This is a genomic window from Salegentibacter haimaensis (assembly GCF_054121495.1).
This window is the reverse complement of the sequence record NZ_JBSYGH010000006.1, coordinates 48941-164283: the sequence shown is the minus strand read 5'-3', so window position 1 is coordinate 164283 and position 115343 is coordinate 48941. Positions and strand designations below refer to the sequence as shown.

Sequence of the window (115343 nt, the reverse complement as noted above, 5' to 3'; positions counted from 1 at the left end):
CAATTCGATCGTGATAGAGGATAGATCTTTTTTTACAGAAACTCTTAATTCACTTCTGAAGCAATCTTCTACTAAATCGGTAAGGGAATCGGACACCAGGATATTGCTTTCCTGAAAATTGCTGGAATAATTTAGATAAACCCCGGTTTGTCCTTTAACCGCTTCGAGCAGGCGGGCTTTATTAGAAATAATCGTATTCGAATTCAAATACGTATATTCTGTAATTCCCGAGCGCACAATAATATCCCCTAATTGGCGCAAATTTTTCATATTTATTTTAGTGCGCCGGGGAGCATAGCGCCTTAATGCCATAATAATCGATCCTGTTTTTACAGGTTTTCGCATCTCTTCTTCTACCTGAGGTCGAATATCTTCTGCAAGTCCACTAAAATTTATGATGTCTCTAGCAATGGCGTCATCCAGGAAAGGCTGATGCCGTATGATATCGTGTACACAGGTAGTTATGGTCTTCATTGTTAATTATTATACATTTTGTGCAAATGTATATAAAAACAAATATTTTTTTTGAAGCGCGGGAGTATAAAACTAATTATGCATCATTAAAAGTAAGCAGATGAAAGTTTTAAAGTTTGGAGGTACTTCGGTAGGTTCGGTAGAGAGTATTCGCAATGTGGCCCGAATTATCGATGCTATTGGAGGTAGAAAGATCGTGGTGGTTTCGGCCATGTCGGGTGTTACCAACAGCCTGGTTGAGATTACCGAAGATCTAAAACAGGCGAAAATAACTTCAATTTCCTCCAAAATTGAAAATTTGCGAATTAACCATATCGCTACCCTGGAAGAATTGCTGGGCCAGGGTGAATTTTTTGAGGCTGCAAGGCAGGAATTGCTGGGTATTTTTGAAAAGCTTGAAAACAGCTGCGCGCAACAGTATTCCGAAGTTCTGGAGGCCGAAATTGTGACTTATGGAGAAAGCCTATTGAGCTTTATCTTTTCTAAATATCTGGAAAGTAAATCTATAGAGAACAAACTGCTCAATTCGAAAGAATTTATGCAGGTTTATAATCTGGAAAATCCCGATGTAGAGCTTGTAGGTTCTTTGCTGGAAAAGGAATTGGAAAATTCTGCCGCCGGGATTTTTATCGCACAGGGCTTTGTTCGAATAGACCAACACCAAAATATTAGCACCTTAAAGCGTGGCGGCAGCGATTATACCGCCACAATTATCGGGGCTGCAATCAGAGCTGAGGAAGTACAAATATGGACCGATATTGACGGTTTCCACAACAACGACCCGCGAATTGTTGAACATACAAAACCCATTGCAAGATTGAGTTTTGAAGAAGCCGCCGAGCTGGCTTACTTCGGAGCCAAAATTCTTCATCCTCAAACCATCTCGCCGGTGATTAACCTGGATATTCCTGTAATTCTTAAAAATACATTTACACCACATTTGCCCGGTACGATCATCGCGGCTAAAGCACAGGATACCGGATTAAAGGCTATTTCCGCTAAAGATGGAATTACCGCTATTAAGATCAAATCTAACCGTATGCTTATGGCGCACGGGTTTTTGAGAAAGGTCTTCGAAGTATTTGATCGTTACGAGACTTCGATCGATATGATCACCACTTCAGAAATTGCAGTTTCGCTTACTATTGATGATGACCGAAACCTGCCGACGATTCTTCAGGAGATTGAGAAATATGGAGAAATCACTGTAGAAAAAGAACATAGTATAATTTGTATAGTAGGGGAGCAGGTGATTGAAGACCGCGAAACCTACAGGCTTTTTGAACTCTTACAAAATATCCCCGTTCGTATGATCTCGTATGGAGGAAGCAAAAACAATATCTCACTGTTGGTGCATACCGCCAATAAAGCACAAAGTTTGAGACAGCTGCATCAAAAATTATTTCAATCTACCAGAGAGGCAGCGCTGGTTTGAGTTTTTAAATTTTCTGTTAGTGAACATTTTTGTTCCTTTTGTGTAGTGAAAACCGTCGGGCAGGCTAACACCACCGGCGGTTTTTTAATTTATCCGATTATCGGGATCTAAATATTTCCACGAACTATTTTTTAAGCCCTGGAGGGCTTGCCTCATATTAATTTACTTCCGGCTGCTTTTTATTTTTTTCTTCTATAAACCTGGCCATAAAATAAGTGCTTCGGTGAAGATGATATCTTAGCATTGATCCAATAAAATTCCCACTTCTCCAGGTTTCAGGATCTTCTGCGATATTCTCTATTCTTCTTAGAAAATCGGTTTTAAAATTTTCAGAATTAAAGCGTTTCTCTAAAATTTTATAGCCCTGAAGTCTGGACTTCTGCCACAAATCCTCATCGCTGTACAATTGAACCGCGGCATCAATAATTTCTGAAGTTGAACTGGCAATTAGGCCATTCCAGGCTAGATCTCCGTGCATAGCTTCGGCGCCGATGGGAGTAGTGACACTGGGAGTACCAAATTGCATAGCATCCAGCAGTTTTCCTTTAAGTCCTGCACCAAACCTTAACGGGGCCAGGCAAACCCGGGTTTCCTCCATTACATCTTTTACATTCGCAGCACGCCCCATCACCAAAAAGCCTTCTTTTTTGTTATTCAAAGCCATTGCTTTTTTAGGGGTATAGGAACCATACACCTTTAATTCGGCCAGGGGAAGTTGCTTTCTGATTTCAGGCCAAATCTCCTCTTTAAGATATAGTACCGAATTCCAGTTAGGTTCGTGCCTAAAATTTCCAATACAAATAAAGCCCTGTCGCTGTTCAAATTTTGGCTGATTTTGCACTTCATCTGCAGAAGGTATTTCAGCTAAAAACGGCAGGTAAAAAAGCAATTTCTCATCTATGCTGAAATCTTCTCTCAGTATTTGCATTTCTACTTCAGAAATAATCAAACTAAGATCTGAGCGTAAAATAGAAGCAATTTCGCGCTTTGCTGTTTCGGAAGTGAGATAGATATTCTTTGCCGTTTCCCCCGTTTTAAAAGCTTTATGACGCGCTTTTCGAATGCAGTGTAAATCTTCGGTATCCAGGATTCTCAATGCCTGCGGACAAAACTTTTCCACCCGCCAGCCAAATTGTTCTTCTACCATAAACCTGTCGAAAAGCACAATATGGGGTTGTAGTTTTTTGATATATTCATCAAATTCGGGGGAGTTCACCTCAATATTTTGAGTAATAAGCCCCATTTTCTCCAAATCGGGAACAAAGGGTGTACGCAGAGCCGTACTTACAAAATGTATCTCATATTTTTCCTCCCTGAATATTTTGATAAGCTGCATCATTCTTGAGCCTGCCGCCGAAGAACTCGGTTCTGGCCAAACGAAGCCAATAATCAATAATTTTTTCATTTCCATTTTTTAAAAGCTTCCGGAGAGTAAAAGTGAGCCAACAATCCAGAGAAGTAAAGATAAAATTCCGCCAATAATGAAAAAATGCCTGAAGCGGTAAATTCCCATTCCGTAGATAATGGTATTGGTTTGATAACCTACGGGGGTAAAAAAGCTAAAGTTTGCGGCAAACAGCACCGCCAGGATAAAAGGTTTTGGATCCATTTTTAAAGATAAAGCAATGGTTATAGCCACAGGAGTAATTATAATCGCGGTGGCGTTATTGGAAACAAAGCCGCTCATTAACATAGTAACCAGGAATAAAATCCCGATTACCACTATATTGGTTTGTTCGGTAAACAGGGCCAGCAGTTGCTCGCTTATCCATTGATCGGCCCCCGTATTACTCATCGCCACCCCCAGTGGAATCATTCCTGCCAGCAGAAATATGATTTGCCAATTCACCCGGGTATAGATTTTTCCCAGGTCTATGCATTTAAAGAAAATCATTAAAAAGCAACCAAAAAGTGCAGCTTTTAGAATAGGAAATACACCTGAAGCTGCCAGCCCAATTACCAGAAGTAAAATGCCCAGACTTATATAGCGCTTACGCCGGGTGCTCACTTCAATATCGTTATGCTCCTGTAAAATGGTTACGTTTTCAATTTGCTGAAGCTCTTCCATTACACTTTCAGTCGCTTCTACCAGCAACCTGTCGCCCACCCGAAGTTCAATCTGGTCTTTGCTTTTATCGTAAATACGTCTTTTGGGATTAATGAAATTACGTCGCTTTCTTATCGCAAGGGGAATGGCACCCCTTAGTTCAAAACTTCCCACACTCTTCAATTGTTTACCCACCAGCGGGGAATTGGGCAAAATTAATAACTCCAAAATTTCGACATTCTCATCTAATTCTTCATCTTTCTCGGCTCTGAATTGGGTGATTTTGCGGTCTTTAAGCACCGAAATTCCTTCAGATTCCTTGAGTTTTAAAAGGTTTTCCAGGTTGCAGCGCAAAAGAAATTCATCTCCGGGGCGAATACTGGTATATTTCCCCGGTTTATCATTTATAATTCCCTCTCTTTTTAAGCGCAAGACTTCAATATTTGGATTTCTATAAAAGAAAGTATCCATTATATTTTTCCCTACAAGTTCAGAATCCTGCTGAATGATAATTTTGGTAATAAATTCATCAAGATCATAGACATCGGTATAATGGGAGGGTTTTTTGCTGGGAAGAAAGCGAATCAATAAACTCACAGTTACAATAGTGATCGCCATAAAGATCAATCCGTACCAGCTGAATTCAAAAAAGGAAAAGCGTTCAACCCCACGATTCACGGCAACCGCGTTTACGATCAGGTTAGTCGATGTACCCATTAAAGTACAGCTTCCGCCAATAATACCGGCAAAAGAGATGGGCAATAATAATTTTGAGGCGGGAATTTCATAGCGACTCGATAATTCGTTGATTACCTTGATGAAAACGATCACCACGGCCGTGGTATTGATAAAAGCCGAGATGCTTCCGGCAATAAACATAAATACCGGAACCATAAGATAGATAGGTAAACCCCGAAGGTTTTTTAATCCGTTGGCCAGCCAGTCTATCACCCCGTTAGTCTCCAGGCCTATGGCCATAATCATAAGTGCAAGTACCGTAATTGTCGCAGGGCTTGAAAAGCCCGAAATAGCCTCTTCAGGAGAAATAAGATTGGTAACCAGTAAACTCACCATTATAAAAAACGCAATCTTGTCTACCGGAAAAACCTCCAGTGCAAAAAAGATAATTACCGTTATTAAGATAACGAAGAGGATTATTATATCGAGGCTCATACTTAAATATAAAATTAAATGTAGAGTCTTTAAGGGGTCCCGATAAAATTCTTGTGAAATTTTTATGATTTCGGAAATCTCTGCGGCGCGTGAGCTTTCGCTGTTTACTTTATTTATACTAACTTGAAGAAAATTATTTCGAAGATGAGCAGAGGATTTGTAAAGGAAGACGACCAGGAAGAAGCACCAATGATTCCGCCCCGGGCTGCACTCCCTGCAGGAGTAACAAATTATGTGACACCTGGTGGTTTGAAATTACTTCAACAGGAAGAAGAAAACTTAATTAAACAGAGGGCCGAAGCCAAAGGTATTAATGACACCGAAACCAGAAGGGCCAAGGCGGTGATAGATGGAAAACTGAAATTGCTCAGGGAGCGTATTCAAACAGCCAGAGTTTTGGATCCAGCCTCGCAGGATGCCGGGGAAATTCGTTTTGGCGCAAAGGTTAGCCTGAAACAGGCCGGTAAGACTCAGGAATTCCAAATTGTAGGGGTTGATGAAGCCGATATAAAAAAACAAAAAATCGCTTTTGTGGCACCCATTGCTAAAGCTATTACCGGCGCTAAAGTAGGAGATAAAATTGATTTTAAGCTCGGGAATGAAACCCGAAAACTCGAAATCCTCAAAATCACTTATTAATGCCGGTTTATATCATAATGGGGGTCTCGGGAGTTGGTAAAACCACCATAGGGAAATTACTAGCTCGCAAACTCAATTTAGCCTTTTTTGATGCCGATGATTTTCATCCCCAGGAAAATGTCGAAAAGATGAAAAACGGCATCCCGCTACAGGATTCAGATCGCGAGTCCTGGTTACAGGATTTGGCCAATCATATCAAAAAATGGAATAGGGAAGGGGGCGCTGTTTTGGCTTGCTCTGCCTTAAAAGAAAAATACCGCCAACTTCTAATGGGGTCTCCAAAAGAATTGGTGCAATGGATCTTTCTCCGGGCCGATTTTGATATAATTTACGACCGGCTGCAATCCCGAAAATCACACTTTTTTAAACCCGAATTGCTTCAATCTCAATTCGACACCCTGGAACCTCCTAATTATGGAATTCACATCGAGGTCAATAATTCAGAAGAAAAAATCATTGCAGAAATTATGACAAAATTAAATGCTGAAAAAGCCGAATTAGGGCTGATTGGCCTGGGAGTAATGGGCAAAAGTTTGGCTTTGAACTTATTGTCTCACGGAATTAAAATATCGGTCTATAACCGGGAAGTTCCAGGTAGAGAAGTAGCGATAGCTGAAAATTTTAGCCGGGAAAATGCCGGGAAATATTCATTTCCGGGTTTTAATGATCTAAAAAAATTTATCGATTCCCTGCAAAGCCCTCGTAAAATTCTCCTGATGGTCAATGCCGGGCCTGCGGTAGATGCTGTGATTAAGGAACTATTGCCACTTCTCGAAGAAGGCGATCTAATAGCCGATGGAGGAAATTCCCATTATAAGGATACTCAAAGGCGCGAGAACGACCTGGCTATCCGCGGCATTCAATTTATGGGTTGTGGAATTTCGGGAGGAGAAGAAGGTGCTCTAAAAGGCCCATCAATTATGCCAGGAGGTTCTTCTGAAGCCTATGAAAAACTGGGGCCGATATTGCAGAAAATCGCAGCCAAAGACAAGTCGGGAAGGCCTTGTTGCTCCCATTTAGGGCCCGATGGTGCCGGCCATTTCGTGAAAATGTTGCATAATGGAATCGAATATGCCGAAATGCAGCTCATTTCCGAAGTTTATCATTTTCTTCGTTTTTACATACAGAAAAGTCTGGAGGAAATCGCTCATATTTTTGAAGCCTGGAATGAGGAACTAAAAAGTTACTTGCTGGGGATTTCAGTCGATATTCTTCGGAAAAAGGAAAATAACGAGTTCCTTATCGATAAGGTGCTGGATGCCGCCAAACAAAAAGGAACCGGGGGCTGGTCTACCAATGCAGCCCTGGAGCTTGGTGTACCTCTGGATACCATCACCGCTGCAGTGATGGCCAGGAATATTTCAGGCATAAAAGAGGTGCGGGTAAAAGCTTCGGAATTATATAATACTGGCAAAAATGACAAAATCAATTTTGCCGAATTTGAAACCTCACTTTTTCAGGCCTTTCAAGCCGCCGGAGTTATTAATCACGCAATCGGATTTGAGTTGCTTAGAGCTGCATCTACCGAATATAACTGGGATTTAAACCTATCTGAAATTTCCCGGGTATGGACTAACGGCTGCATTATTCGCTCGGGATTGATGGAAAATTTGGTAGATATTTGGAAGAAAAACGAAGATCAACATTTGATGCTTCACCAAAAAATAGTCTCAGAATTAAAGGATTTGGAAGCTTCAATGCTGCAGGTGACATCGATGGCCTTGCAGGCTGGTTGTGCGATGCCGGTGCTTTCGGCCGCGGTGAATTATTATCTCAATTTTATTTCAGCACAAAATGCAGCTAATATGATACAGGCACAAAGAGATTATTTTGGAGCTCATACCTACGAGCGCACCGATGCTCCCAGGGGCGAATTTTTTCATACTAACTGGCAAAGCGAGAATTAATGGATTTTCAATTACTCCTGGCGGTTTTTCTTGGAATCGCCCTTTTATTATTCCTTATTTTAAAACTTAAAATCCAGGCCTTTTTATCGCTGCTTATTGTTTGTATTGCAGTAGGTGTAATGGCGGGAATGCCGGCCACCGAAATCCTCGATACGATGCGGGAGGGGATGGGGAGCACCCTTGGATTTGTAGCCACTGTGGTGGGTCTTGGAGCTTTATTCGGAGGGGTTTTGGAACAATCGGGTGGGGCGCAGCGGCTGGCTTCGTTTATGCTGAAGAAAACCGGCGACAAAAAAGCTCCCTGGGCGATGATGATCACAGGTTTTGCCGTGGCAATTCCGGTGTTTTTTGATGTGGCATTTATCATCCTGGTACCTATCACCTATGCCTTGAGCAAGCGAACCGGAAAATCCCTTTTGCTCTATGCACTTCCTTTGCTGGCAGGTCTGGCCATTACCCATGCATTTATTCCTCCAACGCCGGGCCCCATCGCTGTAGCCGATATTTTGGGAGCCGAGCTGGGCTGGGTAATCGTCTTCGGATTTTTAACCGGAATTCCAGCAGCCATTGTAAGCGGGCCGGTTTTCGCCAGGTTTATAGCAAAAAGAATTAAGGTAGCGCCCAAAAGTTTTACAGAGGAGGCCGATTTTGATGAAAAACAGGTCCCTTCGCCCGGGCTAATAATTTCGATAATTCTTATCCCGATTCTGCTGATTGTTGTAAATACGCTGGTACAAAGCCCCTTGTTTAGCAGGGTCTATATCCCGCCTGTTATTTTATATATTATCGAATTAGTGGGTCATCCCTTTTCAGCCCTGATTATCGCCAATCTTATTGCCTGGTATTTTCTTGGCATAAAACGCGGGCTGCAAAAAGAATTTTTGCTTAAAGTAGCCGGGAAATCCTTTCAGGCGGCCGGGATTATTATTTTACTCACCGGCGCCGGAGGGGCATTTAAACAAATTTTGATCAATACCGGTGCCGGCGAGATGATCGCCGACGTGCTAAGTACTTCTTGGTTTAATCCTCTGGTATTTGGGTTTATCGTAGCTGCCCTGATCCGCATTTTACAGGGATCTTCTACTGTGGCGATGATTACGGCCTCGGGAATTACGGCTCCCGTGCTTACCGGAAGTTTTTATTCTCCCGCCCAAACAGCCCTTATTGTTATTGCCATCGCTTCAGGTGCAAGTATTATGTCTCACGTTAATGACAGCGGATTTTGGCTGGTAGGTCAATATCTGGGTTTAACCGAAAAAGAGACCTTTAAATCCTGGACGGTAATGACCACGCTTATCGCTATTATGGGCTTGCTGGTAAGTTCGCTATTTTGGATCTTTATCTAATTAATTAGCTTCGATCGTAAATTCAAGCGTATTTACAATATCTCCATATTCGTCTACCTCGATCTCAAATTCTATAGCTTCAGAAGCAGTATAGCCTAAATTCTGCATTTGCTCAGGGTCGATTTCCGCGGAATATTTTCCTGGTTTCAATCCCAGATAGGTAAAGTAACCATCACCTTCTGTAAGTATACTTGCGGCAAGTTCTCCGTTTTCATCCAGAATATTCACCCTGATGCGCCCCTGGCCACGTGGTCCCTGGCCCTGGTCTAAATATACCATTCCGCCAACTTCACCCATAACCACTACGGGTACGTGAATTTCCTGAAAATGATTAGGCAGCGTATGTACCCTGATTCGGGAATCGGGGATTTTCCAGGCGATATTATCGAGACTTATAGGGTCTATTTCCAGCATCAGGTCTATATAGGGCTGGAGTTCGGTAATTCTAATGATGGTTTGATCTTCATTATATTCTACACGGCCGCTGCGGTTTTTAAGTTTCATTCCTGGCACCCCGGGTTCCATAGGGTCTTTAATTCCATTTTGATTTAGATCCAAAAACGGGATTAAAGTAAGTGCAGCGCGAGACATAGCCGAACGGTTGCTCGTGCGCACATAACCTGTGTTATCATCTAACATTAAGCTACCTCTTGCCGATTGGACAAAGGAGGAATTTCGGTTTCCAATTCGGGAAGTAAGCCCCGTTTGTGCAAAATTGAAAGCATATCTTAATCCAACTTCGAATACGTGAGCATTCCGTAGAAAATTGTTTTCATAAGCCACATTCAAAAAGCCCTGTTTAAAGATAGGACGTTCGATTTCCAGAATTAGGTTATTAAAACGGTTTCGGCTAAAATCATACTGAATTTGGGGGGAAAACAGGAATTTATTCGGAAGGCGATAGGTTTGTGATAAAGCCGAGTAGATCGTTGGTCGCCTAACCCTATCGTTATAAATTCCGTAAGTGGTTAAATTCGTACTTACCCCCATAACCGCACCAGATAGCAACAGCTGGGCGGTGGTAAATTCGGTAGTGGGCATTATGATTTGATTGATGCTGAATCTTCCAAACATTGAAAAATTCTGGGTGCGAATAGGTGCCGATAAACTTAATTTTCGTTCTTCCAGATAGTTGAAGTTGATCGCAGTTTGATTCTCATCATAATTGATATAGTTCAAATCCACCTGGATATTCCGGGGGGAACGATAACTAAGCAAAGCCTCTCCCCGAACGCCGTACATATATTCTCCTGTAAATAAAAGTCCCTGCGCAATACGCAGCGAAGAGTTTACAAAAGGCATCACCTCGTCGCTGCTCACTCCTGAGAGATATTCAACCCCACCACCAATAGTAAGCGCATTGCTAAGCCCGTAATTTAGATTGAACCGGCTAAAGCGATTCATGTCTTCATTTTCAACAATTCCGGCACTTAGGGTATATTCTACCTCATTTTTCGGCACGAAATTATATGGGATATTGATCACCCGATCCTGCACGATTTCTTCACCCCAGGGGCCGTAGAATCTTAAACTCACCGCGGTATTTCCGTACATTAAGGGTACCTCAAAACTATAAAAGCCCGAGGCATCGGCCTGGGTGAAATCTACCAGTACGTTATTTACATACAATTCTACCGTCCAGTTAGGTTCTGTAAAATCGTTGAGCTGGTAGGTTCCAAAAGACCTGCGGTTTTGCATTGGGCTATTGCTGAATTGCACCCCGCTCACCGGCGCAAACAGGGAAGAGGTGGCATTGGTGAAAATTCGCCCTGCGGTTACCTGTTTGAATAATTTGCTGTCGTTATTGATTAGCCTCCACTGGTAAAACTGATTCCGGGAATTAAATGGCACCCGGCTGGAGTAATTCATCATTAGATTGGTTTCTCCACCAAGAAACATAGTTCCCAGGCCAAGCATAAACCTATTATCATTCTCAATCTCGGTTTGTTGCGTGGTCACCACACCCCAGTCCAGGCTTCCGGGTTTAAAGAAGGGGTATCGGCGGGGCATAGTAGTATCTGGGTTGATAACTCCCTGTACCCGGTCCAGGTTTTCCCGCATCTTTTGCCGCCGCATCTGTTTGAGTATAGGCAGGTTCTCATCGGTTTCCATAGCTACAGAAAGACTTCTGAAGGAAAAGTTTGCCGGCAAGCCAAAAATACTTCCGAAGTAATCTGTCTTTAGATAATTCCCGGTGGGAGTTTTGATAAAATCTGATTCAGATAACTGAAAACTTTCATTTTTGAAGCTAATTCGATTTGCATTCCAATCGATTTGGTAAGTAGAGTCTGGGTGAATGATAAATCCTTCAAGAATGCCATTTTGGTTTTCAGCCTTAATCTGAAGAATTTCAAAGATCTCATCCACCGGCAGAAATGCGTTTTGGCCTTTAATGGCGATTGGGATTTCATAAGTTCCCAGTCGCGGAATATTAACCTCTACCGAAAGCTCATCATATTCAGGAATTTCCTGGGCCGCGAGAACCTGGCCTAATAAGCCAAAAATTATGAACAGGCATAATGTCTTGCCGATTGATAATTTCAGTAAAAAAAACCGGGGGAATCTAAGTTGCATTTACTGCCTGCTTGCTATTGGTGAATAAAATTTAGTATCAAATTACCATTGTAATGTCCCGGAGGGCCGGCCGAGTCGCTATCTATATATAAGGTACCGCCTACCAGGACCTCCTGGGGTGATTGTGTAAGAATAAAAGTGGGCCCGGTACTTATATCCTGATGCATATTTACGCGAAGCCTCACATCGCTGTTTGCAGGTCCCACAAGCTGGGTTTCTATATGCGGTTGTATTTGAATGATGGTACCGGGGTTGGCATACACATCAAAAATCGCATAAGAATGGCTGGAACCCATATTCATAAGATAAATATCGTTATTGGCAGTGCGTTCTCCGTTATAACCTACTCTAACGGTGCCACCGGTTGGGCCTACGATAAATGTCCCGAAATTGAGAAACTGTGCCGTTCTAACTTCTACTTCAATAGGAATTGGCGGATTTTCCTGGGCTTTAGCCTGAAAAACCGAAAAAACCAATACTAAAATGAGATAGAAATTGTCTTTCATAGCTTATTTTTTAATGAGTACTTTTTTAGAATGGTTTTCTTTTCCTAAACGCAGGTTGATGATATAAACCCCATCGCTGTTAATGCCATCGAAAATAACCTGCTCCTGTCCTTTCCCGGGTTTCTGCTGCAGCAACTGCCCAGAGATCGTGCTGGCTCTTAAAATGCCTTCCTGGTGCATTTCCAGGTTTAAATTCACAATCACTTCTCCATTTCTAACTTCCACATCAAAAAGCTCGTTGAATGCAATAGCAGGGCTGTTGATCTCTTCTTCAGAAAACATAAGTTCAAACCGGGAATTGTGAGTACCCTCTTTAACCGAAAACTTATATTGAGATTTTTTTCTCAGGTTTTGAACTTTATTACTGAGATGATCGATCAAATAAATATTAAAGTTGCGATCCAGATTTTCAACCCTGCTTAGGTCTATTATCATTTCACCAGCTTTCCCTGCTTTAATTCCCAGCGGAATTTTGTTATAACTTCTTGCCTCCGGATATGGGATTGCATTTATCGCCAACTCTTTTTTAGTGTTGGTTAAATTATAAAAATTCGGAACCGCGGGATCGGTGTTCATCAACTTATGCGCATCCAGATCTTTTTCGAAACCGGCGCTGGCATAATTTGAAAAATAGATCACCATTTGGTCATTTTTTGACTCTGAAGCGAATCGGGCGTTTAGGCGAATAAGAGATTTGGCTTCAGCGATTCTGGACCTGAGAAAAGGCTGATCGAAATCGGCAACTCTTACGCGGTTATCCATTCCGAAACTTCCACTAATCACGCCACCGCTTTCCGAATCGCTTACCTTTATGAAAAAGCCCTGCATAGAAGGAATAATATTAGAAGAGCGGCCATCTGCCAGGCTGTCTTCCGTAGAAATATCATTGATAAAAGCTGTATAGGTGCCGGTATATTGATTCTCGCTTCCTGCAGTGAAAAAATAGATCGCATCATCTATATTGATTTTTGTCCATCCCTGGGCGGCATTCCAGTCGATAGGAGAAGGGTAGGGGTTCCCCACCAGGTGAAAACCTTTGGTGTATTCGCGGTGATGGTTTAAAAGCTCACGCGGCGCAATTGGGCCATTAGTAACATCTCCGTTTAATTCTATAGTTAGAGCATCGGTAGAAGCACCGAAATTTACGGCATAGCCTTCAGAGGTATTTAAAGCGTTTTCGGCATTGATATATTTTTCCCAACCCGAGGCATCCTGGTCCAGGCTATCTACCCGGCGGTTTTCGTCATATCGATAAAAATGCGGAAAATTGGTTACAGGATTGCTTAGGTCCATAAAAGCTTCAAAATCGCCAACTTTTGAATTTTGAAACGGACTGCTGAAAAATTTATAGCCAAAGCGATTATCGAGATAGCGTTGCATTTTTACCTGGCCGATTACCTGGCCAGATCCGCTACCATCGATAAGTGCAGTTTGAGTTTCGTCGGAAATTAAAGTAAAATCATCATTGGTGTAAAAATTACCATTTTGCAGCAATAATTTTCCGGTGAGTTCCAAAGTTCCTTCGGAAGAAAGTCCCGCAGGATTATTAAGGATAAGATCTTTAATTCGATTATTTACAAGGGCTCCCGCAGGAAGATTTTGAGCTGAAGTACCCTGGAAGGAAATAGCACCATTTATAGTATTTACTATACCTTCAGAAGCAAACGAGCCGGCAATCCTGAGTAAATTATCATTAATTTCAACTGTAGCATTATTTTCAATGGTTAGGTTTTTCACTAATCCATTGTTACCTAGATTGATAACTGGATAATTATTAGAAGCTAAATTTGTCGGAATTTTTACATCGGTTTGCAGGGTAGGCAGAATGCGGCAACTCCAATTAGCAGGATTATTCCAATTTGCATTTTCAGATCCGGTCCAGATATTTTCATCGGCTATTGGAATATATAAAATGGGGGATTCATTACGGCAGCTCCCTGAATTTACAATTCGCCTCACCCATATCTCCTGATTTAAAACTCCAGGATTGTAATCCCGTTGAGTATTGTTTCCAGGAGCAGGCGAAAATCCAGATTCAGGACCTTCTGTACTTAATTCCCATCGATAAGTAATATTATTTCCCTCAATTGATGTACCGGTTATGCTGCCTGGATCACTACCTTTACAAAATGCTTCAGCATAGGACGCCTTAACATATAAACGTTTAAAAGTTCCTACGCAAGGATCGGTAAAAATGCCATTGGTCGCAGGAATTATGGCAGAATTCTCTCCTAATATATAGGCTTCAGTAACAGATTGGCTTGTAGTAGCATGACAATTTTCATCAATGCTAAAACCATCATTATTAGTTGGGGTACCATAACTCGCAAACTCAACATAGGTAAATACTGTACCATTAGGAGCTGTAATACTCAGGTCCTGATTTTCTTCCACCATTTCCTGAATGCTTCCTGAATTTCCGTGGAATAAAGAGATATGATTATTTATTAATTCAGAATTGATGGTGATTTCCAACACATTAGAAATATTTTCCGAACAATTTTGAACTGAAACTTTACGTCGAAACCAACTGGTTTCTGAAATAGTTCCGGGATCATAGTTTACTTCATTATTACTGCCGGGAGCTTCGGTAAATCCGGTTGTAGCATTTGTTGTACTCTTCTCCCAGGTATAAGTATAGGCCTCTCCTAAATTTTCGCCTGTTAGCAGGCTTGCCTCGAGTTCCCCACAAAATTCCTGATTTCCGGTTATTATATTATTTTCTATATCATTAATAACCTCAATGAATACCGATTCATTTGGCGAATCATTTTGGCAACCATTTGCATCGGTTATACTTATAATCTCAATATTTGTATTTTGTTGTATCCATATAGGATAATTGAATTCCCTTTCATCAATAGTTAAATTGAAAGCACGACCATTAATACTCGCAAAAATTTCCCAGGGGGCAACACCCGTAAATGAACCAATTACATTTATCTGTCCTTCGCAAACTGTGGAAGGAGCCGACAAACTAAGTGTTGGTTCTTCAGTACAAAATTCATCAATAATTATAGTTGCAGGATTAGATTTTATAGAGGTGGTAAAATTTTGACCTGTATTTGTTCCTCGTAAAGTAGCAATTCTATATATATAATATGTACCGGGAGAATCGAACGGAGCTACATTTGAATTAGGAGTGAATGTGGAAGCTGTAGCACCACTAATAATAGTGGTAGGCCCTCCTTCTACCATACTATAAACCCATTGGTAACCCGTATTAATTCTATTTATACCGGTGGGAAGACTGCTAAATTCATCTCCCGAAATTTCTAAAGGAGTATCATTTGGTGCAGAAAGAGTTTGATTTATATTATTGGAAAGAACATTTTCGATTAAGAGAACGGGACTTCCCACATTAATACGATTCTGACCGCTATTTTCATAATAATCCATAACCAAACTGCTGGAACCAGTTAGGTTTACGAGAATATTTTGATTTCTATATGCGTGGTCGTTCCAGTCATCATAAATTAAACTTCCATCAACACTAAGGCGTGAACCATCATCAGATCCTATATTTAGGGCATACAATCCTACGAGGGAGCTGGTCATTCTATAGCGGACTGCGAAAGTCTCGGTAAATACTGAAGGAGTACAATTCCCTGGTCCAATTCGAAAATTAGTAGCATCTCCTCCGAAATTTTGATCAAAACTTAATGCTTCAGTATAAGCTCCTAAATAATTGGTGAAATTTTGATTAAATGATCGATTTCGATTTGTGCCATCATAAATGTGACCTATCCAGGAGTTATTACCAAATTCTGTTTCTGAATAATTAGTAGTTGGGTTATTGATCACCACAGTTGTACTGGCAGGATTGCTGGAACATCCATTAACTGTAGCTGTCACCGTATATGTTCCTGCCATTACAGCAGTAGCATTGGGTCGCATAGGATTTTGAGCTGTGGAGGTAAAACCATTGGGCCCGGTCCAGGAATAGGATGCTCCGGGTATATTAGAAGCATTGAGTTGAAGAGTTTGTCCTGTGCAAATAGGACTTATGGCATTTATAGTAGGGCTTTGTGGAGCAGAACTGATTGAAATAATTTCTGATAGACCACCCGTAGTTCTAACGTCAGGATTTATTGAAGAAACTAGAATCTGGTAGTCATTTCTTGGGGGTAACGTACTTGGTATATTAAAAGGTCTTGAGAATTCTCTAAATTCCAACCATCCTCCTGGAAATGGCTGCGTACTTTGAAAAGTTTCCTGGTATATTGGATTAAAACTTTGATTGTTCGCATTGTATAAACCAATTGCAATTATATAAGTACTATTTGAAGTATATCTGGAGAAGAAACCATTCGTTGCTCGAAAACTAACCTGTAAATTGTTACCAGTACAAACATTATTTTCAGAGAGACTAACATTACCAATACTTTGAGCAAACCCATTAAAACTAGAAAACATTAACCCCACCACCAAAAAGGCAATTCTTAGAATTTTATAAAACCGGGGGGAGTTTTGCTTCATAAATGGATTAAAGTTGAATTTCTTCTGTGGCCAGAGTTTTTCCTTTATCTTCTGAATATTCAATTTGTAATTTACCTGAAGTAAGGTCTACCAAATCGGCTTTTCTGAGTTCCAGGGAAAAAGAGCGACTTTCGTTGGGCGTATAAACCGAAATCCCTTTCACCATTCCCACTTCTATAGTTGCACCATTGGGGGAAATATGGGTTACTTTTAAATTTCCGTAAACCGACATGTTTCCTGTGCGGTTAATGGCCAGCGAAAGTTTTGGATTTTCCCCGCTCCTGTCCAGTTCTATATCGCTAAGTGTGATATTAGTCGTTGAAGTACCTTGTTTTATAATTACCGGGATACTTATCCCAAATACGGTTTTAATATTTATGGAAATACCTTCGGTCTCCTCAGCATTTTGTTCTCCTAAGGCGCCTTCATCTTCTACCGCTCTAAAATACATATGCGAGCGATATTCACCCTGCTCAAGATTTCCGGTTCGGGTTACCTGCACTCGAATGGTCTGTGCTTCGTTGGGCGCCAGGCTTACTCTTCTGGGGAAGTAACGCAAAAATCCTTCGGCAAAGCGTTGGCCTTCTTCGGGTTCCTCGATCTGCTCGAAATTTCCGGTTTCGGTCATTTTATAATTGATAAAGGAAATAGCGTAAACCGCAGTATCGTTTCCAGTATTGGCAAGATTTATTTCCTGAGAACGCTGAGATCCGTCAAAGACAATGCGCTTGGGCATAATCATTAAATCCCCCTGAGCCAGTGCAGGCAGGAGGTTTATACAGGAAAAAATAAAAAATAAGGACAGCTTAAGTAGTGGTTTCTTCATATCCGGGGCTGGATTTGGGTTTATTGTACTGGTTCCAAAGGTACTACCTGTTAAGGAAATACTAAAATTAATTGTAGGAAACCGTCACATTAAATCCCGAAGCATTGGTGTAATATCCCGAAAGTTGATTGGCTTCCAGGTTTAAAGTAGCACCTATTTTTATGATATCAATTTCGTCGCCGGGCAAAGGTTCTACCGTAAAACGATCTATGACCAATACCTGGTTAGGATTTTCCTGATGAAAAAGTTCAAAGCTCTCGGGCAGACTAATCGCGTAATTATTATTACCGTGAGTCACGACGGCTTCGGCCGGAGCCACATTCCCGGGAATAGAACTCGAAATCTCCACTCCATATGCTATCCGCGAACCATCGGGTGAAAGAATTACAGAGCCGGGATTATAGGCGGTGATGATATTCCCAAAATCCAGGTCTACGGTCTTTTCAATTTGAATGGGATCTATCACCGTAGCCCTGCTTTCTACTGTAGCCGAAGCTGAAGCCTGGGCAAAAGCCGCAAGCGATGCTGAAAGAAAAATAAAAAAGAAGAGTATCTTTTTCATAAGGTTTGGTGTATATCAAAAAACGCCGCCACAGGGGCGGCGTTTGGTAAATCTATTTTTTAGGAATATTATTCGTAAGATACGGTTACCGTAACTTCACCTGAGTAAGTTCCCTCAGCTTGATTTGCATTTACAGTTAATGCACCTCCTACATTTAAAACTTCAGCAGCACCGGTTCCTGCAACATTTTCAAAACCTAAACTACTTGTGAATGAAATTTGCATATCATCACCAGCTCCTTCCAAGACTATATCATCAATCGTAATACTATAACTATAATCTTCCGCTGCAGTAACATTGAATGAGGCAGCTTGATATGTAGTACTAGGCGCTAACAAATTATCATTAGAAGCGGTTCTATCACCATCGTTATCGATTGTCACAGTTCCACCATCTACTGTACCGATAATTCGGCCAAAATCCATATTAGCAGCATTAGAAATTAAAATAGGACTTACAATTTCTGCATTTACAGTAGCAGTTCCATCAGCTGAACTCTGTGCAAAACTAACTCCGCTAATAAGGGCAAGTAGGATAAAGGTAATTTTTTTCATGGTCGATTATTTTTTATTTGTAATTGGGGTCATTGTTAAATCGCATCAAAAGTATGTGCGATAGACCTTACAAACAAAATCTAATCGTTGAGATCGATTAAATACTCGTTGAAATGCATTTTGCGTAGAAGAAAGGCAAAAACTATAACGATGTAGTAATTTTTTTTAATAATTCTTTAATCTGTTGAGAATAGCTTAATTATAATTCACACTTAACTGAAGGGGAGTGGTAGTATGATAAATACCGGGAATTTGATTGGGCTTTACCTGTAGACTGGCACCAACGCGAATAACACCGGGGCCTTCGCCAAAGAATCCGCCTTCCATGTCGCTGGTAAAATCTTTAATGATCATAGACTCTGCGCCATTGCTTAATTCAAATTCGCCCTGCGGAAGGCTTACCGAATATGAGAATCCCTGTTGACCGGTAATCTCGAAGCTGGCTGCCGTTACATTGCCGTCTTCCAGGATTAGATCTCCGGTGCTGTTTCGCGTATTATCGGGGCGCAAAATTACCTCACCGCCATTACGGGCATCGATATTGGCAAAATTAAGATTAGAGGTAGTGGTTATCCCCACGGGTTCTATAATCGTAGCCGAAGCGGTAAAAGTTGCTGTTGCTGAAGCCTGGCCATAAAGGTCAGCGGTAGCCACAAAGGCCAGTAAAAATAAGGTTAGTAATAGTTTTTTCATTCGAATTTTTCTTTTGCAATTTTTTCATAGTTTAAAATTACAAATCTTATTTACTTTTTCGACGAAAAACATAAATTATTCGATGAAATGCACATTAGTGTTTTAATCGGTTTTTAATAATGTATGTAAATATTTGTTTTTTAAATGTTTAACCAAAGTCTTCCAAAGTTGTTGAAATTCTACAACTTTAAATGTTAACTAAAAATTAAGAATACTTTTAATTTCCCTGGGAGTGCTATGTCCATTGGATTTTAACTAAATTCATTGCTTAAATAATAAATCAAGATGAAACAAAGCTATTCTACCAATCTTAACCTGTTTAGAACCGATATTGGACTGCTGATTTTCCGCGTAGGAATTTCAGGTTTAATGCTTACGCACGGCTATCCCAAACTGCTAAAATTCTTTGGTAGTGAAGAAATTCAATTTGCCGATCCTATTGGTTTGGGGGAGGTAACCACTTTTGGTCTCGCGGTTTTTGCAGAATTCATCTGTGCTGTTCTTGTAATCCTTGGCCTGGGAACACGCCTGGCTGTTTTGCCAATTATCGCCACTATGGCCGTTGCTGGTTTAATCGTGCATATGCCCGATGGTTTCCAACGCCAGGAACTGCCCTTACTGTTTATGCTGGGATATATTCTATTGTTTTTTACAGGAGCCGGGAAATATTCCCTCGATTACTTCTTTATGCTGAAAAACAAGAAATAAAAAAGCCGGTCCCTTAGAGGGCCGGCCTTTTAAATTTAGTGGTGGTTAATATTATCCTTCAGAATCCATCATCGCAAAGAATTTATCCAGGTTTGGAATAATCACGATTCGGGTTCTTCTGTTTTTCGCCATATTTTCTTTGGAAGAGTTATCTACCAGCGGTTGGTAGCTACTTCTACCCGCTGCAATAAGTTTCGCGGGGTCTACATTATATTTGTCCTGAAGCAGTCTCACGATAGAAGTTGCTCTGCGCACACTAAGGTCCCAGTTATCTTGCAGGTAAGAACCTTCAACCATAGTACGGTCGTCGGTATGTCCTTCAACCATCACTTCCATAGCAGGTTCAGAATTGATCACCTCGGCAAGTTTTTTAAGTAGGGGTTGGGCATCTCTACTTACTCTATAACTTCCGGTTCCGAATAAAAGCTTGTCAGATACATTGATCATCACTACGGTTTTATCTACGGTAATATCGATATCTTCAGAATCTGCTCCTTCAGAAATAGAATTTTTCAAATTATAAGAAACAGCAAGGTTAATACTGTCTTCTAATGTCTCTGCCTGGGCTACTTCGTTAGGATCCATTTTGGCAAGGGTTGCTCTCATCTTCGCTTTGGAATTATTAGACATAGCTGTTACATCATTCAATTCCAACTTCTCATCATTCTCTTCTCTAAGAGAATTGATCTTGGCATTGTAATCGGCCACGCGCTCTTCAATTGCAGCATATTTTGCCTCAATTTCCTCTTTTTCTACCTGAGTTTTTTGCAGTGTGCTGCGCGTGTCATTGAGTTCATCCTCCAGGCTTACATACTTCTTTTTAGAAACACAGGAGGTTAACATAGCTGCTGCTAATACTGTTACGGTCAAAGTTCTTTTCATATCTGTAGTTTTTACTTTTATGACTCTGTTTTTAGATTTGGGTGGAGAGTCGCTTTTACTCAAGCCATATTAATGCCATGTGTAGATTAAAACAATCTTAAAAATGTGTCTCCAGACTGTTAAATGCTGAAAGGGCGTGGCTTGATAGAATTTTCATCTATAAATTCCGGAAGCAGTTACAGGTTTTCAAAGCGTGAAACTGTGGAACAGGCCCCCAAAAATGTGCAAATTCACCCCAAATATTTTTAGAAGGTCGTCAATTCTAAAATGGAACCTTGCAAAGAATAGGGGATATCCCAACCCCAAATTCCTGTTCTGTATTATTAACTTGAAAATCAACCTTTTAAAACCGATATTATGAAAAGAAAATGGAGTTTGATTTGGATTTTTGGGCTGTTTTTTGCCCTGGCTTTTGTTATTTCCTGTAACAATGATGATGATGTAAGCGATGATATCGACGATGTTACCGACGATATTAGCGATGATGTAGATGATATTACCGATGATGACAATGGTAACGGTACTGGCAATTCAGCGGTGCTAATTATTATAGATGATGACAGTATTGACAATGGAGATGAGCCTAATGATTTTTCAGAAGAAGACGTAAACGATGATATTTCTGAAATAGGGCAAAGACAAGAATTGCGATATTTTGCTGATAATACCGATGAAGAAATCACCCTTTACACCGGACAGGTAGGCGATGAAGGCTGGTTTGCCTTAACCTCTACTCCCACAGGATGGGATGCTGTAGGGCCATCTGAAAACGGTGCCCGCAATTATCTGGAAGCAGGGCCAGGACTGGGAGGAGATGAAGATGATGACCTGCTTGATGAAATTCCCGATGTTATTCCCTTAAGAGCTACAAGTTTGGCAATGCTTACAGGACAGGTGGTTATAGCCGTGGTTTATGATAGCGATGTAAGTATAAATTATGATCCGATTATCGCAAATTTACAGGGTGAAAATTTAGGGGTTGTTGCCTTTGAAGTTTTAGAAGTTACTGCCCGTACCGATGACTCAGATTCTGATCTCCCGGAGGTTAGGATTAAAATTCTCGACGCAGCCACCGTAATCGAACATACTATTTACCTGTTTTCAAACCCGGAGATTCCCGAGTCGTCTTCAGAACCTGAAGATGTAACTCCCCCGGAAGAAATTCCAGAAATTAGCCTGGAAGCTACTGAATAATGAGCTTTAACAGAATTTTATTGCTTTCTTACTTAGGCTTCAAAGAAGTATATCTTAAATTTGAGGGTAATTCTCCTGAATTTGGAAAAACAGCCTAAAAAAAAGCAAAAATTTATATTCTTAAGAATCCTCGCAAAAATCTTTGCGGGGTTTCTTATTTTTATAATCCTGCTCCTTTTGTTTATTCGAAGTCCCTGGGGGCAGAACCTAATTGTAGATAAATTCACCTCCAATATCTCCAAAAAAACTCAAACCCGGGTAGAGGTAGGGCGGCTATTTATCACTTTTTCCGGAAATATTTCACTTGAAGATGTTTTCCTGGAAGATAAAAAAGGAGATACCCTTTTATACTCCAAATATCTTGAAGTCGATTTACCGCTGTGGCCTATCATAAGAGGAGAACCTATACATTTAAGACAGCTGGAGTGGGAAGATGCCGTTGCAAATATTACTAGAAAAGATAGTATAGAAGGTTTTAATTTTCAATTTCTTCTGGACGCCATAGTTACTCAGGATACTACGCAAACTCAGGCTTCAACCGACACCACCTCGACACAGGATTTTAGATTGGGTAAATTTTCACTTCGAAATATTAAACTTCGCTATAAGGATGGGTTAAGTGGAATAGATGCCGATTTAAATGTTGGAAATATTGAAACCGATATGACTCAAACTGAGTTAGGTGAAATGAAGTTGAGTTTTGACCAAACCATCATTGAAAACAGTATTGTAGTTTTACAACAATTTGAAGCCCCAACTAATGAGGAGAGTGAGAGTCCGCTTCCGGTTTTAAGATCGAACAAACTGGAAATTTCTAATCTCCTATTAGATTATAATTCCCAACCCGATTCGCTTTCCTTTAAAGGCAATTTTCAAAATGCAAACCTGCAGGATCTACTCGTAGATCTTCCTGAGAAATTTTACGAAATTCAGGACCTGGAGATGAGCAATTCAGACCTGGCGGTAAATATGCTGGTGAATAAAGAGCAGGCACCAAAACCTGTTTCAGACAGTATTCCCTGGCCAGATTTAGGACTTAAAATCAACAAAATCAACCTGCAAAATAACAGCTTTCTGCTTACCGAAAATAGCGCGCAGGCCGAAAGCGGGAAATTTAACCCCGCAGCTATTGAATTGAAGAATTTGAATCTTTTAGCTGATAATCTAGAGGTATCCCAATTCTCGGCCCTTGCCAGTATTGATTCTTTAAGTTTCCAGGAAACTTCAGGTTTAAATCTCCAAAATTTAAGTGGGAAGCTATTGCTGAATGACGATAAAACTGAAATTGACAACTTAAATTTAAACTTAAACAATAACAGCTTAAACGGCTATATTTTAGCCGACTACAACACTTTACAGGATTTCATAAATCATAATAAAGCCAGCCTGGAATTAGACCTGTCCCCAATAGTAATAGATATCAGGGATTTGTTTTTCTTTCAGCCAGAGTTAAGGCAGGATCCTTATATGGCAGCTCTTTCAAAAAGTTTGCTGAGGGGAAATTTAAAAGCCAGGGGGAGTATGGAAGAGCTTCAGTTGCATACGGCGAATTTTAGCTGGGCCAATTCCAGGCTAAGTACTTCCGGAAATTTAAGCAATCTATCAGATCTTGAAAATTTAGGCTTTTCTCTTCCGCAAATCAACTTCAGCAGCAGCCGAAATGACCTTTTAAATTTTGTATCGGAAGAAGATTTAGGAATAAAACTTCCGCAAAAAATAGAATTTCAGGGAAATTTATTCGGAAACCTGGACAATCTTCAAAGTAAAGGAGACTTGCAAAGCAGCCTGGGCCAGATCGTCTACGATGGCGAGTTGCAGTCAGCTAAGGGTATAGGCTTTAGCGCCAATATGGAAAGCAAAGACTTCAATCTGGGAGAATTATTACAAAACGAAAGCCTCGGAAGATTAAATCTGGAAATTTCTGCAAGCGGGAATGGTACAGACATTAATTCCCTCGATGCCGAAGTAGAAGCTATGCTTCACAGTTTTACATATAATGATTATGAAATCAAAGACTTGCCTCTAAATTTGGAGATTGAAAATGGAAAAGGCCCGTTTTCAACTTCCTTTAAAGACGAAAACCTGGATTTGGCACTGAATGGTTTAATTACTTTAGATTCGGTAGCGCCGGCGGCTGAAATAAACCTGGATTTAAAAGGAGCCAATCTACAGGCCCTTGGCTTAACCCGAAGAAATATTAGAACCGCTTTTCAACTGAATGGGAAATTTAAAGGAAACGCCAGTTCCTATGATTTGGAGGCTGGTTTCACCGATGTTATCGCGGTTTATGATGAGTCGCCCTATTTCTCAGGCGATATAGATATCATGACCCACGTTACCCCCGATACTACATACCTTGAAATCGAAAACCCCATTCTTAATCTCAAACTGGAGTCGAATGCAGACCCTGTAGGCTTTGCTGATGCTTTGGTAGAACATTACCGCAGCTATTTAACTGAAGTTGAAAGAGACACCACCGTACCCCCGGTGAATATGAAATTAAGGGCTCAAATACGAAATTCGCCATTTATCAATGAAGTTTTCATCACTCAACTGGAAGAGTTAGATACCGTTTCTATCGCTGTAGATTTTAGCCAGGAAAATCGTGAATTGATGGCCGATATAGACCTGCCGCGAATTAAATACGCCAATAATGTGATAGATAGCCTGGTGTTTAACCTGGATTCGAATGCTGAAAAATTTGAATTTGATCTGGGTTTCAACTCGATTGAAGGTGGACCTATAGCTATCCAGAATACCTCTGTTGAGGGTAGAGTAGAGGATGAAAGCCTTTTCCTGGATTTTATCGCGCACCGGCAGGACTCGGTATTAGTGCACGTAATGACTCATACCCGCAGGGAAAATGAGGAAGTAATTATAAGTCTGGATCCTTCTGAATTGATTTTAAATGGTGGCCGCTGGGATGTAGATCCTGAAAACATTATAACTTTTCAGGAAACCAATATCGCATTTGAAGCTTTTAAACTCACCAGAAATCAACAATTGGTAGAACTCGATAATATTTCGGGAGAAACAGAAAAGGAGCATATAGCCTTAAAATTTGAAAATTTCAGGCTGGCAAATATCTTCAGCTATTTTAATCCTGAAGTAGAACTGGCCACCGGTCGAATGAACGGCAAGCTGGTAGTTGAAGAGCCCATTACCAATGCAGCCCTCCTGGCAGCTTTGGAAGTAAGGGATTTTCACGTTTTGGAAGCGCCTCTCGGAGTTTTAAGAATGAATGCCGAAGCCCTGGGCAATGCGAATTACGACTTTGGCCTTAGTTTAAAAGAAGGCGATGCCGACCTGGACTTAACAGGGGTTTACCGGGCCGATGAAGTGGCTAATGAACTGGATTTAGATCTTCAGCTAAATCAGCTTAAATTATCGGTAATAGAGCATTTTTCAATGGGGGAAATCTCCAATGCCTCGGGAAGTCTGAATGGGAATATGAAAATTACCGGGACTACAGCACAACCCGAATATTCAGGAGAATTCAACTTTAATAATGCCGATTTTAAAATTGAACAATTAAATGCCGCATTTAAGCTTAACCAGGAAAGCATTTCACTGGATAATGCCGGTATTTATCTGAAAAATTTTACCATTCGCGATGTAGAGAATAACAGCTTTGTGCTCAACGGTGAAATTTTAACCGAATCTTACCTAAACCCCAAATTTGACTTAAGCCTGGAGGCTAACAATTTCACCGCTCTAGACGCTGAAGAAGGCGATAATGAATTTGTATACGGGAAGGCGAATTTTGATATGAACGCCAAAATTACCGGCGACCTCAATTTACCCAGAATAGACGGCAGGATAAAGGTGAATAAAGGCACCAACCTTACGTATATCATGCCAGGCAGTGAATTGGAAATGATGGAGCGCGATGGAATAGTACGCTTTGTAAACCGCGAAAATCCCGATGATATATTAACCGGGAATACTCAGGAGGAAACCGCTGTGCTAAGAGGAATGATTTTAAACTCCCGCATAGAAATAGAAGAAGGAGCAATTTTCACTCTTTTAATCGATGAGCAAACCGGCGATAATTTTCGGGTAAATGGAAGTGCAGATCTTATTTTCAATATTGCCGCCAATGGGCGAACCAATCTTTCTGGGCGTTATGTTATAAAAGATGGTCATTATGAAATGAATCTTTATGAACTCGTAAACCGTCGCTTCGATCTGGTTGAAGGCAGCAACATTAGCTGGTCTGGAGATCCTATGGATGCCAACCTGGACATCACGGCGGTGTATAGAGTAGAAACTTCGGCAAGTTCTCTCATGGCTTCTCAGCTGGCAGGAAGCAGCCGGGATATGAGCGCCCGTTTTATGCAGGAATTACCGTTTTTAGTATACTTAAATGTTGATGGTGAATTGATGCAACCGGTGCTAAGTTTCGGTTTAGATATGCCTGAAGCTGAACAGGGTGCTATTGGTGGCCAGGTTTACGGCAGAGTGCAGCAACTGAATCAGCAGGAAGAAGAACTCAATAAACAGGTATTTTCACTTTTGGTTTTAAACCGATTCTTTCCTGAAGGAGGTACTGACGGGAGCAGAGGAGGGGCAGCAGCCATTGCCCGGGATAATTTAAACCAGGCCCTTTCAGACCAGTTAAACCGTTTTTCAGACCAGATTATGGGCGACTCGGGTATTGAGTTGAATTTTGGAGTAGACAGCTTTACCGATTACCAGGGAGAAAGCCCACAGGAACGAACCACACTTGATGTTACTGCTCAAAAACGACTTATGGACGATCGTTTAATTGTAAGTGTAGGTAGCGAATTTGATGTTCAGGGATCGAATCCAACAGGAGAAAGACCACCGATGTTCGGCAATGTAAGTTTGGAATACTTGCTAACCGAAAATGGCAGATTCAGGCTTAAAGGTTTCCGAAGAAATCTTTTTGAAAATGTGATCGATGGCCAGATTATCGTAAACGGAATCGCCCTGATCTTTACCCGCGAATTCAATAAATTCAAAGAACTTTTTGAAAAGGCAGTAATTGAGGAAACCGAACAAAACGTAGGAGAAGAAGTAAAAGAAGAAACCGAAGAATGAAAAGAAAATTCACCATAAGCCGATTCCTGTTTTTGTTCATTTTAGGACTTATATTTTATTCCTGTAATGTCAAAAGATATATTCCTGATGACGAGTTGCTCTATACGGGAGCCGATTTAGAATTAAACTCGCCCGATAGCATTCCTGCTCAAAAACGAATTAAGGAAGATGTAGAAGCCGTACTTCGGCCAAAACCCAATTCCAAATTTTTAGGAAGCCGCATTGGGCTTTGGAGTTATTATAAGAATCAGCAGGAAAAACCCGGTTTTATAAACAAATTCATCTATGATAAATTTGGGGAAAAACCGGTGTATGCCTCAGATGTAGATTTACAACAAACCCGGGATCTCATCAATAACAGGTTAGAGAACCGGGGTTATTTTTATAGCCAGATTCAGGCTGAGATTCAGGAAGACTCTGCAGCAAAAACCGCCAGGTCAAGGTATGAAGTATACCTAAGCCCGCCTTATCGCCTAGAAAATTTTCAGGTAGATGGAGACTCCTTAAAAATTCAGGACCTGATAAGAACAAGTTTTGATGAAAGCTATATTGAGAAAGATATGCGTTTCGATCTGGTAGTTTTAAAAGCTGAAAGGGAGCGCATTGACAGATATTTAAAGAAAAGGGGATATTATAATTTCAATCATTCGTTTTTAATTTTTGAAACAGATACCAATCAATACAACAATAAAAAATTTGACCTTTTTCTTCAGCTAAAAGATGAAGTGCCCGAAGAAGCTTTAATTCCCTATGAGATTGAGGAAGTAAATATTTATGCCAATTATGGTCTCGAGGATGAAGATACTCCTAAAGATAGCATTCGCTATGAAAACAAAAATTTCATCCAAAATCCTGAGTATTTCAAACCTAAATACCTGGAACCTTATGTATTGATCGATGAAGGAGATCATTATAATCCTGAAGTTTCCAGAAATACCAGCCGTAGGTTGGGAACTATAGGGGCCTACAGATTTGTAAATATTAGGTACGATGAGCTGGAAACCAACGACAGCATAGGAAAACTGGCAGCCAACATCTATTTATCACCCTTAAAGAAAAGATCAATTAGAGCAGAATTACAGGGGGTCACAAAATCCAATAATTTTGCAGGGCCGGCTCTGGCACTTACTTTTACCAATCGAAACTTATTTAAAGGGGGAGAAACACTTAATATTTCAGCCAAGCTCGGCTATGAAAGGCAAATTGCAGGCGGGCCACAGAGCGGCTTAAGCAGTACCCAATTAGGTTTTGAATCTGATCTTATCTTTCCCCGAATGCTCTTTCCTGTTTCTATAGATGATGATGTTTGGTTTGAATATGCAATTCCTAAAACAAGAATTGGTCTTGGTGCAGAGTATTTAAACCGCACCCAGCTTTTCAGTTTAATCTCGGCTTCTTCCAGGTTTGGGTATATGTGGGAAGCCAATCGTTACGTCACCCACGAATTAAATCCAATTTCACTAAACTATGTGCGCCTGGCCAATGTCACCCAGGAATTTCAGGATATTCTGGATGTTAATCCATTTCTGGAAAACAGTTTTAACCAAAGGTTTATCTCAGGCCTAACTTATTCATTCACTTATAACGGGCATAGAGATTCCCGCAGAAAACATCAGTTTTTTATACAGTCTACTCTTGATGTCGCAGGTAACAGCCTGGATCTTTTAAGCAATTCGGATGGAGGGAGGCCCAGAACCATTTTTGGCCAGGAGTATGCCCAGTATGCCAAGGCCGATGTAGATTTTAGATACCACCTAAGAATTCAGGGCGAACATAAAATCGCCACAAGATTATTTGGCGGCTACGGGCTGGCTTATGGAAATTCAGAAGTTTTGCCCTTTGTTAAGCAATATTTTAGTGGCGGGCCTTATAGTGTAAGAGCCTTTAGGATAAGATCTCTGGGGCCGGGTACTTATAATCCCAATCCTGAAGATATTGGCTTTTTTGATCAATCGGGAAATATTAGACTGGAAGCCAATGCCGAATATCGCTTCCCAATCTATTCATTTCTGAAAGGAGCGGTATTTGTAGACGCCGGGAATGTGTGGAACAGCAAGCAAATAGATAATTTGCCCGGAGGGAAATTCAGTTCAGATTTTATAAATGAATTTGGAATTGGCGGTGGTGCCGGCCTTCGAATCGACATTCAAAGTTTTGTAATTCGCTTCGACCTGGCGGCTCCCTTTCACGATCCAAGATTACCCAGAGGAGGGCGCTGGACCTTTGATATAGGCAGCCCAATTTTCAACTTTGCTATAGGATACCCGTTTTAATGTTGCATTTTACCTCCAAAACAAAGATCCCCGGCATCTCCCAGGCCGGGTACTATATATCCCTTCTCATCAAGTTTCTCATCTATGGTCGCAATCCATAATTGAGTGTCTTTAGGAAATTCATCGGCAACATGTTCAATACCTTCACGGGCTCCAATTACAGAAACCAGGTGTATTTGTTTTGGTGTTCCCATAGTTTTAAGGGCTCCCATCACATTTACAAAAGACCGGCCGGTGGCCAGCATCGGGTCGGCAAGGATAAAGGTTTTATTCTCCAGAGAAGGTGAAGCCAGGTATTCTACGATAATTTCAAATTCTTCATCATTATTGGGATGATGTCTATAGGCAGAAATAAACGAATTTTCTGCATCATCAAAGTAATTCAATAAGCCATTATGTAATGGCAGTCCAGCCCTTAAAATAGAGCATAATACAATCTCATTCTGGGGAAGCGCGATTTTTGAAGTTCCCAGCGGACTAAGAACTTCTTTTTCAGAAAAATTAAGCTGTTTGCTCAGTTCGTAGCCCAGGATTTCACCCAGTCGCTCAATATTTCTCCGGAAACGCAACCTATCGGTCTGTACCGATTTATCTCTAAGTTGAGCCACGAATTTGTTGGCTATAGAATTTTTCTCCAATAGATGATTTACCTGCATAGCTTTAATTTGAGACAAAGATAATTATTGTTTGCCGATTATAAGCCAGGTACTCATTTTGCTGAAAATTAAGCAAATACAGAATTCATCTCAAATTTGATTTAATTAACTTTACGATTATGGAATCTAAAATTTATCAAATTAGAATAAGGGCCTCCCTGGAGAAAGTCTGGGACTGTCTTTGGAATGATGAAACCTATAGAAAATGGACTGCAGTCTTTAGCCCTGGTTCCAGGGCAGAAACCGATTGGCAGGAGGGAAGCCATATCTATTTTCTGAATGGTGAAAACCAAGGCATGATTTCTAAAATTCAGAAGAAAAAAGCACGCGAACTTATGATCTTTAAGCATTTGGGAATTATAGATAAAAATGGAAAAGAAGAACTGGATTCCAAAAAAGTTGAATAGTGGATGGGTGCTTATGAGACTTACAGACTAAAACCTATTCCAAATGGAACCTTGCTGGAAGTTGAAATGCACCTCGGTGAAGATCATCTGGATTCTTTTGATAAAACCTGGCCAAAGGCCTTGAAAATATTAAAAAAACTGGCTGAACAATAAAAGATAAAAGTGTCGGTGCTGGTTAATGCCCCAGGCGAAAAGCTTTGGAAAAATTATACACCACCCGGGCGCATCACTCAATGGAATCACAAGCTGGAAGATGGGAGGGAAGTAGAAGTTTTTTAGTGAAAACGGGCAGGGGGGTTAATCGAGCAGGAATTTGATCCCGAAACCAGTCATAGTCTTGAAATGCAGAAAAACGGCTGGCTGGCGATTTTACATAGTTTTAAAAAGTATACCGAATCGCATTAATCGATTTTTGGCCAAATTGAAAGACATTTTATTTCCCCGTAAAAACAACATCGGGCAGAGCTTGCAAAAATTTTAATGTTTATGAATTTGGCGGTATTTTTGATGTTTAGTTGCTGAATATTTTAAAGTATGAAAAATCTATTACTTCTTCTCATAATTTCTTTACTGGGTATTTTTACTGCTACAGCACAGATAGAAATTCCGCGTAGCACCAATACAGGCAGCCTTCTCAAGGCTGAACCCGAGAATAATTCTGCATTTCCTTCGCTGAAATTAAAAGAAGAAAAAACCAAAGACAGCAGGTTTTTAAAGGAGAAAGAGAAAACAATAGATTTCCGCGAAACTCCTCACGATATGGAAACTGCCGGAGATGTGGTGGCCAAAAAGTGGAAAAAAGACGCTGAAGCTAAAGCCGAATATAAAAATGACCAGTATCTGGGGGATATTAAAACCGGAGGAAAATTTGTAGAAGTATACTGCCGGGATCACCAAAGTGTAGATGGCGATAAGGTGAGAATCCTGGTAAATGGCAAGGTGGTTGAAAATAGTGTAACCTTAACCGGTGGATATACCCCGATTTTGGTGGTTCTGGAAGAAGGTTTTAATAATATTGAATTTGAAGCATTAAACCAGGGCGCTTCAGGTCCAAATACTGCCGAACTAAAGGTGTTGGATGAAGACGGGAAACTGGTAGTGGCTAAAGAATGGAATTTGCTTACCGGGGCAAAAGCAAGTTTAATCGTGGTAAAACAGTAGCTATAAACTCCAGCTTAAAAGAAATAAAAAAACCCCGCCTTATGGGAAATTAAGGCGGGGTTTTTTTATAGCTAAGCTTTATTAGTCGGCTAAATCTTCCATTCGTTTAATGGTTTGCACGGTATCCCGTATTTTTTCAAGTTGGGCTCTTAGCATATTTTCAGTATCGGGCGAAAATTTAGTGTTCTTCAATTTATTTTCATATTCTTTGATACTGGCTTTTTCTCCACGAATACATTCTTCGAGCATCGACTCATCATCATTTTTGGTGAACATGGCTTTAAAATCCATCCAGGCGCGGTGAAGATCGCCCACTGTACTCCCTGAATCTTTGGGTCGTACATTTATGGCGTGCATTGCCTTATCGATTTCGGTAGCAAAATGATTGCGCATTACTGCCTGTTCCTTAAAAAATCGCTTTAAATTAGGGCTGTCGGCATCTTCAATGGCCTTGCGGTATCCCTTTTCAGCATCATAATTTTTTTCCAATAATTCCTGAAGGCTGTTTGCTCTTTCCTTATGGGTAGCCTCTTTTGCGGCTTCTCTTGTAGTTTTCATAACTTATTGTTTTAGTATTAGTTAAGCTTTATAAAGATAACCAGAATGCCGTGTATTTCGAAATGATTAATATCATTTTTAGATAGTTTAGATTCTCTATAACATTCTCGATAAGCGCAGATTTTTGTACATTTAAGTAAAGGAGGCATATTATGAACAAAATAATTATCGCAATAGATTATCATCCAACTTCAGAACTTGTTGCAAAAGCAGGTTATGAGCTGGCTAATAAATTAGGAGCGCGGGTTGGATTAATCCACGTGCTGGCCGATGTAAGGTACTATGGGCTAAACCATCCCACAATACTGGGGTATGAAGGTTATGACGAAAATATGCTTGATCTTAATATTGAAAGTGAATTACGACAAATGGCAGAGGATTTTCTGGAAACTGCCGCAAAAAATTTACAGGATCCAACTATAAGTACCAGGTTAGCCGAGGGAGATGCCGCCACGGCAATTATGGAATATGCAGATGAATGTGATGCCTCAATGATTATAATGGGAACGCATAGCCACTCATTTTTAGAAAAGCTATTAATGGGTACCACAGCTTCGAGAATTATTGAACGAACTAAAATTCCTGTGTATTTGGTTCCGGTCAAAAAAGACTAATACAAAAACTAAGGGTTTTTCGGGGTTTTATAATAAATCTGTAAGGATTAATTTAGATAGCGAAAGCCCAGGAGAAGAAAATAGTTTTTCATAACACTTTAGCTAAATCATTCCCTAAGTTTTTTTCTTCTGAGTCATCATATAAGCATCGGCGTTTATTCTCCGGTGCTTATTTATTACTATAAACAAATGAACCATAATTTATATTATGTAAAATAGAAATTTACTGAAGCTAGATCCTTTAGTATAAAGAGTTTGTAGATTTTGTCATAAAAATAACCCCCTATCCATCGATTACCCCATATTCCAAATACTCTGCTAAATTTCTCCCAAGATTTGATTAACGAGCTTGACTATATTTGAAAAATTGGGTTAATTCGTTTTCAACAAAAATCTTATTTATGGAAACCAACTTTGAATTTGTACAAATCGATAAAAGTGAAAGTCTACAGGATTTCACACAAAAAAAATTAAACAAATTAGAGCAAAAATATGACTGGATTGTAAGAGCTCAAATTTTCTTCAAACGAGAGGAAAATCAAAATCCTAAGGGTTATATCTGCAATATCAAATTAAGCGCCCCCGGTCCGCAGATTTTTGCAGAATCTAACGAAGAATCTTATGAGGCGGCTACAGCAGAAACAATTAGAGATTTAGACAGGCAACTTCAAAAGCGTAAAGCTAAAATGACTGCCCATTAAAAAATGCTTTTTCTTTAATAGAATAGCCCCGGTCTTTCGGCCGAGGCTATTTTTTTAAAAAGAATTCTGTTTATTAATTCTCCTGGATTGTTTCATCTTCTCCCAATTCATTCTCTTCAATTCGCTCCTTGAATTCGTTTATAATACCTCCCTTCAGCAGAATATTGATTTGACGATCACTCATACTGTGTTTGGTCTCGAAACGAATCTTATCTCCATTGGGTTTTCTTACAATCACCCTGATGTTATTTCTATGCCTTATATCCTCTCTTAAGTTTTTGAAAGTAATTATATCTCCCTGATCGATTTTTTCATAATCGGTGATATCGAGAAATTCAAGTGGCAATATTCCAAAATTCACCAGGTTCTGCCAGGCAATACGGGCATATGAATTAGCGATTACAGCTACCTGACCCAAATATTTGGGAGCGATGGCTGCATGTTCCCTACTACTCCCCTGCGCATAATTATCTTTGGCTACCACGATATGGCCTCCGTGCTCCTGTTTGGATGCCATTGCTCTATCATAGAAGGACTCATCGATAACACTGAATGAAAATTTACTGATTTCAGGTAAATTACTTCTGAAGGGTAAAACTTCAGCCCCGGCTTTCAGGATTTCATCGGTCGAGATATTATCTCCCATTTTTAACAATACCGGTACGCTATAGTGATCCTGCATAGGTTCGATATACGGCAGGGATTTAATATTGGGTCCTTTTTGTAATTCTACCTTTTCGCCATCATCTGGAGGAGCCACCAACATATCGGTATTAATGATTTCGAATTCAGGATACTCAAATTTAGGATATTCCATTCCGTAGATCTTTTCCAGGTCTCTGGGATCGGTGATTTTACCGGTTAACGCACTTGCTGCCGCGGTTTCCGGGCTACAGAGGTGCACCTTATCATCTTTCGTACCTGAACGATCGGGGAAGTTTCTCGGCATCGTTCTTAAGCTGATAGTGCCCGAAGCCGGGGCCTGGCCCATTCCTATACAACCCATACAACCCGATTGGTGAAAACGGGCTCCGGCTTTTATAAGGTTGGCAAAAGCCCTATTATCGATCATATTCTGAATCATCTGCCTGGAAGTTGGATTGATATCAAATGATACATCACTGCTCACCGATTTATCCTGCACGATAGCTCCTGCAATCCAAAAATCTCTTAAGCCGGGATTTGCAGAAGATCCTATCACCACCTGGCTTATCTCTTTGCCTTCCACTTCCCTAACCGGCACCACATTTCCGGGACTTGTGGGTAATGCGATTAAAGGAACCAGTTCATCCAGAACAATTTCTTCGTGTAAATCGTATTCACATCCCTCATCGGCTACTAATTCTGTCCAGTCATCTTCTCTTTGCTGTGATTTTAAAAATCGTCTGGTTTCTTCATCGCTGGGAAATACTGTGGTGGTTGCTCCCAATTCTGCTCCCATATTTGCAATTACATGCCTGTCCATCGCGCTGAGATTTTTCAATCCGTCGCCATAATATTCTATGATTTTGCCAACTCCCCCCTTAACGTCGTGACGGCGAAGCATTTCTAAAATCACATCTTTGGCACTAACCCAGGCCGGAAGTTTACCGGTTAATTTAACTCCCCATACCTGTGGCATTTTCACAAAATAAGGCTGGCCGGCAATGGCGGCTGCAACATCAAGGCCACCGGTTCCAATGGCCAACATTCCCAAAGATCCTGCCGCGGGAGTATGACTATCAGATCCTACCATTGTTTTTCCCGGTTTTCCAAACCTTTCCATATGCACAGGATGACTTACTCCATTCCCTGGCCGGCTATACCAGAGCCCAAATTTTTGTGCAGCAGATAACAGGAATAAGTGGTCATCGGCATTTTTAAAATCGGTTTGTAAGAGATTGTGATCTACATATTGTACTGCAACTTCGGTTTGGGCTTTTTTTAATCCCATAGCCTCCAATTCGAGTTGCACAAGAGTTCCTGTTGCATCCTGTAAAAGAGCCTGGTCTATTTTTATCCCAATTTCAGTTCCTGGGGTCATTTCACCTTTAAGGAGGTGATTCTTAATTAATTTTTGCGTGACGTTTAATTTCGACATAGTTGGTTACTTTTTCTTTTAAAGTAATGAAATTCATAGGTTTTAAAGGCCTGTTTAACATTACCTTAAAAACTTAAATAAAAAAAGCTGCCCGAAAAGCCCTTTAACAATAGGCTAATGTGAGCCTACTATTAAAACCACTTTTGAAGCAGCTGATTTTTAAAAAAATAGTTTAGGAGGAGGTGCTGCGACTTAGAGCTGAAATAATATCGATCTGTGCTCCTTCTTCCAGGTTAAATGCGGGTTTACCCTTCCGCGGAAATAAATAGGCAAATGGCTCTTTAAAAGCACTCCAGCTTTCAGCAAGACCATAATCATCATTTTTATGAGACATCTCCGGTCTTTTGAAAGTGTTCAAATCTGAATCATAAGCCGAGCCCTCTGCATCATCTCCGGGAAACAACATTCCATCATTCCAGTCGCTATGTACAATTACCGATGCTCCCCCATTCCCGGGAAGATCAAAAACCTTTAAGCCAAAATTCTTTAATAGAGTTTCTTTAGCTGTGATATCTTTGGTTTTAAACGGATCTTTGAAATTATTTCTTGGATGGGCAAAAATGGGTGCGCCCCCTGCATCTTCTGAAATTGTTTTTAGATCGGCATAGGCATCTTTTATAATCCCATCGCAGGTCAAAAGAATACCTTTAATTTTATAACCATCATTCAACAGGCGTTTCACAGCGTCTTTAGAAGATTTCTCAACGACATCGATAAGGATAATATCCTGTCTGTTTATATGTCTTAGGGCATATCCCTGGTTGAATTTGCCGTCTTTTTCTTCTCCTTTTATAATAAATGTATCGGGAATTAGTTTTAGGAATTTTCCGGTTTCTCCCTGCTCAATAAATTCAGCACTCTGGCTGTGCAACACCTGCATTTTATCAACGGTCTTCATAAATTATTGGGTTTTAAATTAGTTCCTATGAAGATACCAAAAAGCCAAAGATCACCAAAACCCCAACCTGGGCTTTAACGCGTTTTAGCACTTAATTAACGCAATGGTTTCAGGACTGTATATAAACAAAAAAGTCCCGGATTTTTCCGGGACTTCAATGTTCACAGCTATGCTGTTTATTAATTCTGATTTTCAGCCTGTCTCTGGGCTTCTTCTTTCATTTGTTCGTTAGCCACAATTGCAAGCTCTACACGACGGTTTTTAGACCTGCCTTCGGCAGTGCTGTTATCGTATTTTGGCTGAAGCTCTCCATACCATTTGGTTTCAAATCTTCCGCGTGAAAGACCCTGGTCTAACAAATAATTAGTCACGGCCTGAGCGCGGTTTTTCGAAAGCGTTAGGTTATAGCTTTCACTACCGGTACTATCGGTATGCCCTTCAACAAGAATATTAGAGTTAGGATATTCCTTGAAAATATCGGCCAGTTTATTTAAAGTTTCTCTGGATTTAGCATTGATATTGTACTTATCGGTATCAAAGTAAACGCCACTAGATTCATCAAAGGTTACATTAATTCCTTCACCTACTCTTTCTACTTCGGCTCCTGGAATTTCTTCTTCAATGCGTTGAGCCTGTTTATCCATTCGATCACCTATAATGGCACCTGCTGTACCACCTACTACTCCACCAATTATGGCTCCAAGAGCAGTATTTCCGTCGCCGGTATTGTTGCCAATTACACCGCCAATTACGGCTCCACCAGCCGATCCGATAACGGCTCCTTTTTGTTTATTGTTTGCATTTCTTGTTGCGTCACAACCTACCAATAGGCTTACTGCAAACAGCAGTGCAACAAATTTGTTTATTGAAAATTTCATAGTTTTCTGGGTTTATTAAATTCGGGTAAAATTCATTCGTATCACAAAAGGAGAACCGTCTAGAGTCACGGTTTGCTCCCAGGTCATCTGGTCACCGCTAAGGGATCTAAGATTAAGCCTAAAGCCCTGGTTTCCGGTTGTAGATTTATAATTCTCGTCGGTTGGTTTTAAGAGGAAATCATAAATACCTTCCGGAGTATTTTCTTCATCTATAGACCAGATAAAGTTTCTTGAACTCATATCGCAATTACTGCCACTTAAGGTATACGTACCCCGGTTATTGTTTGAAACAAAATTCCAGGTACTATTTTCGAAGCAATTGGCCTGCGCATCGTTTAACAGGGTTACATTAAATTGACCAGAACTGTTAGGATAGGTAATACTGGTAAGCGTCCAGTTTCCATTAAAGGTAGCTCTGGCTTCCCTGGCCGTTTTACTGGGGCCGCAGGAAAAAACAAGCAGTGCCATTACACTGATAAATAGGATCTTTTTCATACGTTTTGATTAGGGTTAAAAGAAAAACCCAATGTTATATTTGAATAACCAAAACACAACACTGGATTCTTAATTTTTAGTTGGTTTATCTTCTAAACAATCGGCTTATTAAGGAAATTACCAATAGGACGATGAAAATGTAGAAAATGATCTTTGCGATATCGGCAAAGCCTTCAGCAATTCCACCAAATCCGAAGATGGCAGCAACCAGCGCGATGATTAGAAAAATTACAATAAGTCGTACCATAATTTCAAAATTTTAGTTGATTAGTTAGAACTAAATTACAGTAGGAGCCCGCCGCCGGCAAAAGATTATTATTACTTTAACAGTCAATTTGTTAAGTATTCTTAATTTAAAAAGCCTGGTGCTGGTGGATTATTAATATTCTATTAATTCTAATAGCTTGTTTCTAAGTTTTTCCTTCGGAAGATATTGCTTTTCCAGTGCCGCCGCGAAAGGAATCGGGGTTTCCATACTGCCTAAACGGGCGATGGGAGCATCGAGAAATTCAAAACATTCCTCGACAAGCATTGCTGCAATTTCTGATGCGAAACTCCCGCTTAAACTGTCTTCGGTGAGCACCAGTGCTTTCCCGGTTTTCTTAACCGATTTGATTAGGCATTCTTTATCCAAAGGCTGAAGGCTTCTTAAATCTATTAGCTCTACCCCTTCCAGACCTTCTTCCTTTAAAATCTCCAGGGCCCAATGCACGCCGGCTCCATAAGTAATAAGACTCGCTTTACTGCCGGTTTCCAGAACCGCCGCCTTACCCAAAGGGATGGTGTAATAGCCATTGGGCACTTCCTGCCTCACACTGCGATATAAGGCTTTATGTTCAAAATATAATACCGGGTTGGGATCATTAAAAGCGGTACATAATAAACCTTTCGCATCTGCCGGAAAGGCCGGGTAAACTACTTTTAATCCGGGTACCTTAGTGAACCAGGCCTCATTGCTTTGGCTGTGAAAAGGCCCGGCACCTACCCCGGCACCGCAGGGCATTCTTATCACCACATTGGCCGGTTCATTCCAGCGATATTTAGATTTGGCTAAATAATTTACAATTGGATTGAAGCCAGAACTTACAAAGTCGGCAAACTGCATTTCTACCATTGCCTTCATCCCGTTAATCGAAAGACCCATAGCGGCCTCTACAATTCCCGACTCACAAATCGGGGTATTTCTCACTCTTTCTCTACCAAATTCTTCTACAAAAGCATCGGTGATTTTAAATACGCCTCCATACTCTGCTATATCCTGTCCCATTAAAACCAGGTCGGTATGTTTGCGCATAGATTCCCTTAAAGCATCAGAAATAGCGTCTATAAACCTCTTTTCTTCTGAAGTATTTTCTGCATCATAGGCCTGGTATTCATATTGCTCATAAACATCGATTAACTCAGATTCTTCTGATGGAAAGATGGCTTCTTCAGCAAAGGCAAGGCCCAGATTTTCCTCGATTTCTTTTTTGATCTCATCTTCAAATTCCTCCTGCATTTCCCGGGTTAAAATCCCTTCTTCAAAAAGGAAATTTTTAAAGTTCAGAATAGGATCTTTAGCCGCCCAGAAATCCATCAAATCCTGCGGAACGTATTTAGTACCACTCGCCTCTTCGTGCCCCCGCATTCTAAAGGTCTTAAACTCCAGTAGAACCGGCCGCGGATTTTCTCTTAAACTTTGCGCTATCTCTGAAACCCTGTTGAAAACTTCCAGAATATTATTGCCATCAATAATATGAGAATCCATGCCGTAGCCCAGGGCGCGATCGGCCAGATCTTTACAGCGATATTGCTCTTCTGTAGGCGTACTTAATCCATAACCGTTATTTTCGATACAAAACAATACCGGCAGGTCCCAAACCGAAGCTATATTCAGGGCTTCGTGAAAATCTCCCTCGCTGGTACCGCCTTCGCCGGTAAAAACCGCGGTAATCTTTTTCTCATTTCTAAGCCGATGTGCCAGGGCAATTCCATTAGCCACGCCCAACTGTGGGCCCAAATGCGAGATCATTCCCACAATTTTATATTCCTGGGTTCCAAAATGAAAACTGCGATCCCGGCCTTTGGTAAATCCGCTCATTTTTCCCTGCCACTGGCAGAACAAACGCTTCAGCGGGATTTGTCTTTCAGTGAAAACACCCAGGTTTCTGTGCATAGGCAGGATGTATTCATCGGGTTCGAGAGCCCGGGTCACACCAACAGCAATGGCCTCCTGCCCTATTCCGCTAAACCATTTTGAAATCTTTCCCTGCCGCAATAGAATGAGCATTTTTTCTTCGATCATTCTGGGCTTCAACATTCCGAAGTAAAGCTTCAATAAATCATCATTTTGAAGATTACCCAGGTTAAATTTTATAGTGGTGTAGGCGGGGTTCTGAATTTTCATAAGTAAATTTTGTTCAACCAAATGTAATTAATTTCTTATTTGCTAAGAAAACTTAAAAGACTTAAGCAGCACGGGATTTTTATTTAACTTTGCGTGTTCACTTTACTTGAAATGCTGGCACAAGCAAACGCAAAACTGAGTAAAGTATAATTATTTTCTAATTTATACTCTTCAGAATATATCGGGGAGTTGTGACCTTAAAACAGTTTACAGATGAATAATATTCCCAGTGTAGATCTGGCCGATTTCCTGTCAGATGACCCCAAGCGAAAGCAAAAATTTGTTGATGAAATTGGTAAAGCCTATGAAGAAATAGGTTTTGTGGCCCTTAAAAATCATTTTTTAAGCGACCAGTTGGTTGATGAACTTTACAAGGAGGTAAAAAGCTTCTTTGAACTTCCGGTAGAGACCAAGAAAAAATATGAAATTGAAGGCCTGGCCGGGCAACGCGGGTATATTTCTTTCGGAAAGGAACACGCTAAAGGCAAAAAAGAAGGTGATCTTAAAGAATTCTGGCATTTTGGACAGGAGCCTGCCGGGGATGCTAATCTAATTGAGGAGTACCCTGAAAATGTTGAGGTTGAAGAACTTAAAGATTTCAATAAGGTTGGAATGGAAGCCTACCGTATGCTTGAAAAAACCGGAATTTATGTATTGCGCGCTCTGGCACTTTACATAGGCCTTGATGAGCACTATTTTGATCATTGGGCCAGCAACGGCAACAGCATTTTAAGACCTATACACTATCCGCCTATTACCGAAGAACCAAAAGGGGCTGTAAGAGCCGGAGCTCACGGGGATATCAATCTTATCACCCTGCTTATGGGAGCTTCTACCGGAGGTTTACAGGTACTGCGCAAAGATGGGGAATGGATAGATGCTATCCCTCAGGAAGATGAGTTGGTAATTAATGTTGGAGATATGCTTGAGCGGCACACCAATAATAAGTTGCGTTCTACTATTCACCGGGTAATAAACCCTCCCAAAGAAGAATGGGACAAGCCACGGTATTCTATTCCTTTCTTTATGCATCCCCGTAGTGAAATGCCTCTAAATTGTTTGGAAGAATGTATAGATGAACAGCATCCAAAACAATATGAAGATATTACCGCAGGTGAATTTTTGCACCAGCGTTTGGTTGAAATAGGATTGGCTAAAAAATAAGTTATGGCTAAGAAGAAAATGGGCCTCGAGGATCTTGGTGGTTTCGTATTTTCTACCAATAATGATTTTGATGAGAGCGAATTTTTGGAAGAGGAAACAGAGGAAACCCTGGCCCCTTCAGAACAGAAATTAGAAGCACATTTTAGCAATAAGGGTCGCGGTGGCAAAACCGTGACCCTTATTAAAGGTTTCCGGGGAACCGAAGAAGATCTCATTAAACTGGGGAAAAGCCTCAAAAAAAAATGTGGAGTTGGCGGCTCGATTAAAGATGGTGAAATTATCATTCAGGGAGATGACAGGGAGAAGATCATGCAGCTACTAAAGAAGGATGGATACAAGGTAAAAAGGGTTGGAGGCTGAAGCCTTCTAAAAAGTGGACGACCGAATCTTACATATCACCAATGGAGATATACTCACCGAAAAACTGGAAGAACTCCAGATTCCCGGAGAAATCGTCGTTTGGCGTGAAATGTTGTGTGAAGGTCCCACACTAAAAGAATTGAATACAGCAGAAACCATAAAACTTCGCAAATCATTTTTAAAAAAAAACTATAACATCCCGGCTGAAGATTATGACGCCAAATTCGTAAGCGAATTAAAAAAATTAAAACGGGCCCGGGACTTCGAGCAGGTGGTTTTATGGTTTGAGTTTGATCTTTTTTGCCATATCAATATGCTGGCCGCGATTAGTTTTTTTCTGGATCATCATAAGCCCGTACCTATGTATTTGGTATGCAGTAAAAAACTGGAAGGAGAAACCGAACAAAAACCTCTTTCAAGTCTTTCGCTAAAAAATCTTAAAAAACATTACGATCATCGAATTTCTTTAAATTCTGAAGATCTTGAGGTTGCCAGCCTAATGTGGGAATTATATTGCAGCAATAATCCGCTTCAGTTAAAAAAACAAATCAAGAAAACAACTAATTTCGAATATTTATCGAGCTGTATCAGGGCTCATATCGAACGCTTCCCGAGTGCCAAAACCGGCCTTAATTCCCTGGAAAAAAATATACTTAAAATCATAGAAAATCAGAAAATCACCTCTCTGAATCAGCTTTTGGGTTATACCCTGCAATATCAGGGATACTATGGGTATAGTGATATTCAAATACAGCGACTTCTCAAAAAGCTGGAAATGTTCTATGATATTGAACCCAATTCCATAAAATTAAATGAAAAGGGACAGCAGGCTTTAGATGCCGGCAAGAATTTTTATCGGGATTTAAAGAACGAAGACTGGTTTGGTGGAGCTAAGATGTATGATTTCTTATACGATCCCGAATCTCACAGCATTTTAAAATTGTAATATGCCAATAGCAGAATCTGAACTAATCATAAATCCCAACGGGAGTATCTATCATTTAAACCTTCGCCCCGATCAAATAGCCGACACCATAATTACCGTGGGCGATCCTGACAGAGTAGCAAAGGTTTCCAAATATTTCGATAGTATAGAACATAAGGTTGAAAAACGTGAATTTCATACGCATACAGGCTATTTCAACGGAAAGCGTAGGTCGGTAATCTCTACCGGGATTGGCCCCGATAATATCGATATCGTATTAAATGAAATCGATGCCCTGGTAAATATCGATTTTGATACCCGGGAAGTAAAAAAAGAACTTAAAAGCCTCGAAATTCTGCGTATAGGAACCTCGGGCTCTCTGCAAAGTGATATTCCTGTAGATAGTTTTTTAGCTTCTGAAGCAGCTGTAGGATTTGATGGAGTAATTCATTTTTATGAAGCTGAAGAAATTCAGGATTATGAATTTTCCAACGCGCTTAAAAAACATTTGAACTGGTCTTCAAAAAAGGCCGATCCTTACCTGGTGCAGGGAGATTCAGAATTGCTTCAAAAATTAGCAGGTGAAGGTATTCACCGTGGTGTTACCGGAACCAATATAGGTTTTTACGCTCCCCAGGGTCGACGTTTAAGGCTGTCGCTTCAGGACGATACGATTAACGATAAGCTTACTTCCTTTCGACATAAAGAAAAGAAAATTACCAATCTTGAAATGGAAACCTCTGCAATCTACGGGCTTGCAAAATTGCTGGGGCACAAAGCCCTGTCTATGAACCTAATCCTGGCCAATCGGGCTACAGGTGAATTCTCTTCAAATGCAGGTAAACGTATGGATGAGCTTATACTTCACTGCCTGCACCAACTATAAAGATTAACAAAAGATTAAATTTGAGTGCTGCCTTGAGTTTGTAATTTTGGAGGTATGAGTGAACCCATACAAAAACCAATTGAAGAAAACCTAAGGCATCGCGATCTTAACTGGTTAAGCTTCAACGAAAGGGTCTTACAGGAAGCTGAAGACAAAAGAAATCCATTATACGAGCGAATAAAATTTCTGGCGATTTTTTCAGATAATCTCGATGAATATTTTCGGGTTAGAGTTTCCCAACTGCGACAAATAAAGCGGGTTGAGAAAAGCATTCGGAAAAAACTTGCACTAAAACCCAGCAAAACTACCAAGCAGATTATCGAGGAAGTAAAACTCCAGCAGGAGCGTTTTGGGAAGGTGTTTTACGAAGAAATCATCCCTGAACTCGCCCAAAACAATATTTTGCTGTTAGATTCTACCGACTTTAATGAGAGCCAACAGCAGGAAGTCGAAAAGTTTTATTGGGAGAAAGTAAAGCATTTCCTGGAACCACGGGTAATAGAGCCCGAGGCAGAAAATAAACTATTTCTGGAAAATGCGCTTTTATATTTCATAGTTACCTTCGAAAATGAGGAGGAACTAGGACTTATAAATCTTCCGGTAGAAGCCTGCGGAAGATTCTACAGCTTCGATTCAAAAGATAAATTTGCCATTACTTATCTTGATGAGATTATAAGGAGCCAGGTTGATAAGATATTTCCGAAGAAAAAAATCACCGGGCTATACGAGGTAAAACTTTCCCGTGATGCCGAATTATATATCGTAGATAAATATAGTGGGGAACTGGCTGAAAAGATTTACGAATCCCTGGCCCAGCGAACCGATGGCCAGCCTACACGTTTATTGTACGATGCCGCAATGCCCAAAGATGTCCAGAATAAGCTCAGAAAGCTTCTGAATTTAGGCAAAATAGATATGATGCCTGGAGGCAGATATCATAACTTTAATGATTTTTTCTCTTTCCCCGACCCTACCAATAATCCCAAATTGCATTATGAGGAACTTCATCCCATTAAACACAAAGCATTAGAAAACAGCAGCAATTATTTTGAAAATATTCGGGAAAAAGATCAGTCTCTTCACTTTCCATTTATGTCGTTCGATTATGTTGAAAATTTTCTGGAACAGGCCGCAAGCGACGAGAAAGTGAGAGATATTAAAATTTCCCTCTATAGAGTTGCCGATGAGTCGAGACTTACCAGTTCACTCTTAAAAGCTTTGGAAAACGGAAAAAATGTAACTGTTTTTGTGGAAGCCAAGGCGAGATTCGATGAGGAAAACAACATAATTTGGGGTAGAAAGTTCGAGGAAAAGGGAGCTAAGGTTATCTATAGTTTTCCAAAGATTAAGGTGCATTCTAAAATTTTGCTGGTAACCCGGCAGGAAGGCGACGAAGAAATTGCCTATGCCTATATTGGAACCGGGAATTTTAATAGCCAAACCTCGAAGATTTATTGTGATCACGCCATCTTTACCGCCAATAAATATATCGCCAAGGAAATTTATAGACTTTTTAAAGTTCTGGAAGGAGAATTAATCATTCCGCGGCAAAAGAATCTGCTAATTTCTCCCTTCTCTACCCGGCAGGAGTTTTCGAAACTAATTTATAATGAAATAGAAAATGCAAGGGCAGGAAAAAAAGCGAAAATAACGGCAAAGATGAACAGCCTCGAAGATGCCGAAATGATCGATCTTTTATACAAAGCCAGCCAGGCCGGCGTGGAAATTCGACTTTTGGTTAGAGGTTTTACCTGTTTGGTGCCCGGCATTAAAGGATTAAGCGACAATATCTATATGACCAGTATCGTAGATCGTTTTCTGGAACACGGTAGAATTTATCTTTTTGAAAATGGAGGCGATGAAAAGATTTTCTACGGAAGCGCCGATTGGATGAATCGAAACCTGGACAGGCGTATAGAGGTCATCTCCCCTATTTATGATGAAGACATCGCGCAGGAGTTTAAGGATATTCTTAATATTCAGTTGCAGGATAACGTAAAAGCTAGAATTCACGATCCCGAAGAAAGCAATACTTACGTGACTCAAAAAGAGGGTGAGAAATCAGTAAGGTCTCAATATGAGATTTATAATTACCTAAAGCAAAAACATAGTTTATGAAAAGCATTAAAGTAGGCGGCGTTCCTGAACATTTTAATCTTCCCTGGCATTTGTGTATCGAAGAAGGCTTGTTTAGAGATGCAGGCGTTAACGTAATTTGGAAGGACTTTCCCGATGGTACCGGGGCTATGAATAAAGCTTTAAGAAATGGCGAGATAGATGCTGCCGTTATTCTTACTGAAGGAATTATCAAAGATATTTCGGCAGGAAATAGTTCACGCATTATTCAAACTTATGTAGCGTCTCCCCTGGTTTGGGGAATTCACGTGGCAGCCGGATCTAACTATAAAAACCTGGCCGATCTTGAAGGCACCACAGCTGCGATAAGCCGTGAGGGTTCCGGCTCGCATTTAATGGCCTATGTAAATGCCCAAAATAACGATTGGCAAATCGATACTTTAAAATTCAAAATTGTTGGTACTCTAGAAAATGCTGTAGAAAGCCTTAAAAACGATGAAGCCCAGTATTTTATGTGGGAGCATTTTACCACCAAACCCCTGGTCGATGCTCATATTTTTAGACGAATTGCCGACTGCCCCACCCCCTGGCCCTGCTTTGTCATTGCTGCCCGGGATGAGGCTATTAAATACAACAGCCCAAGATTGAAAACTATGCTGGAAGTCTTGAATAAGAAAACCAAAGAATTTAAAGATCTTCCTGAAATAGATAAAAAACTGGCAGATAATTATGCCCAGAATTTAAATGACATCAAAACCTGGCTGGAAATGACTCATTGGAGCCAGCAGCAACTATCCTTAGAAGCTCTTAAAAATGTTCAGGACAAATTGTTGCAACTCAAATTAATTCCGGAAAAATTAAAAACTGAAGATATTATTCATAATTTGTAGGCCAATTACTACTTCAATTATGAAAAAAATCCTTTTATCGCTGGTATTGCTATGCAGTACCACTCTTCTTTTTGCACAGGAAACTTCAGATTTTAATTCTCAAGACACTCTCACAAACCGTAATTCAGGTTTAAATGAATTAAGTGTGGGCGCTCTTAATCTTGTAGCTTTTGGAGCTCTTGATGTGGCTTACGAACGAATTTTAAACGAGTATTCCAGCCTTGGTGCCGAAGTATTCTTTTTAGCCCTGGCTCGGGATAGCGAAGACGTGGCCGAGGCCTATCGCAAAAATTTCTCATTCACGGGAAAATATAAATACTACTTTGGAGATAAGTTCGCGCGCGGATTTTATGTACACGGTTTCGGAATGCTTTCCAGCGGAGATTACCGCGATGAATATTACGAAAATGGGCAATACCGCTCGAGAAATTATGATTATACCGACTTTGCTCTTGGCTTTGGTGTGGGAGGAAAATTTGTGGCCCGTGGAGGCTTTTTCCTCGACTTAAACACCGGCATAGGCCGTAACCTGCTAAGTGAAAATTCACCTACGGTGGTTGGCCAGTTCAATGTAAACCTCGGATTCAGATTTTAATTTTTTTGAGTGGTGGTTTTTAAAAAATCGGTTAACCCCGGTTAAATCTTATTTCACCCACGAGCTGAAAGTATTAATCTGCGAATCTCTGCCCATCTGTGTATCAGCGTTCTATTTCAGCACCTGAAATCTGTGTCATCGACGGTCTATACCTACCAATCTATAGGCTCCTTACCATTTTTTTGTAAAAATTCATTGGTTTGGCTAAAGTGTTTATTTCCAAACCAATAACCCCGGTTCGCACTTAAAGGAGAAGGATGCCCGGTTTTCAATACCAGATGTCGATTTGTGTCAATAAGTTTCTCCTTTTTTTGAGCAAAAGACCCCCAAAGCAAAAACACTAAATTTTCTCTTTTTTCTGAAAGGATTTCGATCACCCTGTCTGTAAATTTTTCCCAACCTTGTTTTTGATGAGACCCCGCCTGGCCCTGCCTAACGCTTAAACTGGCATTGAGCAACAACACACCCTGCCTGGCCCAGCTTTCCAGGTTTCCTGAAAAAGGAATGCTTTTCCCGGTATCCTGCTCCAGTTCTCTAAAAATATTCTTTAAGGAAGGCGGAAAATTCACTCCATCATTAACCGAAAAACTAAGTCCGTGGGCCTGGCCGGGCCCGTGATAAGGATCCTGGCCTAAAATTACCACTTTGGTTTCCTGAAACCTTGAAAAATTGAAGGCCGCAAAAAGACTTTCGGAAGCAGGGTAACATTGGTATTCCTGGTATTCTTCAGCAATAAAATCCCAGAGATTCTTAAAATATTCCTTTTCAAACTCTGGTTGCAGTTCCTTTTTCCAGTCTTGTGTTATTTCTAGCTTCATAGAATTGAGTAAATTTGCAGCACCTCAAAAGTAGGGAATAAATTCTATGATAAAAATCACGCCTAAAAGTCTTCAGGACCTTGAATTTACGGTAGTTTGTACTCAAATCTCAGAACTTTGCATCACAAATCTGGGAAAGGAAAAGGCCCTGAATATTTCTCCATATCCATCGTATAAAGCCACGGTTTTCGGGCTTAACCAAACCAATGAATATCTAAGTTCAAAAACCCGGGAAGCGGCAATTCCCAACCACGGTTTTGACAGTATAGAGCGGGAACTTCGTCTGCTTCAAATAGAAGAAGCGGTACTGGAAACTTCAGGTTTCAGAAAGATTGCCAACCTGGCCGATTCTGCCAATACACACATCAAATTTTTTGAAAAATACAGGGAGTATTACCCCAGTCTTTATGCAACTACTTCCGAAGTAGAATTTACAAGTCTTATCCCCGATAAAGTAAATAACATCATAGACCGGTTTGGTGAAGTAAAAGATGAGGCCTCTCCCCTGCTGCAAAATTTGCGAAGAAGCATAAATTCGGTTAAAGGAAAGATCAATAGCAGTTTTGCCTCGGCTCTTAGTACCTATCATTCTTACGGATATCTGGATGAGATCAGGGAAAGCGTCGTTGAAAATGTGCGGGTTTTGGCGGTAAAAGCGATGCACAGGCGCAAGGTAAAAGGCGGAATTATGGGAAATTCCAAAACCGGAAGCATTGTTTATATTCAACCAGAAGCTACCTTCGAATTTACCCGCGAGCTCAATAACCTTGAATATGAAGAAAAAGAGGAAATCAAACGGCTGCTTAAAGAACTTACCGAACAAATAAGACCATACCGGCAATTATTGCTCGATTATCAGGCGCTTTTAAGCGAGATAGATCTAATTTCGGCTAAAGCAAAATATGCTGAAAAGATTAACGGAATTCTTCCAAAAATAAGCAAAGACCGGGAATTGCAACTGGTAGACGCTTATCATCCCCTGCTTTTTCTGAACAATAAAAAAGAAGGAAAGAAAACCTGGCCTCAAAGTATTTCTCTGAGTCCTGAGAATCGAATAATCGTGATTTCGGGGCCTAATGCCGGCGGTAAGAGTATCACCTTAAAAACCGTGGGCTTATTACAGCTAATGCTTCAAAGCGGAATTCTTATTCCCGTACACGAATACAGCCGGGTTTGTTTATTCAATCGAATCCTGACTGATATTGGCGACAACCAGTCCATCGAGAATCATTTAAGCACTTATTCTTACCGGCTTAAGAATATGAATTATTTCCTCAGAAAATGTAACGCCAAAACCCTGTTTCTTATCGATGAATTCGGGACCGGGAGTGACCCCGAACTGGGTGGTGCCCTGGCTGAAACTTTCCTGGAGGTTTTCTATGAAAAAGAATCATTTGGAATACTCACCACTCACTACGCCAATTTAAAAAAACTGGCTAATGAGTTGCCCAATATGAGCAATGCCAATATGCTTTTTGATTCCAAAACCCTTGAACCTGTTTTCAAGTTGAGAGTTGGAGAAGCCGGGAGTTCATTTACCTTCGAAGTGGCTCAGAAGAATGGCATTCCCTACAGCTTGATTAACCGCTCAAAAAAGAAAGTAGAAAGAGGTAAAATTCGCTTTGACAAAAGTATCGCTAAATTGCAGCAGGAACGCTCTAAACTGCAAAAAACCACCGATTCCCTAAAAGATAAGGAAATCAAGGCCGCAAAGGAAAAGGATAAGCTGGAGGAGACTAATAGCAGAATTCAGCAGAAACTGGAAAGCTACCAGGAATTATATGACAGTAATCAGCGGTTAATTTACCTGGGGTCCAGGATCAATGATTTGGGAGATAAATTTCTTCAGAATAACAATAAAAAAGAGCTTATTGGAGAGTTTCTGAAACTGGTAGCTATCGAGAATTCCAGGAAGAAGAAGGAATCGGCCAAGGCTTTAAAACAGAAGAAAGCCCAGGAAAAGAAACTGGAAAAAGAAGTTCAGAAAAAAGTTGAGGTAATTCGCAAGAAGAAACAGGCCGAAAAAACCAAAGAAAAGCAGGCCGCGGCAAAAGAAGCCGCCAAACCAAAAATAACCCCAAAAATCGGAGACCGGGTAAGATTACAGGATAGTAAATCGGTTGGAACTTTAGACCAGATTGAAAAAGGAAAGGCAATTGTAAACTACGGGATGTTCACCACCTCGGTAGATATTGAAAAACTCGAGCTGGTGCAGGCTATGAAAAAATAATTATGGAATTACCAAAGAACAAAAAAATTATCTTATTCGACGGGGTTTGTAACCTTTGCAATAATTCGGTGAATTTCATCATTAAACACGATAAAAAAGATGTGTTTCGCTTTGCTTCACTTCAAAGTGAAATAGGTCAAAAACTGGTCTCTGAACGCGGTCTTGATCCCGAAGAACTGGATTCTATAGTTTTAATTGAGCCCGGGGTAGCTTATTACCGTAAATCTACGGCTGCACTTGAAATTTCACGGGAACTCTCTGGTGGTTATTCTTTGCTGAAAAACTTCTTATTTCTTCCGGAGAGCTTAAGAGATGTGGTATATGATTTAGTAGCTAATAACCGCTACAAATGGTTCGGGAAGCAGGAAAGCTGTATGATCCCCACTCCCGAACTCAAAGCTAAATTTTTAGACTAGATTAGGAGCTTTGTACCTCAGTTTTAGGTTCAGTTTCAGGATGATAATCATCATCCCAATCTTTCACATTGGGAGGCCCCATTTTATCCACACTTTTGGCAACCATTAGAGATACCGCTGCATCTCCGGTTACATTTACCATAGTTCTACACATATCGAGCGGGCGGTCTACGGCAAAGATCAAAGCCAAACCTGCTTCAGGTATACCTGCCTGGGCCAGAACGATTACCAGCATTACCATCCCCGCGCCGGGTACGGCCGCCGAACCAATTGAAGCCAAAGTGGCCGTGGCAATTATTCCAAGTTGAGCACCTATGCTAAGATCCATCCCAAAAGCCTGGGCGATAAATACAGCTGCTACGGCCTGGTATAAGCTTGTACCATCCATATTTATAGTGGCCCCAATTGGTAACACGAAACTCGTTACCTCTTTATGCACTCCCATATGCTCTTCTACCCTTTCCATAGTAACCGGGAGTGTAGCCGCACTCGAACTGGTAGAAAAAGCCAGAAGTTGGGCGGGAGCTATTCCGTTAACGAAAAAGGAAGGCGTATTTTTGGTAAAAACCCATACCAGTAAAATATAGACTCCAATCATCAAGGCCAGACCAAGTAAGACAGTCACTCCATAAAGTGCAAGGGCGGCAAAAAGATCGGTGCTTGGAGATTCTACTACAAGCGCTGCAAGCAGCGCAAATACACCGTAAGGAGCGGTTAACATAATAAGATCTATCATCTTGAGGATCACCTCATTGAAACCGTCAAAAAAGTCTTTCACGGGTTTGGCGGTTTTCTCCGGAATAAGGATTAAACCTATGCCGAAGAAAATCGCGAAAAATATCACCTGAAGCATATTGCCGTTATCGCTGGCAGCACCAAAAATATTCGAAGGCACGATATCTTCTAAAGCCTGTAAAGGGCCCGCTTCTCTTTGTTTAGCAGCGCTTTCCTTAACACCCAGGGTCTCGCCCTCGTAACTGGCTATAAGGTCCTGTTGGGTTTCGGGGTTTAAAGCATTCCCGGGTTGAATTATATTCACTACTAATAATCCGATGGTCACCGCAATTACAGTGGTAACTACATAAATTCCAATAGTTTTGGAACCCATTTTTGAGAGTTTGGAGATATCTTTAAGGTCTGAAATCCCCTTCACCAGCGAAGCTAAAATAAGCGGAACTGCGATAAGCTTAAGAGCATTGATAAAGATGTTTCCAAAGGGTTTAATCCAATCGCCAACAAATTCGGCTCCCCAGCTAAAATTGGTCATAATTAAAGCAAAAACCACCCCGGCTGCCATCCCGAGTAGTATTTGCCAATGCAGTGCTAATTTCTTCATTGGTTATGTTTAAAGTTTTGAGGTTTTATTTTGAAGCAAAAAATCGGCGATTACCAGGGCTGCCATAGCTTCTACTATGGGTACAGCTCTTGGAACCACACAGGGGTCGTGCCTTCCCTTGCCCTGCATAGTCACCGTTTCACCGGCTTTATTAATAGTTTCCTGGTCTTGCATAATGGTGGCCACCGGTTTGAAAGCCACATTGAAATAGATGTCCATCCCATTAGAGATCCCGCCCTGAATACCGCCGCTTAAATTGGTTTTGGTGCTGCCATCTTCATTGAAAAGATCGTTGTGCTGGCTGCCTTTCATTTTGGTGCCTTCAAAACCACTACCGTATTCAAAGCCTTTAACTGCATTGATGGAGAGCATTGCTTTCCCGAGTTCGGCGTGTAATTTATCAAAAACCGGTTCGCCAAGTCCTTTGGGAACGTTTTTGATCACACATTGCACGGTGCCCCCAACAGTATCTCCTTCTTTTCTGGTTTGTTTGATGTAGGCTTCCATTTTTTCTGCGGAAGCCGTATCGGGACAGCGCACGGGATTGGTTTCGGTTAAACTGAAATCTATTTCCTGAGGTTTTTTGTCCAGAAAAATTTCTCCAACTGAAGCGGTATAGGCATAAATTTCAATATGCTCTAATAATTGCTTTGCCACGGCTCCAGCCACTACTCTACAGGCCGTTTCCCTGGCCGAAGAACGGCCTCCACCGCGATAGTCCCGAACCCCGTATTTTTCAGAATAGGTATAATCGGCGTGGCTGGGGCGAAATGTATCTTTTATGTGAGAATAATCTTTAGATTTCTGATTGGCATTTTTAATCATAAAGCCAATCGAAGTCCCGGTGGTTTTTCCCTCGAAAATTCCGGAAAGAAACTCTACTGTATCAGGCTCTTTTCGCTGGGTCACGATAGCGCTTTGCCCCGGTTTACGCCGGTTGAGTTCCTGCTGAATTTTCTCCAAATCAAGCTGCAGCCCGGCCGGGCAGCCATCTATAATTCCACCAATAGCAGGTCCATGAGATTCTCCAAATGTTGTAAGTCTAAATAATTTTCCGAAGGAATTTCCTGCCATTTTCTTGATTTTGAACAAATGTAATTTTTTAACCCAATATTTAAAAACCACAACCGATTTATAAACCGGTTAAAGCCATTTAAATTAAAGCTTCTCTTAAAATACTCACGGGATGTTTAGCCGTTCGCTGTGTACCATCAAATATCTGATGCCGGCAACTGGTACCATTTGCTGAAATTAAAGTATCGGCTTCAGCTTTTCGCACCGCCGGAAACAGGCTTTGTTCGCCAATATTCATACTTATTTCATAATGCTCTTTCTCGTAACCAAATGACCCGGCCATCCCGCAACAACCCGAAGCGATAATGCTTACCCTGAAATTTTCAGGCAGATTGAGCACGTCAAAACTTACCGCCGTATTCGAAAGTGCCTTTTGATGGCAATGCCCGTGAATTTTAATAGTTTTTGATTCCTTAGTAAATCTATCGGCTGTTATATTTCCAAGGGCGATTTCCTTTTTCAAAAATTCCTCGATAATCATACAATTTTCGGCCAGGGCTTCTGCCGCGGTTTTATCGTCGGCCAGCCTTAAATATTCATCCCGAAAACTCAGAATAGCCGAAGGTTCCAACCCTATTAATGGAGTTTCTGCCGAGATTTTATCTTTAAAAATTGCGATATTTTTATTAGCCAGCACTTTGGCTTCTTCTAAAAATCCTTTGGAAATATGACTTCGCCCGCTTTCTTCGTGTTTGATGATCTCTACCTGGTAGCCCAGTTTTGACAAAAGTTCCAGGGCGTCTATGCCTATTTCGGCGTCCAGGTAATTGGTGAATTCATCATTAAAAAGATAAAGCTTCTTGATAGGATTTTTCACTTCCAGCCGCGACCTGTTCTTGTCGTAAAATTTCTGAAGACTGATTTTTGATAATTTAGGCAGGCTTCTTTTCTCTGCGATTCCCAGGGTTTTCTTAGCCAGGTTCGAACTTATTTTATTGCTGAAAAAAAAGTTAGCCAGCCCCGTGGCATTCGAAGCCAGTTTATTCATCGAGGCGTTATTCACAAAGGCCTTATTTCTTAAACTAAATCCGTTTTCCTTTTGATATTGATATTGGAATTCGGCTTTTAAAGCCGCCACATCAACATTAGAAGGGCACTCGCTTTTGCAGCCTTTGCAGCTTATACATAAATCGAAAGCCTGCTTTAATTCCTGGTGGTTGAATTTATTGACTTCTTCAGAATTTGTCAAAAATTCCCTTAAGGCATTGGCACGGGCACGCGTGGTATCTTTTTCGTTCTTGGTGGCGCGGTAACTGGGGCACATAGTACCGCCGGCTTCGCTGGATTTTCTACAATCTCCGCTTCCGTTACATTTTTCAGCCAGTTTTAAAATTCCTTCAGAATCTGAAAAATCTAAAAGAGTACGAACTTCAGGCTCCTGCCGGTCTGGCACATATCGCAGCGAAGTATCCATAGGCGGGGCATCGGTGATTTTCCCCGGATTAAAAATGTTTTGAGGATCAAACACCTGCTTAACCCGCTTGATGAGTTCGTAGTTTTTAGAACCTATCATCATTTCGATAAATTCGGCTCTAACACGGCCATCACCGTGCTCCCCACTCAGGGATCCATTGTATTTTTTTACCAATTCGGCAACTTCAGAAGTGATTTGCCTAAAGAGTTTCACTTCATTGCTTTTCTTTAAATTGAGAATTGGCCTAAGGTGAATCTCGCCGGCACCGGCGTGGGCGTAGTAAACGGCATCCTGCCCGTATTTTTTCATTATTTGCCCGAATTCTGCGATATAATCGGCTAAAACCGGGAGGGCTACCGCGGTATCCTCAATACAGGCCACGGCTTTTTTGTCGCCCACAATATTTCCTAAAAGGCCCAGACCTGCTTTTCGCAGTTCAAGAGCAAGATCTATTTGATCGTCATAAAGCACGGGTAAGGAATAGGCCAAACCAGATTTTTCAAGGGTTTCCAGAAGTTCTTTAGTTTGCTGCTGCAGTTCTTCGGCAGAGTTGGATCGCAATTCCAGCATTAAAATGGCCTGGGGATCGCCTTCAATAAAGAAGCGATTTTCGCGGTATTTTAAATTTTGTTTGGTGCAATCTAAAATCACCTTATCCATCATCTCGCAGGTGTAGAGCGGATGCTTCATCGCAGGCACCACAGCCTGCATACAACTATCTATGCTTGAAAAGTGAGCCGCGACCATCGAAGTATGTTCGGGTTGAAGCTCATCTAACTGCAATACGATTTCGGTAGTAAAAGCCAGGGTGCCTTCACTTCCAGAAAGCAGCTTACACATATTAAATTGCTGACCGTTTTCTTCATAAATTTCAGAAAACAAAAGCTCGTCTACCGCATAACCGGTATTTCGCCTGTGTAAACTACGGGGAGGATATTTTTCCTGAATTTCTCTCTGATTTTCTTCGGAAGAAAGATCGCTGTGAATTTGCCGGTAAATTTCTCCTTCCAGATTCTGCAGCTTTAATTTTTCCTGAAATTCTTCAGCTGAAATCGCTTTGAAGTCAACTTCAGATGCATCGCTAAGAATTGTTTTCAGGGAAACCAGCTTATCACGGGTGGTACCATAGCGAATAGAGGTGGTCCCGCTGGAATTGTTACCTACCATCCCTCCTATCATACAGCGATTGGAAGTTGATGTGTTGGGACCAAAAAAGAGTTTGTAAGGCGCTAAATGCCGGTTTAGATCATCTCTAATCACCCCGGGTTGAACTCTTACCGTTTTTGCGACCTGATCTACCTCGTATATTTTGGTGAAATATTTGGAAACATCTACCACGATCCCGCTGCCCACGCACTGCCCGGCCAGAGATGTTCCTGCTGTTCGGGGGATGAGCGAGGTCTTGTGGTCTTTAGCAAAACCGATTAAATGCTTGAGATCGCTTTCATTTTTTGGATAGCAGACTGCCAGCGGCAATTCACGGTAAACCGAGGCATCGGTCGCATAAATGGAGCGCCAAAGCTCATCGTAATGCAACTCGCCCTCAAGTTGTTGGGACAGATTTTGGAGAATTTGTGTGTTCATGGGTGGCTAAAAGTACGCAAAAATGCAGAAAATGCTTAACAGATAATTAGACATTATTAACAATAGATTGGCTTGAGCGCGCGTTTGTGAATATTCGTAAAATATAAATTTGCAATAAACCAAAAATTGAAAAAAGATGAAAAAATTATTCTTAGTAGCATTTTTTGCCCTGGCGGCAACATTTTACACCGATGCACAGGCCCAAACAATTTCAGATAATGCCATAGGTCTTCGCCTTGGAGGATCAGACGGGGTTGGAGCTGAAGTTTCCTACCAAAGAGCCCTTGGTGGTAATAACCGTTTAGAGCTCGATTTAGGATGGAGAAGCGACTCCCGTTTCGATGCTTTTAAACTTGCGGCTCTTTACCAATGGGTATGGAATATAGACGGCGGATTTAACTGGTATGTTGGTGCCGGAGGTGGACTTGGAAGTGTAGATTCACACCGCGATCGTTATGATGATGAAACTTTCCTTTTTCTTGCCGGTAATATAGGTATTGAATATAATTTCAATATCCCGTTAATGTTATCGCTGGATGTAAGACCAGAATTCGGATTTTACAAGGATAGATCTGTATTAAACGATTTTTCTCCAGATATCGCCCTTGGTATCAGATACCAATTCTAAAAACAGAATAGCGAAAAACCAAAAAGGCTGTCCTAATCGGGCAGCCTTTTTTAATTCTATATAATTTTTCCTTTTAATTCAAGGCCTTTTTATAAAGTTCCTCATACATAGGCACGATCTTATGAATATCGAATTTTCGCGCTGTTTCAAGGGCCTTATTTTTAAATTTTTGGTGAGTAGTTTTATTTTCCAGGATCTTTATTCCATTCGCGGCCATTTCTTCAACCTGGCCCACATTGCTTAAATAACCCGAAACGCCCTGAATATTCACCTCTGGAAGTCCGCCGGTATTGGTGGAGATCACAGGAACACTATTTACCATAGCTTCCAGGGCCGCCAAACCAAAACTTTCTTTTTCTGAAGGCAGTAAAAACAGGTCTGAAAAACATAAAATTTTATCTATCTCATGGCTTTGTCCCAGGAACATCACCTTGTCGGCAATGCCCAGTTCTTCAACGAGATCCTCGGCCATTTCCTTTTCGGGGCCTTCCCCAACCATCATAAGACGGGATTTTACTTTTTGTTGAATTCCGTAGAAAATTTTAATCACATCGGCTATTCGCTTAACAGGACGTAAATTGCTGATGTGAGTAATAATTTTTTCATCATCGGCGGCCATAAGAGCGCGTTGGCAATCGGTAAAACTGCGGTTTTCGTATTTGCTTACATCTATAAAATTGGGAATCACCTCAATTTTTTTGTGCACATCGAATAACTCCAGCGTGTCATCTTTAAGGCTTTCAGAAACCGAGGTCACCACATCACTTTTATTGATACTAAAAGTAACTGCAGGTTTATAAAAAGGATGATTTCCAACAAGGGTGATATCGGTTCCGTGCAGGGTTGTGAGCATTGGCAATTTAATTCCTTCTTCTTCCAGCATTTTTTTGGCCATATAACCGGCATAAGCGTGTGGAATGGCATAATGCACGTGCAGCACATCGAGTTTATGCATTTTTACCACATTAACCAGTTTACTGCTCAACGCCAATTCGTATGGCTGGTAATGAAATAAGGGATATTCTGGTACGTGCACTTCGTGAAAGCGCACATTTTTTGAAAGTTGGTCAAGTCGTACCGGCTGACTGTAAGTAATAAAATGAATTTCGTGACCTCTTTTTGCAAGAGCCAGTCCAAGCTCGGTAGCAACTACGCCACTTCCCCCAAAAGTGGGATAACATACAATGCCTATTTTCATAGATTTTCTGGTTGGTTTTGGAAGCCTTTAAAAATCTATGGCATCATAGATCACTTCCTGAATTTTGGAACGTATATCGTTAGAGATAAGCTTTCGGTTATTTGAATCGGGATACGTTCTGTTAGACAAAAATACGTATACTATTTCTTCTACCGGGTCTGCCCAGGCGAAAGTTCCGGTAAAGCCGGTATGGCCAAAGCTTTCCAGCGGTACACAGCCACAGGTAGGCCCAGATCGTCCTAATTGAGGTTTATCAAATCCAACCCCGCGGCGCACATTCGCATCGCAGTAATAACAGGTGTTGAATTTATTAACGGTTTCAGAATTAAGAAAAGTATCCCCGCCATACGATCCCAAATTCATATACATAAACATGATTTTAGCCACATCGTTAGCGGTGCTGAACAAACCGGCGTGACCTCCAATTCCTCCCTGCATAGCGGCTCCCTGGTCGTGTACAAAGCCGTGTACCCTTTGCCTGCGCCATAATTTATCTTCTTCGGTAGGCACAATTTGTTCGGGTTTAAATTTGGTAAGCGGAATAAAACCCGTATAATTCGCTCCTAAAGCTTTGTAAAAGCGTTCCTGGGTTAAATTATGCAAACTGGTACCGTAATAGGCTTCGAGATAATATTTTAAAATATAAAACGGGAGATCGCTGTATTTATAGCCTTGTTGCCGCTCCAGGCTGCTATCCCGAATACTTTCGAGAATTAGTTGATCTACATCATTTCTAATAAACATATTTGATGCCACCTGTGAACCGAATTCAGCCGAAGGTACGGTGCGGTAAAATTCTTCTGAAAGCCGGTTGGTACCGGGTTGCAGCGTAGAAACATAAAATGGCAACCAGGCTTTTAACCGGGCATAATGCATCAACATATCCTGCACACTAATATTCGCCTTATTCGAATTGCGGAAAAATGGCATCATCTCTCCCAGTTTGGTATCTAAGCTTATAATGCCTTCCTCTTCCTGTTGCATTACCAGGGGCAGAGTTGCCAGAATTTTGGTAAGTGATGCCAGATCATAAACCGAAGTATCGCTTACCGCAATTTCCTCATCGTAGGTATGATACCCATAATTCTTCTGAAAAACCACCTTCCCTTTTCTCGCGACCAGCACCTGGGCACCGGGAGTCATTTTTTGAGCAATTGCCTGCTCTACTATTTCATCTATTTTTTTTAGTTTATTCCCATTCAGGCCTACATTCCCCGGAAGACCATAAGCCAGACGGTCAATTTTTCTGGTCGTATAACCGGTACCCACAGGAAAATCATCACCGATACTCACCGGTAATTTACCTTTAGCCTCCAATGCGCCAAAAATAACCTGCGCCAGTTTTTCCTGCGCCATCTTATGGTTTTGATAGCCTACCAGGATTCCCTCAAAATGCCTGGCCCCGGCAAGTTCCATCAAGGCATAAGGCCGGGTAAACAGGGCCAGGATAGTATTGTTTTTTCTGCCAATTTCGTGAAGCCATTCTATTTCTCTTTCTGAAAATCTATAGCCCGCCCAGGGATTGATATCGGGTTTATGAAAACCTAAAATCACAAGGTCATAGGCCTCTAGTCTCTGCTGAAGTTCAGCCAAATCTGTAGCACTAACCCAATCGACTTTTGAATATTTTCGAAGCTGGGCCAGAAAAGGGCTGCCATCGGCATCGCCAAAATTAACATAGGCGATTTTCTTTCTATCAAGATTTTTAACGGGGACTACAGCTTTGTTGTTTTTTAAGAGCGTAATTGCGTTTTCAAAAAGATTCTCCAGCAATAAACTATCTCGAACGCTATTAAGTTCTTCATAAATATAGGCAGGTTTCACAGGTTCATAGTTATGAAGTCCTGCTTTATATTTGGCAAATAAAATCTTCTTAACCGATTCTTCCAGTCTCCCGGGAGGAACCTTTCCCGCAAGGTATTCCTGTTCGATTTTCGCGATCGCTTCCGGAATTTCGTGAGACATCAACAGCACATTGTTCCCGGCCAAAAAAGCCCTTAACTCCTTCTCGCCCGGCGGTAAATTCGCAGCGGTGATGCCCTTCATATTCATCGCATCGGTAAAAATAAGCCCCGAAAAACCCAAATCATTTTTTAAAACTCCCGAAACGATATTCCGGGATAAGGTGGAAGGAATATTATTCTGAGGTTCCAGCGAAGGCACATTTAAATGGGCTACCATTACCCCGGGCAGGTCTTCGGCGATTAATTGGGTATAAGGGTATAACTCGGTGGTTCTAATTCTTTCTTCCGAAAAATTTATCGTAGGCAGGGTTTTGTGAGAATCCTGGCTGGTATCGCCATGTCCAGGAAAATGCTTTGCCACAGCCATTACTCCTTCCTTTTGCATTCCGCGTAAAAAGGCTAAAGATTTTTGGGTGACATTCTCCCGGTCTTCCCCGAAGGAGCGATTTCCGATAATTGGGTTTAGAGGGTTGGTATTGATATCTACCACCGGGGCAAAATTTATATGCACTCCCATTCTACGGCTGTGCCTGGAAATCGCAGCACCGGCCTGTTCTATAAGTTTATCATCTTCAATAGCGCCAAGGCTCATATTCCACGGAAGAGCAAAAGTAGAATCCAGTCGCATAGAAAGCCCCCATTCGGCATCCATCGCGACTAATAATGGTAAACGCGAAATTTCCTGGAATTCATTCTGTATTTTGATTTGTCTCCCGGGTCCTCCTTTTGAGAAAATAAGACCTCCTATCTTATGCTCTTTAATTAACTTTCGGGCTTTGTCGAGTTGCGCTTCCGAAGCATTCGAAAACACATCAATCATAAATAACTGCCCAATTTTTTCCTTTAAACTAAGGCTGTTATATACGCTATCTACCCAGTTTTTTTGAGCATAAATATCATCGGCCAAAAGCGGATTGGCCTTTTGCGCAAAACCACCCGGGCAAGCCAGAGTGAGCAGAAAAAAAATAAGAGTAGCCCTGAGTATCATTAGCTCAAAAAGCGGTTGTGCCAGCTTTCAGAGGCAGGAACCTCCCAATCTGAAAGGTATTCGGCTTTATTATTCACCAGATTATTAAAAACAATGGTATTGGGAGAAACCGATTTATTTTTGGCCATTTTTCGAAAATCGGTAAGCGGTTTATAGGCCACAAATTCTCCCTGCTTGAAGGAAACATTCATGCGATCCAAAAGATCAACATTGTACTTTTTTTCCAGTTGCTGAATGAAGTGTACCGAAGCGTCTATTGAACAACCTGAAGCAGCATTCACTTCCTGATCAAGCCCTATAACGATAAAACGCTTATACCTGATTTCAAAGCCGGCTTTTAGGCTGGCGCCGTGAGCAGTCCATTGAGTTAAAAACTCATTGAGGTAAGAATTTATTTCCTGAAGTTCATCTTCGGTAAATGAGCGGTTGCTTTGATAAATCCACACGCGAGATTCTTCCGGAAGCTCCTGAAATGGTACTAACATGAAGTAGGTTTTTTAAGAATTGTACAAATCTAAACGATAATACGACTGCTTCAAAAATAGTACCGTGATTTAACTTTTTTATAAGTCTTGCGCGTTGGCGATAAGCTCGGCAATATCCATCACCGCGATGCTGTCTTCCTTTTCTTTATTCTTAACCCCATCGGTCATCATGGTATTACAAAAAGGACAGCCGGCAGCGATTACTTCGGGTTTCACCTCCATAGCCTGCTCGGTGCGTTCTATGTTAACATCTTTATTACCCGGTTCTGGCTCCTTGAACATCTGCCCTCCCCCGGCTCCGCAACAAAGCCCGTTTTGTTTGCATTTCCGCATCTCTACCAACTCAACTTCAAGTTTTCTAAGCAAGTCGCGCGGAGCTTCATATTCGCCATTTCCACGACCTAAATAGCAAGGATCGTGAAAGGTAATTCGTTTTCCTTTATATTGTCCACCTTCAACCTTTAACCGACCTTCATTTAAAAGTGCCTTTAAAAACTGGGTGTGGTGCATTACTTCGTAATTTCCGCCCAGGGCAGGATATTCATTTTTAATGGTGTTAAAACAATGCGGGCAGGCGGTCACTACCTTTTTGATTTCATAGCCATTTAAAACTTCAATATTGGTAGCAGCCTGCATCTGGAAAAGAAATTCATTTCCGGCGCGTTTTGCAGGATCTCCGGTACAGCCTTCTTCGGTTCCTAAAACCGCGAAATCTACTCCGGCATTATGTAATAATTTTACAAAGGCTTTGGTGATTTTTTTGGCCCTATCATCAAAACTTCCGGCGCAACCCACCCAAAATAAAACTTCGGGTTGTTTGCCTTCGGCCATATATTCGGCCATTGTAGGTACCTTAATTGCTTCAGCCATAATAGTATTTTCTTCTGAAATTCTTAATTATTTTCCTTTGCCCAGTTTAATCGGTCCATTTGGTTATAGGGCCAGGGGGCAGCATTGTTTTCAATATTGCTAAGAGCGATACTCAATTCCTGAGGTACAGCGCTTTGTTCCATTACCAGATATCGGCGCATATCCAAAATTATCGACAGGGGATCAATTCCAATCGGGCAGGCTTCCACACAGGCATTACAGGTGGTACAGGCCCAAAGTTCTTCCTTTAAAATATAGTCATCCAGCAGTTGTTTCCCGTCATCCTCAAACTTTCCTTTTTCATTTATTATAGCGCCAACTTCTTCAACACGGTCGCGGGTATCCATCATAATTTTTCGGGGAGATAGTTTCTTTCCGGTAATATTGGCCGGGCATTCTGCAGTACACCTACCACATTCGGTACAGGTATAGGCGTTGAGCAATTGCACCTGGTTAAGGTCAAAAATATCTGAAGCACCAAATTTTTCTGGTTCAGCTTCGGCTTCATCTTCGGCAGGTGCAGCAAAAGGATCGGCATCGGGATCCATCATAAGCTTAACCTCTTTGGTTACGGCTTCCAGGTTATCCATTTCTCCTTTCGGCTGTAGTTTCGAGAAATATACATTAGGAAATGCCAGCAAGATATGCAGGTGTTTGGAATAGTAAAGATAATTGAGGAAAAATAAAATTCCGAGTATATGCAACCACCAGGCTGTACGTTCAAGAATTACCAGGCCAGAAACACTTAGGCCATCTATAAGCGGGAGCAACATCTGGCTAATGGGAAAAGAACCAACAACCCCTGTTTCGTGATAATAGCCCGGGTGTTGTAATAATTGCAATTGGTAGTCGGCTGCATTCATAAAAAGAAATAACAGCATTAAAACCATTTCGAAATAAAGGATATAATTGGCATCGTTTTTAGGCCATCCTTTTAATTCGCGGCTTAAAAACCTGTAGATATTTGAAATATTACGACGGGTCCAAAAGAGAATAACTCCAACAAGAACCAATAAAGCTAAAACTTCAAAAGTGCCAATTAAAACGTTGTAGGCAGGGCCCATAAAAGAAAGCACTCTATGTGTGCCAAAAAGCCCGTCTATGATAATTTCAAGAACTTCGATATTGATTACAATAAAACCAAGGTATACGATAATATGAAGCAACCCGGCAAAAGGTCTTTTTACCATTTTGCTTTGGCCCAAAGCGATTCTGGCCATTATAGAGAAGCGTTCCTCCGGCCTGTCTGTTCGGTCTATTTTTCTGCCCAGTTTTATGTTACGAATAAGGCGTCTTACATTCCTGGCGAAAAAACCTATCCCGGCTACCAGGGCCAGGAAAAAAAGAATCTGGGTAATGATTTGCATTTTGGCTTATTTTAGAGAATCCTTCGGCTCGACATAAGGTCCCGGACTTTTTCCGAAAACTGAAAAATGCACGTATCGCTTTGGATTCAATTTAATATCCTGAAGTAGTTGTTCCAACTGCCTTGTAGCCCTGTCGAGGTTATCGTAAACCCCATCATCATTCAGCAGTTTTCCTGCTGTACCCTCTCCGCTACTCAATTTATTGGAAACCTGCTCGAAGTCGGCAATCACTTTTTCAATATCGGCAGTGATCCCTGAAATATTCATATTGCTAAGCGTATCTGAAAACCTATTGAAATTGGTAGACATTTCATCAAGATTGGTGAAAGTTCTATCGAGTTTCCCTGAATTTCCTTTTACTATGCCCTCCAGCTCATAAGCGGTACCCTTAAACGATCTCATGGTTTCCCCAAGATCATTAAAGGTGTTTTTTATATTATTTCGGGTGGTATCGTTCATGATATCGTTGAGAGCAGTAAGAAGCGAATCGGCACTTACTATGGTGGCTTCTACCTTAGCCTGCAGTGGGGTAAGCTTATCATTAACCAGTTCCATAATACCTTCTTCGATATCACTGGGCAGGGTATCTCCAGATTTTGCCATTTGAGATTGATCATATTCGGGAATCACAGCCAGGGATTTTCCACCAATTATTCCTCCACCATAAATTTTGGCCAAGCTATTTCGGGAAAACTGGAAATCGTTCTCAACTGTAAAGGTCACCAGGAGAGTACCCTTTTCATCTAAAAAATTGATATCGGTTACCTGGCCAACTTTTAAGCCGTTAATAGTCACCGAAGATGATGGCGACAAACCTTCAACATCATTATAAACTGCGTGAAAACTGCGGCTGGAGTCCAGCAAATTCTTTCCCTTGAGAAAGCTATAACCAAAAATAAGCATTAGGATTGCAACTATGGCAAGGATGGCGGTTTTAACCTCTTTAGTGAATTTCAATACTGGTTGATTTAGTGTACGTACAAATTTAGAAAATAAAAATAGAAAAGTGCCCTTAATTGCTGGCTGAATTTAACGCGTCATTAACGCTGAGCTTGCGCCCGTCCTTAAATGCTACAATAAAACTGGAAGGATACCCCTGTTGCTTCACCTGATTATGCATTTGCTGAATTTCGGTATAATTAGAGGTGGCTCCATAATAGTATTTGAACAAACTTCCTTCCTTTTCCCGAACTACATTCCTGAGCCCCTTGAAATTATAGGGCTGGGTCTCCAGTTTTTTAGCCCCGGCGGCCAGTTGAATTTTAAAAGTAATTCCCGGGTAATTTTTGCCCGGCTTAGAGGTTACGGGACCTGAAACTTCAGGAGTAGTTCCGGCAATACTCTCCAAATTGTTTAAATTAATACTTTCAGCATATTTCTCGATGGCCTGCACTATGGCTGCAGCCATTTTGTTTTGCCCGGTAGCACTATTTAAATAAGCTCCTTCATGCTTATTGGTTAAAAAGCCGGTCTCTATCAAAACGCTCGGCATTACCGCGTTACGAAGTACCAAAAATCCTGCCTGTTTTACGCCCCTGTTTTGGCGATTTAACTGGTTGGTAAAATTCTTCTGAACAAAATCGGCCAGAAGAACGCTTTGATTAAGGTATTCCTCCTGCATTAATGCCATACCTATATAAGATTCAGGAGAATTGGGATCGAAGCCATCATAGGTTACCTCATAATCTTCCTCCATATAGATTACCGAATTTTCTCGTTTGGCCACCTCAAAATTATCCTGTGAGCGGTGAAGCCCCAGCACAAAAGTTTCGGTACCATAGGCCTGTGAGTTATGAGCATTACAATGCACCGAAACAAACAAATCGGCGCGGGCATCGTTCGCAATTCGGGCACGCTGATTTAATTCTACAAAAACATCATTTTTTCTGGTATAGATCACCTCTACATCTCCCCGCCTTTCCAGGGCCTGCCCCACCTTTAAAACGATATTCAGGGCAATATCCTTTTCTTTAAATCCGTTACCCATATTACCCGGGTCTTTCCCTCCATGACCGGCATCAAGCACCACCACAAATCTATCGCGCGGAGGGATCTCGGCAGCTATAGCAGGTTGAAATACAATCAGGGAAATGACAAACAAATAAATTATGCGGAAGTTTTTCTTTCTCATAAATAGCTAACGAAGGCTTTGGGGTGAATATTTTAATTGCGATTTTTCCTTTGAAGGCAAAACATAGCTGAAAAAATATATGTAATTTTGAATTTGCAAAAAGCAAGCCACTCTGTACAAAAATACCACTTAAAGCATTGCAAACAAATATAGCCAAGATACTTTTTTGCAGTATTTTCTTTCTGCTGGCCCCTTTGCTTATAAGGGCTCAGGAACCACAAACAGAAGGAGGTATTAGAATAGACAGAGAACCCGACAGCCTGTTACTTCCGGCGATAGATACAATACCACTCGCACCTACCACGGTTCAGGATACTATAGTGCAGGATACAGTGAGACTTACTCCAAGATATATAACCGGCGAAGTAAAATACAAGGCGAAAGACTATATGCGCCTTAGCCGTAAGGAGAATCGAATGTATCTCTATAATGAAGCCGAAATTGTTTACGAAGATATGATCATTACCGCCGGAATGATCGTTATAGACAACGAGAAAAATGAGGTCTATGCCTTCGGAATTCCCGATTCTACCGGAGCCTACTCCCAGCGCCCGGTTTTCACCCAGGGACAAAAAACCGTAGAGCCAGATTCGCTGCGTTTTAATTTTAAGTCTGAACGTGCACTGATCTATAATTCAAGAACTCAGGAGGCCTCATTTAATGTTAGAGGTGAAGTTGCAAAGCGTGAGAACGACTCGGTCTATTTTATGCAGAATGTTCGCTTTACAACTTCTGAAAATGTTGATGACCCTGAATATTATTTTTATGCCCGCCGCATAAAATTTGTACCCGATAAAAAGATTGTCACTGGCCTTGTTAATATGTATATCGCCGATGTTCCTACGCCCATAGGTTTGCCTTTTGGATATTTCCCAATGACCGAGAAGGAAACTTCAGGGTTTGTACCGCCTAGTTTTGGAGACAGCCAGCGGGGCTATTTCTTACAAAATGGGGGCTATTATTTCGCGATAAGCCAATATGCCGATCTACTGGTTTTGGGCGATTATTATACCAACGGCAGTTATGCGATGCGACTGGAAAGCAATTATGCTAAAAGATACCGCTTCAGGGGAAATTTTAGTTTTAGGTATGAGAATTTATTTGAAAGCGAAAGAGGTTTCCCCGATTTTTCTGAAAGCTCGGTATATAATATTAGGTGGAATCACAACCAGGACGCCAAAGCCAACCCGAATTCAAGATTTTCAGCTTCAGTAAACCTGGGAAGTAGTACTTACTATCAGGAATCGGTGAACCAATCTAATACGGCTAACTTTTTGAATAATACGCTGAGCTCTTCGGTTTCCTATTCAAAAACTTTTCCCGGCGAGCCACAATTTAACCTAAACCTGGTAGCCAGGCATTCCCAAAATACCAGAACTCAGACCATCAATATGAGTTTGCCTACCGTTCAGGCCAGTATGTCGCGAATTTTTCCATTTGCGCCTAAAAGCGGTGCTAAGAAAGGTTTTATTGAAAATATTAACTTCCAGTATAACTTCAGAGCAGAAAATCAAATTCAAACCACCGATTCCCTGTTCTTTAAACCACAAATGTTCGAAGATGCCAATGTAGGCGCACAGCACACTATTCCTATTGCGACCAACTTTAAACTGTTTCAGCATTTAAGTGTTACCACCAGTGCCAATTACAATGAAACCTGGACCTTGCGTACTTTCGAGAGGTCTTTTGATCGCGAACTCAACCGGGAAGTTATAGATACCCTGAACAACTTTGACGCTTACCGAACCTATAATTTCAGCACCAATATCGGGACCACCTTATACGGGACCAAAACATTTGGTAAAGACAAAAAGATCCAGGCGATTAGACACGTGATGCGGCCCAATATTAGTTACAATATCAATCCCGGCTTTGATCAATATTACGATACTTACGAAAGAATTAATCCCGCCAACCCTATGGAAACCAATATGGTTGATTATTCCAGGTTTACGGGAACGCTTTACGGGGCACCGGGAAGAAATTTCTCCAGTTCTATTGGCCTTAGCGTAACAAATCAATTAGAAGCCAAAGTGCGATCTAAAGACAGTACTGCGACCGAGCCCGAGAAGCGAATTTTGCTCAATAACGTGAGTATAAGCACGGCCTACAACCTGGCCGGGGATTCTCTAAGGTTATCTCCTATCGCCTTAAGGGGAACTATACCCGTTATAAAACAAAAGTTAGATCTAAACGTCGCCGCTAACCTGGATCCTTATGCTTTAGATAATAACAATCGGCGAATTGACCGGTTGAATATTGCCAATGGCGGAAGCCTATTCAGGTTTACCAACGCCAATGTTAGTTTCAATTATTCGCTTTCTAGCAAGGATTTTGAAGATGGCGGGCAGGAAGAAGACCCTCTTGATAATGAAAGCTTAAGAAATGGTGGTCGCCCTGATGATCTCTTCGGAAGAAATACAGATTTAGACGGAAGACTTTACGACGAGGAAGAAGATCCTTTTGAGGATGAGACCCGAGACCGCACTCCGTCAGATTGGTTTAATTACAAAATTCCGTGGGATTTGCGCCTTTCGTATACGATGACCTATGCCAACCAACGCCGGCAAAGTGAGATCACCTCACACTCTATAATGTTTTCCGGAGATGTGGAATTATCTCCAAAATGGATGGTAGGTGCCTCTTCGGGATTTGATATGAAAGAATTGGGCTTTACCTTTACACAACTGCGATTTCAGCGGGATCTCGATAGCTGGCGAATGACTTTCTCCTGGGTTCCCTTTAGTGAAAGAGCTTCCTGGAATTTCTTTATCGGAATTAAATCGGCTATCTTAAGCGATATTAAATATGACAAACGCCGCGAACCAGACCGCCGTTTGAGATAAACTATAGAACTATGAAAAAAATAATCAAAACCAGTAATGCGCCGGCGCCTATTGGGCCTTATAACCAGGCTGTTTTCGCCGGAAATATGCTATTCATCTCAGGGCAAATCGCGCTTAATCCACAAACCGGAGACCTGGAAACCGATGACCTTGAAAAAGAGACCAACCGGGTTATGGAGAATTTAAAAGCAATTTTATTCGAAGCCGGATTAAATTTTAATCACGTCATAAAAACCTCCATTTTCATTAGTGACATGAATAACTTCGGAAAAATTAATGAAATCTACGCTCGTTACTTTGAAGCCGAAACGGCTCCCGCCCGCGAAACTGTAGAAGTTGCGAATTTACCCAAGTTCGTAAATGTGGAAATTAGCGCAATTGCACTAAGGGCTTAAATTCCCTGGATCAACAATTTAGCTGAAGCCGGGTTGGTTGCCAGCGGTATATTGTGAACATCACAAATTCGCATCAACATAAAAATATCGGGTTCGTGCGGATGTTTATCCATAGGATCTCTAAAGAATATCACCATTTGCACCTTGCCTTCAGCCACCTTGGCTGCGATTTGTGCATCTCCTCCAACCGGACCCGATAACAGCTTTTTTACCGAAAAGCCGGCCTGTTCGGTTTTGGCGCCGGTGGTACCTGTGGCGATAATATTAATTTCCTTCGATTTTAGTATTTCCCGGTTTTCGTTCAGGAATTGAACCATCTCGGCTTTTTTGCCGTCGTGAGCGATCACAGCTATTGTTTTTTTCATCAGGTAGAAAGTATGTCTGAAATTCTTAATAATTCTTTATTGATCTCGGGTTTGGTTTTTAAGGCTTTTTCGAGATTACAGGCGGTGATTTTGTTCTCGAGCATCCCAACCATTACATTCTCCTGCCCGTCGAGCAACAATTCTACGGCTTTCACGCATAATCTGCTGGCCAGTACTCTATCAAAGCAGGTAGGATTTCCACCTCGTTGTATATGTCCTAACACCGTAACTTTCGCATCATAATAAGGTAAATTCTCCTTCACGTATGCTGCGAGTTCAAATACATTTTTTCCAATTTTATCTCCTTCAGAAACAATAACTATACTGGAGGTTTTACCAGATCTACGGCTTCTTTCCAAAGATTGTAGAAGTCTGTCCAGGCCAAGATCTTCTTCAGGAATTAGAATTTCTTCGGCACCGGCTCCTATCCCACTATTCAAGGCGATAAAACCGGCATCCCTCCCCATAACTTCAACAAAAAACAAGCGGTTATGAGAACTTGCGGTATCCCGTATTTTATCAACAGCTTCGATAACTGTGTTCAAGGCTGTATCGTAGCCGATAGTATAATCGGTTCCAAAAATATCGTTATCTATGGTGCCGGGTACTCCTATAACCGGAATATTATGCTCTACCGAAAATACCTGGCCGCCTCTAAAAGTCCCGTCTCCCCCAATGAGGACCATAGCATCTACCTCATTTCTTTTTAGATTTTCAGCAGCTTTCTTTCTGCCTTCTTCAGATAGAAATTCTTTGGAACGAGCCGATTTTAATATGGTTCCTCCAAGATTGATGATGTTTCTTACACTTCTTGCATTGAGACTCACCGTTTCTCCTTCTATCATCCCCTGATACCCGCGATAAAAACCCACACATTCTACATGATAATAAGCACAGGCTCTAACTACAGCTCGAATAGCAGCGTTCATTCCGGGAGAATCACCACCCGAGGTCATAACGCCAATGCGTTTAATACGTCTTTTCATAGCAATTGGTTGATTGAAGATTCTAATCTAAGAATATATCTTTAAAGAAGGTAGAATTAATTAGAGTTTTCATCGGGAAAGCTAATGTAGCCGGGGGCCAGGGAGCGGGCCGATCTTTCACGTCGCTCCTCCTCTGCTTCTTCATCCCGTTCCTGCTCTTTAGCTACAATTTTCCTGATAAGCTCTTTAAAAGTATCAAAATCAACCGAATAGGATAATCCGATACCCTGGGTAAAACCAATTTCTTCGCCTATAAATTGAAGGTTGTTTTCCCGATTAAATACTTTGGCCCTTAAAGAGCCATCTTCATTGAGAAGAAAATCAATTTCCAGATCACCTACGATCACAGACTCGGTAACTCCGCCTATAGGAACCCCCACGGCTCCATTTATCAACACCCTATCGCTAATTTGTGTAGACAGGGTTACTCCAAATCGGTCTACGGTTTGCTGGTCGGGGGTGCGGTCTCCCTGCACATAATTCACCCCAACCTGGAAGCGGCCGTCTTCATCGGCAAAAATATCATTAACTATACTTGAAGCTCTTTCTGCCAGAGTTCCCGTAATGGCGTTTTGCCTCAATCCAAATTCACTGTAAAATGAGCCCTGGGTCACTAAGAACAGAGCTTGCAGCTCTTTCCCGGCTCTATCATCCATTCTGTATTCCAATTCTGATCGTACTACCGAGCTGGCATTGGGGAATTGAATATCAAAAGTGATATCGGGTTGGGCGATATTTCCCTGAAGGTCAATAATTACTTCAACCGGAATCTTTCTGTTTATTGAAGGGTTTTCCAGAAGTACCGCAGGATTCGCTGCCAGTTCATAAACGGCACTCACATCGAGTTGCGCCTGGGCAGGGTTACCATCCCAATTTATACTTCCTCCCGATTCTACTCTAAACACTTTTTGAACCAGCCCTGCATACTTGAAATTATAAACTCCTTCATAGACCACAAAGTCACCCCACATATTAAATTTCCCGTTGGTATTGATTTCCATAAGCAGGTTTCCGGCACCACGACCTCTTAAGGTGCTTCCGCTGGTTTGGTCTACCACCACTTCCACTTCGGCTTCGTTGGTAACATCAAGGTCAAAAATTAGCTCCAAACCGGTAACCTCTGGCATTTGTACCTCTTCCCCGGCTTTTCTGGCAGCTTTTTCTTCCGGACTTAAAAAATGTATATATGAATTATCTCCAACCGATTCAGTATCATCTAAAGGAATTTTAAAAATAGTACCACGTTCGGTTCGGGCGTTAACATCGATCACCAATTTATCGGTAGGCCCCGTGATATTCGCGTCCCCGCTTATAAAAGCAGTTCCGTAATAAAGAGCGTCTTCTTCGGCGTCGGTATCCAGCACCAGCAACCTGTTGGTACTAATATTTAAATCCAGGAACCACTCGCTGAAATTTCGGTGAGAGATAGTTCCGTTTAATATCCCGTTGGTGTTGTATTTTGTGTCACGTATTCTAACCCGATCGAAATTAAATTCCTGTCGGGTGAGATTAACCACAGCCCTGTCCTGGAAATCGAGATCTACATTCAAATAAGGAATATTCAAACCGGCCTCCTCCAGGAAGATCTGGCCTGAAAAATCGGGATTTCGATAATCCCCGCTAAGCCTGGCATTCCCGGTAGCTTTTCCGCGAATATTGGAGATCACATCTTTACCCAGGGGGCTAAAAGCACCCATATTTAAATCATCTAAATCTACTTCGAGATCTAAAAGAGGTTGCTCGCCCGAAACATTGATACTTCCTATGGCGTTTAGCGACTCAAATCCTTCCTTCCTTAGGTTGGCGTTGATTTGATATAAGCTTAAATCTTCATTACCTTCAACTTCTATCCTAAGATTCCCAAGCTGATTTTCATTGATATCCAAAGAATCGATTCGCAAGTTTGAAATAGGGAAATAAGCCCCGGCTTCCTGCTTTAGATCTAATTTTCCATTTAAGGTTCCGGCAAGCCGTAGGCTATCGATTTCGGGGGTTATCTTGCCAATATCGACCTCGTCGAACTCCATACTAAAGTTTTTATAAGTGGAATCCCGCATTTCACCACTTAAGCGAATTTCTTCATTTTGGTGGCTCATCACCAGAGAATCGATTCTAATATCTCTGAAACTCTTATCCAAAACCACCTTATTATTCTTATTCCCCTCTTCATTTAAATACCAAACATTATCGCGAAATTTGATGTCTGATCGTTGAATTCCAACAACGTTCTTGTTTTCTTCATTGATGGTATGAAAAAGGTTGATATTAAATTCATCGTTATTTGAAGTACCCCCACGAAATTCTGATCGAATGAATAAAGTATCCCGTTGGGTTACATTGATAAAACTGAACTCTGAGAAATTATAGAGTTTGGTAGAAACCGAATCGGCTTCAAAATAAGTATTGTAGATAGGGTTGGTATTATCAACCTGCAGGTTTACACTTTCAAACATATTGTCGAATGCATCAATCCTGGGAGATCGGAAGCTAAGCCTGAATTCCGACTCGTCAGATTCAACCCTTCCGCGGATAAAAGTATTGGGCGCGAGGGTTATATCAGGGAAAAATACTTCCACGATTTTATTATAAATCTCAAAGTCGAATTCCATAAACTGATTGCTGGTAATGGTACTGGGCTCATAATTAGTATAAATACTTCCCAGGGAATTTTCGAAAAGCGCAGGTACTTCGTAAAGATCAAAAACACCCCGCACCTCTCCGCTAATCACATCGGGGGAGTTAATGCTTAGGCTGCGAACATTTCCATTAAATTCTGAACTAATAGTGAAATCATCGAAAAAATAGAGGTCGTTCGGGTTTTGGTAAGATGTGTTGAGCAACATAATCTCCCCTACAGCATCGTTAACACTGGTGCCTCTCATATTCATAAAAACATCCCCTTTAAAAATAGAAATGCTATCTCGGGAGACAAAATTGAGTTTATTTAAATCGGCATAACCAACGGCGGCCTCAAAGTCATATACATTGATTTCCTGAGAAAGATCTGCCAGGCCGTTAAATTCCATCCTGAAATTGGGATCGTTGGCCACTAAATTTCCATTAAAAACGGGATCGCGTAAATTTCCTATCACCCGAATATTACGGTAGGTGTAGTTATTGAATTCCAGCTTACTAATTTGCCCGTTCAGCTTGGTACTAAGGTTCTCTCTGTCAAATCCGCTGCCATCAAGGTTGATGTTAAAAGTGGTTTTCCCTAGTAGCGGCTCATCGAACAACCGGCCGATATTAAAATCGGTAAAAATCAATTTACCTTTATAAGAGGCGATCCTGGAGTTATCGAAATTACGCATTACCAGGTCGGCATCGGCGGTACCCAATTGGCTTGTGATAAAAACATTGGCATCTAAGGAGGTGGGAGTAACTTCCAGCAAGCCTTTGAGAGTCATATTGCCAAAATCCCTAAGGTTTTCCGGAAGGGTGTTTTTTAGGGCCGCCGGGAGTAAATTAACCAGGTCATAGTAATTGGAAGAAAACCGCTCAAAATCTCCATTTAATCTAAAATTTTTACCTTCTTCAGAGAAGGCTCCCCGAATTCGCATATCCCCTATCACCTCACTGCGATCGAGGCCTTTCATATTAAAATCAGGCAGCATAAAATCGTTAAGTGTGCCATCAAAACCTGAACTAAAAACGAAAGTTTGATTATCCCCGAAGCCTTCATAAAAAGTCTGCAGGTCGTTGCTGGAAAGCACCGACTCGTCGAAATTCCCCGTGATATGCACCAGGTTTTCAAAATCGGAAAACTCTTCCAGGTCATAATCCATTCTGAAGTTTCCTGTTAAAAAAGAATTTGGTGTTTGAAGCATCAAATCATCAAAAACCATACTATCCGGAGAATAGCTGAAGTCTGAACTTAGATTATCGATTTGAAGCCCCCGGGCCTCTTTTGCCCGAAGCAAGTCTATGTGTGTACTTATATTGTTTCCTGCGATTTTAAGATCGTCGGTATGCAGCTGAAGTTGCTTAAGATCGAGAACTTCAGGGTTTCCCAGGCTTTCGTCGGTATAACTGTAATGCCCCTCATACACCTGTACATTGCTGGCGTTTAACACAAAAACCGAAGTATCCCCGGTAGGTTCGGCTCTTAATTTTGAAATAAAATAGCTTAAGTTATCTTTTTCCTCACCGGCGTATTTTTTCATTTTAAGTCTGAAGCCTTCAATTCTTGTGGTTCCCAGGTTTGGATTTCCATTAATTAGATTGGAAATACTTAAAATCGAGGTTCGCAGTTCCCCGGCGTGGATTAGAGTATCCCCCTTATGATCTTCCACGAAAATTCCGTTAAGCTTCACGTTGCCAAAATAGCTGAAGCTCACCCGTTTTACACTTATATTCACATCATTAGATTCTCTAAGCGATTTCGTAAGCTGTTCGGCAACCGAAGTTTGAACAGCCGGAATTGAAAAGATTATCAGAAGTAAGATAAAAAGTAAAACCAGCGCAACTAAGGTTCTAGCTAATATTTTCCAGAATTTTTTGATACGCTTTTATGTTATAACTTTGTACTCATTATTAACAATTTCTATGCCCTGCTTTTCCTAATGGCTTCACAAAACATCTATATTTTAGGCATCGAATCTTCCTGTGATGATACCGCCGCAGCTGTACTTTGCAACGGTAAAATACTCTCTAATATTGTTGCCACTCAAAAGGTTCACGAGCAGTATGGCGGCGTTGTTCCCGAGCTGGCCTCGCGTGCCCACCAGCAAAATATCGTTCCGGTAATTCATCAGGCGATTTCTCAAGCAAATATCGACAAAAAAGACTTATCTGCAATTGCATTTACAAGAGGTCCGGGACTTATGGGTTCACTTTTGGTAGGGACCTCATTTGCCAAATCTCTTTCTATGGGTTTAGAGATACCTTTAATCGAGGTAAATCATATGCAAGCCCACATTCTGGCTCACTTTATCGAAGAAGATGCTTTTGAAAAACCTGAGTTTCCCTTCCTGGCTTTGACAATAAGCGGAGGTCATACCCAAATTGTGAAGGTTTCCGATTATTTCAAAATGGAAGTTATTGGTGAAACCATAGACGATGCAGTAGGCGAAGCTTTCGATAAAAGCGCTAAAATTTTGGGCTTACCCTATCCCGGCGGTCCTTTAATCGATAAATATGCCCAGGCGGGAAATCCCAAAGCCTTTCAGTTTCCCAAACCCAAAGTTGCGGGATTAAACTTTAGCTTCAGCGGATTCAAAACCGCCATTTTATATTTCATTCAGAAGCAAACCAAAGAGAACCCCGATTTCATAAAGGAAAATCTCGAAGATATTTGTGCCTCCATTCAGCATACTATTATTAATATTCTGATGGATAAAATAAAAAAGGCGGTAAAGGAAACCGGAATCAAACAAATCGCAATTGGCGGTGGGGTTTCGGCAAATTCGGGAATTAGAAATACGCTGAGAGCTGCTGAAAAAAAATACGGATGGAAGTGTTATATCCCAAAATTTGAATATACTACAGATAATGCCGCGATGATCGCCATTGCCGGGCATTATAAGTACCTGGAAAAAGATTTTGCCGATCTGGGCATTACAGCACAGGCGCGTTATAAATTCTAAACTATGCAGCTTTTTTATCATCCCGACATTAATCCCAACGCCGCCCAAATAATCTTTTCCAAAGAAGAAAGCCGGCATATGGCCCGGGTGCTTCGAAAAAAAGAGGGAGATCGGGTTGAAGTTACCAATGGAAAAGGCTATTTATTTTATGCTGAATTGATTCAGGCCGATCAAAAACAGTGTATCGCCCGGGTGATTGAAGTTGAACAGGAAACAGCCCTGCCATATTATTTACACCTGGCCGTAGCGCCCACCAAAATGAACGATCGTTATGAATTGTTCCTGGAAAAAGCTACAGAAATCGGGCTACACGAAATCACCCCCGTGATTTGTGAACATTCTGAAAGAAAGGTGATCAAACCTGAAAGATTTGAAAGAGTGCTGCAAAGTGCGATGAAGCAGTCGCTGCATTTTAGCCTTCCGCAGTTAAACCCGGCCGCTAACCTCAATGATTTTCTTGCTCAGAAATTTGAATGCAGGAAATTTATCGCACACTGCGAAGAAAATAAGCCCAGAAAGAGTTTAAAAAGCCTGGTACAACCGGGAGAAGATGTGTGTTTGCTCATAGGTCCGGAAGGCGATTTTTCTGAACAGGAGATTGCCCTGGCCCTGGAAAATGGCTGGCAGCCCGTAAGTTTAGGTCCAAGTCGGTTGCGCACCGAGACCGCTGCCATAGTAGCCTGCCATACCGTGGCCCTGGCCAACCAGGATTAAAGCCCGGCAAATGATTTATCTTTGCTATTTTTACTCAAACCTCGAAAGTTTTTGTAATTTTTGAAGTTTCGAACCAGTTAGTTAAAACCCGCATAAGTTGAAAAAACTCCCGTTTTTAATATTTGCTTTTTTTACAATGGGGTCGCTGCACTCCCAAAAGATCGCGACTTTAAAATATCAAGGAGGTGGAGACTGGTACTCTAACCCCACTGCCCTTCCTAATCTTATTGAATTCGCAAATTCTAATGCAGGGATGCGTATAGATAGTAAACCTGAGACCGTCACCCCGCAGGGAAGTGATATTTTTCAGTATCCGTATGTGTATATGACAGGGCACGGCAATGTTTACTTTAGCGATGAAGAAGCCGAAAACCTGCGAACCTACCTCCTAAGCGGCGGATTTTTACATATAGACGATAATTACGGAATGCAAGCCTATTTGGAGAAAGAGCTCGTTAAAATTTTTCCGGAGAAAAAACTGGAAGAATTACTGGCCTCTCATCCTATCTTTAGCGCTGCTTTTAATTTCCCTAACGGACTTCCAAAAATACACGAGCACGATGGTAAACCCCCACAGGCTTTTGGAATTTTTGAAAATCAAAGACTGGTGCTGCTTTTCACCTACGAAAGCGACCTGGGCAATGGCTGGGAAAGTCCTGAAGTTCACAATGACCCCGAAGAGGTTCGCCAAAAAGCTCTGCGAATGGGCGCCAATATTCTAAAATATAGCTTCGAAAACTAATGCAGCAGCTCACTCACTCCAGCTCAATCTTTTCTGAAAAACAATTTCCCATAGTGCTGTTTCTCGATAATATTACCGGGGCGGCAAACCTGGGCAGCCTGTTTAGACTGGCCGATGCATTTAATATACAGCGCATAATTTTTACCGGAACACCACCCGATTTGAATAGCAACCGGCTGAAAAAAACAGCCAGAAGCACCCAGAATACTGTGGCTTACGAGTATTTTGAAAATTCAGAAGAAGCCCTGAAAAATTTGAAAAATCAGGATTATGAAATTTATGCTTTAGAAATTACAGAAAACAGTATTCCTGTTGAGGAGTTTACCTATAAAGCCTCCAATAAAATAGCTTTAGTGCCTGGAAATGAGAATTATGGGGTAGATGAAGACTTGCTTAAATTATGCGATAAAAGCCTGCACATCAATATGTACGGAAAGAATTCAAGTATGAATGTGGCACAGGCCACAGGAATCGCTCTTTATGAAATCACAAAAAGCATACTGGCTTTCCATAAGAAATAATATATTTACCCTGTGAATTCAAAAGCAATAACTCTTGGAATTTTACGGGCAGCCGGTATCATGGTAGGTATCGTGTTGCTTTTGTACTTTTTATACGAAATCCAGTCGGTACTGGTTTATATTGCCGTGGCGGCGGTCATCTCACTTATAGGCCGGCCCGTGGTGATCTTTTTAAAGCACAGGTTGCTTATACCCAATCAAATCGCGGTGATTATTGTGCTTTTGCTGGTACTCTCTATTCTGGTAGGAATCATCTTTGTGTTTGTACCAATAGTTATCGAACAAAGCCAGCACCTGGGACAAATCGATATTGAAGCTTTCAGGAGTGATCTTAACGAGCTAAACCGTGAGATCAATGCCTACCTGGGGGTTGAAGAGATCAATATTATAGAAGGTCTTAGACAAAGCGAGTTCATTAGAAATTTTGATGTTAGTGCCATTCCAAAGTTTCTGAATAATGTTTTTGGAATTTTGGGAGCTGCACTTATCGCTATTTTTTCGGTGATTTTTATCTCATTCTTTCTCTTAAAAGACTCAAAATTAATGCTGAATTCTATCCTGGTGTTCGCCAATCGCGGGGAAGAGCAAAAATTTCAGAGAGTTTTTAATAAGATTAAAATTCTGCTTTCCAGATATTTTGTGGGGCTAACCCTGCAAATCACGGTTTTATTCATCCTATACGCTATCTTATTATCGGTTTTTCAAATCAACAATCCAATAGCCATAGCCTTTATTTGTGCGTTTTTAAACCTTATTCCCTATTTAGGGCCTATTTTCGCCGGAATTCTAATGGGGCTTTTTGTGATCTCCAGCTTCCTGGGAGCCGATTTTACCGAGGTGATCCTCCCCCGCCTGGGCTTTGTAATGCTGGGCTACGGAATTTGCCAGCTTATCGACAACTTTATTTCCCAGCCCCTGATTTTTGGAGCCAGCGTGCGATCACATCCTCTTGAAATTTTCCTGGTTATCCTTATTTCCGGCTTGCTATTCGGAATTTCAGGAATGGTGGTAGCCGTGCCATTTTACACCGCGCTTAAGGTTATTGCAAAAGAATCTTTAAGCGAATACAAAATTGTGAAGCGTCTTACCCGGGACCTTTAAAATCACTTGCTTTTGAATAAAGCGATCCTCAATCCCGAAATTCAGAATTTTATTCGGAAGAATTTAAAAACCGAGCTCACAAGCCTGGTTTTAAAAGGTAGTCCTTTCCCTGAAGTTACCGCAGCCGAGCTGGCGCAGCAAATTTCAGCACTTAAAAAAGCTGAAAAAAAACTGCCGTCCTGGTTCGCACAAAAGAACCTGTATTATCCGCCAAAACTAAATTTGGAACAAACTTCTTCTGAAGCTACCGCTAAATACAAAGCTTCCCTTTTCAAGGCAAAGCGCACTGCCGACCTAACAGGGGGCCTCGGCGTAGATTCTTACTATTTCGCTCAAAATTCAAAAGAGCATCACTATTGTGAACTCAATAAGGATCTTTGCGAAATTGCTGCTCATAATTTCGAAGTTTTAAATCAGATAAATATTAAGGTTCACTGTGGAGATGGCCTGGAATTTCTTAAAAATTCCCCGCTTAAATTTGACTTTATTTACCTGGATCCTGCGCGTAGGGATGATGCCGGCGGAAAGCTTTTTAAACTTGCCGATTGCCTTCCCGATGTTCCTCAAAATTTAGCTCTGCTTTTTTCAAAAACTGAAAAGATCCTTCTAAAAACATCCCCCCTGCTCGACCTTCGGGCCGGATTGCAGGAATTACAGCAGGTGAGTGAGATTCATATCGTTGCGGTAGAAAATGAAGTAAAAGAATTGCTTTGGCTGCTGGAAAAAGACTTTTCTGATTCTCCTCAAATTCACACCGTAAATTTTAAGAAGAAAGGAGATCAATATTTTTCGGGCAATATTGGTGTGGAATTTCAGGCTGAATACAGTCTGCCAAAAAAGTACCTTTTTGAGCCAAATGCAGCTCTTATGAAAAGCGGAATTTTTGATGAATTAGCACAGCAAACCGGGACTCTGAAACTGCATCAAAATTCCCATTTATTTACTTCAGATAAAAGTATAGATTTCCCAGGCAGAGTTTTTCAAATATCTGATATACTTCAATTTAAGCCTTCAGAAATAAAGAAAAAATTCAAATCTAAAAAGGCTCACGTGGCAACCAGAAACTTCCCATTATCGGTTGCTGAAATCAGGAAAAAATTCAGCATTAAAGATGGCGGGGACAGCTACCTGTTTTTCACTACAAATTTGGAGGGAAATCTTATCGTTCTAAGCTGTAAAAAGCTTACCTGAGATCCCGAAATAAAACCGGTTTGCGCTGGTCTTTTGTGAATCTAAGCGCCTCCAGTTCTTCGGCCTGGATTTTCTTTAAATCGGGGCTAACATTCAGGCCAGACTGAAGATGAATTTTTAGATTTTCTACATCCTTAAAATAGTGAGGAATAAGCACGCATAACTCATCGGTTCCTAAGGGATTTGTACTTGCCTCGATTACAAAACCCGGTAAATCCTTATAGGCGTGCAGGCAATTAATAATTTGCTGCGGATATAAACTGGTGCCCCTGTATTTCAGTTTTTGCTGCTTTCGGCCTATAGGACTGCTAATTTTTGCTCCTGAATTTCCACAGCTGCAGCCCCTGCCTAAATATTTCACCATATCGCCCGTAGCGAAGCGTATAAGTGGCATCGTTTGGGTTTGCAAAGGTGTAACCACCAATTCCCCTATTTCTCCCGGTTTAACCTGGTTGCCCCTTTCATCAAGGATTTCAGCATAGATAAGATCTTCGAATATATGATTGCCAGAGTGAAATTTGCATTCGGTAAAGGCGGTAGACATTTCGGTGCTGGCATAGGTGCTAAACAGTTCGATCTCCCAATCCTGTTTAATTCGCTCGCCCAGGGCAGTTAAATTACCTTTTTCATCTCTTAGACTTTCTCCAATGCAAATCGCCGCTTTTACCGAACAGGAATTTAAATCGATTTGGTTGGCCCTTGCATATTCTATCATTTTCAAAAGAAATGAAGGTACTGCCACCAGAAATTTGGGTTTAAAGCGAAGGATAGATTCCCATTGTAAACCCGGCAAACCGCTGCCGGTGCGCACTATCCCGGCTCCCAGTTTTCTTAGGCCTAAAAAATAGGCCATTCCGGCCATAAACCGGCGGTCTAAGGTGGTGGTGATCTGCACCACATCTTCAGGTTTTACCCCCACCTGCTCAAAAGAACGCCGTTCATTCTCGGCCAGGCGGTTTAGATCGGCTTCGTTTAATGCAAAACTCACGGGATTCCCCAGGGTTCCCGAAGTGGTTACAAAGTCTATAATTTCATTCTTCGGAATGCTTATAAAATCTTCGTTGAACTGCTGCAGGTCTTCCTTACTTGTGAGCGGAATTTTACTGAATTCCGCATAATTCTGAATCGATGAAATATCCAGGCCCTCCGCCTTAAATTTTTCCCTGTAAAAAGCTGAATTCCCGGCGGCATATTCCAGCTGCTGCTTTAGTAATTCGAAGTTTTTATTTTCCTTTTTCTGCATTCCTAAATTTTACCCGGTATTTTAAACTCAAAATTTTCGATAGGCCTTTTTGATCATTTTTTCTAAATAGGCTTCCTCCTCTTTGCTGCTCACTTCCCTTCGCAAGGCTTGCTTGTAATTTATTACAGCCTGCTTATAATCTTTCGTTTCGTAATAATAATCTCCCGCCAATGCATAGGCCTTCCAAAAATGGGGATTTAATCGTTTCAGTTCCGTGATTTTTGATTCCTGCGGAAATTGTTCCCTATCGATCGCATCCCTTATTTCACGGCTTAATTTTCGGTATTTCTCATAATTTTTAAAAGCTTGAGAATCTATAAAGGGATCCCGGGCGATATTTTTTTCAGCTGAAGCTACAGAACTCATAACATTTCCGGCCTCGAATTTAGCAAAAACCTCGTCGAGGTCATAGGCTACAAATTCTCCCAGCTGGTAAGGATTGGCCGAAACCCACAGCATATTTTCTGCAGGTTTAAAAACTATCCCGTGATGCGCGAGCAACTGGTTAATTGCCTTCTCATTGCCAAAGCCAAGCTTAGCTCCGGCTAAACCTTCTTTATTGCGCAGCATATTAACGGCGATTTCAGGATTGAGTTTATCGTTTTCCTGAAGCAACTCTGTCATTCGTTCGTAGCGATATTGTGTGTGACTGTTATTTATTGTTTTTTGATTTCTGCGGTCTTCTTTAAAAGCTTCACTTTGAAAATGATTGCTACATATCATTTCATTAGAATTATCGACCTCAAAAACACCAAAATTATTTGGCGACACCTCAATTAGAATTGCTTTATTTTCACGGGCACTTCCCACCATTATAGCTTCAGCTACAAAAACTTCCCGGTTTTTTGCAATTTCAATAGCTTCCGCGGTATTTTCGGCATACTGTAGAATTTCCCGGGCTACCAGGCTCACCGGAGTCTTTGCCTGCAACGGGATGCTGCTTTTCCCAGCGTTAATGGTCACAGTCAAACCTTTTTCATTCATTCCGCTCACCGCGCCTATCATTCCGCCCCAGGTGTACATCATGAATTTATGACCTTTAGCCGGATTGATGAAAGCAGCGATTTTTTCTTCAGCAAATTCATCGCCCACATAGAAATCAAAATTCCTTCCGAGCAATAAACTGCCGTCGGTGGTTTTTTCATCCCAGGCAGCAAAAGAGGTACAACCCACCAGCATTAAATCCTGAAGCGCGTGGCCAATATCGTGAGCGGCGTGATAATAGAGCATTCGCAGGTAGGGCGCAGCGAAATCATCGAATTCTCTGGGAGCAAAACGGGAAACTCCAAAAATCTCCTGCTGATACTCTTCAGGCACGTGTTTGTACATATTGCGATTAAACCAGGCGATGGTTTTTTTTAGAAAATTTCGATAGGAGTCTGAAGGTACCACAGTCTCAATCTGGTTCATAAATGTCCTTTCCTGCCGTTTCATAAGCTCCCGGGTAAGACTTCCCTTGGCCAATCCGCGTTCCAGGGCATCGCCTTCAAGATAAAGTTCCCAAATTCCGAACTCGTTTTTCTGAAGGGAATTTTTTCCCAGGCTAAAATGGTCCTTCGAATGAACCAGTCTTGTTGTATCGATTTGCTCCCAGCCGCCAACCTCAGGCCTGTGTTCCATAGATTTCCTCACCCCGCAGGAATGCAGCGAGATGAACAAAATAAGAATTAGTATAGACTGAAGCTTATTCATTACAATAATCGGCTTAATACGACTATATTGTTTTGTCGGTACTGAATTTCAAAATCCAGGTCGATGATCCAGCGGTAGGAAAATTGAGAGTCAAGTATGATCACTTTCTTCGCATTAAGATTCACTGCCTGCTTCAAAAACTCAAAACCAGCGGCACTGGGTTTACCGCAAATTATAAAAACCTCTTTTCTGCCCAAATTCTCAGGGATCTCATTGATTATCTCTAAATTATAGTTTAAAGATCTGAATGAATTTTTAGCTCTGTTATAAGCCATTTCATCTTCAATATAATTTCTCAACTCAAGCCCTGGTTTTTTATAACTCAAATACAGCGGCAAAATATTATTGGCGCAGCCAAAAAGCAAAACTCTATCGTTCTCCTCTAAAAAGGTGGAAGTTTTTAGGTAGCGTTCTTTCTCTGCGTTAAAAGTTCCTGCAAATTTTCGAAACCGGGGCTTATATCTCAAATTATCGAATACAGCTTCCCGGTAGAATAATTGATCGTTTTCGTAATTGGTTGCCGTAAATAAATTGGCAAATTTAAAAGCCGGTTTCCCTGAATTACGCCTCTCGATAAACAGAAAATTTAATAGCCAGGCCTGTAAGATGAAAACCACCGAAACTGCCGCTATGATTCCAATAACCGACACCACGGCTACCGACTGTAAAGCAGGATGTTTCGCGAAGACCAGGGCGCCCATTCCCAGCAGAGTAGTAAGCACCGACAGTAAGATTGAAGCCTGATAGGTTGGTAAAGCCTCTTTGTTTACATCGTACTCTCTTAAAAATGCATTGGTCATAAAAATGCTGTAATCCAGCCCGAGACCAAAGATAAATGTTGATATAATTATATTTAGAATATTAAATTCAAGGCCTGTCATTGCCATAATACCCAGGGCTATAACCCAGCTCCCTGCTACGGGTAATAAACTTAGAACTGCCAATTCAAGATTGCGATAGAAAAGCAACAAAATCACAAAAACTGCAATGAGGGAGTAAAAAATTAAGCGATTAAAATCCTGTTTTAAATCTCCGAGAAAATTTTCATTAATCTTTACCCGGTCGAGAATAGTAACGCCTTCCTGTTCTTCGAATAATTTATAGATCTCACTGGCGCGTTCTTCCCCTAATTGCACCTGGCTTATCACCGTTGCGAATCCGGGAGATTGTGAAATGAAATCGCTTAAATAAAGTCCGGAATTGTTTTGATAATCTTCGAGATAAATCCCTTCAAAATTTTTGTCTAACTGAGCATAGAAATATTGAAAACTCTCGGGTTTAAATCCGAAATTTCCTGAAATATCAATGAGATCGTTTTCCAGTCTATCTTTTTTTGAATCATTCCAATAGCGTTTCCAACGATTTATGCGCTCCCGTTGCAAATCGGTAGAAAGCACTACCCCGCCGATGCTGCTGTAGTTTTCGATAAGTTCATTTTTGCGTAATTCCCGCAAATTTTCATATAACTGGGAATTTCGCAACAAAGCTTCGTCTATATCATTTCCGTAGGCCACCAACTGAAGATTTTTCTGGTTTCTACCGGCAATTCCAGTAACCCGCTCTTCAGTCTCCCTTAGTTTTTCAGGCTGAAAATTTAAGGCCGTGATATCTGAATTAAATTCCACCCGATTAAAGAAAAACAGGCTAATCAATAACAGCGCAAGCATAACAATCACAACAGGCCTGAATTTATAGAACCTGTAAGCTGAAATCCGATCGAGAAAACCCGGCTTCTCTAAACTTATATTTTGTGGAGCCTGATATAATTGCGGAATTAAAACCAGCGCAAAAAGCGAGGCGGCGACCAAAGAGATTGCGGCAAATAATCCCAAATCCTGAAGCGCCGGACTTTTCAGAAAAATCAAACACAAAAATGCCGTGGCGGTGGTGATACTACTCATTAAGACCGGCTTGGTAACCTCCCTGTAAAGTTGTTCCACATCCCGATTATTTCTGAAATGCGTGAGTATATGCAGGGCATAATCCAGGCTAACTCCTACCAGCACCGCTCCAATTCCCAATGCGATGGCCGAGATTGCAGGCTTTACCAAAAAAAGTATGGCCAGGGCAAATAATCCTCCTGCCAGCCCGGGAACAAAGAGGATAAGAGGCACGTATAATTTTCGGTAAAAAACTATAAGGACTACCAACAAAATCGCAAGGGCGATCGAGATGGTGTATTTTATGTCATTTTTAATTTGTTTGGCATTGGCCAATGAATACAAAACCCCTCCAAAATACTCCCCGCGGGTTTCGGGATAAGTAGCTTCCAGGGAAGCCATAATACGATCGAGTTTTTGAACGAATTCGGCATTTTTATCGGTTTCTGAAGCCGGGTATTTCGGGTCTACAAACAGCAATAAATGCCGGTCATCTTTGGTGAGGAGAAAGTCGTTGTAGAGATAAAAATCACCTCCCACCTGCAACTCCCTGAGTTTGCTTAAACCTAAAGTAGTTATGGAAAGTGGGTCTTTAAAAATAAATTCTTTGGTGACCAGGCCGGTAGGGCTCACAAGATTCACATAGTTATCTCTAAGCCTTTCAGCAATACTATCTCTGTCCAGGCGGGCTTCAATGGCTTCGTAGTCGCTGGCATTTAGAAAAAGGGGTAGATTTTGATAGACAAAATCGTAAACATCCAGCATATTATCTTCGGCCACGTGACCCTGAATACGGTCTATGTACTGCGGAAGTTCTTTTTTGACCGAGTCTAAAAATGAACGGGCAAAAAGGCTTAGGCGGTGCCGGTTGGTTTCTTCTCCGGTTGAAGAAATGCTGATGATGATCTTATCTGAAAATTCATTCTGATCCAGAATTTTTCTGGTGATCTCCTGTTTTTCTCCTTCAGGAATCAACCTGGAAACATCTTCTTCCAGCGTTATTTTTGAAGCTAAAAATCCGCAAAGAGCTAAAAACAGGAATAAAAGGGCAAAACCGGGAATTCTGTTTTTCCGAAATAGATAATAGATTTTTATAAAGATTCGGTGCATCTAGGGCTTTACCACCTGTTTTTGATTAGACACCGAAAATAAGAAATAAAAGACAATCCATAGGAAAAGGGCCACTACGCCTGCCAGGGCAAAACTTCCCAAAATATATTGTCCGAGACTGAGAAGAATATCGTTGGCCGAATCAAAATCTTCGGGTCTTAGCTCCCATTGAATTCCGTTTCCGGTTACCAAAGAACCTGCCTGGTAACTGGCATAAATAATAAACGGAATAAGTGGAGGAATGCTAATATTTGAGAACAAAAAGGCCACTACTTTATTCAATCTAAAGATCGCGGCCAGGCCAAAGACCAGCAAAGTATGCAACCCCCAAAAAGGTGAAATTCCCACAAAAACGCCCAGTGCAATGGCAGCAGCCTTTTTATGTGCCGGTTCCTGGCTTTTTATAATATTCTCTTTCCAAAACCTTCCGAAGCCTTTTCTCCTGAAATCCTGATAAGTGTCACGGGGGTGTATATAAAAGAAACTCACCAGCACAAACCACATATAAAGAATTGTGATCCTGGTGATATCCCAAAATGGCCTGAAATGAGTTACCCTATTCTCTTCATAAAAAACCTTAATCGGTACATTGCGCACCTTAACCTTTCGCCAGGCAGATTTTACAATGATCTCAATTTCGAGCTCAAATTTGTTGGTGTAAAGCTTAATATCATTCACAACTTTTAAGGGATAAAGCCGGTAACCGCTTTGAGTATCGCCCAATTGAATCCCTGTTACGACCAAAAACCAGAAATTTGAAAATTTATTTCCTGTAGTGCTTTTGCCCGGAATGCCATCCTGGCCCATATTGCGATCGCCTACCAGTAAAATTTCGGTGTCTTGGTCCTTATTTTCAAGTTCGGTTAAAAAGATGTCGAGATCATCGGGATAATGCTGCCCGTCTGAATCTATAGTCACGGCATATTCATAACCCAAATCTTCTGCCAGCTGAAAACCTGATTTTAAGGCTTCCCCTTTTCCGCGATTTTCAGGAAAGTGATGAATGTGAATTTTACCTGTAAACTCCTTTAAAATTTCTGAAGTAGCATCGGTTGAACCATCGTTCACCACCAGGATCTGGTTAGTATACAATAAAAGGTCTTGCAGCACACTGGCCAGACTTTTTTCGTTATTGTAAGTAGGCACGATGATACAGCAATTTTCAGATTCAAATCTATGCTGGTATATTGGAGTTTTGCTCAATATAATTATTTTTTAATTTGATATATAGCGCTAATTTTAAGCGAATTACCCAGGTTGTTTTTAGCTATACCTTTAAGTTTAATTTCGTCTTCCAGTTGCTCTATTTCAGACTCAAGAATAAGCTGGTTTTCCTCTTCGGGATTTACCACTGCCAGAAACTTTACATTCGAAGCCTTCTTTAGTGCCAGTTTTTTTCCGGTAAACCGCTCGGCCTGCTCCTTGAACAATTGCATTAAAATTACGCCGGGGGTAACGGGTCTTCCGGGAAAATGTCCCTTGTAAATATCGTGGGAAGCATTGATTTTAATCTGGCTAATGCACCTATTCCCCTCGGTTTGGGAAGATTCCAATTCGCAAAAATCTACTAATAACATATCGCCCGGTTTAGTTTACTAAAATAGACAGAATATTAGGAAATTAAAGGAAGCTGCAACTTATTTTTCGAGGCTAAAAACCGAATCGGGAATGTTTGAATTTATTTGGGTGTTGCGAATTTCTATATGGGTATAATCCCCGGCCTCCTCTATTAGTTTAACCGAGTTTAACAGGCCTTCGCCATCAAAACTCAGTTCAATTTCCTTAAAAAACCGGGAAAGTTGTGGGTCGCCGGGTTTCATATTTGCCCTTATAAAGTCACCATCCCGGGTATAAGTAGTTTCAAAATTATCCTGGTCCAGAACCAGGCTGCCATCTACACTGGCTGAAATTAGTTTTCCTATCTTTTCGAACAATTTATTACCCGCAGGCATAGCCTGGCTTTTTTTGCCTTCGTTCTCTATATGTAATTCTCCATTTTTAAAAAGGAGTTTATAATTATAGGGCGTCTCATATTCCCACTTTAGCAAATCGGGGGCTTTAAAATAAATTTTTCCACGGCTTTGGCCATTATCTTCTATCATAGCCATATGCCGGGTTTGAGTAAAATCGGCTTGCAGGCTTTTAACCGAGCTTACCTTTTCCACAACTTTCTCCCTGAAGTTTTCTATCTCCCCCTCATTTAGTTTCTGGGCCTGTAATGAAGTTCCCAGGCCTAAAAACATCAAAATTAAGCTAAGTGTACGCATTGATTTTCAGTAATTTATCGAGTCTAACGACCTCGTATTTTTTTTCCTGCAGCAAAAGCAACAACCGTTCCAATACAGCTGCGGTTTTCTCATTATTATCGTGGAATAAAATAATTGCCCCGGGTTTAATTCTTTTTTTTACCCGTTTAAAGATAACTTCTTCTGAAGATAAAACCGCATCGAACGAACGTATACTCCAACCTATGGAGGTCATTCCTGTAGCTTTAAGGGCATCTCTGGTCTTGGGACTCACAATCCCAAACGGAGGCCTGAACAATCTCAAATTTAATCCTGAAGCTTCATACGCCGCTTCATTGCAGGCTTTGATCTCTTCGATTAATTGCCGGCGACTTAAAGCCCCCATTAACCGGGTATGGCTAAAGCTGTGATTGCCTACGATATGTCCTTCAGCAATTATTTTCTGAAAAATTTCGGGTCTGGCTTTAATATTTTTCCCGATACAAAAGAAAGCGGCTTTTACCTCAAACCGCTGTAAAACTTCCAGGATGGCCAGGCTTTGTTCGGCTGGCCCATCATCAAAACTAAGTGCAATTTGCTGCTGCCTGATCCCGGGATTAGAGTTCAGTGACTTTACAAAAAAATTGAAGCGAACATTGGTAGAAACGGTGATTAGGAAAATCACATAGAGTATTGCAAGGCCGGGAATAATCCAAAAAGAAATCAATCCCAAACCCGCCAGGACAAGCCCGAGCAGCAATAAGAAAACCATCGCGACCTGTAGATACTTAAATTGCACGTAGCAGAATTAATCCGTGATTCTTAGCAAGATACTGATTGTAGATGAGAATATTTTTAATCTTTCCTGGCTCCACCGAATTTACTCGGAAGACCTCAGGAATAACGCCTGTTTTCAAAATTCTACAAGCCTGAAAAACAGCGTAACCCGATACCGTATCATATTCTCCACAAAGTGGTTTCCAGGCCAGGCAGGTGGTATTTTTAAACCGGTCACTTATCAAATCATCGTAATAGAAATCATAATTTGCATCGCCATTTTTACCCAGCATTAAAAGATCTATATCCTCTAATTTCATTTGATTTTTAGACAGGAACTTTTCAATAGTCTGATCTATGTTTTTGACAGTCAAATGAAGCTGGGAGTCAAGCAGTTCAGCATAAGAGCCGGGATTTGCAGTTGACCCTAAAACAAAAAAGTGAGCTCCTTCTGAAACTATGGTACCCGAAGTTTGATTTTGCAGAAGATCAAAATTCTTAATCCTGTCTTGCTTGATCTGCCCGTCCAGCTTCATAAAGCCGGTGATCTTTTCTGATATCTCTTCAACCCCTCCTACTAAAACCGACTGAGGCTCATCATTTTCAGCAAAAATCAACTGAGCCTCCAAAATTGCCGATTCCAGAGAACCAGAATTTTGAGAATAGCTAAGGTTATGCTTTTTGCACTTCAAATGCAGGGCTATTTGCCCACCTACCGTGTTATGTGTAGATTGGATAAAGGCAGTAGGACTTAGCAGCTCTTCTTCCCGCTCCAACATTTCCTGAAGAAATTTTTCAGTATCCTGTTTGCAGCCCTGTCCTGTACCTGTGATGATGGCCGAAGGCATTTCTACTCCGGCATCGCTCAAGGCCATTCTTGAAGCCGATATTCCCATTTTCACAGCTTTAGACATTCGTCTTAAGGCCATTGGTTTGATAAACTGCTTATAATCGGGATCCAGGGCCGGGATAATATTTTGGTGGTAGACCATAAAATCTTTCTCTTCGGTGGCATCGGCCGGTTGGGAACTAATCGAAGCTATTCCGTTTATATAGATTTTAGAGCCCATCTTTGCTGAATATTAATGAGGTGCAATTTCCGCCAAAGCCGAAAGAGTTAGAAAGCACGTAGTTTAAAGCCTTATCAGAAAGCCTGGCCTCGGGCTGCATATTCAACTCTGGAATAGAATTCTCAAAATTCAAATTCGGAAAGACTTTTCCCTGCTCAAGAGCCAGCAGGCTAAAAACCGCTTCTACCGCACCGGCGGCAGCCAGGCAATGTCCGGTAAATGCCTTTGTAGAACTAAAAGCCGGAACTACCTCCCCAAAAATGCGTTTTATAGCCCTGCCTTCTGAAAGGTCATTATTTAAAGTGGCGGTCCCGTGGGCATTGATATAATCTATATTTCCCGGGGAAATTCCTGCAGTTTCAAGAGCTTTCTTCATCGCTAAAAAAGCTCCTTCTCCCTCTTCGGAAGAGGCGGTTTGATGAAAGGCATCGTTTGCATTTCCATAACCGCATACCCGGCCCAACACCGGTTTTCCCTTTAATTCTTCCTCAGCTTCCAACACCAGGTAGGCCGCTGCTTCCCCAAGGTTAAGCCCTTTTCGGTTAGCATCAAAAGCCCGGCAATTTTCATCGGATAGAATCATCAGGGAATTGAATCCGTTTAAGGTAAATTTGCTCAGACAATCGCTTCCGCCCACGATTAGCCTTTTTACTTTCCCGGTTTTGATGAGCCTGGCGCCGGTCATTATCGCGTTGGCTCCCGAAGAACAGGCCGTGCTGATATTGCTCACGAGCCCGGATATGCCAAAATATTCGGCAATTTTTTCAGTGGTAAAGCCGGGATGCTGCGCCTGTATCCATTTATGGGAAGCCAAATTATTCTCAAATTCATTGAAATAACGTTCAGTATAATCTATACCTCCCACACTGGTTCCCGAAATTAAGGCGGTTTCAGCATCAATTTCAAGCCCCGATTGTTCCAGGGCTTCTTTTATCGCAAAAGTGGCCAGCAAAGCGGCACGGGTATAGGAATGATCTTCAGGAAGGGATAACATCGAAGCAAATTCTTTATCGCTTATTTTGATCTCGCCCACCGGGAGAGTGCTATGCCTAGTTTTGAGAATTTCAGGTTTGGAAAGCCCCGATCGGGAATTTAATAACGCTGCTAGATTTTCTTCTTTAGAGCGGCCAGACGCCGAGATAATCCCCATTCCGGTAACGGCTACTCCCCTGCTCATATTTTATTTTGTGCGGTTTGCCTCAATAAATGCAGCCATTTGATCTATTGAAGTAAAAATCTCACGGCCCTGCGCAGGATCGCTCAATTTAATGCCGTAATCTTTCTCAAGAAGTACGATTAACTCCAGGGCATCTATAGAATCCAGGCCAAGACCATCGCCAAAAAGCGGCTCATCGCTGGAAATATCGCTAACTTCCAGGTCTTCAAGGTTTAATTGTTCTATAATACTCTTTTTGAGTTCGGTATGCAGATCTGTCATTTTAAGAATGGTATAATTTGGAGAGGTTTTCTGCAGAAAATTTGATGTTTCCTGCTGAAGATACCCGGCACAAAAATACATCATATTCCCCATTTTCCAAGTTTAGCCAGCCGCAAAGTGCTTCTGAAGCTTTGCCTGAACTCAAAACAGTAGAAGCATAGTGCTTCAAAAGTTCTGCATCAATAGCTTCAGAAATAAAAAATGCATTTTCGCTTTGAAGTTTATGTCGAATACTGATTTCCCCTAACACAATATTCGGCAGGGTATACACAAACAAAGCCGGAGAGGCAAAACTGCGGGTAGATTCCTGGAATTCCCTGTCGGTCTCCAGACTCGAAGCCGAATTTGCAAAAATCAGGGCCGTATCTTCCCGGAATTTTCCTTTTTCCGAAAGAATTTCGGTCGCTAAAAATCCCAGTTTGGAAAGGCCATCCATTTTATGAAATTTCGGATAATCCAGGTCAAGCTTTTTATAAATCTCCTTCAAAAATTTGGGAAGAGACAGGTTTTCATCATCCCTAAAGAAAACCTGACCTGAATGCTCTACCAGGCCATTTTTAAGGCGAACCCAATCTTCAATAAATAATTTTAGCTCTTCCTTATTATCCTTTAAAACCGGGACTTTTCCTGGTTCTTTTTTAAATACCAAAGCGAGATTGCAGCCGCCAAAGCCTGATGCGGTTTTTAGGGCATAGGTTATATTTTTATATTGTACCTCCTTGATTATATTCAGCGCTTTTGAAGTGCCTTTTTCCTCAAAACCCGGGCTAGGATACAATTTTTTATTTAACAGCGTATGTTTCGTAAATATGCTTTCCAGTAAGGCTGAAGCCCCCAAAGTATGCCCAAAATAGCCTTTAAAACTATTTAAGGGCACCCTTCCTAACCCGGCACGGTTAAAGGCAATAGCCTCCATTTCGTCGTTATAAAGTGTGGCCGTCCCGTGAGCAGAAATGAAACCGATTTCACCGATGTTGATTTTTACTTCAGCAAATGCATTTTCTATACTTTTCAAAAGCCCTTCCCCGGTACGGGAGGGACCTGAGATATGATTGGCATCGTTGGCCGTGGCATCTGCAATTAAACTTACCACTTCTCCTTTTTGAACAATCTCAGTGCTTAAAAGCATCGCCGCCGCAGCTTCTCCCAAACTTATGCCATCACGATTTTTTGAAAAAGGCATACAGGCTCTTGTACTAATAGCCTGAAAAGAATGAAAGCCCGAAAGCACAAAATCACTGCAAATATCACCTCCAACCACAAACACATTTTTCAGGTTTTGGCTATGGCAAAGTCTGCGGGCTACGGCCAGGGCCAGTCCGCCCGAGATGCAGGCATTTGATAGGATAACGGGCTCCTGGGAAAACCCGAAAAAGCCGGCGATAACTTTAGCAAGTTCAGCCAGATAAATTCTTTTCGCGGGAAATTCTCCGGGTTCATCCAGCAAATCTATATTTCCCTTAGTGGTGGAAAGGATTAGCCCGGTTTCAGAAGGATTTAAACCCGGATTTTTTTCCAGGACATTAGCTACTGCCAGCAGCATCATTTGTTCCAGCCTGGTAAATCTTTCAGGATCACCAATTTTGCTGAATTCGGTTTTTAATTTTTCAGCAGCGATAACCCCTGCATAACCCGATTGGCCCGAGGCAGATTCGTAAGGCTCCAGGGCCGATTTACCCTGCTCCACGGCTTTGAGATTTTCTTCTGTCGAAAAACCAAGCGGAGAAATAATGCAATCGTCAAGTAAATACAATGCTTTCATTAAAGCAGGCCCATTTTCTTTTTCCATTCAGCAAAAAAAGGCGGATTGTTTAGTGCCATCTGCCCTTTTTCATCTAAAAATACCTGAAGCGTCTCCCCGGTACAAATCAGTTTCCCGGCCTTAAAAATTTCGTACTTAAAGCACATCTTCGCCGCGGCCGAATTGATAAAATGCGTATGCACTTCAAAGGCATCGCTGTATTTTAAAGGAAGTTTATGTTCACAGCTGGATTTCACGATAGGCGTAGAAAAACCTTCGGCCTTCGCATCGAGATAAGAAATACCGTGTTGCCGGCAAAAATCCTCACGGCCTTCTTCAAAATATTTCAGATAATTCCCGTGCCAAACGACTTGTAAAGGATCGCATTCGTGGAACCTCACCTTAAGTTCAGATATCGTATGCAATGATTTTTCGAGCATTAATCTACCGTTACGGTTTTCATTTCTGAAGTAGCCAGCAATTTCCCGGCTTCATCTCTGGTCTCGGCACCTACAGAAGTGACATTTAAAAACTCCTGAAGAATTTCAACTTTGGTGATCAACTTCTCTCCAACTTTTGGCAGGGCGAAAATCTCTACCGATTTAATAGCGCCTATAAACCCGGTTTTGGGTTTATCAAGCCCCAAAAGTTTTCCCTGGTAACCACGCCAAAGCGACATACTTTGAGCCATATGCTCGATAAGCCCGGGCTCTGAAAACTCGCCTTCTTCTACCAGAATATTTTCTTTCGGAATGCTAAAAGCAGTGACCCCGGTTTTATCGGTAAATTCCAGCAACCCATCTACCATAACAAAGGGAGGCTTCTGCGGAATTAACTCCAGGATTCGCTTAGGATCAAGAATGGGTTCTTCGAGTAAATTTTCTGCCATAGTTCAGGTTTAACTGAAATCGTTCCAATAATCATAATAATTATACCACTGATGCGGATATTTCTTCAGCATAAATTCCAGGTTTTCAAGATAGGCTTTTAATAGAATTTTCGCATCATTTTTTTCAGGATTAAAGGGCCTGGCGTAAAAATGATAATGAAATTTCTTCTCCCTCATAATGTGAACAAACAACACCGGAATTTCTTTTCTAGCCGCTAATTTAAAAGGCCCCTGCGGATATTTACGCAGAATTCCCATAAATTCTTCTTCAAAGGTTTTAACCCCTTCCACATACCTGTCGGCAGCAAAAACCAGAAGCTCATTGTTTTCCAGGGCCTTATTCATTTCAAAAATATGGCTAAGATCTTCTTTGATCGTGATCAATTTTATAGCCGATTGCCCTGTTACAGAGTCCAGGTAATTTTTGATTTCTTCATGTTCCTGGTCGGTAAGCACGAGATTTACAATGGTATGATCGTGACGATCGTCAAAAAAATGTTTGGCTAAATTGAAATTCCCGATGTGAGCGGTAAGTAAAATCCCTCCTTTTTTCTGCTTCAGTAAGGCTTCGATATGATCTATACCATCGAATTCGAAAGTATATTTTTCTTTCATTCCGGCAGCGATGGCCACACGGTCCAGTTGAATTCTTCCGAAGGTAAAATAACTTTTATAAATATTCAAGGCTGCAGAAACCCGGGAATAGCCCAAACGTCTTCTAAATAGAAAATACACGCTTTTGGTGGAATTCCAGGCGGCAACTATAAAATAGAGCGCCACAAAAAGCAACACAAAGTAGGAAGCGTAAAGCCCAAAATTTTTTATGATAAAAACATAAATCCTGAAGCCAAGCACCGTGCCCCGCGATTGCCCCTTCCAGTTCGCCATAGTCTAGGTATAAAGCCCCCCGTTAATATTGATCACTTCTCCGGTGATATAGCTGGCCTTGTCTGAAGCCAAAAAGCTCACCAAATCGGCTACTTCTTCGGGATTTCCAAACCGATTTAGCGGGATGAGTTTTTTTAGTTCTTTCTCGTCGAAACCAGAAGTCATATCTGAAGTGATAAAGCCCGGGGCCACTGCATTTACCGTAACTTTCCGCTTCCCGATTTCCTGGGCCAGCGCCTTGGTGGCGGCGACCACCGCACCCTTAGCCGCCGAATAGTTTACCTGGCCTGCATTTCCTTTTAACCCCGAAAGAGATACTATATTGATAATTCGCCCATAGCGCCTGCCCAGCATCTCCTTCAAAAGCGGTTTGGTCACATTGTAAAATCCGTTAAGGTTGGTATTAATCACCTGTTGCCAGTCTTCAGGTTTCATCCACATAAACAATCCGTCACGCGTAATCCCGGCATTGTTTACAATCACCTGAATTTCTGCCTCAGGATGAGTTTTACTGAAATTTTCCAGGGCTATTTCTGCAGCTTCGGTATTGGCTACATCAAACTGAAGCAGCACACACTGCACTCCCTCCTGCTCGATTAGATGTTTGGTTTCTTCAGCAGCTGTGGTATTGGAATTATAATTCAACAGAATATTATACTGCAGTTCTTTCGCCAGTTTTAAGGCAATGGCTTTTCCAATTCCGCGAGAGGCACCGGTAACCAGGGCGTATTTCATAAAAATTTAATTTCGCTCAAAAATAAGAAATCCTTTTTAAGACGAAACTCCCCGCCGGGAGTAATAAAAAAGTCCTGCTTTTGGCAGGACCTGTGAAGTTTCAAACGTTAAAAAACGATTCTTTTTACTCTGAAATCTCTTCGGTAGCAGGAATAGAATCGTTCACTGTGGTTTCTGTTTCCATAGTGTCAATAGCAGGAGCAGCCTCGGTTTCTTCTTCCATAACAGGAGTTTCAACATTTAGTTCAGCTTGCTCACCCGAAGTTTCGGTTTCGGTTTCCTTACAGGAAACTAAACTGCTTAGCATTACAAGTGCAAATGCACCCAATACAACTTTTCTCATTATTAAAATTAGATTAAAAACACGCGAATGTATGCTATTTTTTAATACGAAAATCAGCGGTATGAAAAATTATTAAGAAATTAACTACAGTTCCTCCTCCAGCACTTCCCAAACGGTTTCAGCCATTATTTTTTGACCTTCGGCGGTAGGGTGAATTCCATCCTGCTGATTCAGATTCGGATCTCCAGCTACGCCTTCCAAAAGAAACGGAATCAGTACCAAATCATTCTCCCGGGCAAGCTCGGGAAACATTTCCCTGAATTCCCGGGTATACTCTTCTCCCATATTAGGCGGAATTTGCATCCCGGCCAGGATAATTTGAACCCCGGGATTATTATTTTCTACCCTGTCTATGATTTCCTGCAAATTTTTTCGGGTCTCCTCAATTGGCACTCCGCGCAAACCATCATTAGCTCCCAGTTCAAGCACAAAAACATCAACCTGTTGGTTCAATACCCAATCGAGCCGGTTAAGCCCACTAGCCGTGGTTTCTCCACTTAGTCCGGCATTCACCACCTCGTAGTTTAGACCTAAAGAATCTATTTTTTGTTGAATATGCGCCGTATAAGCTTCTTCTGGATCCAGGCCCAGGGCAGCAGTTAAACTGGTGCCGAAGAATACGATGCTTTTTTTAGAGTTTTCGGGTTGTTGATTTTCCTCTTTGGCTTCAGTGGCAGTTTCTTCTTTTTGTTTGGTTTTTTCTCCGCAGGAATTCAGCATAATAAGACCAACCAATGAAGCGATAAGCAACAAGTTTTTCATAGCAAGGGGTTTAATCGAAATCATTTCTTTATTTTGTCTTTCTTCAGAAAGAGTTAAAAGATGGCTAAGATATTAAAGGTTGAGCACTTAGAGAAGAGCTATTCCAGCGGAAGCAAAAATCTCAAAGTTTTACAGGATGTAAGTTTTGAAGTCGAAGAACGCGAGAGCTTTGCCATTGTAGGCCCCTCGGGTAGCGGGAAAACTACCTTATTGGGCATTTGTGCCGGCCTGGACCACCCAGATTCCGGAAATGTGGAATTATGTGGGGTCTCCCTCGAAAAGCTTTCTGAAGATGAACGCGCCCTGTTACGCAACCAAAAAACAGGATTTATTTTCCAGGATTTTCAACTCCTGCCAAGTCTTACCGCACTGGAAAATGTGGCAGTACCGCTCGAATTACAAGGCGACAAAAAGGCCAGAAAAGTAGCTAAAAACCTGCTTGGCAAAGTTGGCCTGGGAGACCGATATGATCACTACCCTTCTCAACTTTCGGGTGGGGAACAACAACGGGTAGCCGTAGCCCGGGCTTTTTCCAATAACCCCTCTATACTTTTCGCCGATGAACCCACGGGAAACCTCGATGCAGAAACCGGGGAAAAGATCGTAGAACTTCTCTTTGAACTCAACCAACAGCTGGGCACCACCCTGGTGATTATCACCCACGATATGGAGCTGGCACAAAAGACCCAACGGGTTTTATGTCTTAAAGGAGGAAAAATAATTGGAAATGCCCAAAATAGCCTGTAGATGAAAGATCAACTTCAAAAGCATCGAAAACCGGGTATAAAGTGGCTTATGAAAATGGCCTGGAGAGATGGCTGGGCCAGCAGACGCAAATTGTTTCTTTTTATGGCTTCCATCGTTCTTGGGATAGCCGCCGTGGTTTCGATCCAGTCTTTTGGGGAAAGTCTTAAAGATAATATCGCCCTGCAATCAAAAGCCTTAATGGGTGCCGATTTCCGGATAGATAGCAATGCTCCGCCAAACGAAAGAGTGCAGGAAATTATTGATAGCCTCGGGGGATATGAGGCCCGGGAAATAAGCTTTCCTTCTATGGCCGCCTTCCCTGCAAATGGAAGCACTAAACTAGTGCAGGTTAGAGGTATAGAAGGTGATTTTCCGCTTTATGGCGAACTGGAAACCGAACCCAGGACTGCCGCCCGCAATTTTAAAGAAACCTCTGGCGCTTTGGTAGATGCCACTTTAATGATTCAATTAAATATTGCCCCGGGAGACAGTATTAAAATTGGAAGAATTCAATTACCTGTTGCGGGGGCCCTCAAATCGGTGCCTGGAAGTACAGGATTGTTTAGTTCGGTTGCCCCACCGGTTTTGATTCCTTACTCATTTATAGAAGAATCTGGCCTGGTGCAAACCGGAAGCCGAATTGGCTACGATTTTTATTTTAAAGCCAAACCCGGGATGGACCTGGACAAGCTCGATGCTGCGATCGCCGATGAACTCGATACTCAAAACGCCGATCTCGATACGCATACTTCTACCAGCGAACGTATGGGCAGACGCTACGAAAACTTCGGGAAATTTCTGAATTTGGTGGCTTTTATCGCCCTGCTTCTGGGTTGTGTGGGAATTGCCAGTGCAGTAAATATCTATATAAAAGGAAAGCTGCGCAGCGTTGCAGTATTAAAATGTCTGGGCGCCAGCAGAAAGCAGAGTTTTCTTATCTACCTTATTCAAATCGCCGGAATGGGACTTTTAGGTGGAATCGCCGGAACTATTATCGGACTCTTACTGCAACACTTATTTCCTTTATTTCTTGGCGACTTAATTCCGGTTGAAGTAGAACTTGGATTTTCGCCTCTGGTTATTTCGATGGGCTTATTGCTAGGCATTTCTATGTCGGTACTATTTGCTTTATATCCGCTTATGGGGACTTTAAGGGTTTCGCCACTGCAAACTCTAAGAGTTCAGGATGACGGGAAATCCAAATCGGGAATGGCAGGAAAACTTGTTTTTGGTGGAATAATTTTGTTTGTGTTGTTGTTCTCTTATTGGTTATTAAGAGACTTGCGATATTCCTTTAGCTTTTTACTGGGAATTAGCATCACCTTCGCGATTCTTGCAGGAATTGCCGGCCTGTTTATGAAGTTCATCAAAAAGAATTTCCCCTACTCCTGGGGCTTTACCGCCAGGCAAAGTTTGCTCAACCTGTTTAGGCCACAAAATCAAACCCTCACCTTAATTCTGAGTATTGGAGTGGGTACATTTCTTATAAGCACTTTGTATTTCACCAAAGATGTCCTGCTTGCCCAGGCTAACCTGGAAAACGGAATGGAAAGTCCCAATGTGATTTTGCTGGATGTTCAGAAACAACAAAGAGATTCGGTAGCCGAGACCATAATAAACCGGGACCTGAAACTTATCGATGATATTCCAATCGTTACCATGCGTGTAAGCAGCATTAATGGCAGGCCGGTAAATGAATTGAAAGAAGACAGTACGGTTCATATAAATCGGTGGGTTTTAAATCATGAATTCAGGGTGACCTACAGGGATTCTCTGGTTACTTCTGAAGTTTTGGAGGCCGGCGAATGGACGGGATCGGTTTCAGGAGAAGGGCTGGTTCCTGTCTCTGTTAGCGATAATTTTGCTGAAGATGCCAAAGTAAGTGTTGGCGATCAATTAGATTTCAACGTACAGGGAGTGATTCTAAAAACCCGGGTGGGCAGTATTCGCACAGTAGACTGGAGCAGAATGCAAATGAATTTTTCCCTGGTATTTCCCGCAGGCGTATTAGAAAATGCGCCCCAGTTCAGGGTGCTAACCACCAAGGTGATAGATGAAGCCGAATCGGCCGGGCTGCAGCAACTCCTGGTTCAAAGATTTCCAAATATCACCGTGATTGATCTTCGGCAGGTGCTAACCGTCATTGAAGGCTTGCTGGAAAAAATTTCCTGGCTAATCAACTTCATGGCATTTTTCAGCATATTTACCGGGATCATAGTTTTGCTAGGCGCGGTACGTACCAGTAAATTTCAGAGAATTCGGGAAAGTGTATTATTAAGAACCATTGGCGCCACCGGAAATCAAATTCTCAATATCGCTGCGCTTGAATACCTGTTTTTAGGCCTTTTGGGTGCCTTGTCTGGAATTTTGCTTTCTTTGTTAAGCAGTCTGCTGCTGGCCTGGCTGCTGTTTGATACTGTTTTTGTGCCTTCACTAATTCCGTTCCTGGTGCTGTTACCGGGAATCGTAATTCTCGTTTTGGCCATTGGACTTTCGAATTCGGTAAGCGTGATTAAAAGCCCACCCCTGCAGGTACTTCGGAAAGAAGCCCGCTAAATTATAGTTTTGGTTCCAACCATAAAAAGCCCATTGCGAATACAAAAATGGCAAAAAACCAAAGCCTTTCTACAGGTTCTAAATTTGATCTTGCTGAAGTTTCCTGCACCTGTTGATTGGAGAAAAACCGCAGATTTTCCTTAAAATCGGCATTTGCTTTTAAGTCTTTTAAAGCCTCCCGGGGGTGTACATAAAAATCAAATCTGGCCTTGCTATCCTGCTCCAGCTCAAGCCTGTGCCAGCCGGGTTCCAGGGGATGAAATTCCCCCTGCCAGATTTCTTCCCGGTATAAATCCTGTTTTAGCGGAAGCAATCGGTTTTCCCGGTCCCGTACTCTCGGGGTTTCAATTTGGGTTTGTATTGAAAATTCAAAAGGCTCATCCTGAAAGGCCCATTTTTGACTCTCCCAGGAAATACCGGCATCTGCCCGCTTGCCAATTTTTTCAAGAATATGAGTCCAGTACTTTTGATAATTTTCGGTTTCACCTTTCAACCGAAGCTGCCAGCTGTCGATAAATAGACTCATTCCAATACGGCCAAAACCTTTTTTGAAATAAGCCGAATGCAAACCGGTTTCAGAACTAAAAATGGGTTCAATTTCTCTTTCAGCTTTTATGCGGTAATTTTGAGTTTCCAGATTGATGGCCGGAAGTTCTACCGGTGAAATTTCATTTCCGGCAACGGCTTCAAAATCAAAAACCGAAAACCTCCCGGCCCGGTTAAGCTCTGAAACACCGCCCTGAATAAAAAGTCCCAGGCCGTCATTCTTTATACTTTGCTCTAACGCGCTAACTTCAGACGCTGCCAATGAATTAAGCATTCCTGCATCGCTAATCAGCAAATCGAAATTTTCCAAAAAGGCTCCACTTAATCTTTGAAAATTTTCGTCATTGGTATTAAAGGCCTCATACTTATAGCGACCGGCAGTGATGCGACTTTTTACCAGAACTTCGTGACCAGCCTCTGCAAGTAAATTTTTGAGATTACGGGTTTCAAAATTGGGGAAACTATTCAGCATTAGAATTTTCAGGTTTTGCGCTTCAATAATTTTAATCGGTAAATATTCGGTTTTTATAGGATCTCCCAGGCTATCCTCAATGCTCAAAGTGTACAGGAAATTTCCTGGCAGTTTAGCTTCGGCCTGCAATTCAAAATCAATTTCTTCCTTTTGCAGAATAATTGAATCCCATACCTGTTTTCCGGGATCTTTTAAAAATATTCGATCGCCCAAATTGGCACTTTTATATAAAGTTTTAATTTTTATACTGTCTCCCGGCTTAAACTCCGGCTTATAATGTATTTCAAGTAATCCCGAGCCCGGAGCTACCGGTAGAAAATTCGATGCTGTATTTTCCAGCTGCAATAATTCGTAAGATTTAAAACCTTGCCCCAAAACAAAAACCTTTTTCGCATTGTTTACGGCGTTTAGATTATCGGATTCCCGCCTATCTAAAATTTTGAGTTTTGGATAGGCCTTTTTTAGACTGTCGAGGTCTTTGGTTTTATAATTTTCAGTAAGAATTGCCAGTACTCCCTCCTGCACCTGTTTAGGAATTGCCGGTTTTAATGCTAATAAAAACAGTGCAGAAATAGCAATAAAAGCGCATACCAATTTTAGCCAAAATCGGTTTTTGCCCTGTCTCCATTCCTTCCAGATAAACAGACCAAACAATAGCCCGGCTATAAAGAGTCCCGGCCAAATCCAGTTATTATTTAAAAAGACCAGGTGATCAATCATTTTTTTCCAATTCCTGCATTAATAATTTGTCCAGGTTGCTTTTTGCCGACTGAATCCTGCCCGGTTTGGCTTCAGGCTTAGGCAAAGCTTTTAATAATCCCAACTGAAGAGATTCGGCAAGGGCGGGGTCAATTTCCCGGCTGTCAGATAAAAATTTTAGTGCCTGCAAGATTTCAAGGTGTTTGCCGGGCTCATTTACAGCGATTTCGGCCAGCTCCTGCCCCGCCTGTTCAAAAAGCCTGCTATCGGCTTCAGAAATACTTACGGCAGCCTTTTGTTTCAAAGTTTCAAGCCTTGCTATTCCGTCTCGAAGCCTGGCAAATTTTTCTTCCTTTGCCCGGGTTTCCGATTTCTGAAAATTGGTTACTTCAGAAATATCTCCACTCAAACGGGCTTCCTCCCTGATTGGCGGCGGATCGAAACCAATTCTATGCACATAAATTCTCGCCGAATTTTTTATCTCCTGAATTAAAGCAAGAGCCTTATACTGGAACGGCAGAGAATTTTCAGGCTCGTGCAATCGCAAATGTAATTCGGCATCCCACATAATGTCCAGAGCCTGCCGCAACTTCGCTTTGAGATTATCGGCAAACAAAGTAGAGGATTCGGGGTCACCGTGATCGTGCAGGTATTCTTCCAAAGGGTCGGTTTCTTCATTATCTGAGACCTCCTCTTCATGTTCATGCTTGTGGTCGTGCTGCTCTATCAAATTATGCTCATTATCCCCATCGTGATCGTGGGTATATTCGCTTAAAGGATCCTCAGAATTTTGCTGTGAGCTCCCTGTATTCGCCAGCCCCCCTTCGGCTTCATCGCCCATAAACTGCCCGTATTTTAGTCGGAGGGCTTTTTGATCAAAACCAAGGTCGTTGCTGGTATCATTGAATTCCTTCTGCGGAATACTCCCGCGTTGAGAAATTAATTTTTCGGTATCTATGATTAATTGCCGCTGACTCCTGAAGTAATCTGGCATTAGATCTACACCCAAACCACCTTCTACCCCGGGACCGTAATCTACAGTATCCCTTATCGATGCAAAATAAGTCTCGCTACGGGCGATATTAGGCTGGGGTCTCCTGAGGTCTGAAGCTTCCACATAAAAATACAATTCATCTCCCGGCTGCATTTGGAGTTGGTCCAGGTCGAATCGTTTCCTTAATACCTGATTTTTACTGCCCTTCTCCAACGCATTATCGAATTCAAGTTTCTCCTCCCTGAACTTTACCGATTCCCCTCTCCCCCTACTGACGGTGGCTATAATTTGGGTATTATCCAACCCAAAATCATCGCTTAAGCGCGCGCTAAATGCAATTTGTTTTTCATCATCAAAGTTGAAAGAAACAAATTGTTTCAATCCTTCAATTTCGATTTCTGGAGCGCGGTCTGGCACTACTTCGATAGAATGCAGTTTAGAAACATATTCTCCACCGGCTTTGTCTTTGAATTTAAAACTATAAAAACCCGAATTTTTTAAGTTCATCGCCCCCGAAAATTCATTTTCATTTTTAGCGAGAGCAATTTTTCGCCCCGTGCTTTCCAAAAAAACCGAATCGACCTCTGCGCTAAAACTTAACTTCCATTTAACCCGGGAGCCTTCTACTGCCTTTATATCCATATTTTTGGTGCGTTCTGAAGTTAGGCCTGTATAGCTGGGAAATATAATTTGCAATTCCTGGTTTTCAAGCACCGGAGTATTTTGTCGACTCACCGAATCTAAGGCTTTGAACTCAAGCTTTTCTTCTTCTGAAGTGAACTCCTGCTTATGAAAAATATCATTATTGAAATTAAAGTAAAAAGCAGCACAAGACAGCAGTAAAAGAAGTGTTAAAATAAGGAAGGCTCTCTTAAGCCCTGTTGGCGGCTGAAGTTTTTCTTTATTTTCCAAAATTTCACGGGCCACCTTTTGTTGCTGAAGTTGGGCTAGCCCGCTTAAATCCCGGGGATCCTTCAGCAAAAGCCCACTGCTGAATTCAAGCTTTTCAAGCTTTTGATCCAGGTAAGAGGTAAGTTTATTTAAAGTAAGAGTCCAGGGTTTTTTGAAAGAGATTAGAATCCCGGCGCAAAGACCAAAAACCAAAGCCGCGACCCAGAACTTCCTACTTACAGAATAAAAGAAAACTGCCGCTGCCAGGGCATATAAAAAAACTTCAAGCCAAAGGCGCCACTGCCATCGTCTTTGAAAGTTTTTTAATATGTTTAAGGCCTTTGCTTTCATTGTTTTCTATAGGCTGAAAGCAGTCGTTCTGCGATTATAAGGGCTAAAAATAATAGCCATAAATGTTTGGAAGCATCGATTCCGGCTCTTTTCAATTTTATTTCTGAATTCGATTTTTTGGTCTGAATAAACTCTCCGGCAATTTGTCTTTTGTCTGTTTTGTCGATTTGCATTTCAAGATGTGAGTAAGCTGAGAGAAATCTTAACAAGGAGCCGGGCAGGTCATTTTCGTAAATATTTTCAGCATTTAATTTGGAGGTGAGTATAAATTCCCGGGAATTCAAGCCCGGTTCGATAAGTTCTGAACTGTAATTATTCTCCTGAAATTTTAACTTCCTGCTATTGCTTTCAGGCAGATTTTTCTCGCTTAGCCAAATTAAAACATCGGCATCTATAGCCGGGTTAAATTCTTCGATTAGAATAGGGTGTTTCAGATACCTGCCAACTGCCCTTAGTGAGGCCCGCAAATAGAATTCTTCCTGTTGAAATTTTTCATCCACAAACATTTGGATTTTCAGGCTATCAGTACTGATTAAAGGCATATTTATATCTTCTCCCAAATTTGTTTCGGCGAGTTCTTTCTGAATTTCTAAGCTTTGGCCATCATTTTTCACAGAAACCAATTCTATGGAATCTCCCCTTTGAATCGCGCCGATTAATTGAGTTTCAGCATAAGCCTGACCCAGGATAATCCAGTTGATTTTTTTAGAAATTTCAGGGCGCCTGCCTTTTACTCCAGCCAGATGACCGGCTGAAAATACCACCAAACTATCGGCTGGAAAATTTTCCATTTCCCGGGCGAGTTGCCAGTAATTTGGAGTTATAAATCCTGAGTCTTCCTCCTTGAAATTTGAAATATCAGGGAAATCTTTTTGAAGCAATCTTACTTCAGCAGTATTTGAAAGGCTATCGGTAAGAGCCCTAATTTCAGGAACTTTCAGCAAAGAATCTTCGACCAGGTAAGCGATTGGGGCATTTTTTTCCTTTCCGGGCCAGTGCAGGCCGGAAAGAATAAAGACCAAAATGGCCAGCAGCAGCATTCTTAGTAACAATAGCCAAATTTCATTGAGCTGCAGACTGCTGCTCTTTCGGGTATCGGCTTCCTTTAGAAATTTTATGCTGCCTACTTTGATAATCTTTCCTTCTCTTCTGCTCCATAAATGTATGGCCAGTGGCACAGCGAGTGCCAACAAAGCCCATAAATATGAAGGATTAAGAAAGTACATTTTTAAAGTAAATTATTTCGCTGTTTCAATAAAATTTGAAGTGCTTCTCCCGGAGCTTCATCGGTCTGAAATAAATGGTAACTAATCCCCATGCCTAAAAAATCCTGTTTTATATTTTCCAGAGAATTATTTAGGGCATCCAGATAATTTTGTTTGGCCTGTTTGGCCTCAAGTTTCACCTTTTTCCCGGTTTCCAGATCTTCGAAATACAGGTTTCCCGAGTAATTAAATTCCAGCTCATCCCGGGTCATAATTTGTAATACCACCACCTCATTTTTTGGTGTCTTCAGCTTTTTGATAATATCTCTTATTTCTGAATTTTCCTCATACAAATCTGAAATAAAAAATATGAGTTCCTTATGTCTCCTGTCGTGAAGTTTCTCTGCCGCCATAACATTTACAGGCCATTTTCCTTCATTTTTTATCTCAAGCAACTCCTGAAGCAACCTGTTAAAATGCTTTTTTTGAACTCTGGGATACAGGGCGTGAAGATTCTTATCGTTTAGCGCGAAAAGTCCCACTGCATCGCCCTGGCTTTGGGCAAGATAGGCCAGCGATGCCACCAGAATTCTTGCATAATCCATCTTTGAAATCCCGGTTTGCTGATGCAACATCGAATTGCTGGAATCTAAAATAAACTTTACCGCCACATTGGTCTCCACCTCCGATTGCCTTACATAATAGCGTCCCGATCGCGCGAGCATTTTCCAGTCGAGCAATCGCAAATCATCGCCGGGTTCATAAGCCCGGTATTGACTAAATTCCATTCCCGGGCCCAGCCGGGAACTATGATGCAAGCCCCCTAAATAGGCTTCGGTAATCAACTTTGCAATTAAAGCCAGCCCACTTATGGAATTAATATTTTCAGGTTGTAATAGGTCGCGGTAATCCTGTTTCACTTAAATTGATTTTTTACCCGAATCGGCCTGTTTCAAAATCTCACGGGTCACTTCATCGGCAGTGATACCCTGGGCTTCAGCTTTAAAATTAACGATGATGCGATGGCGCAAAACCGGGTAAGCACATTGCTGAAGATCGGCCGGGGTTACCGCGAACCTGCCGTGTAAAAAAGCCCTGGCTTTAGCCGTTAATATCATCGCCTGCCCGGCCCTTGGTCCCGCACCCCAGGCCACCCATTCTTTTACAAATTCTGTACTGCTGATTTCAGGTCTGGTAGCCCGCACTATAGAATTGACGTAAGCTATAAGCTCATCGCTAATCGAAACTTCCCGCACCAGCTCCTGAAGCCTTAAAATTTCTGCCCCGCTAAGCACAGCCTGAATTTTTGCTTTTTTTGAACCCGTGGTACTTTTTAGAATCTGGTTCTCTTCAGCTTCAGAAGGATATCCAATTTTTATATACAGAAGAAAACGATCCTGCTGGGCTTCAGGCAAAGGAAAAGTTCCCGACTGTTCAATAGGGTTTTGAGTGGCCAGGATAAAAAACGGCCTTTCCAACTCATAGGTTTTACCCGAGTAAGTCACTTCAAATTCCTGCATCGCTTCCAGCAAGGCAGCCTGGGTTTTAGGCGGAGTTCGGTTAATCTCATCGGCAAGGATGATATTTGCGAAAATTGGCCCCTTGTTGAATTCAAAGAATTTTTTGCCTGTAGTATGATCTTCCTCTAAAATTTCGGTTCCTATAATGTCGCTGGGCATTAAATCGGGGGTGAATTGAATTCGTTTAAATTTCAATTCAATCGCCTGGGCCAGGCTTCTAATCATCAGGGTTTTGGCAAGACCGGGAACGCCTTCGAGTAAAGCGTGACCCCCGGAAAGAAAACTGATGAGCAATTGATCTATGGTCTCTTCCTGGCCTACAATTACCTTTGCGATTTCCTGCTTTAAACTTTTTAATTTTTCTGAAAGCGATTTTACCTCTGCTTCCAGGCCGGCAACTTGTTCGTTCATAGTATTTTATTTAAGAAGTAAGGGCATAGATCACTATGTTTACTCCAAAGCGGGTATTGTCTATTTTATAAAATCTTTTATTTCTGAAATCATAATCCCATTCGCAACCATAATCCTTATTGCTGTAAAGTACGCCAATTCGGCCATCTATAATTATAGCTTTTAAATATTCGTGTACGAGATCGTCTCCCCAGCCGTTTAGTTCCTGGGAGGTTGTGGGCGGGCCATCTTCAAACTCAAAAAATACCCTGTAAATCTCGTGATCGTTCGGGATTTTTTGCAATTCTCCGGGGCCAAATATAGCCTCCATTTGACGTTCGAAAGATTTGGCGAAAAGCCCGTCTATATCGTGATTGCAATCATCGGCGAAAACAAAGCCACCATTGCGCACATATTTTTCAAAATTCTCTCTTTCCTTAGCAGTAAATTCCACCAGTTTATGCCCCGAGATATAACAGAACGGGCATTTAAATATCTCATCGCTGGAAAGTGGGATTATGTTCTCCCGGGTATCAACCTCAAGACTGGTATATTCTACCAAAGAATTCAGCAAATTGGAAGGCATTCGCTGGTCTACATCCCAGTTGCCCGATTCATACTGAAGTCTTGTGAAGAAAAATTTGGTCATAGATGAAATATCACCGGGTAATTATCCCAGGTCATTGATTGGACTCCCTAAAACCTGAAAGGTAAAATTGATTTCCTTATCCAACCTAAAAAATAAAAAACTGGTTACGAAGAAAATCAACGCAACCAGCTTGTATTCAGAATTTAAAATTAAACCGCGTCTGAAAGACTGGTGAATGTGAAATCTCTCACCTTCATATATGGCACTAAATTTCCATTAACCCTCACCTGATGGCCCAGGGTTTCAAGGTTATTCAGCATAATTATTGGACTTTCATTAAACCTGAAATTCTTTACAGGATAACGAATTTCCCCGTTTTCGATATAGAAAGTTCCGTCGCGGGTAAGGCCTGTATAAAGTAAGGTTTGCGGGTCAACGCTCCTAATATACCAAAGGCGGGTTACCAAAATTCCTCTACGGGTACTTTTTATAAGTTCATCCAGCGACGCATCGCCACCTTCCATTATAAAATTTGAAGGGAACGGAACAGGATCTACCCCTTTTTCATTGGCCCAAAATCTACTGTAGGCCAGGTTTTTCACCACCCCGTTTTCTATCCATTTCATTTTCTTCCGCGGAAGTCCGTCGCCGCTCCAGGTAGAAGTGGGTACATCGGGGTGCAAGGGATCGCTCCAGATATTCACCCGCTCATCTACGATTTTTTGACCCAGCTTGGTACCATCGTCTTTAGACATAAAGCTGCGACCTTCATCGGCAGTACGGGCATTAAAAGCGCCGCTCATATTGCGCAAAAGATCTACTGAAGCTGCCGGTTCAAGAATTACGGTATATTTTCCGGGTTCTATGGCTCTTGCCTCGCGAGACATCACTGCCTTATCTATGGCAACTTTTGCAGCTTCTGCCGCATCGAATTTCCTGATATCGTTAAAATCACGAGTCACCCACCCCGAACCTGTACCGTCATTGGTTCGCATAGTTACTGTAAAATCAACATCGGTAGATTTGTTGTAAGCGAATAAACCTTTAGAATTCATCATCGCGCTAAAGCCTGCAGAATCGTTTAAAAATCCGGCGGCGGTCACATCTTTTTCAGAAGCCGGATTAATGCTGGCCGCTGCCACCTCGGCCCTGTATTCAGGAGTGATATTTGCGGTAGCTTCCACATAACTTACGGGTTCGTCGTAAGATTGCGGGCCCAGAGGCTCCATAAATTCAGGATTCTCGGGTGCGAGTTTCGCCAGTTCTTCGGCGCGTTTTACTACTTTCTCCAGCGATTCATCATCGAATTCATCGATGGTTGCTGTACCAGATCTTTTTCCGAAGTTGGCCTGCACGGCCAGGGATTGGTTAGAACGGTGTCCTGCAGTAGACACCGTGTTGCGGGCATAACGAATGTTTCCACTTTCGCTACCGCCCATATTAATTTCACAGGAATCGGCCGTAGAAAAGCTCAGGGCTTTTTCCATAATTTTACGGGCTTCCTCTTTACTATATATTGCCATTTTTATTTTCTTTTTTGATAAACCAAAGATTAAACACTTCTTCCGGTATTGATTACGTTCACCCCATCGAATCTTGAGGTTGAACTTCCGTGGGAAACGGCACTCACCTGAGAAGGCTGGCCTTTTCCGTCGAAAAATGAACCGAACATACGATAGTCGTCTTTATCACAAATCTTAGAACAGGAGTTCCAGAATTCCTGGGTGTTAGACTGGTAGGCCACATCGTCGAGCATTCCCACGATCTCCCCGTCTTTGATCTCATAAAAAACGGTACCGCCAAACTGGAAGTTATAGCGCTGCTGATCGATGGAATAAGAACCGCGCCCGGCGATATAAATTCCTTTTTCTACATCTTTGATCATATCGTTGATGGAATATTTCTCTTTGCCCGGTTCTAAAGAAACATTAGGCATACGCTGAAACTGCACATCGTTCCAGCTTTGAGCATAACAACAACCGTGAGATTCATTCTGGTCTATCATATGCACCTGATCTCTGATCGCCTGGTAATTGGTTAGAATTCCGTTACGCACCAAGTCCCATTTTTTGGTTTTAACGCCTTCATCATCGTATCCTACAGCACCAAGAGAACCTACCTGGGTTTTATCGGCAAAGAGATTCACGATATCGCTTCCGTATTTAAAATCGCCGGAGCGCCATTTGTCAAGCGTGGCAAAGCTGGTTCCTGCGTAATTGGCTTCATAACCCAATACGCGATCCAGCTCGAGCGGGTGCCCTACAGATTCGTGAATGGTAAGCCCAAGGTGGTTAGGTTCAAGCACGAGATCATATTTCCCGGGATCTACAGATTTGGCGCTTAGCATTTCTTTAGCCTGTTTTGCAGCCAAAGCCGCATCTTCTACCATATCGTAACTGTTGCGATATAGTTTTAAGCCAGAAGGGCCTTCAAGCTTTTCTGATGCCAGGCCGTCCATATATTCATAACCCATTCCCATTGGGGCACTCATCGCATCCCGGGATTTAAATTTCCCGGCGCCACGGTCTATGGCAGTAACTCCAAAAGTTGGCCAGATGCGGTGTACGTCCTGGTCTATATACGAACCTTCGGTAGAAGCAAAGTATTTTTGCTCATTCACCATAAACAAAGCTGAATTCACAAAGTTAGCCCCATTCTCCATCGCCGCAGCATTGGCGCTAAGAAGTAAGTCTACCTTTTCTGAAACCGGAACTTCCTTAAAGTCCTTCTGAATTGGAGTTTTCCAGGAAACCTCTCCGTAAGATTCTACCGGGGCAAGTTTTACAGGTTCTTTCTGAATAATTGAATTGGCCTTTGCAATAGCTATGGCCTGCTGTGTGGCCTTTTTAATACCATCTTCATTTACCTCATTGGTAGAGGCGAAACCCCAGGTGCCATTGGCTATCACCCGAATTCCTATTCCAAAAGATTCGGTATTTACCACGTTTTGAACCTTATCTTCCCGGGTAAACACATATTGATTTAAGTACCTGCCAATTCGGGCATCGGCATAGGTAGCACCGAGGGAGCGGGCGGTATTCAGGGCTACATCGGCCAGGCGTTTCTTGGTTAACACATCCATTCCCGGGGCCAGCAGGGCTTCAGCACTAATGTTTTGTCCCATAAGATAGGTAGGCAGCATCATCGCCCCGGTGCCCAGCCCGGCAAGTTGAACAAATTTTCTTCTTTTCATGAATTATTTAAGTTTTTATTGAATTCTAATTTTATCGGAAGAATTAAAAATATCTTCAGAAATAACTTATAGAAATCCTGTGGTTATGCTTAAGGATTCCAAATTAGTAAAAATTAAAGAATTTTAAGGAAACTTTGGGAATTTGATTAGTTGGACAGAATAAAAAATAAATGCATTGGCTTAAAAAGCAGAGGCTAAAAGTCTTAAATTTAAGTATGCTAAATTATGGAAAAATCATCCTTATAATCTTATTATTTATATCCTGTTCTTCGGAAGAGGAGATAACTTGTGAATTACCTGTGCTTAACGACCGGGACCGCTATATGGGAACTGAAACAGAATCTTACAGCATCACTGAAGCCAGAATCACCGGCAACTGCCTGGAAGTCAACCTGTATACTTCAGGATGTAACGGAGATTCCTGGGAAGTTGAACTTATAGATGCAGGGATTAAAGCCAGCCGGCCCGAGATTACGAGATTTTTGAAAATTTCGCTAATTAATCCTGAAGATTGCGAGGCTTACATACATAAAAATTATAGTTTCAGGATTGGCGGACTAAAAGAAAATGCTGAAGAAGAGTTGGTTCTAAAGCTTGAAGGCTGGGAGGGAGAACTGAGGTTTTGAATAGCCTGATATTGAATTCTTCCCGATTAAATTGCTTAACTTTAGGCTAAACCAAAGCATTCAAAAAAATGAAAAATTTAGCACTCGCCTGTATCCTGGTATTTTCAGGTTTTTATCTGCACGCCCAGGACAGCAAAATTCTTCCGAAGGAAATTCAGATTAAAACTGCCAGCCTGGCTGCCCCCGAAGAAGATCGAAAAGATGTCACCGTTTACGGTTATGATGAGTCGGGTAAAATTGTGGTATTGCAGCAAGGAAGTAATAACCTGGTTTGTATAGCCGACGACCCGAACAACAAGGGAATTTCGGTGAGTTGCTATAACAAAAAACTGGATCCTTTTATGGCCCGCGGAAGAGCCTTAAAAGCTGAAGGCATGGGAATGATGGAGATACGTGAAATCAGAAAGAAAGAAGTTGAAGAAGGTAGTCTCAAAATGCCTGATGCTCCCAGTATGACCTATGTGCTCACCGGAACCGAGGAAGATTATAATGCAGCAACAGGAGAGCTTAAAAATTCAGATTTGCGTTATGTGATCTATATTCCATACGCCACTACCGAAGAAACCGGATTACCAGACAGGCCGCATATTCCCGGGATGCCCTGGTTGATGGACCCCGGCACGCACAGAGCTCATATAATGATCACACCGGCCAAAAAAGATTAAATTTTGCGATGCCTGTATCTAATGGTTCGTAATTTCCAATAGCCCATTTTATAATAGCTGAAAGCGATTATTGCGGCCACCAGATTCGAAATAGGAAAGGCCCACCATATCCCTTCAAAAGTAAGCGCAGTATTTTGAGATAACATAAATGCAGTTGGGAAACGAACTATCCACAGGGCAAAAACTGAAATTAGCAGAGAGGCTTTGGTGAAGCCTGCGCCATTAAAAACTCCATTCAAAACCTGTTGTACGCCCAAAAGTCCAAAACTGGGCGCCATAATTTTTATAAAGGTCGAACCATCTTTTATTACCTGCGGATCGTTGGGTACAAAGAATGCCGTTAAAGGTTCGGCTACGGCAAATAATAAAAGCCCTACAAAGGTAAGCCCGAAAAAGGCAATTTTTGCGCTCAGATTTCCTACTTTTTCAGCCCTTTTTATTCGGCTGGCGCCTATGTTTTGTCCGATCAAGGTGGTGGTGGCCATTGCAAAGCCCAGCGCCGGGACTACGATTAGGCTAAGAATTCGACTTCCTATTCCGTAGGCTGCGACAACCTCGCTTCCAAAACTGGTTACCAGCATCACCATAACCGTCATCCCCCCGGCACGGGTAGACATTTCAAGGCTGGAAGGAATCCCGATAGTAAACATTCGCCGGGTCCAGGGAAAATCGAATTTCATCTGACTAAAATTAATCTCAATGCCCATTTTTCCACGGAAGAGTATGAAAAGTCCGGTTAATGCCGAAAGTCCCTGGGTTACCACGCTGGCCACAGCGGCTCCAGCAACCCCAAAACCTGGGATGGGGCCAAGACCAAAAATGAATAGTGGGTCAAGAATAAGGTTTAGAAATACGGTAGCCAAAACTATGTACATAGGAAGCATTACATTCCCGATTCCCCGCATTAATGATTGGAAAACATAGAACATAAAGAGAAAGATGAATCCTATAGATGATACCTTGAAATAGCTCACCGAATCGGCCAGAATTTCGGGTCCGGCTCCGATTAGCTTCATAAGTGGTGTAGCCGCGAAATACCCAACTGCCGAAAGCAGTAAGGCGATAAAAAAGATCACAAATACGGTTTGGGAAGAACTGTAGTTAACATTGCGCTGGTCGCCAGCACCTTTATATTGAGCGACAATCACAGTACCGGCCAGGGTTAAGCCTGCACCAAGACTTAATATTAAAAAAAGAATTGGAAAACTAATACTTACAGCGGCTACGGCATCGGCTCCTAACCTACCCAACCAAAAAGTATCGATAAGCTGATAGGCGGTTTGCAGAATATTAGCCAAAATAATGGGCCAGGCCAGGTTGAGCAGGGAATAAAAAATACTGCCTTCGGTTAATGATCTTTGTTTTCGCTTTTTAGACAAATCGCATTTTTGATTTAACCGGCAAATAACCGAATTAAATGCTAATTTTCAGACTCAGAGCTATACCATTATCCTATTTTAAGGATAGTTTAGGATTATAAAAAAAGCCCCCAGGAAATATTTCCCCGGGGGCTTCGCCTAAAACTAATTAAAATTAATCAATGATTATTCTGGTATTATAGGAATGTCCTCTATCGGTACTTAATTTACAGATATAGATTCCGCTGGGCAGGTTTTCAGGAATAAAAGTTACATCTACTACCTGTTTGGCGGCGACATTTCCGCTATAAAGCCTTTTAAGCTCTCTTCCATTAGAATCGAATAACCTGAGTTGCACCCCTGCTGCTTCCAATAAGCTAAAACGAATCGTAGCCTGCTGTTTTACAGGGTTTGGAGCAACCACTAATTTTTCGAGTATGTCCAGGTTCTCCACGATAAGCTCTTCAGGCTCTTCAACCGGTACTTTTGCCGATTTCTCAGCTTTATCTTCCTGTTGTTTAGAGTTCTTACCTTTAGGCTTATGAATTACTATAGAGCCGCCGCCGAGTTCTGTCGCATCATCAGAGCTTTCTGAAACGCCTCGCTGGTTATCATAAAGTACATCACTTGAAGAACCATCCTCCCAAATCTTGATTCGGAATTTATCGGTACCGCCGCCGCCACTTACATCTCCATCTATTGCGATGAGTCGGAATTTATGATTTCCTTTTCCATTAACCGTACCGGTTCCCGTATAGGTTGCCTTTGCTCCCGAAATTACAAGAGACATGTCATCGTGAGCTTTACTGGAGAAATGCAAATCCCCGGCCTGGAACTGGAAGTTTGTATTCCCGTCTACTTCGTGAGTATTATTCTTGCCATTTTTATACTTGGCATTGAAGCCAAAGTTCGCTTTCCCGGATACCCCAGATTGCATAGCACCTGCCGGCGAGTTAATCCATCCGCCCCCGGTTACAAATCCTCCATTAGGATCGTAGATAACCACATACTCATATTTTCCTGTAGCAGTCTCGCCACAATGATCGGTGATTTTTAGTTTTACTACATAAACATCTGGAGCAAGATCGAAGGTACCGGTTATAGTTCCATTTGAAATTGTCCCTTCCTGAGTTTTTACTAAAACGTCATTAGAATAGACCTTCCATTCTGCAGAAGCCAGATTATTATCTGTATAATTCGCTGTGAGGGTAACACTTGTTCCCATTTGCTGCGGACCAACCGGTCCTGATATATCGGTAATGGTTGGGGCGGAGTTGGTTATGGTAACATCAAAAGAACAGGATGATTCGTTACCCGATGCGTCTGTGGCAGTCCAGATTACAGTTGTTGTTCCTACTGGGAAAACAGCATCGGCAAGTGTGGCAGCATTATTATAGTTATTGGTTATGCTTGACTCACTACAATTATCACTGAAAATTGGATCGAATTCTGTACCGATTACAGTATAAGTGCAAGAATCCGGATCATTTTCTCTTGATTGATTTCCAGTACAATCAATTATTGGGTTGATATCGTCAACCACAGTCACAACAGCATTGGCCGTGCTTTGCTTTCCATTGACATCCGTTACGGTTAGGACAACATCATTGTCGCCTACATTTGAACACGTAAAGTCGGTAATATCTAACGCTAATGTTGCAACGCCACAGTTGTCTGAACTGCCGTTGTCTACCTGGGCAGCTGTTACTGATGCTTCTCCATTGGCGTCAAGG

General features: G+C 41.5%; 95 protein-coding genes (1 of these 95 cut by a window edge). 35 read left to right on the top strand and 60 right to left on the bottom strand.

What is annotated here, in order from left to right; translation table 11 throughout:
* Positions 1–474, bottom strand: partial view of a hypothetical protein gene (locus tag ACW6QP_RS07910; protein WP_457910323.1) — the 5' portion only. It extends 171 nt beyond the left edge of the window; 474 of the gene's 645 nt are visible here — the first part of the coding sequence; it begins with the start codon at positions 472–474; its stop codon lies off the left edge, out of view.
* Positions 475–574: 100 nt separating this feature from the next.
* On the opposite strand from ACW6QP_RS07910, the gene ACW6QP_RS07905 reads away from it, so the two are divergent.
* The gene (locus ACW6QP_RS07905) at positions 575–1909 is read left to right on the top strand and encodes an aspartate kinase (RefSeq protein WP_457910322.1); all 1335 of its coding nucleotides are present in this window, start codon (positions 575–577) and stop codon (positions 1907–1909) included.
* Positions 1910–2066: 157 nt separating this feature from the next.
* Here the strand turns inward: ACW6QP_RS07905 and ACW6QP_RS07900 are convergent, their stop codons facing one another.
* Together ACW6QP_RS07900 and ACW6QP_RS07895 are read right to left on the bottom strand one after the other, a co-directional pair.
* Positions 2067–3314 carry a glycosyltransferase gene (locus ACW6QP_RS07900; RefSeq protein WP_457910321.1) on the bottom strand — a complete coding sequence of 416 codons (1248 nt, stop codon included), beginning with the start codon at positions 3312–3314 and terminating at the stop codon, positions 2067–2069.
* A 9-nt stretch (positions 3315–3323) separates the two neighbouring features.
* A complete protein-coding gene (locus ACW6QP_RS07895; protein ID WP_457910320.1) occupies positions 3324–5129 on the bottom strand; it encodes an SLC13 family permease in 1806 nt (601 codons plus the stop codon).
* Between the two features lie 144 nt (positions 5130–5273).
* Here ACW6QP_RS07895 and ACW6QP_RS07890 point away from each other — a divergent pair, with 144 nt between their 5' ends.
* Genes ACW6QP_RS07890 through ACW6QP_RS07880 form a run of 3 tightly spaced genes read left to right on the top strand, consistent with a single transcriptional unit; the run spans position 5274 to position 9021 of the window.
* Complete coding sequence (locus ACW6QP_RS07890) at positions 5274–5768, top strand: GreA/GreB family elongation factor (RefSeq protein WP_457910319.1); 495 nt, start codon at positions 5274–5276, stop codon at positions 5766–5768.
* Complete coding sequence (gene gnd / locus ACW6QP_RS07885) at positions 5768–7675, top strand: decarboxylating NADP(+)-dependent phosphogluconate dehydrogenase (protein WP_457910318.1); 1908 nt, start codon at positions 5768–5770, stop codon at positions 7673–7675. The genes ACW6QP_RS07890 and gnd overlap by 1 nt, the downstream gene beginning before the upstream one ends.
* Complete coding sequence (locus ACW6QP_RS07880; protein ID WP_457910317.1) at positions 7675–9021, top strand: GntP family permease; 1347 nt, start codon at positions 7675–7677, stop codon at positions 9019–9021. The genes gnd and ACW6QP_RS07880 overlap by 1 nt, the downstream gene beginning before the upstream one ends.
* Here the strand turns inward: ACW6QP_RS07880 and ACW6QP_RS07875 are convergent, their stop codons facing one another.
* The 7 genes from ACW6QP_RS07875 to ACW6QP_RS07845 form a co-directional block, all read right to left on the bottom strand.
* Positions 9022–11595, bottom strand: a complete 2574-nt coding sequence (locus ACW6QP_RS07875) for a hypothetical protein (RefSeq protein ID WP_457910316.1) — start codon at positions 11593–11595, stop codon at positions 9022–9024.
* 14 nt (positions 11596–11609) lie between these two features.
* Positions 11610–12101 (bottom strand): DUF4402 domain-containing protein, encoded by a 492-nt coding sequence (locus tag ACW6QP_RS07870; RefSeq protein ID WP_457910315.1) that lies wholly within the window; start codon positions 12099–12101, stop codon positions 11610–11612.
* Between the two features lie 3 nt (positions 12102–12104).
* Positions 12105–16580: a hypothetical protein gene (locus tag ACW6QP_RS07865; RefSeq protein WP_457910314.1), complete on the bottom strand. Its 4476-nt coding sequence runs from the start codon at positions 16578–16580 to the stop codon at positions 12105–12107.
* A 7-nt stretch (positions 16581–16587) separates the two neighbouring features.
* A complete protein-coding gene (locus ACW6QP_RS07860; RefSeq protein WP_457910313.1) occupies positions 16588–17406 on the bottom strand; it encodes a fimbrial biogenesis chaperone in 819 nt (272 codons plus the stop codon).
* 67 nt (positions 17407–17473) lie between these two features.
* Positions 17474–17968 carry a DUF4402 domain-containing protein gene (locus ACW6QP_RS07855; protein ID WP_457910312.1) on the bottom strand — a complete coding sequence of 165 codons (495 nt, stop codon included), beginning with the start codon at positions 17966–17968 and terminating at the stop codon, positions 17474–17476.
* Positions 17969–18036: 68 nt separating this feature from the next.
* A complete protein-coding gene (locus ACW6QP_RS07850) occupies positions 18037–18522 on the bottom strand; it encodes a DUF4402 domain-containing protein (RefSeq protein ID WP_457910311.1) in 486 nt (161 codons plus the stop codon).
* Between the two features lie 195 nt (positions 18523–18717).
* Positions 18718–19215 (bottom strand): DUF4402 domain-containing protein, encoded by a 498-nt coding sequence (locus tag ACW6QP_RS07845; RefSeq protein ID WP_457910310.1) that lies wholly within the window; start codon positions 19213–19215, stop codon positions 18718–18720.
* Positions 19216–19500: 285 nt separating this feature from the next.
* Here ACW6QP_RS07845 and ACW6QP_RS07840 point away from each other — a divergent pair, with 285 nt between their 5' ends.
* Positions 19501–19923, top strand: coding sequence for a DoxX family protein (locus tag ACW6QP_RS07840; RefSeq protein WP_457910309.1), 423 nt, complete (start codon positions 19501–19503; stop codon positions 19921–19923).
* Positions 19924–19974: 51 nt separating this feature from the next.
* Here ACW6QP_RS07840 and ACW6QP_RS07835 read toward each other — a convergent pair whose 3' ends face one another.
* Positions 19975–20805 (bottom strand): OmpA family protein, encoded by an 831-nt coding sequence (locus ACW6QP_RS07835; protein ID WP_457910308.1) that lies wholly within the window; start codon positions 20803–20805, stop codon positions 19975–19977.
* A 357-nt stretch (positions 20806–21162) separates the two neighbouring features.
* On the opposite strand from ACW6QP_RS07835, the gene ACW6QP_RS07830 reads away from it, so the two are divergent.
* The 3 genes from ACW6QP_RS07830 to tamL all read left to right on the top strand — a co-directional run bounded on the left by ACW6QP_RS07830 (position 21163) and on the right by tamL (position 29336).
* Positions 21163–21999, top strand: coding sequence for a hypothetical protein (locus tag ACW6QP_RS07830; protein WP_457910307.1), 837 nt, complete (start codon positions 21163–21165; stop codon positions 21997–21999).
* Positions 22000–22176: 177 nt separating this feature from the next.
* Positions 22177–27063, top strand: a complete 4887-nt coding sequence (locus ACW6QP_RS07825; protein ID WP_457910306.1) for a translocation/assembly module TamB domain-containing protein — start codon at positions 22177–22179, stop codon at positions 27061–27063.
* A complete protein-coding gene (gene tamL / locus ACW6QP_RS07820) occupies positions 27060–29336 on the top strand; it encodes a translocation and assembly module lipoprotein TamL (protein ID WP_457910305.1) in 2277 nt (758 codons plus the stop codon). The genes ACW6QP_RS07825 and tamL overlap by 4 nt, the downstream gene beginning before the upstream one ends.
* Here tamL and upp read toward each other — a convergent pair.
* Complete coding sequence (gene upp, locus ACW6QP_RS07815) at positions 29333–29992, bottom strand: uracil phosphoribosyltransferase (RefSeq protein WP_457910304.1); 660 nt, start codon at positions 29990–29992, stop codon at positions 29333–29335. The genes tamL and upp overlap by 4 nt on opposite strands.
* A gap of 119 nt (positions 29993–30111) precedes the next feature.
* Between upp and ACW6QP_RS07810 the strand changes: the two genes are divergently transcribed.
* From ACW6QP_RS07810 to ACW6QP_RS07800, 3 genes are all read left to right on the top strand, one after another.
* Positions 30112–30399, top strand: a complete 288-nt coding sequence (locus ACW6QP_RS07810; protein ID WP_457910303.1) for an SRPBCC domain-containing protein — start codon at positions 30112–30114, stop codon at positions 30397–30399.
* A gap of 3 nt (positions 30400–30402) precedes the next feature.
* The gene (locus ACW6QP_RS07805) at positions 30403–30552 is read left to right on the top strand and encodes a hypothetical protein (RefSeq protein WP_457910302.1); all 150 of its coding nucleotides are present in this window, start codon (positions 30403–30405) and stop codon (positions 30550–30552) included.
* Between the two features lie 381 nt (positions 30553–30933).
* Entirely contained in the window at positions 30934–31560 is a 627-nt protein-coding gene (locus ACW6QP_RS07800; protein ID WP_457910301.1) for a hypothetical protein, read from the top strand.
* A gap of 81 nt (positions 31561–31641) precedes the next feature.
* Here ACW6QP_RS07800 and ACW6QP_RS07795 read toward each other — a convergent pair whose 3' ends face one another.
* Entirely contained in the window at positions 31642–32118 is a 477-nt protein-coding gene (locus tag ACW6QP_RS07795) for a ferritin-like domain-containing protein (protein WP_457910300.1), read from the bottom strand.
* 152 nt (positions 32119–32270) lie between these two features.
* On the opposite strand from ACW6QP_RS07795, the gene ACW6QP_RS07790 reads away from it, so the two are divergent.
* Together ACW6QP_RS07790 and hpf are read left to right on the top strand one after the other, a co-directional pair.
* Positions 32271–32732: a universal stress protein gene (locus tag ACW6QP_RS07790; RefSeq protein ID WP_457910299.1), complete on the top strand. Its 462-nt coding sequence runs from the start codon at positions 32271–32273 to the stop codon at positions 32730–32732.
* Positions 32733–33133: 401 nt separating this feature from the next.
* Positions 33134–33433, top strand: coding sequence for a ribosome hibernation-promoting factor, HPF/YfiA family (gene hpf, locus ACW6QP_RS07785; RefSeq protein ID WP_457910298.1), 300 nt, complete (start codon positions 33134–33136; stop codon positions 33431–33433).
* Between the two features lie 73 nt (positions 33434–33506).
* Here the strand turns inward: hpf and ACW6QP_RS07780 are convergent, their stop codons facing one another.
* The 6 genes from ACW6QP_RS07780 to ACW6QP_RS07755 all read right to left on the bottom strand — a co-directional run bounded on the left by ACW6QP_RS07780 (position 33507) and on the right by ACW6QP_RS07755 (position 40170).
* Positions 33507–35513: an aconitate hydratase gene (locus tag ACW6QP_RS07780; RefSeq protein WP_457910297.1), complete on the bottom strand. Its 2007-nt coding sequence runs from the start codon at positions 35511–35513 to the stop codon at positions 33507–33509.
* Between the two features lie 172 nt (positions 35514–35685).
* Entirely contained in the window at positions 35686–36411 is a 726-nt protein-coding gene (locus ACW6QP_RS07775) for a hypothetical protein (protein ID WP_457910296.1), read from the bottom strand.
* Positions 36412–36590: 179 nt separating this feature from the next.
* On the bottom strand, positions 36591–37289 hold the full coding sequence (locus ACW6QP_RS07770; protein ID WP_457910295.1) for an OmpA family protein: 699 nt from the start codon (positions 37287–37289) through the stop codon (positions 36591–36593).
* Between the two features lie 15 nt (positions 37290–37304).
* Entirely contained in the window at positions 37305–37784 is a 480-nt protein-coding gene (locus ACW6QP_RS07765; RefSeq protein ID WP_457910294.1) for a lipocalin family protein, read from the bottom strand.
* 85 nt (positions 37785–37869) lie between these two features.
* Positions 37870–38031 (bottom strand): DUF1328 domain-containing protein, encoded by a 162-nt coding sequence (locus tag ACW6QP_RS07760; RefSeq protein ID WP_093407116.1) that lies wholly within the window; start codon positions 38029–38031, stop codon positions 37870–37872.
* 132 nt (positions 38032–38163) lie between these two features.
* Positions 38164–40170 (bottom strand): alpha-ketoacid dehydrogenase subunit alpha/beta, encoded by a 2007-nt coding sequence (locus tag ACW6QP_RS07755; RefSeq protein ID WP_457910293.1) that lies wholly within the window; start codon positions 40168–40170, stop codon positions 38164–38166.
* 213 nt (positions 40171–40383) lie between these two features.
* Between ACW6QP_RS07755 and ACW6QP_RS07750 the strand changes: the two genes are divergently transcribed.
* The 7 genes from ACW6QP_RS07750 to ACW6QP_RS07720 are packed head-to-tail and all read left to right on the top strand — an operon-like array spanning position 40384 to position 47066.
* Complete coding sequence (locus tag ACW6QP_RS07750) at positions 40384–41334, top strand: isopenicillin N synthase family dioxygenase (protein WP_457910292.1); 951 nt, start codon at positions 40384–40386, stop codon at positions 41332–41334.
* Positions 41335–41337: 3 nt separating this feature from the next.
* Entirely contained in the window at positions 41338–41694 is a 357-nt protein-coding gene (locus ACW6QP_RS07745) for a translation initiation factor (RefSeq protein WP_457910291.1), read from the top strand.
* Positions 41695–41707: 13 nt separating this feature from the next.
* Complete coding sequence (locus tag ACW6QP_RS07740) at positions 41708–42640, top strand: DUF1835 domain-containing protein (RefSeq protein WP_457910290.1); 933 nt, start codon at positions 41708–41710, stop codon at positions 42638–42640.
* 1 nt (position 42641) lies between these two features.
* Positions 42642–43505 (top strand): nucleoside phosphorylase, encoded by an 864-nt coding sequence (locus tag ACW6QP_RS07735; RefSeq protein WP_457910289.1) that lies wholly within the window; start codon positions 42642–42644, stop codon positions 43503–43505.
* Positions 43506–43559: 54 nt separating this feature from the next.
* Positions 43560–45623 carry a polyphosphate kinase 1 gene (ppk1, locus tag ACW6QP_RS07730; RefSeq protein ID WP_457910288.1) on the top strand — a complete coding sequence of 688 codons (2064 nt, stop codon included), beginning with the start codon at positions 43560–43562 and terminating at the stop codon, positions 45621–45623.
* Positions 45620–46471: a substrate-binding domain-containing protein gene (locus tag ACW6QP_RS07725; RefSeq protein ID WP_457910287.1), complete on the top strand. Its 852-nt coding sequence runs from the start codon at positions 45620–45622 to the stop codon at positions 46469–46471. Before ppk1 ends, ACW6QP_RS07725 begins: the two co-directional genes overlap by 4 nt.
* A 19-nt stretch (positions 46472–46490) precedes the next feature.
* Positions 46491–47066, top strand: a complete 576-nt coding sequence (locus ACW6QP_RS07720; RefSeq protein WP_457910286.1) for a hypothetical protein — start codon at positions 46491–46493, stop codon at positions 47064–47066.
* A gap of 152 nt (positions 47067–47218) precedes the next feature.
* On the opposite strand, the gene ACW6QP_RS07715 is transcribed toward ACW6QP_RS07720, so the two are convergent.
* On the bottom strand, positions 47219–47884 hold the full coding sequence (locus ACW6QP_RS07715; protein WP_457910285.1) for a uracil-DNA glycosylase: 666 nt from the start codon (positions 47882–47884) through the stop codon (positions 47219–47221).
* 46 nt (positions 47885–47930) lie between these two features.
* On the opposite strand from ACW6QP_RS07715, the gene ACW6QP_RS07710 reads away from it, so the two are divergent.
* On the top strand, positions 47931–50114 hold the full coding sequence (locus ACW6QP_RS07710; RefSeq protein ID WP_457910284.1) for an endonuclease MutS2: 2184 nt from the start codon (positions 47931–47933) through the stop codon (positions 50112–50114).
* Between the two features lie 2 nt (positions 50115–50116).
* The gene (locus tag ACW6QP_RS07705) at positions 50117–50530 is read left to right on the top strand and encodes a thiol-disulfide oxidoreductase DCC family protein (protein ID WP_457910283.1); all 414 of its coding nucleotides are present in this window, start codon (positions 50117–50119) and stop codon (positions 50528–50530) included.
* A gap of 1 nt (position 50531) precedes the next feature.
* Here ACW6QP_RS07705 and ACW6QP_RS07700 read toward each other — a convergent pair whose 3' ends face one another.
* From ACW6QP_RS07700 to ACW6QP_RS07690, 3 genes are all read right to left on the bottom strand, one after another.
* Positions 50532–51866 (bottom strand): dicarboxylate/amino acid:cation symporter, encoded by a 1335-nt coding sequence (locus tag ACW6QP_RS07700; RefSeq protein WP_457910282.1) that lies wholly within the window; start codon positions 51864–51866, stop codon positions 50532–50534.
* 9 nt (positions 51867–51875) lie between these two features.
* A complete protein-coding gene (gene aroC, locus ACW6QP_RS07695) occupies positions 51876–52940 on the bottom strand; it encodes a chorismate synthase (protein ID WP_457910281.1) in 1065 nt (354 codons plus the stop codon).
* 79 nt (positions 52941–53019) lie between these two features.
* Complete coding sequence (locus ACW6QP_RS07690) at positions 53020–55938, bottom strand: FAD-binding and (Fe-S)-binding domain-containing protein (protein WP_457910280.1); 2919 nt, start codon at positions 55936–55938, stop codon at positions 53020–53022.
* 136 nt (positions 55939–56074) lie between these two features.
* Here ACW6QP_RS07690 and ACW6QP_RS07685 point away from each other — a divergent pair, with 136 nt between their 5' ends.
* Positions 56075–56566 carry a hypothetical protein gene (locus ACW6QP_RS07685; RefSeq protein WP_457910279.1) on the top strand — a complete coding sequence of 164 codons (492 nt, stop codon included), beginning with the start codon at positions 56075–56077 and terminating at the stop codon, positions 56564–56566.
* 73 nt (positions 56567–56639) lie between these two features.
* On the opposite strand, the gene bshA is transcribed toward ACW6QP_RS07685, so the two are convergent.
* From bshA to ACW6QP_RS07650, 7 genes are all read right to left on the bottom strand, one after another.
* The gene (gene bshA, locus ACW6QP_RS07680; protein ID WP_457910278.1) at positions 56640–57764 is read right to left on the bottom strand and encodes an N-acetyl-alpha-D-glucosaminyl L-malate synthase BshA; all 1125 of its coding nucleotides are present in this window, start codon (positions 57762–57764) and stop codon (positions 56640–56642) included.
* 27 nt (positions 57765–57791) lie between these two features.
* Positions 57792–60716, bottom strand: a complete 2925-nt coding sequence (locus ACW6QP_RS07675; RefSeq protein WP_457910277.1) for a glycoside hydrolase family 3 N-terminal domain-containing protein — start codon at positions 60714–60716, stop codon at positions 57792–57794.
* Positions 60716–61201, bottom strand: a complete 486-nt coding sequence (locus tag ACW6QP_RS07670) for an ABC transporter ATPase (protein WP_457910276.1) — start codon at positions 61199–61201, stop codon at positions 60716–60718. The genes ACW6QP_RS07675 and ACW6QP_RS07670 overlap by 1 nt, the downstream gene beginning before the upstream one ends.
* A 78-nt stretch (positions 61202–61279) precedes the next feature.
* Entirely contained in the window at positions 61280–62071 is a 792-nt protein-coding gene (locus ACW6QP_RS07665; protein WP_457910275.1) for a (Fe-S)-binding protein, read from the bottom strand.
* Between the two features lie 23 nt (positions 62072–62094).
* Positions 62095–63438 (bottom strand): 4Fe-4S dicluster domain-containing protein, encoded by a 1344-nt coding sequence (locus tag ACW6QP_RS07660; protein ID WP_457910274.1) that lies wholly within the window; start codon positions 63436–63438, stop codon positions 62095–62097.
* A 6-nt stretch (positions 63439–63444) separates the two neighbouring features.
* The gene (locus tag ACW6QP_RS07655; protein ID WP_457910273.1) at positions 63445–64395 is read right to left on the bottom strand and encodes an MlaD family protein; all 951 of its coding nucleotides are present in this window, start codon (positions 64393–64395) and stop codon (positions 63445–63447) included.
* Positions 64396–64450: 55 nt separating this feature from the next.
* The gene (locus tag ACW6QP_RS07650; RefSeq protein ID WP_457910272.1) at positions 64451–65569 is read right to left on the bottom strand and encodes an N-acetylmuramoyl-L-alanine amidase family protein; all 1119 of its coding nucleotides are present in this window, start codon (positions 65567–65569) and stop codon (positions 64451–64453) included.
* Positions 65570–65706: 137 nt separating this feature from the next.
* On the opposite strand from ACW6QP_RS07650, the gene ACW6QP_RS07645 reads away from it, so the two are divergent.
* Both ACW6QP_RS07645 and ACW6QP_RS07640 read left to right on the top strand, forming a co-directional pair.
* Positions 65707–68415 carry a putative LPS assembly protein LptD gene (locus tag ACW6QP_RS07645; RefSeq protein WP_457910271.1) on the top strand — a complete coding sequence of 903 codons (2709 nt, stop codon included), beginning with the start codon at positions 65707–65709 and terminating at the stop codon, positions 68413–68415.
* A gap of 11 nt (positions 68416–68426) precedes the next feature.
* Entirely contained in the window at positions 68427–68810 is a 384-nt protein-coding gene (locus ACW6QP_RS07640; RefSeq protein WP_457910270.1) for a RidA family protein, read from the top strand.
* Here the strand turns inward: ACW6QP_RS07640 and ACW6QP_RS07635 are convergent.
* From ACW6QP_RS07635 to ACW6QP_RS07625, 3 genes are read right to left on the bottom strand one after another with little or no spacing between them, the layout of a single operon-like run.
* Complete coding sequence (locus ACW6QP_RS07635; protein WP_457910269.1) at positions 68807–69175, bottom strand: methylglyoxal synthase; 369 nt, start codon at positions 69173–69175, stop codon at positions 68807–68809. The genes ACW6QP_RS07640 and ACW6QP_RS07635 overlap by 4 nt on opposite strands.
* Positions 69175–70161 (bottom strand): 6-phosphofructokinase, encoded by a 987-nt coding sequence (gene pfkA, locus ACW6QP_RS07630; protein WP_457910268.1) that lies wholly within the window; start codon positions 70159–70161, stop codon positions 69175–69177. Before pfkA ends, ACW6QP_RS07635 begins: the two co-directional genes overlap by 1 nt.
* A gap of 56 nt (positions 70162–70217) precedes the next feature.
* Complete coding sequence (locus ACW6QP_RS07625) at positions 70218–74519, bottom strand: translocation/assembly module TamB domain-containing protein (protein WP_457910267.1); 4302 nt, start codon at positions 74517–74519, stop codon at positions 70218–70220.
* A gap of 204 nt (positions 74520–74723) precedes the next feature.
* Here ACW6QP_RS07625 and tsaD point away from each other — a divergent pair, with 204 nt between their 5' ends.
* The 6 genes from tsaD to ACW6QP_RS07595 all read left to right on the top strand — a co-directional run bounded on the left by tsaD (position 74724) and on the right by ACW6QP_RS07595 (position 80015).
* Entirely contained in the window at positions 74724–75746 is a 1023-nt protein-coding gene (gene tsaD / locus ACW6QP_RS07620) for a tRNA (adenosine(37)-N6)-threonylcarbamoyltransferase complex transferase subunit TsaD (RefSeq protein WP_457910266.1), read from the top strand.
* A gap of 3 nt (positions 75747–75749) precedes the next feature.
* Positions 75750–76460, top strand: a complete 711-nt coding sequence (locus tag ACW6QP_RS07615) for a 16S rRNA (uracil(1498)-N(3))-methyltransferase (protein ID WP_457910265.1) — start codon at positions 75750–75752, stop codon at positions 76458–76460.
* Between the two features lie 136 nt (positions 76461–76596).
* Positions 76597–77202, top strand: coding sequence for a DUF4159 domain-containing protein (locus ACW6QP_RS07610; RefSeq protein WP_457910264.1), 606 nt, complete (start codon positions 76597–76599; stop codon positions 77200–77202).
* Positions 77202–77723: a TrmH family RNA methyltransferase gene (locus ACW6QP_RS07605; protein ID WP_457910263.1), complete on the top strand. Its 522-nt coding sequence runs from the start codon at positions 77202–77204 to the stop codon at positions 77721–77723. The genes ACW6QP_RS07610 and ACW6QP_RS07605 overlap by 1 nt, the downstream gene beginning before the upstream one ends.
* 60 nt (positions 77724–77783) lie before the next feature.
* A complete protein-coding gene (locus ACW6QP_RS07600) occupies positions 77784–78824 on the top strand; it encodes an AI-2E family transporter (RefSeq protein WP_457910335.1) in 1041 nt (346 codons plus the stop codon).
* 12 nt (positions 78825–78836) lie between these two features.
* Positions 78837–80015 (top strand): THUMP-like domain-containing protein, encoded by a 1179-nt coding sequence (locus ACW6QP_RS07595; RefSeq protein ID WP_457910262.1) that lies wholly within the window; start codon positions 78837–78839, stop codon positions 80013–80015.
* Here ACW6QP_RS07595 and ACW6QP_RS07590 read toward each other — a convergent pair.
* The 17 genes from ACW6QP_RS07590 to ACW6QP_RS07510 all read right to left on the bottom strand — a co-directional run bounded on the left by ACW6QP_RS07590 (position 80008) and on the right by ACW6QP_RS07510 (position 96808).
* The gene (locus tag ACW6QP_RS07590; RefSeq protein WP_457910261.1) at positions 80008–81258 is read right to left on the bottom strand and encodes a phenylacetate--CoA ligase family protein; all 1251 of its coding nucleotides are present in this window, start codon (positions 81256–81258) and stop codon (positions 80008–80010) included. The two genes, ACW6QP_RS07595 and ACW6QP_RS07590, sit on opposite strands and share 8 nt — an antisense overlap.
* 27 nt (positions 81259–81285) lie before the next feature.
* Positions 81286–82950 carry a C45 family autoproteolytic acyltransferase/hydolase gene (locus ACW6QP_RS07585; protein WP_457910260.1) on the bottom strand — a complete coding sequence of 555 codons (1665 nt, stop codon included), beginning with the start codon at positions 82948–82950 and terminating at the stop codon, positions 81286–81288.
* Entirely contained in the window at positions 82950–85940 is a 2991-nt protein-coding gene (locus ACW6QP_RS07580) for an MMPL family transporter (RefSeq protein WP_457910259.1), read from the bottom strand. Before ACW6QP_RS07580 ends, ACW6QP_RS07585 begins: the two co-directional genes overlap by 1 nt.
* Positions 85941–87143, bottom strand: coding sequence for a DUF2062 domain-containing protein (locus tag ACW6QP_RS07575; protein WP_457910258.1), 1203 nt, complete (start codon positions 87141–87143; stop codon positions 85941–85943).
* A gap of 5 nt (positions 87144–87148) precedes the next feature.
* On the bottom strand, positions 87149–87517 hold the full coding sequence (locus ACW6QP_RS07570) for a 3-hydroxyacyl-ACP dehydratase FabZ family protein (protein WP_457910257.1): 369 nt from the start codon (positions 87515–87517) through the stop codon (positions 87149–87151).
* 60 nt (positions 87518–87577) lie between these two features.
* Complete coding sequence (locus tag ACW6QP_RS07565) at positions 87578–88207, bottom strand: LolA family protein (RefSeq protein WP_457910256.1); 630 nt, start codon at positions 88205–88207, stop codon at positions 87578–87580.
* Positions 88194–88964, bottom strand: a complete 771-nt coding sequence (locus ACW6QP_RS07560) for a polysaccharide deacetylase family protein (RefSeq protein WP_457910255.1) — start codon at positions 88962–88964, stop codon at positions 88194–88196. Before ACW6QP_RS07560 ends, ACW6QP_RS07565 begins: the two co-directional genes overlap by 14 nt.
* Positions 88954–90012 carry a beta-ketoacyl synthase chain length factor gene (locus ACW6QP_RS07555; RefSeq protein WP_457910254.1) on the bottom strand — a complete coding sequence of 353 codons (1059 nt, stop codon included), beginning with the start codon at positions 90010–90012 and terminating at the stop codon, positions 88954–88956. The genes ACW6QP_RS07560 and ACW6QP_RS07555 overlap by 11 nt, the downstream gene beginning before the upstream one ends.
* On the bottom strand, positions 90002–91189 hold the full coding sequence (locus ACW6QP_RS07550) for a beta-ketoacyl-[acyl-carrier-protein] synthase family protein (protein ID WP_457910253.1): 1188 nt from the start codon (positions 91187–91189) through the stop codon (positions 90002–90004). The genes ACW6QP_RS07555 and ACW6QP_RS07550 overlap by 11 nt, the downstream gene beginning before the upstream one ends.
* 3 nt (positions 91190–91192) lie before the next feature.
* On the bottom strand, positions 91193–91450 hold the full coding sequence (locus tag ACW6QP_RS07545) for a phosphopantetheine-binding protein (protein WP_457910252.1): 258 nt from the start codon (positions 91448–91450) through the stop codon (positions 91193–91195).
* Between the two features lies 1 nt (position 91451).
* Positions 91452–93212, bottom strand: coding sequence for a beta-ketoacyl-[acyl-carrier-protein] synthase family protein (locus tag ACW6QP_RS07540; RefSeq protein WP_457910251.1), 1761 nt, complete (start codon positions 93210–93212; stop codon positions 91452–91454).
* Positions 93212–93631 carry an acyl-CoA thioesterase gene (locus tag ACW6QP_RS07535; protein WP_457910250.1) on the bottom strand — a complete coding sequence of 140 codons (420 nt, stop codon included), beginning with the start codon at positions 93629–93631 and terminating at the stop codon, positions 93212–93214. Before ACW6QP_RS07535 ends, ACW6QP_RS07540 begins: the two co-directional genes overlap by 1 nt.
* On the bottom strand, positions 93631–94080 hold the full coding sequence (locus tag ACW6QP_RS07530; protein WP_457910249.1) for a hypothetical protein: 450 nt from the start codon (positions 94078–94080) through the stop codon (positions 93631–93633). The genes ACW6QP_RS07535 and ACW6QP_RS07530 overlap by 1 nt, the downstream gene beginning before the upstream one ends.
* A 9-nt stretch (positions 94081–94089) precedes the next feature.
* Positions 94090–94968: an LpxL/LpxP family acyltransferase gene (locus ACW6QP_RS07525; protein WP_457910248.1), complete on the bottom strand. Its 879-nt coding sequence runs from the start codon at positions 94966–94968 to the stop codon at positions 94090–94092.
* A 3-nt stretch (positions 94969–94971) separates the two neighbouring features.
* Positions 94972–95703 carry a 3-oxoacyl-ACP reductase FabG gene (gene fabG, locus ACW6QP_RS07520; RefSeq protein WP_457910247.1) on the bottom strand — a complete coding sequence of 244 codons (732 nt, stop codon included), beginning with the start codon at positions 95701–95703 and terminating at the stop codon, positions 94972–94974.
* 124 nt (positions 95704–95827) lie between these two features.
* Positions 95828–96046, bottom strand: a complete 219-nt coding sequence (locus ACW6QP_RS07515) for a hypothetical protein (protein WP_457910246.1) — start codon at positions 96044–96046, stop codon at positions 95828–95830.
* 84 nt (positions 96047–96130) lie between these two features.
* The gene (locus tag ACW6QP_RS07510) at positions 96131–96808 is read right to left on the bottom strand and encodes an arylesterase (protein ID WP_457910245.1); all 678 of its coding nucleotides are present in this window, start codon (positions 96806–96808) and stop codon (positions 96131–96133) included.
* Between the two features lie 60 nt (positions 96809–96868).
* Here ACW6QP_RS07510 and ACW6QP_RS07505 point away from each other — a divergent pair, with 60 nt between their 5' ends.
* On the top strand, positions 96869–97555 hold the full coding sequence (locus tag ACW6QP_RS07505) for an ABC transporter ATP-binding protein (protein ID WP_457910244.1): 687 nt from the start codon (positions 96869–96871) through the stop codon (positions 97553–97555).
* Complete coding sequence (locus ACW6QP_RS07500; RefSeq protein ID WP_457910243.1) at positions 97556–100111, top strand: ABC transporter permease; 2556 nt, start codon at positions 97556–97558, stop codon at positions 100109–100111.
* A gap of 1 nt (position 100112) precedes the next feature.
* Here the strand turns inward: ACW6QP_RS07500 and ACW6QP_RS07495 are convergent, their stop codons facing one another.
* From ACW6QP_RS07495 to ACW6QP_RS07460, 8 genes are all read right to left on the bottom strand, one after another.
* Positions 100113–101849: a hypothetical protein gene (locus ACW6QP_RS07495; protein ID WP_457910242.1), complete on the bottom strand. Its 1737-nt coding sequence runs from the start codon at positions 101847–101849 to the stop codon at positions 100113–100115.
* On the bottom strand, positions 101842–104064 hold the full coding sequence (locus ACW6QP_RS07490; protein ID WP_457910241.1) for a tryptophan-rich sensory protein: 2223 nt from the start codon (positions 104062–104064) through the stop codon (positions 101842–101844). The genes ACW6QP_RS07495 and ACW6QP_RS07490 overlap by 8 nt, the downstream gene beginning before the upstream one ends.
* Complete coding sequence (locus ACW6QP_RS07485) at positions 104061–105290, bottom strand: BatA domain-containing protein (RefSeq protein WP_457910240.1); 1230 nt, start codon at positions 105288–105290, stop codon at positions 104061–104063. The genes ACW6QP_RS07490 and ACW6QP_RS07485 overlap by 4 nt, the downstream gene beginning before the upstream one ends.
* Positions 105291–105292: 2 nt before the next feature.
* Entirely contained in the window at positions 105293–106189 is an 897-nt protein-coding gene (locus ACW6QP_RS07480) for a DUF58 domain-containing protein (RefSeq protein ID WP_457910239.1), read from the bottom strand.
* Positions 106190–107200: an AAA family ATPase gene (locus ACW6QP_RS07475; RefSeq protein ID WP_457910238.1), complete on the bottom strand. Its 1011-nt coding sequence runs from the start codon at positions 107198–107200 to the stop codon at positions 106190–106192.
* A 10-nt stretch (positions 107201–107210) separates the two neighbouring features.
* Positions 107211–107828: a DUF4159 domain-containing protein gene (locus tag ACW6QP_RS07470; protein WP_457910237.1), complete on the bottom strand. Its 618-nt coding sequence runs from the start codon at positions 107826–107828 to the stop codon at positions 107211–107213.
* 149 nt (positions 107829–107977) lie between these two features.
* Positions 107978–109291 (bottom strand): TldD/PmbA family protein, encoded by a 1314-nt coding sequence (locus tag ACW6QP_RS07465; protein WP_457910236.1) that lies wholly within the window; start codon positions 109289–109291, stop codon positions 107978–107980.
* 29 nt (positions 109292–109320) lie between these two features.
* Positions 109321–110961 carry a TldD/PmbA family protein gene (locus ACW6QP_RS07460; protein WP_457910235.1) on the bottom strand — a complete coding sequence of 547 codons (1641 nt, stop codon included), beginning with the start codon at positions 110959–110961 and terminating at the stop codon, positions 109321–109323.
* A gap of 215 nt (positions 110962–111176) precedes the next feature.
* On the opposite strand from ACW6QP_RS07460, the gene ACW6QP_RS07455 reads away from it, so the two are divergent.
* Entirely contained in the window at positions 111177–111587 is a 411-nt protein-coding gene (locus ACW6QP_RS07455; protein ID WP_457910234.1) for a hypothetical protein, read from the top strand.
* A 68-nt stretch (positions 111588–111655) separates the two neighbouring features.
* Positions 111656–112252, top strand: coding sequence for a hypothetical protein (locus ACW6QP_RS07450; protein ID WP_457910233.1), 597 nt, complete (start codon positions 111656–111658; stop codon positions 112250–112252).
* On the opposite strand, the gene ACW6QP_RS07445 is transcribed toward ACW6QP_RS07450, so the two are convergent.
* Complete coding sequence (locus ACW6QP_RS07445) at positions 112249–113631, bottom strand: MATE family efflux transporter (RefSeq protein WP_457910232.1); 1383 nt, start codon at positions 113629–113631, stop codon at positions 112249–112251. The two genes, ACW6QP_RS07450 and ACW6QP_RS07445, sit on opposite strands and share 4 nt — an antisense overlap.
* A 154-nt stretch (positions 113632–113785) precedes the next feature.
* Positions 113786–115343 (bottom strand): T9SS type A sorting domain-containing protein (locus tag ACW6QP_RS07440; protein ID WP_457910231.1); only part of this gene is annotated, 1558 nt, incomplete at its 5' end.

What these genes read in the sequence shown, in the direction of transcription:
- ACW6QP_RS07905 (WP_457910322.1), top strand. Translation starts at nt 575, where the DNA reads ATGAAAGTTTTAAAGTTTGGAGGTACTTCGGTAGGTTCGGTAGAGAGT.
- ACW6QP_RS07900 (WP_457910321.1), bottom strand. Translation starts at nt 3,314, where the DNA reads ATGAAAAAATTATTGATTATTGGCTTCGTTTGGCCAGAACCGAGTTCT.
- ACW6QP_RS07895 (WP_457910320.1), bottom strand. Translation starts at nt 5,129, where the DNA reads ATGAGCCTCGATATAATAATCCTCTTCGTTATCTTAATAACGGTAATT.
- ACW6QP_RS07890 (WP_457910319.1), top strand. Translation starts at nt 5,274, where the DNA reads ATGAGCAGAGGATTTGTAAAGGAAGACGACCAGGAAGAAGCACCAATG.
- gnd (WP_457910318.1), top strand. Translation starts at nt 5,768, where the DNA reads ATGCCGGTTTATATCATAATGGGGGTCTCGGGAGTTGGTAAAACCACC.
- ACW6QP_RS07880 (WP_457910317.1), top strand. Translation starts at nt 7,675, where the DNA reads ATGGATTTTCAATTACTCCTGGCGGTTTTTCTTGGAATCGCCCTTTTA.
- ACW6QP_RS07875 (WP_457910316.1), bottom strand. Translation starts at nt 11,595, where the DNA reads ATGCAACTTAGATTCCCCCGGTTTTTTTTACTGAAATTATCAATCGGC.
- ACW6QP_RS07870 (WP_457910315.1), bottom strand. Translation starts at nt 12,101, where the DNA reads ATGAAAGACAATTTCTATCTCATTTTAGTATTGGTTTTTTCGGTTTTT.
- ACW6QP_RS07865 (WP_457910314.1), bottom strand. Translation starts at nt 16,580, where the DNA reads ATGAAGCAAAACTCCCCCCGGTTTTATAAAATTCTAAGAATTGCCTTT.
- ACW6QP_RS07860 (WP_457910313.1), bottom strand. Translation starts at nt 17,406, where the DNA reads ATGAAGAAACCACTACTTAAGCTGTCCTTATTTTTTATTTTTTCCTGT.
- ACW6QP_RS07855 (WP_457910312.1), bottom strand. Translation starts at nt 17,968, where the DNA reads ATGAAAAAGATACTCTTCTTTTTTATTTTTCTTTCAGCATCGCTTGCG.
- ACW6QP_RS07850 (WP_457910311.1), bottom strand. Translation starts at nt 18,522, where the DNA reads ATGAAAAAAATTACCTTTATCCTACTTGCCCTTATTAGCGGAGTTAGT.
- ACW6QP_RS07845 (WP_457910310.1), bottom strand. Translation starts at nt 19,215, where the DNA reads ATGAAAAAACTATTACTAACCTTATTTTTACTGGCCTTTGTGGCTACC.
- ACW6QP_RS07840 (WP_457910309.1), top strand. Translation starts at nt 19,501, where the DNA reads ATGAAACAAAGCTATTCTACCAATCTTAACCTGTTTAGAACCGATATT.
- ACW6QP_RS07835 (WP_457910308.1), bottom strand. Translation starts at nt 20,805, where the DNA reads ATGAAAAGAACTTTGACCGTAACAGTATTAGCAGCAGCTATGTTAACC.
- ACW6QP_RS07830 (WP_457910307.1), top strand. Translation starts at nt 21,163, where the DNA reads ATGAAAAGAAAATGGAGTTTGATTTGGATTTTTGGGCTGTTTTTTGCC.
- tamL (WP_457910305.1), top strand. Translation starts at nt 27,060, where the DNA reads ATGAAAAGAAAATTCACCATAAGCCGATTCCTGTTTTTGTTCATTTTA.
- upp (WP_457910304.1), bottom strand. Translation starts at nt 29,992, where the DNA reads ATGCAGGTAAATCATCTATTGGAGAAAAATTCTATAGCCAACAAATTC.
- ACW6QP_RS07810 (WP_457910303.1), top strand. Translation starts at nt 30,112, where the DNA reads ATGGAATCTAAAATTTATCAAATTAGAATAAGGGCCTCCCTGGAGAAA.
- ACW6QP_RS07805 (WP_457910302.1), top strand. Translation starts at nt 30,403, where the DNA reads ATGGGTGCTTATGAGACTTACAGACTAAAACCTATTCCAAATGGAACC.
- ACW6QP_RS07800 (WP_457910301.1), top strand. Translation starts at nt 30,934, where the DNA reads ATGAAAAATCTATTACTTCTTCTCATAATTTCTTTACTGGGTATTTTT.
- ACW6QP_RS07795 (WP_457910300.1), bottom strand. Translation starts at nt 32,118, where the DNA reads ATGAAAACTACAAGAGAAGCCGCAAAAGAGGCTACCCATAAGGAAAGA.
- ACW6QP_RS07790 (WP_457910299.1), top strand. Translation starts at nt 32,271, where the DNA reads ATGAACAAAATAATTATCGCAATAGATTATCATCCAACTTCAGAACTT.
- hpf (WP_457910298.1), top strand. Translation starts at nt 33,134, where the DNA reads ATGGAAACCAACTTTGAATTTGTACAAATCGATAAAAGTGAAAGTCTA.
- ACW6QP_RS07780 (WP_457910297.1), bottom strand. Translation starts at nt 35,513, where the DNA reads ATGTCGAAATTAAACGTCACGCAAAAATTAATTAAGAATCACCTCCTT.
- ACW6QP_RS07775 (WP_457910296.1), bottom strand. Translation starts at nt 36,411, where the DNA reads ATGAAGACCGTTGATAAAATGCAGGTGTTGCACAGCCAGAGTGCTGAA.
- ACW6QP_RS07770 (WP_457910295.1), bottom strand. Translation starts at nt 37,289, where the DNA reads ATGAAATTTTCAATAAACAAATTTGTTGCACTGCTGTTTGCAGTAAGC.
- ACW6QP_RS07765 (WP_457910294.1), bottom strand. Translation starts at nt 37,784, where the DNA reads ATGAAAAAGATCCTATTTATCAGTGTAATGGCACTGCTTGTTTTTTCC.
- ACW6QP_RS07760 (WP_093407116.1), bottom strand. Translation starts at nt 38,031, where the DNA reads ATGGTACGACTTATTGTAATTTTTCTAATCATCGCGCTGGTTGCTGCC.
- ACW6QP_RS07755 (WP_457910293.1), bottom strand. Translation starts at nt 40,170, where the DNA reads ATGAAAATTCAGAACCCCGCCTACACCACTATAAAATTTAACCTGGGT.
- ACW6QP_RS07750 (WP_457910292.1), top strand. Translation starts at nt 40,384, where the DNA reads ATGAATAATATTCCCAGTGTAGATCTGGCCGATTTCCTGTCAGATGAC.
- ACW6QP_RS07745 (WP_457910291.1), top strand. Translation starts at nt 41,338, where the DNA reads ATGGCTAAGAAGAAAATGGGCCTCGAGGATCTTGGTGGTTTCGTATTT.
- ACW6QP_RS07735 (WP_457910289.1), top strand. Translation starts at nt 42,642, where the DNA reads ATGCCAATAGCAGAATCTGAACTAATCATAAATCCCAACGGGAGTATC.
- ppk1 (WP_457910288.1), top strand. Translation starts at nt 43,560, where the DNA reads ATGAGTGAACCCATACAAAAACCAATTGAAGAAAACCTAAGGCATCGC.
- ACW6QP_RS07725 (WP_457910287.1), top strand. Translation starts at nt 45,620, where the DNA reads ATGAAAAGCATTAAAGTAGGCGGCGTTCCTGAACATTTTAATCTTCCC.
- ACW6QP_RS07720 (WP_457910286.1), top strand. Translation starts at nt 46,491, where the DNA reads ATGAAAAAAATCCTTTTATCGCTGGTATTGCTATGCAGTACCACTCTT.
- ACW6QP_RS07715 (WP_457910285.1), bottom strand. Translation starts at nt 47,884, where the DNA reads ATGAAGCTAGAAATAACACAAGACTGGAAAAAGGAACTGCAACCAGAG.
- ACW6QP_RS07710 (WP_457910284.1), top strand. Translation starts at nt 47,931, where the DNA reads ATGATAAAAATCACGCCTAAAAGTCTTCAGGACCTTGAATTTACGGTA.
- ACW6QP_RS07705 (WP_457910283.1), top strand. Translation starts at nt 50,117, where the DNA reads ATGGAATTACCAAAGAACAAAAAAATTATCTTATTCGACGGGGTTTGT.
- ACW6QP_RS07700 (WP_457910282.1), bottom strand. Translation starts at nt 51,866, where the DNA reads ATGAAGAAATTAGCACTGCATTGGCAAATACTACTCGGGATGGCAGCC.
- aroC (WP_457910281.1), bottom strand. Translation starts at nt 52,940, where the DNA reads ATGGCAGGAAATTCCTTCGGAAAATTATTTAGACTTACAACATTTGGA.
- ACW6QP_RS07690 (WP_457910280.1), bottom strand. Translation starts at nt 55,938, where the DNA reads ATGAACACACAAATTCTCCAAAATCTGTCCCAACAACTTGAGGGCGAG.
- ACW6QP_RS07685 (WP_457910279.1), top strand. Translation starts at nt 56,075, where the DNA reads ATGAAAAAATTATTCTTAGTAGCATTTTTTGCCCTGGCGGCAACATTT.
- bshA (WP_457910278.1), bottom strand. Translation starts at nt 57,764, where the DNA reads ATGAAAATAGGCATTGTATGTTATCCCACTTTTGGGGGAAGTGGCGTA.
- ACW6QP_RS07675 (WP_457910277.1), bottom strand. Translation starts at nt 60,716, where the DNA reads ATGATACTCAGGGCTACTCTTATTTTTTTTCTGCTCACTCTGGCTTGC.
- ACW6QP_RS07670 (WP_457910276.1), bottom strand. Translation starts at nt 61,201, where the DNA reads ATGTTAGTACCATTTCAGGAGCTTCCGGAAGAATCTCGCGTGTGGATT.
- ACW6QP_RS07665 (WP_457910275.1), bottom strand. Translation starts at nt 62,071, where the DNA reads ATGGCTGAAGCAATTAAGGTACCTACAATGGCCGAATATATGGCCGAA.
- ACW6QP_RS07660 (WP_457910274.1), bottom strand. Translation starts at nt 63,438, where the DNA reads ATGCAAATCATTACCCAGATTCTTTTTTTCCTGGCCCTGGTAGCCGGG.
- ACW6QP_RS07650 (WP_457910272.1), bottom strand. Translation starts at nt 65,569, where the DNA reads ATGAGAAAGAAAAACTTCCGCATAATTTATTTGTTTGTCATTTCCCTG.
- ACW6QP_RS07640 (WP_457910270.1), top strand. Translation starts at nt 68,427, where the DNA reads ATGAAAAAAATAATCAAAACCAGTAATGCGCCGGCGCCTATTGGGCCT.
- ACW6QP_RS07635 (WP_457910269.1), bottom strand. Translation starts at nt 69,175, where the DNA reads ATGAAAAAAACAATAGCTGTGATCGCTCACGACGGCAAAAAAGCCGAG.
- pfkA (WP_457910268.1), bottom strand. Translation starts at nt 70,161, where the DNA reads ATGAAAAGACGTATTAAACGCATTGGCGTTATGACCTCGGGTGGTGAT.
- tsaD (WP_457910266.1), top strand. Translation starts at nt 74,724, where the DNA reads ATGGCTTCACAAAACATCTATATTTTAGGCATCGAATCTTCCTGTGAT.
- ACW6QP_RS07615 (WP_457910265.1), top strand. Translation starts at nt 75,750, where the DNA reads ATGCAGCTTTTTTATCATCCCGACATTAATCCCAACGCCGCCCAAATA.
- ACW6QP_RS07610 (WP_457910264.1), top strand. Translation starts at nt 76,597, where the DNA reads ATGGGGTCGCTGCACTCCCAAAAGATCGCGACTTTAAAATATCAAGGA.
- ACW6QP_RS07605 (WP_457910263.1), top strand. Translation starts at nt 77,202, where the DNA reads ATGCAGCAGCTCACTCACTCCAGCTCAATCTTTTCTGAAAAACAATTT.
- ACW6QP_RS07600 (WP_457910335.1), top strand. Translation starts at nt 77,784, where the DNA reads ATGGTAGGTATCGTGTTGCTTTTGTACTTTTTATACGAAATCCAGTCG.
- ACW6QP_RS07590 (WP_457910261.1), bottom strand. Translation starts at nt 81,258, where the DNA reads ATGCAGAAAAAGGAAAATAAAAACTTCGAATTACTAAAGCAGCAGCTG.
- ACW6QP_RS07585 (WP_457910260.1), bottom strand. Translation starts at nt 82,950, where the DNA reads ATGAATAAGCTTCAGTCTATACTAATTCTTATTTTGTTCATCTCGCTG.
- ACW6QP_RS07580 (WP_457910259.1), bottom strand. Translation starts at nt 85,940, where the DNA reads ATGCACCGAATCTTTATAAAAATCTATTATCTATTTCGGAAAAACAGA.
- ACW6QP_RS07570 (WP_457910257.1), bottom strand. Translation starts at nt 87,517, where the DNA reads ATGTTATTAGTAGATTTTTGCGAATTGGAATCTTCCCAAACCGAGGGG.
- ACW6QP_RS07565 (WP_457910256.1), bottom strand. Translation starts at nt 88,207, where the DNA reads ATGCGTACACTTAGCTTAATTTTGATGTTTTTAGGCCTGGGAACTTCA.
- ACW6QP_RS07555 (WP_457910254.1), bottom strand. Translation starts at nt 90,012, where the DNA reads ATGGGCTCTAAAATCTATATAAACGGAATAGCTTCGATTAGTTCCCAA.
- ACW6QP_RS07550 (WP_457910253.1), bottom strand. Translation starts at nt 91,189, where the DNA reads ATGAGCAGGGGAGTAGCCGTTACCGGAATGGGGATTATCTCGGCGTCT.
- ACW6QP_RS07545 (WP_457910252.1), bottom strand. Translation starts at nt 91,450, where the DNA reads ATGACAGATCTGCATACCGAACTCAAAAAGAGTATTATAGAACAATTA.
- ACW6QP_RS07540 (WP_457910251.1), bottom strand. Translation starts at nt 93,212, where the DNA reads ATGAAAGCATTGTATTTACTTGACGATTGCATTATTTCTCCGCTTGGT.
- ACW6QP_RS07535 (WP_457910250.1), bottom strand. Translation starts at nt 93,631, where the DNA reads ATGCTCGAAAAATCATTGCATACGATATCTGAACTTAAGGTGAGGTTC.
- ACW6QP_RS07530 (WP_457910249.1), bottom strand. Translation starts at nt 94,080, where the DNA reads ATGGCAGAAAATTTACTCGAAGAACCCATTCTTGATCCTAAGCGAATC.
- ACW6QP_RS07525 (WP_457910248.1), bottom strand. Translation starts at nt 94,968, where the DNA reads ATGGCGAACTGGAAGGGGCAATCGCGGGGCACGGTGCTTGGCTTCAGG.
- fabG (WP_457910247.1), bottom strand. Translation starts at nt 95,703, where the DNA reads ATGAAATACGCCCTGGTTACCGGTGCCTCTCGCGGAATTGGAAAAGCC.
- ACW6QP_RS07515 (WP_457910246.1), bottom strand. Translation starts at nt 96,046, where the DNA reads ATGAGAAAAGTTGTATTGGGTGCATTTGCACTTGTAATGCTAAGCAGT.
- ACW6QP_RS07510 (WP_457910245.1), bottom strand. Translation starts at nt 96,808, where the DNA reads ATGAAAAACTTGTTGCTTATCGCTTCATTGGTTGGTCTTATTATGCTG.
- ACW6QP_RS07505 (WP_457910244.1), top strand. Translation starts at nt 96,869, where the DNA reads ATGGCTAAGATATTAAAGGTTGAGCACTTAGAGAAGAGCTATTCCAGC.
- ACW6QP_RS07500 (WP_457910243.1), top strand. Translation starts at nt 97,556, where the DNA reads ATGAAAGATCAACTTCAAAAGCATCGAAAACCGGGTATAAAGTGGCTT.
- ACW6QP_RS07495 (WP_457910242.1), bottom strand. Translation starts at nt 101,849, where the DNA reads ATGATTGATCACCTGGTCTTTTTAAATAATAACTGGATTTGGCCGGGA.
- ACW6QP_RS07490 (WP_457910241.1), bottom strand. Translation starts at nt 104,064, where the DNA reads ATGAAAGCAAAGGCCTTAAACATATTAAAAAACTTTCAAAGACGATGG.
- ACW6QP_RS07485 (WP_457910240.1), bottom strand. Translation starts at nt 105,290, where the DNA reads ATGTACTTTCTTAATCCTTCATATTTATGGGCTTTGTTGGCACTCGCT.
- ACW6QP_RS07475 (WP_457910238.1), bottom strand. Translation starts at nt 107,200, where the DNA reads ATGAACGAACAAGTTGCCGGCCTGGAAGCAGAGGTAAAATCGCTTTCA.
- ACW6QP_RS07470 (WP_457910237.1), bottom strand. Translation starts at nt 107,828, where the DNA reads ATGACCAAATTTTTCTTCACAAGACTTCAGTATGAATCGGGCAACTGG.
- ACW6QP_RS07465 (WP_457910236.1), bottom strand. Translation starts at nt 109,291, where the DNA reads ATGGCAATATATAGTAAAGAGGAAGCCCGTAAAATTATGGAAAAAGCC.
- ACW6QP_RS07460 (WP_457910235.1), bottom strand. Translation starts at nt 110,961, where the DNA reads ATGAAAAGAAGAAAATTTGTTCAACTTGCCGGGCTGGGCACCGGGGCG.
- ACW6QP_RS07455 (WP_457910234.1), top strand. Translation starts at nt 111,177, where the DNA reads ATGCTAAATTATGGAAAAATCATCCTTATAATCTTATTATTTATATCC.
- ACW6QP_RS07450 (WP_457910233.1), top strand. Translation starts at nt 111,656, where the DNA reads ATGAAAAATTTAGCACTCGCCTGTATCCTGGTATTTTCAGGTTTTTAT.